At 36.1% G+C, this 90,638-nt stretch carries 78 protein-coding genes, 35 tRNA genes, 5 rRNA genes and 8 pseudogenes; 48 read left to right on the top strand and 78 right to left on the bottom strand.

Features of this window, described 5'->3' with window-relative positions; genetic code table 11:
* Positions 1 to 5 precede the first annotated feature (5 nt).
* From ACLHDF_RS27725 to ACLHDF_RS27650, 16 genes are all read right to left on the bottom strand, one after another.
* Positions 6 to 81: transfer RNA gene (locus ACLHDF_RS27725), tRNA-Ala, on the bottom strand.
* Between the two features lie 5 nt (positions 82 to 86).
* Positions 87 to 163: transfer RNA gene (locus ACLHDF_RS27720), tRNA-Pro, on the bottom strand.
* 4 nt (positions 164 to 167) lie between these two features.
* A tRNA-Arg gene (locus tag ACLHDF_RS27715) sits at positions 168 to 244 on the bottom strand.
* 9 nt (positions 245 to 253) lie between these two features.
* Positions 254 to 342 (bottom strand) — tRNA-Leu (locus ACLHDF_RS27710).
* A 14-nt stretch (positions 343 to 356) separates the two neighbouring features.
* A tRNA-Gly gene (locus ACLHDF_RS27705) sits at positions 357 to 431 on the bottom strand.
* Positions 432 to 454: 23 nt separating this feature from the next.
* Positions 455 to 536 (bottom strand) — tRNA-Leu (locus ACLHDF_RS27700).
* An 11-nt stretch (positions 537 to 547) separates the two neighbouring features.
* A tRNA-Lys gene (locus ACLHDF_RS27695) sits at positions 548 to 623 on the bottom strand.
* Positions 624 to 631: 8 nt separating this feature from the next.
* Positions 632 to 708: transfer RNA gene (locus tag ACLHDF_RS27690), tRNA-Thr, on the bottom strand.
* 11 nt (positions 709 to 719) lie between these two features.
* Positions 720 to 795, bottom strand: a tRNA-Val gene (locus tag ACLHDF_RS27685).
* Positions 796 to 804: 9 nt separating this feature from the next.
* Positions 805 to 920: ribosomal RNA gene (gene rrf / locus ACLHDF_RS27680) — 5S ribosomal RNA — on the bottom strand.
* A gap of 102 nt (positions 921 to 1,022) precedes the next feature.
* Positions 1,023 to 3,958: ribosomal RNA gene (locus tag ACLHDF_RS27675) — 23S ribosomal RNA — on the bottom strand.
* Positions 3,959 to 4,183: 225 nt separating this feature from the next.
* Positions 4,184 to 5,735: ribosomal RNA gene (locus ACLHDF_RS27670) — 16S ribosomal RNA — on the bottom strand.
* Positions 5,736 to 6,802: 1,067 nt separating this feature from the next.
* Entirely contained in the window at positions 6,803 to 6,970 is a 168-nt protein-coding gene (locus tag ACLHDF_RS27665; RefSeq protein WP_413921665.1) for a hypothetical protein, read from the bottom strand.
* 290 nt (positions 6,971 to 7,260) lie between these two features.
* The gene (locus ACLHDF_RS27660; RefSeq protein ID WP_413921664.1) at positions 7,261 to 7,485 is read right to left on the bottom strand and encodes a hypothetical protein; all 225 of its coding nucleotides are present in this window, start codon (positions 7,483 to 7,485) and stop codon (positions 7,261 to 7,263) included.
* A gap of 15 nt (positions 7,486 to 7,500) precedes the next feature.
* Positions 7,501 to 8,064, bottom strand: a complete 564-nt coding sequence (locus tag ACLHDF_RS27655; RefSeq protein ID WP_413921663.1) for a hypothetical protein — start codon at positions 8,062 to 8,064, stop codon at positions 7,501 to 7,503.
* Between the two features lie 16 nt (positions 8,065 to 8,080).
* Positions 8,081 to 8,425: a hypothetical protein gene (locus ACLHDF_RS27650; protein WP_413921662.1), complete on the bottom strand. Its 345-nt coding sequence runs from the start codon at positions 8,423 to 8,425 to the stop codon at positions 8,081 to 8,083.
* A 1,223-nt stretch (positions 8,426 to 9,648) separates the two neighbouring features.
* On the opposite strand from ACLHDF_RS27650, the gene ACLHDF_RS27645 reads away from it, so the two are divergent.
* Both ACLHDF_RS27645 and ACLHDF_RS27640 read left to right on the top strand, forming a co-directional pair.
* Complete coding sequence (locus ACLHDF_RS27645; protein WP_413921661.1) at positions 9,649 to 10,227, top strand: hypothetical protein; 579 nt, start codon at positions 9,649 to 9,651, stop codon at positions 10,225 to 10,227.
* A gap of 507 nt (positions 10,228 to 10,734) precedes the next feature.
* A complete protein-coding gene (locus ACLHDF_RS27640) occupies positions 10,735 to 12,039 on the top strand; it encodes a replication protein (protein WP_413921660.1) in 1,305 nt (434 codons plus the stop codon).
* Between the two features lie 64 nt (positions 12,040 to 12,103).
* Here ACLHDF_RS27640 and ACLHDF_RS27635 read toward each other — a convergent pair.
* Positions 12,104 to 12,188 (bottom strand): annotated as a pseudogene (locus tag ACLHDF_RS27635).
* Positions 12,189 to 12,341: 153 nt separating this feature from the next.
* Here ACLHDF_RS27635 and ACLHDF_RS27630 point away from each other — a divergent pair.
* From ACLHDF_RS27630 to ACLHDF_RS27620, 3 genes are all read left to right on the top strand, one after another.
* Positions 12,342 to 13,130, top strand: coding sequence for a plasmid stabilization protein (locus tag ACLHDF_RS27630; protein ID WP_413921659.1), 789 nt, complete (start codon positions 12,342 to 12,344; stop codon positions 13,128 to 13,130).
* Between the two features lie 397 nt (positions 13,131 to 13,527).
* Entirely contained in the window at positions 13,528 to 14,001 is a 474-nt protein-coding gene (locus ACLHDF_RS27625) for a hypothetical protein (RefSeq protein ID WP_413921658.1), read from the top strand.
* 322 nt (positions 14,002 to 14,323) lie between these two features.
* Complete coding sequence (locus ACLHDF_RS27620) at positions 14,324 to 14,551, top strand: helix-turn-helix domain-containing protein (RefSeq protein ID WP_413921657.1); 228 nt, start codon at positions 14,324 to 14,326, stop codon at positions 14,549 to 14,551.
* Positions 14,552 to 14,925: 374 nt separating this feature from the next.
* Here ACLHDF_RS27620 and ACLHDF_RS27615 read toward each other — a convergent pair.
* Positions 14,926 to 15,018, bottom strand: a pseudogene (locus ACLHDF_RS27615) (hypothetical protein); the annotation flags it as partial.
* A gap of 374 nt (positions 15,019 to 15,392) precedes the next feature.
* Here ACLHDF_RS27615 and ACLHDF_RS27610 point away from each other — a divergent pair.
* Entirely contained in the window at positions 15,393 to 17,213 is a 1,821-nt protein-coding gene (locus tag ACLHDF_RS27610; protein WP_413921656.1) for a phosphatase PAP2 family protein, read from the top strand.
* Between the two features lie 468 nt (positions 17,214 to 17,681).
* On the opposite strand, the gene ACLHDF_RS27605 is transcribed toward ACLHDF_RS27610, so the two are convergent.
* Entirely contained in the window at positions 17,682 to 18,377 is a 696-nt protein-coding gene (locus ACLHDF_RS27605) for a hypothetical protein (protein ID WP_413921655.1), read from the bottom strand.
* Between the two features lie 2 nt (positions 18,378 to 18,379).
* Positions 18,380 to 19,054, bottom strand: a complete 675-nt coding sequence (locus ACLHDF_RS27600; protein WP_413921654.1) for a hypothetical protein — start codon at positions 19,052 to 19,054, stop codon at positions 18,380 to 18,382.
* Between the two features lie 869 nt (positions 19,055 to 19,923).
* On the opposite strand from ACLHDF_RS27600, the gene ACLHDF_RS27595 reads away from it, so the two are divergent.
* Positions 19,924 to 20,925 carry an anion permease gene (locus ACLHDF_RS27595; RefSeq protein ID WP_413921653.1) on the top strand — a complete coding sequence of 334 codons (1,002 nt, stop codon included), beginning with the start codon at positions 19,924 to 19,926 and terminating at the stop codon, positions 20,923 to 20,925.
* An 85-nt stretch (positions 20,926 to 21,010) separates the two neighbouring features.
* On the opposite strand, the pseudogene ACLHDF_RS27590 reads toward ACLHDF_RS27595, so the two are convergent.
* The 5 genes and pseudogenes from ACLHDF_RS27590 to ACLHDF_RS27570 all read right to left on the bottom strand — a co-directional run bounded on the left by ACLHDF_RS27590 (position 21,011) and on the right by ACLHDF_RS27570 (position 24,028).
* Positions 21,011 to 21,805, bottom strand: a pseudogene (locus tag ACLHDF_RS27590) (inositol monophosphatase family protein).
* Positions 21,806 to 22,187: 382 nt separating this feature from the next.
* Entirely contained in the window at positions 22,188 to 22,469 is a 282-nt protein-coding gene (locus ACLHDF_RS27585) for a hypothetical protein (protein WP_413921652.1), read from the bottom strand.
* A gap of 10 nt (positions 22,470 to 22,479) precedes the next feature.
* Positions 22,480 to 22,869, bottom strand: coding sequence for an SHOCT-like domain-containing protein (locus ACLHDF_RS27580; protein ID WP_413921651.1), 390 nt, complete (start codon positions 22,867 to 22,869; stop codon positions 22,480 to 22,482).
* A 13-nt stretch (positions 22,870 to 22,882) separates the two neighbouring features.
* The gene (locus ACLHDF_RS27575; protein WP_413921650.1) at positions 22,883 to 23,248 is read right to left on the bottom strand and encodes a DUF2089 domain-containing protein; all 366 of its coding nucleotides are present in this window, start codon (positions 23,246 to 23,248) and stop codon (positions 22,883 to 22,885) included.
* 225 nt (positions 23,249 to 23,473) lie between these two features.
* Positions 23,474 to 24,028: a L,D-transpeptidase gene (locus ACLHDF_RS27570; RefSeq protein WP_413921649.1), complete on the bottom strand. Its 555-nt coding sequence runs from the start codon at positions 24,026 to 24,028 to the stop codon at positions 23,474 to 23,476.
* 166 nt (positions 24,029 to 24,194) lie between these two features.
* Between ACLHDF_RS27570 and ACLHDF_RS27565 the strand changes: the two genes are divergently transcribed.
* Positions 24,195 to 24,368, top strand: coding sequence for a ribbon-helix-helix domain-containing protein (locus tag ACLHDF_RS27565; protein ID WP_413921648.1), 174 nt, complete (start codon positions 24,195 to 24,197; stop codon positions 24,366 to 24,368).
* Positions 24,369 to 24,733: 365 nt separating this feature from the next.
* Here the strand turns inward: ACLHDF_RS27565 and ACLHDF_RS27560 are convergent, their stop codons facing one another.
* Complete coding sequence (locus ACLHDF_RS27560; protein WP_413921647.1) at positions 24,734 to 25,327, bottom strand: YdeI/OmpD-associated family protein; 594 nt, start codon at positions 25,325 to 25,327, stop codon at positions 24,734 to 24,736.
* A 295-nt stretch (positions 25,328 to 25,622) separates the two neighbouring features.
* On the bottom strand, positions 25,623 to 26,066 hold the full coding sequence (locus tag ACLHDF_RS27555; RefSeq protein WP_413921669.1) for a hypothetical protein: 444 nt from the start codon (positions 26,064 to 26,066) through the stop codon (positions 25,623 to 25,625).
* Positions 26,067 to 26,221: 155 nt separating this feature from the next.
* Between ACLHDF_RS27555 and ACLHDF_RS27550 the strand changes: the two genes are divergently transcribed.
* A complete protein-coding gene (locus ACLHDF_RS27550; protein ID WP_413921646.1) occupies positions 26,222 to 27,313 on the top strand; it encodes a YsnF/AvaK domain-containing protein in 1,092 nt (363 codons plus the stop codon).
* 294 nt (positions 27,314 to 27,607) lie between these two features.
* Here ACLHDF_RS27550 and ACLHDF_RS27545 read toward each other — a convergent pair whose 3' ends face one another.
* A complete protein-coding gene (locus ACLHDF_RS27545; RefSeq protein WP_413921645.1) occupies positions 27,608 to 27,835 on the bottom strand; it encodes a hypothetical protein in 228 nt (75 codons plus the stop codon).
* A 371-nt stretch (positions 27,836 to 28,206) separates the two neighbouring features.
* Here ACLHDF_RS27545 and ACLHDF_RS27540 point away from each other — a divergent pair, with 371 nt between their 5' ends.
* From ACLHDF_RS27540 to ACLHDF_RS27525, 4 genes are all read left to right on the top strand, one after another.
* A complete protein-coding gene (locus ACLHDF_RS27540; protein ID WP_413921644.1) occupies positions 28,207 to 29,034 on the top strand; it encodes a glycerophosphodiester phosphodiesterase in 828 nt (275 codons plus the stop codon).
* 694 nt (positions 29,035 to 29,728) lie between these two features.
* Complete coding sequence (locus ACLHDF_RS27535; protein ID WP_413921643.1) at positions 29,729 to 29,947, top strand: hypothetical protein; 219 nt, start codon at positions 29,729 to 29,731, stop codon at positions 29,945 to 29,947.
* A 310-nt stretch (positions 29,948 to 30,257) separates the two neighbouring features.
* Positions 30,258 to 30,530: an HU family DNA-binding protein gene (locus ACLHDF_RS27530; RefSeq protein WP_413921642.1), complete on the top strand. Its 273-nt coding sequence runs from the start codon at positions 30,258 to 30,260 to the stop codon at positions 30,528 to 30,530.
* A gap of 222 nt (positions 30,531 to 30,752) precedes the next feature.
* Entirely contained in the window at positions 30,753 to 30,935 is a 183-nt protein-coding gene (locus ACLHDF_RS27525) for a YolD-like family protein (protein ID WP_413921641.1), read from the top strand.
* A gap of 121 nt (positions 30,936 to 31,056) precedes the next feature.
* Here ACLHDF_RS27525 and ACLHDF_RS27520 read toward each other — a convergent pair whose 3' ends face one another.
* The 3 genes and pseudogenes from ACLHDF_RS27520 to ACLHDF_RS27510 form a co-directional block, all read right to left on the bottom strand.
* The gene (locus tag ACLHDF_RS27520) at positions 31,057 to 31,269 is read right to left on the bottom strand and encodes a small, acid-soluble spore protein, alpha/beta type (protein ID WP_413921640.1); all 213 of its coding nucleotides are present in this window, start codon (positions 31,267 to 31,269) and stop codon (positions 31,057 to 31,059) included.
* 161 nt (positions 31,270 to 31,430) lie between these two features.
* A pseudogene (locus tag ACLHDF_RS27515) lies at positions 31,431 to 31,598 on the bottom strand (helix-turn-helix domain-containing protein).
* A 37-nt stretch (positions 31,599 to 31,635) separates the two neighbouring features.
* A complete protein-coding gene (locus ACLHDF_RS27510; protein WP_413921639.1) occupies positions 31,636 to 32,118 on the bottom strand; it encodes a DUF2975 domain-containing protein in 483 nt (160 codons plus the stop codon).
* A 654-nt stretch (positions 32,119 to 32,772) separates the two neighbouring features.
* Between ACLHDF_RS27510 and ACLHDF_RS27505 the strand changes: the two genes are divergently transcribed.
* The gene (locus ACLHDF_RS27505; protein ID WP_413921668.1) at positions 32,773 to 33,963 is read left to right on the top strand and encodes a styrene monooxygenase/indole monooxygenase family protein; all 1,191 of its coding nucleotides are present in this window, start codon (positions 32,773 to 32,775) and stop codon (positions 33,961 to 33,963) included.
* 51 nt (positions 33,964 to 34,014) lie between these two features.
* Here ACLHDF_RS27505 and ACLHDF_RS27500 read toward each other — a convergent pair whose 3' ends face one another.
* Together ACLHDF_RS27500 and ACLHDF_RS27495 are read right to left on the bottom strand one after the other, a co-directional pair.
* Positions 34,015 to 34,881, bottom strand: a complete 867-nt coding sequence (locus tag ACLHDF_RS27500) for an Rpn family recombination-promoting nuclease/putative transposase (RefSeq protein WP_413921638.1) — start codon at positions 34,879 to 34,881, stop codon at positions 34,015 to 34,017.
* Between the two features lie 1,687 nt (positions 34,882 to 36,568).
* A complete protein-coding gene (locus ACLHDF_RS27495; RefSeq protein ID WP_413921637.1) occupies positions 36,569 to 37,009 on the bottom strand; it encodes a cell wall hydrolase in 441 nt (146 codons plus the stop codon).
* Between the two features lie 385 nt (positions 37,010 to 37,394).
* On the opposite strand from ACLHDF_RS27495, the gene ACLHDF_RS27490 reads away from it, so the two are divergent.
* Together ACLHDF_RS27490 and ACLHDF_RS27485 are read left to right on the top strand one after the other, a co-directional pair.
* On the top strand, positions 37,395 to 37,667 hold the full coding sequence (locus ACLHDF_RS27490) for a GlsB/YeaQ/YmgE family stress response membrane protein (protein ID WP_413921636.1): 273 nt from the start codon (positions 37,395 to 37,397) through the stop codon (positions 37,665 to 37,667).
* A 33-nt stretch (positions 37,668 to 37,700) separates the two neighbouring features.
* Positions 37,701 to 37,826: a hypothetical protein gene (locus ACLHDF_RS27485; RefSeq protein WP_353636122.1), complete on the top strand. Its 126-nt coding sequence runs from the start codon at positions 37,701 to 37,703 to the stop codon at positions 37,824 to 37,826.
* Between the two features lie 310 nt (positions 37,827 to 38,136).
* Here ACLHDF_RS27485 and ACLHDF_RS27480 read toward each other — a convergent pair.
* Positions 38,137 to 38,484 (bottom strand): annotated as a pseudogene (locus ACLHDF_RS27480) (ArsR/SmtB family transcription factor).
* A 299-nt stretch (positions 38,485 to 38,783) separates the two neighbouring features.
* On the opposite strand from ACLHDF_RS27480, the gene ACLHDF_RS27475 reads away from it, so the two are divergent.
* Entirely contained in the window at positions 38,784 to 38,960 is a 177-nt protein-coding gene (locus tag ACLHDF_RS27475; RefSeq protein ID WP_413921635.1) for a hypothetical protein, read from the top strand.
* 199 nt (positions 38,961 to 39,159) lie between these two features.
* Here ACLHDF_RS27475 and ACLHDF_RS27470 read toward each other — a convergent pair.
* From ACLHDF_RS27470 to garR, 5 genes and pseudogenes are all read right to left on the bottom strand, one after another.
* Positions 39,160 to 40,016 (bottom strand): annotated as a pseudogene (locus ACLHDF_RS27470) (Rpn family recombination-promoting nuclease/putative transposase).
* Between the two features lie 478 nt (positions 40,017 to 40,494).
* Positions 40,495 to 40,665, bottom strand: a complete 171-nt coding sequence (locus ACLHDF_RS27465) for a hypothetical protein (protein WP_413921634.1) — start codon at positions 40,663 to 40,665, stop codon at positions 40,495 to 40,497.
* A gap of 343 nt (positions 40,666 to 41,008) precedes the next feature.
* Entirely contained in the window at positions 41,009 to 42,331 is a 1,323-nt protein-coding gene (locus tag ACLHDF_RS27460) for a gluconate:H+ symporter (RefSeq protein ID WP_413921633.1), read from the bottom strand.
* A 97-nt stretch (positions 42,332 to 42,428) separates the two neighbouring features.
* A complete protein-coding gene (locus ACLHDF_RS27455; protein ID WP_413921632.1) occupies positions 42,429 to 43,865 on the bottom strand; it encodes a four-carbon acid sugar kinase family protein in 1,437 nt (478 codons plus the stop codon).
* A 3-nt stretch (positions 43,866 to 43,868) separates the two neighbouring features.
* Positions 43,869 to 44,762, bottom strand: coding sequence for a 2-hydroxy-3-oxopropionate reductase (gene garR, locus ACLHDF_RS27450; RefSeq protein WP_413921631.1), 894 nt, complete (start codon positions 44,760 to 44,762; stop codon positions 43,869 to 43,871).
* Between the two features lie 241 nt (positions 44,763 to 45,003).
* Here garR and ACLHDF_RS27445 point away from each other — a divergent pair, with 241 nt between their 5' ends.
* The 3 genes from ACLHDF_RS27445 (at position 45,004) to ACLHDF_RS27435 (ending at position 49,541) form a co-directional block, all read left to right on the top strand.
* Entirely contained in the window at positions 45,004 to 45,639 is a 636-nt protein-coding gene (locus ACLHDF_RS27445; protein ID WP_413921630.1) for a GntR family transcriptional regulator, read from the top strand.
* Positions 45,640 to 46,124: 485 nt separating this feature from the next.
* Entirely contained in the window at positions 46,125 to 47,393 is a 1,269-nt protein-coding gene (locus ACLHDF_RS27440; RefSeq protein ID WP_413921629.1) for an MFS transporter, read from the top strand.
* A gap of 1,023 nt (positions 47,394 to 48,416) precedes the next feature.
* Positions 48,417 to 49,541 (top strand): response regulator, encoded by a 1,125-nt coding sequence (locus ACLHDF_RS27435; RefSeq protein WP_413921628.1) that lies wholly within the window; start codon positions 48,417 to 48,419, stop codon positions 49,539 to 49,541.
* Positions 49,542 to 49,744: 203 nt separating this feature from the next.
* Here the strand turns inward: ACLHDF_RS27435 and ACLHDF_RS27430 are convergent, their stop codons facing one another.
* Positions 49,745 to 52,786 (bottom strand): ATP-binding protein, encoded by a 3,042-nt coding sequence (locus tag ACLHDF_RS27430; protein ID WP_413921667.1) that lies wholly within the window; start codon positions 52,784 to 52,786, stop codon positions 49,745 to 49,747.
* Between the two features lie 705 nt (positions 52,787 to 53,491).
* On the opposite strand from ACLHDF_RS27430, the gene ACLHDF_RS27425 reads away from it, so the two are divergent.
* The 4 genes from ACLHDF_RS27425 (at position 53,492) to ACLHDF_RS27410 (ending at position 55,152) form a co-directional block, all read left to right on the top strand.
* A complete protein-coding gene (locus ACLHDF_RS27425) occupies positions 53,492 to 53,662 on the top strand; it encodes an anti-repressor SinI family protein (protein WP_413921627.1) in 171 nt (56 codons plus the stop codon).
* Between the two features lie 84 nt (positions 53,663 to 53,746).
* Positions 53,747 to 54,097, top strand: a complete 351-nt coding sequence (locus ACLHDF_RS27420; protein ID WP_413921626.1) for a hypothetical protein — start codon at positions 53,747 to 53,749, stop codon at positions 54,095 to 54,097.
* 495 nt (positions 54,098 to 54,592) lie between these two features.
* Positions 54,593 to 54,724 (top strand): hypothetical protein, encoded by a 132-nt coding sequence (locus tag ACLHDF_RS27415; RefSeq protein WP_413921625.1) that lies wholly within the window; start codon positions 54,593 to 54,595, stop codon positions 54,722 to 54,724.
* 281 nt (positions 54,725 to 55,005) lie between these two features.
* Positions 55,006 to 55,152, top strand: coding sequence for an anti-repressor SinI family protein (locus ACLHDF_RS27410; RefSeq protein WP_413921624.1), 147 nt, complete (start codon positions 55,006 to 55,008; stop codon positions 55,150 to 55,152).
* A gap of 266 nt (positions 55,153 to 55,418) precedes the next feature.
* Here ACLHDF_RS27410 and ACLHDF_RS27405 read toward each other — a convergent pair whose 3' ends face one another.
* The 3 genes from ACLHDF_RS27405 to ACLHDF_RS27395 all read right to left on the bottom strand — a co-directional run bounded on the left by ACLHDF_RS27405 (position 55,419) and on the right by ACLHDF_RS27395 (position 57,659).
* A complete protein-coding gene (locus ACLHDF_RS27405) occupies positions 55,419 to 55,607 on the bottom strand; it encodes a hypothetical protein (protein WP_413921623.1) in 189 nt (62 codons plus the stop codon).
* Between the two features lie 359 nt (positions 55,608 to 55,966).
* On the bottom strand, positions 55,967 to 56,140 hold the full coding sequence (locus tag ACLHDF_RS27400) for an aspartyl-phosphate phosphatase Spo0E family protein (RefSeq protein ID WP_413921622.1): 174 nt from the start codon (positions 56,138 to 56,140) through the stop codon (positions 55,967 to 55,969).
* A 1,048-nt stretch (positions 56,141 to 57,188) separates the two neighbouring features.
* Positions 57,189 to 57,659, bottom strand: a complete 471-nt coding sequence (locus tag ACLHDF_RS27395) for a DinB family protein (RefSeq protein ID WP_413921666.1) — start codon at positions 57,657 to 57,659, stop codon at positions 57,189 to 57,191.
* Positions 57,660 to 58,319: 660 nt separating this feature from the next.
* On the opposite strand from ACLHDF_RS27395, the gene ACLHDF_RS27390 reads away from it, so the two are divergent.
* From ACLHDF_RS27390 to ACLHDF_RS27370, 5 genes and pseudogenes are all read left to right on the top strand, one after another.
* On the top strand, positions 58,320 to 58,502 hold the full coding sequence (locus ACLHDF_RS27390; RefSeq protein ID WP_413921621.1) for a hypothetical protein: 183 nt from the start codon (positions 58,320 to 58,322) through the stop codon (positions 58,500 to 58,502).
* A 59-nt stretch (positions 58,503 to 58,561) separates the two neighbouring features.
* Complete coding sequence (locus ACLHDF_RS27385) at positions 58,562 to 58,723, top strand: Spo0E family sporulation regulatory protein-aspartic acid phosphatase (protein ID WP_413921620.1); 162 nt, start codon at positions 58,562 to 58,564, stop codon at positions 58,721 to 58,723.
* Between the two features lie 388 nt (positions 58,724 to 59,111).
* A pseudogene (locus ACLHDF_RS27380) lies at positions 59,112 to 60,267 on the top strand (IS3 family transposase).
* Between the two features lie 473 nt (positions 60,268 to 60,740).
* Positions 60,741 to 60,971 carry a small, acid-soluble spore protein, alpha/beta type gene (locus ACLHDF_RS27375; protein ID WP_413921619.1) on the top strand — a complete coding sequence of 77 codons (231 nt, stop codon included), beginning with the start codon at positions 60,741 to 60,743 and terminating at the stop codon, positions 60,969 to 60,971.
* Positions 60,972 to 61,406: 435 nt separating this feature from the next.
* Positions 61,407 to 61,616 (top strand): alpha/beta-type small acid-soluble spore protein, encoded by a 210-nt coding sequence (locus ACLHDF_RS27370; RefSeq protein WP_061860438.1) that lies wholly within the window; start codon positions 61,407 to 61,409, stop codon positions 61,614 to 61,616.
* Positions 61,617 to 61,906: 290 nt separating this feature from the next.
* Here the strand turns inward: ACLHDF_RS27370 and ACLHDF_RS27365 are convergent, their stop codons facing one another.
* From ACLHDF_RS27365 to ACLHDF_RS27350, 4 genes are all read right to left on the bottom strand, one after another.
* Positions 61,907 to 63,676: an ABC transporter ATP-binding protein gene (locus ACLHDF_RS27365; RefSeq protein WP_413921618.1), complete on the bottom strand. Its 1,770-nt coding sequence runs from the start codon at positions 63,674 to 63,676 to the stop codon at positions 61,907 to 61,909.
* Positions 63,677 to 63,740: 64 nt separating this feature from the next.
* Complete coding sequence (bshA, locus tag ACLHDF_RS27360) at positions 63,741 to 64,886, bottom strand: N-acetyl-alpha-D-glucosaminyl L-malate synthase BshA (RefSeq protein WP_413921617.1); 1,146 nt, start codon at positions 64,884 to 64,886, stop codon at positions 63,741 to 63,743.
* A gap of 110 nt (positions 64,887 to 64,996) precedes the next feature.
* Positions 64,997 to 65,260, bottom strand: a complete 264-nt coding sequence (locus tag ACLHDF_RS27355; RefSeq protein WP_413921616.1) for a metal-sensitive transcriptional regulator — start codon at positions 65,258 to 65,260, stop codon at positions 64,997 to 64,999.
* A gap of 539 nt (positions 65,261 to 65,799) precedes the next feature.
* Positions 65,800 to 66,507, bottom strand: a complete 708-nt coding sequence (locus ACLHDF_RS27350) for a DUF421 domain-containing protein (RefSeq protein WP_413921615.1) — start codon at positions 66,505 to 66,507, stop codon at positions 65,800 to 65,802.
* A gap of 346 nt (positions 66,508 to 66,853) precedes the next feature.
* On the opposite strand from ACLHDF_RS27350, the gene ACLHDF_RS27345 reads away from it, so the two are divergent.
* A complete protein-coding gene (locus tag ACLHDF_RS27345) occupies positions 66,854 to 67,012 on the top strand; it encodes a hypothetical protein (RefSeq protein ID WP_413921614.1) in 159 nt (52 codons plus the stop codon).
* A gap of 353 nt (positions 67,013 to 67,365) precedes the next feature.
* On the opposite strand, the gene ACLHDF_RS27340 is transcribed toward ACLHDF_RS27345, so the two are convergent.
* The 7 genes from ACLHDF_RS27340 to ACLHDF_RS27310 form a co-directional block, all read right to left on the bottom strand.
* A complete protein-coding gene (locus ACLHDF_RS27340) occupies positions 67,366 to 68,226 on the bottom strand; it encodes a DUF421 domain-containing protein (RefSeq protein WP_413921613.1) in 861 nt (286 codons plus the stop codon).
* A gap of 39 nt (positions 68,227 to 68,265) precedes the next feature.
* On the bottom strand, positions 68,266 to 68,472 hold the full coding sequence (locus ACLHDF_RS27335) for a DUF1657 domain-containing protein (protein ID WP_098548514.1): 207 nt from the start codon (positions 68,470 to 68,472) through the stop codon (positions 68,266 to 68,268).
* Between the two features lie 12 nt (positions 68,473 to 68,484).
* Positions 68,485 to 68,835, bottom strand: a complete 351-nt coding sequence (spoVAE, locus tag ACLHDF_RS27330; protein ID WP_098278830.1) for a stage V sporulation protein AE — start codon at positions 68,833 to 68,835, stop codon at positions 68,485 to 68,487.
* A 5-nt stretch (positions 68,836 to 68,840) separates the two neighbouring features.
* A complete protein-coding gene (spoVAD, locus tag ACLHDF_RS27325; protein WP_413921612.1) occupies positions 68,841 to 69,851 on the bottom strand; it encodes a stage V sporulation protein AD in 1,011 nt (336 codons plus the stop codon).
* A complete protein-coding gene (gene spoVAC, locus ACLHDF_RS27320) occupies positions 69,851 to 70,330 on the bottom strand; it encodes a stage V sporulation protein AC (RefSeq protein ID WP_034655733.1) in 480 nt (159 codons plus the stop codon). The genes spoVAD and spoVAC overlap by 1 nt, the downstream gene beginning before the upstream one ends.
* A 16-nt stretch (positions 70,331 to 70,346) precedes the next feature.
* On the bottom strand, positions 70,347 to 70,820 hold the full coding sequence (locus ACLHDF_RS27315) for a YhcN/YlaJ family sporulation lipoprotein (protein ID WP_413921611.1): 474 nt from the start codon (positions 70,818 to 70,820) through the stop codon (positions 70,347 to 70,349).
* Between the two features lie 77 nt (positions 70,821 to 70,897).
* The gene (locus ACLHDF_RS27310) at positions 70,898 to 71,101 is read right to left on the bottom strand and encodes a DUF1657 domain-containing protein (RefSeq protein WP_098278834.1); all 204 of its coding nucleotides are present in this window, start codon (positions 71,099 to 71,101) and stop codon (positions 70,898 to 70,900) included.
* Between the two features lie 309 nt (positions 71,102 to 71,410).
* Between ACLHDF_RS27310 and ACLHDF_RS27305 the strand changes: the two genes are divergently transcribed.
* From ACLHDF_RS27305 to ACLHDF_RS27240, 14 genes are all read left to right on the top strand, one after another.
* Entirely contained in the window at positions 71,411 to 71,959 is a 549-nt protein-coding gene (locus ACLHDF_RS27305; RefSeq protein WP_413921610.1) for a YhcN/YlaJ family sporulation lipoprotein, read from the top strand.
* Positions 71,960 to 72,510: 551 nt separating this feature from the next.
* Complete coding sequence (locus tag ACLHDF_RS27300) at positions 72,511 to 72,720, top strand: hypothetical protein (protein ID WP_413921609.1); 210 nt, start codon at positions 72,511 to 72,513, stop codon at positions 72,718 to 72,720.
* 217 nt (positions 72,721 to 72,937) lie between these two features.
* Entirely contained in the window at positions 72,938 to 73,120 is a 183-nt protein-coding gene (locus ACLHDF_RS27295; protein ID WP_413921608.1) for a hypothetical protein, read from the top strand.
* 193 nt (positions 73,121 to 73,313) lie between these two features.
* Positions 73,314 to 73,398 (top strand) — tRNA-Tyr (locus ACLHDF_RS27290).
* A 9-nt stretch (positions 73,399 to 73,407) separates the two neighbouring features.
* Positions 73,408 to 73,492: transfer RNA gene (locus ACLHDF_RS27285), tRNA-Leu, on the top strand.
* Positions 73,493 to 73,508: 16 nt separating this feature from the next.
* A tRNA-Gly gene (locus ACLHDF_RS27280) sits at positions 73,509 to 73,583 on the top strand.
* A gap of 8 nt (positions 73,584 to 73,591) precedes the next feature.
* A tRNA-Cys gene (locus tag ACLHDF_RS27275) sits at positions 73,592 to 73,665 on the top strand.
* Between the two features lie 12 nt (positions 73,666 to 73,677).
* Positions 73,678 to 73,763, top strand: a tRNA-Leu gene (locus tag ACLHDF_RS27270).
* A 12-nt stretch (positions 73,764 to 73,775) separates the two neighbouring features.
* A tRNA-Arg gene (locus ACLHDF_RS27265) sits at positions 73,776 to 73,852 on the top strand.
* Between the two features lie 5 nt (positions 73,853 to 73,857).
* Positions 73,858 to 73,930, top strand: a tRNA-Ile gene (locus tag ACLHDF_RS27260).
* A gap of 40 nt (positions 73,931 to 73,970) precedes the next feature.
* A tRNA-Ser gene (locus tag ACLHDF_RS27255) sits at positions 73,971 to 74,061 on the top strand.
* Between the two features lie 475 nt (positions 74,062 to 74,536).
* Complete coding sequence (locus ACLHDF_RS27250) at positions 74,537 to 74,683, top strand: hypothetical protein (protein WP_200964695.1); 147 nt, start codon at positions 74,537 to 74,539, stop codon at positions 74,681 to 74,683.
* Between the two features lie 549 nt (positions 74,684 to 75,232).
* Positions 75,233 to 76,243, top strand: coding sequence for an aldo/keto reductase (locus ACLHDF_RS27245; protein ID WP_413921607.1), 1,011 nt, complete (start codon positions 75,233 to 75,235; stop codon positions 76,241 to 76,243).
* A 17-nt stretch (positions 76,244 to 76,260) separates the two neighbouring features.
* Positions 76,261 to 76,677 carry an SRPBCC family protein gene (locus tag ACLHDF_RS27240; RefSeq protein WP_413921606.1) on the top strand — a complete coding sequence of 139 codons (417 nt, stop codon included), beginning with the start codon at positions 76,261 to 76,263 and terminating at the stop codon, positions 76,675 to 76,677.
* A gap of 624 nt (positions 76,678 to 77,301) precedes the next feature.
* Here ACLHDF_RS27240 and ACLHDF_RS27235 read toward each other — a convergent pair.
* Positions 77,302 to 77,505: pseudogene (locus ACLHDF_RS27235) on the bottom strand (KGG domain-containing protein); the annotation flags it as partial.
* A 362-nt stretch (positions 77,506 to 77,867) separates the two neighbouring features.
* Between ACLHDF_RS27235 and ACLHDF_RS27230 the strand changes: the two are divergent.
* Positions 77,868 to 78,188: a hypothetical protein gene (locus tag ACLHDF_RS27230; RefSeq protein ID WP_413921605.1), complete on the top strand. Its 321-nt coding sequence runs from the start codon at positions 77,868 to 77,870 to the stop codon at positions 78,186 to 78,188.
* A 452-nt stretch (positions 78,189 to 78,640) separates the two neighbouring features.
* Here the strand turns inward: ACLHDF_RS27230 and ACLHDF_RS27225 are convergent, their stop codons facing one another.
* The 3 genes from ACLHDF_RS27225 to ACLHDF_RS27215 all read right to left on the bottom strand — a co-directional run bounded on the left by ACLHDF_RS27225 (position 78,641) and on the right by ACLHDF_RS27215 (position 81,788).
* Positions 78,641 to 79,015: a hypothetical protein gene (locus ACLHDF_RS27225; protein ID WP_413921604.1), complete on the bottom strand. Its 375-nt coding sequence runs from the start codon at positions 79,013 to 79,015 to the stop codon at positions 78,641 to 78,643.
* 17 nt (positions 79,016 to 79,032) lie between these two features.
* Positions 79,033 to 80,214 carry a hypothetical protein gene (locus ACLHDF_RS27220; protein WP_413921603.1) on the bottom strand — a complete coding sequence of 394 codons (1,182 nt, stop codon included), beginning with the start codon at positions 80,212 to 80,214 and terminating at the stop codon, positions 79,033 to 79,035.
* A 425-nt stretch (positions 80,215 to 80,639) separates the two neighbouring features.
* Positions 80,640 to 81,788, bottom strand: coding sequence for a tyrosine-type recombinase/integrase (locus ACLHDF_RS27215; protein ID WP_413921602.1), 1,149 nt, complete (start codon positions 81,786 to 81,788; stop codon positions 80,640 to 80,642).
* A gap of 475 nt (positions 81,789 to 82,263) precedes the next feature.
* Between ACLHDF_RS27215 and ACLHDF_RS27210 the strand changes: the two genes are divergently transcribed.
* From ACLHDF_RS27210 to ACLHDF_RS27200, 3 genes are all read left to right on the top strand, one after another.
* Positions 82,264 to 83,235, top strand: a complete 972-nt coding sequence (locus ACLHDF_RS27210) for a helix-turn-helix domain-containing protein (protein WP_413921601.1) — start codon at positions 82,264 to 82,266, stop codon at positions 83,233 to 83,235.
* Between the two features lie 645 nt (positions 83,236 to 83,880).
* A complete protein-coding gene (locus ACLHDF_RS27205) occupies positions 83,881 to 84,186 on the top strand; it encodes a hypothetical protein (protein ID WP_413921600.1) in 306 nt (101 codons plus the stop codon).
* Positions 84,183 to 85,307 (top strand): cell division protein FtsZ, encoded by a 1,125-nt coding sequence (locus ACLHDF_RS27200; protein ID WP_413921599.1) that lies wholly within the window; start codon positions 84,183 to 84,185, stop codon positions 85,305 to 85,307. The genes ACLHDF_RS27205 and ACLHDF_RS27200 overlap by 4 nt, the downstream gene beginning before the upstream one ends.
* Before the next feature lie 1,002 nt (positions 85,308 to 86,309).
* On the opposite strand, the gene ACLHDF_RS27195 is transcribed toward ACLHDF_RS27200, so the two are convergent.
* The 20 genes from ACLHDF_RS27195 to ACLHDF_RS27100 form a co-directional block, all read right to left on the bottom strand.
* A tRNA-Glu gene (locus ACLHDF_RS27195) sits at positions 86,310 to 86,381 on the bottom strand.
* A 4-nt stretch (positions 86,382 to 86,385) separates the two neighbouring features.
* A tRNA-Asn gene (locus ACLHDF_RS27190) sits at positions 86,386 to 86,460 on the bottom strand.
* Positions 86,461 to 86,463: 3 nt separating this feature from the next.
* A tRNA-Ile gene (locus ACLHDF_RS27185) sits at positions 86,464 to 86,540 on the bottom strand.
* Positions 86,541 to 86,546: 6 nt separating this feature from the next.
* Positions 86,547 to 86,620, bottom strand: a tRNA-Gly gene (locus ACLHDF_RS27180).
* Positions 86,621 to 86,633: 13 nt separating this feature from the next.
* A tRNA-Asp gene (locus ACLHDF_RS27175) sits at positions 86,634 to 86,709 on the bottom strand.
* A 17-nt stretch (positions 86,710 to 86,726) separates the two neighbouring features.
* Positions 86,727 to 86,819, bottom strand: a tRNA-Ser gene (locus ACLHDF_RS27170).
* A gap of 10 nt (positions 86,820 to 86,829) precedes the next feature.
* A tRNA-Ala gene (locus ACLHDF_RS27165) sits at positions 86,830 to 86,905 on the bottom strand.
* 10 nt (positions 86,906 to 86,915) lie between these two features.
* Positions 86,916 to 86,992 (bottom strand) — tRNA-Pro (locus ACLHDF_RS27160).
* Positions 86,993 to 86,996: 4 nt separating this feature from the next.
* A tRNA-Arg gene (locus ACLHDF_RS27155) sits at positions 86,997 to 87,073 on the bottom strand.
* Between the two features lie 9 nt (positions 87,074 to 87,082).
* Positions 87,083 to 87,171: transfer RNA gene (locus tag ACLHDF_RS27150), tRNA-Leu, on the bottom strand.
* A gap of 12 nt (positions 87,172 to 87,183) precedes the next feature.
* Positions 87,184 to 87,257, bottom strand: a tRNA-Cys gene (locus ACLHDF_RS27145).
* A gap of 8 nt (positions 87,258 to 87,265) precedes the next feature.
* Positions 87,266 to 87,340 (bottom strand) — tRNA-Gly (locus ACLHDF_RS27140).
* A 16-nt stretch (positions 87,341 to 87,356) separates the two neighbouring features.
* A tRNA-Leu gene (locus tag ACLHDF_RS27135) sits at positions 87,357 to 87,441 on the bottom strand.
* Positions 87,442 to 87,454: 13 nt separating this feature from the next.
* Positions 87,455 to 87,530 (bottom strand) — tRNA-Lys (locus tag ACLHDF_RS27130).
* Between the two features lie 4 nt (positions 87,531 to 87,534).
* Positions 87,535 to 87,609 (bottom strand) — tRNA-Gln (locus ACLHDF_RS27125).
* Positions 87,610 to 87,616: 7 nt separating this feature from the next.
* Positions 87,617 to 87,700 (bottom strand) — tRNA-Tyr (locus tag ACLHDF_RS27120).
* Between the two features lie 11 nt (positions 87,701 to 87,711).
* A tRNA-Thr gene (locus ACLHDF_RS27115) sits at positions 87,712 to 87,784 on the bottom strand.
* A gap of 4 nt (positions 87,785 to 87,788) precedes the next feature.
* Positions 87,789 to 87,864: transfer RNA gene (locus tag ACLHDF_RS27110), tRNA-Val, on the bottom strand.
* Positions 87,865 to 87,981: 117 nt separating this feature from the next.
* Positions 87,982 to 88,097: ribosomal RNA gene (gene rrf / locus ACLHDF_RS27105) — 5S ribosomal RNA — on the bottom strand.
* A 63-nt stretch (positions 88,098 to 88,160) separates the two neighbouring features.
* Positions 88,161 to 90,638 (bottom strand): 23S ribosomal RNA (locus ACLHDF_RS27100); the annotation flags it as partial.

The following is a 90,638-nucleotide window of genomic DNA, read 5'->3' as shown; positions in this document are numbered from 1 at the left end:
TTTAATGGTGGAGCCTAGCGGGATCGAACCGCTGACCTCCTGCGTGCAAGGCAGGCGCTCTCCCAGCTGAGCTAAGGCCCCATAAGTGGTCGGGAAGACAGGATTCGAACCTGCGACCCCTTGGTCCCAAACCAAGTGCTCTACCAAGCTGAGCTACTTCCCGTTTATGGCGCGCCCGAGAGGAGTCGAACCCCTAACCTTTTGATCCGTAGTCAAACGCTCTATCCAATTGAGCTACGGGCGCTTATTAAAATGGTGCCGAGGGCCGGACTTGAACCGGCACGGTAGTCACCTACCGCAGGATTTTAAGTCCTGTGTGTCTGCCAATTCCACCACCCCGGCAGGACTTATATATGTGGAGCGGAAGACGAGGTTCGAACTCGCGACCCCCACCTTGGCAAGGTGGTGTTCTACCACTGAACTACTTCCGCGCATATATGAAATTAAGTAAAGATGCGGGTGAAGGGACTTGAACCCCCACGTCATAAGACACTAGATCCTAAGTCTAGCGCGTCTGCCAATTCCGCCACACCCGCGTGTGAATAAATGGTGAGCCATGAAGGACTCGAACCTTCGACCCTCTGATTAAAAGTCAGATGCTCTACCAACTGAGCTAATGGCTCGAAAAAACTGGTGCCGGCAAGAGGACTTGAACCCCCAACCTACTGATTACAAGTCAGTTGCTCTACCAATTGAGCTACACCGTGCAAAAATAGTCGTGGTGGAGGATGACGGGATCGAACCGCCGACCCCCTGCTTGTAAGGCAGGTGCTCTCCCAGCTGAGCTAATCCTCCGATATATAAGCCTGGCAACGTCCTACTCTCACAGGGACAAAGTCCCAACTACCATTGGCGCTAAAGAGCTTAACTTCCGTGTTCGGTATGGGAACGGGTGTGACCTCTTCGCTATCGCCACCAGACATAGTATATTATACATGATTGAAAGCAAGACTTTTTTTGAAAAGTTTTGTTCTCTCAAAACTAGATAACAGTTCGCTGAGTAAAGCTTACGCTTTTAAAGTTTGGTTAAGTCCTCGATCGATTAGTATCAGTCAGCTACACATGTCGCCACGCTTCCACCTCTGACCTATCAACCTGATCATCTTTCAGGGATCTTACTAGCTTGCGCTATGGGAAATCTCATCTTGAGGGGGGCTTCATGCTTAGATGCTTTCAGCACTTATCCCGTCCACACATAGCTACCCAGCGATGCCTTTGGCAAGACAACTGGTACACCAGCGGTGTGTCCATCCCGGTCCTCTCGTACTAAGGACAGCTCCTCTCAAATTTCCTACGCCCACGACGGATAGGGACCGAACTGTCTCACGACGTTCTGAACCCAGCTCGCGTACCGCTTTAATGGGCGAACAGCCCAACCCTTGGGACCGACTACAGCCCCAGGATGCGATGAGCCGACATCGAGGTGCCAAACCTCCCCGTCGATGTGGACTCTTGGGGGAGATAAGCCTGTTATCCCCGGGGTAGCTTTTATCCGTTGAGCGATGGCCCTTCCATGCGGAACCACCGGATCACTAAGCCCGACTTTCGTCCCTGCTCGACTTGTAGGTCTCGCAGTCAAGCTCCCTTGTGCCTTTACACTCTACGAATGATTTCCAACCATTCTGAGGGAACCTTTGGGCGCCTCCGTTACATTTTAGGAGGCGACCGCCCCAGTCAAACTGCCCACCTGACACTGTCTCCCGGCCCGATTAGGGCCGCGGGTTAGAATTTCAATACAGCCAGGGTAGTATCCCACCGACGCCTCCACCGAAGCTAGCGCTCCGGCTTCTCAGGCTCCTACCTATCCTGTACAAGCTGTACCAAAATTCAATATCAGGCTACAGTAAAGCTCCACGGGGTCTTTCCGTCCTGTCGCGGGTAACCTGCATCTTCACAGGTACTATAATTTCACCGAGTCTCTCGTTGAGACAGTGCCCAGATCGTTACGCCTTTCGTGCGGGTCGGAACTTACCCGACAAGGAATTTCGCTACCTTAGGACCGTTATAGTTACGGCCGCCGTTTACTGGGGCTTCGATTCAGAGCTTCTCCCGAAGGATAACCCCTCCTCTTAACCTTCCAGCACCGGGCAGGCGTCAGCCCCTATACTTCGCCTTGCGGCTTCGCAGAGACCTGTGTTTTTGCTAAACAGTCGCCTGGGCCTATTCACTGCGGCTCTCTCGGGCTATACACCCTACCAGAGCACCCCTTCTCCCGAAGTTACGGGGTCATTTTGCCGAGTTCCTTAACGAGAGTTCTCTCGATCACCTTAGGATTCTCTCCTCGCCTACCTGTGTCGGTTTGCGGTACGGGCACCTCCCGCCTCGCTAGAGGCTTTTCTTGGCAGTGTGGAATCAGGAACTTCGGTACTATAGTTCCCTCGTCATCACAGCTCAGCCTTAATGATGAGCGGATTTGCCTACTCATCAGCCTAACTGCTTGAACGCGCATATCCAGCAGCGCGCTTACCCTATCCTACTGCGTCCCCCCATTACTCAAACGGCGGGGAGGTGGTACAGGAATATCAACCTGTTGGCCATCGCCTACGCTTTTCAGCCTCGGCTTAGGTCCCGACTAACCCTGAGCGGACGAGCCTTCCTCAGGAAACCTTAGGCATTCGGTGGACAAGATTCTCACTTGTCTTTCGCTACTCATACCGGCATTCTCACTTCTAAGCGCTCCACCAGTCCTTACGGTCTGACTTCGCTGCACTTAGAACGCTCTCCTACCACTGACATCTAAGATGTCAATCCACAGCTTCGGTGATACGTTTAGCCCCGGTACATTTTCGGCGCAGAGTCACTCGACCAGTGAGCTATTACGCACTCTTTAAATGGTGGCTGCTTCTAAGCCAACATCCTGGTTGTCTAAGCAACTCCACATCCTTTTCCACTTAACGTATACTTGGGGACCTTAGCTGGTGGTCTGGGCTGTTTCCCTTTTGACTACGGATCTTATCACTCGCAGTCTGACTCCCATGGATAAGTCTTTGGCATTCGGAGTTTGACTGAATTCGGTAACCCGTTGGGGGCCCCTAGTCCAATCAGTGCTCTACCTCCAAGACTCTTACAACATGAGGCTAGCCCTAAAGCTATTTCGGAGAGAACCAGCTATCTCCAGGTTCGATTGGAATTTCTCCGCTACCCACACCTCATCCCCGCACTTTTCAACGTGCGTGGGTTCGGGCCTCCATTCAGTGTTACCTGAACTTCACCCTGGACATGGGTAGATCACCTGGTTTCGGGTCTACAACCACATACTAAACGCCCTATTCAGACTCGCTTTCGCTACGGCTCCGCCTTATCGGCTTAACCTTGCATGGGATCGTAACTCGCCGGTTCATTCTACAAAAGGCACGCCATCACCCATTAACGGGCTCTGACTACTTGTAGGCACACGGTTTCAGGATCTCTTTCACTCCCCTTCCGGGGTGCTTTTCACCTTTCCCTCACGGTACTGGTTCACTATCGGTCACTAGGGAGTATTTAGCCTTGGGAGATGGTCCTCCCAGATTCCGACGGAATTTCACGTGTTCCGCCGTACTCAGGATCCACTCAAGAGGGAACGAAGTTTCAACTACAGGGTTGTTACCTTCTTTGACGGACCTTTCCAGGTCTCTTCATTTACTTCGTTCCTTTGTAACTCCGTATAGAGTGTCCTACAACCCCAAGAGGCAAGCCTCTTGGTTTGGGCTAATTCCGTTTCGCTCGCCGCTACTCAGGAAATCGCATTTGCTTTCTCTTCCTCCGGGTACTTAGATGTTTCAGTTCCCCGGGTCTGCCTTCAATATCCTATGTATTCAGATAAAGATACTGTTCCATTACGAACAGTGGGTTTCCCCATTCGGAAATCTCCGGATCAAAGCTCACTTACAGCTCCCCGAAGCATATCGGTGTTAGTCCCGTCCTTCATCGGCTCCTAGTGCCAAGGCATTCACCGTGCGCCCTTTCTAACTTAACCATTAGCGAATAAATGGTACAACATACTGTTGTGTTATTTATTGGTTTGATTAAAGAAAAGTTTCACTTTTCCTCAGCTATTACTGTTATCTAGTTTTCAAAGAACAATCGCAACCAAAATTCTTCTTATTAGATAAGAAGAAAGTAGTGTGCTTTCTATAATTGAGAGATTGAACTCTCAAAACTGAACAAAGTGTCAAAACGTACGTCTTATAAAAATCCTTAGAAAGGAGGTGATCCAGCCGCACCTTCCGATACGGCTACCTTGTTACGACTTCACCCCAATCATCTGTCCCACCTTAGGCGGCTAGCTCCTTACGGTTACTCCACCGACTTCGGGTGTTACAAACTCTCGTGGTGTGACGGGCGGTGTGTACAAGGCCCGGGAACGTATTCACCGCGGCATGCTGATCCGCGATTACTAGCGATTCCAGCTTCATGTAGGCGAGTTGCAGCCTACAATCCGAACTGAGAATGGTTTTATGGGATTGGCTTGACCTCGCGGTCTTGCAGCCCTTTGTACCATCCATTGTAGCACGTGTGTAGCCCAGGTCATAAGGGGCATGATGATTTGACGTCATCCCCACCTTCCTCCGGTTTGTCACCGGCAGTCACCTTAGAGTGCCCAACTTAATGCTGGCAACTAAGATCAAGGGTTGCGCTCGTTGCGGGACTTAACCCAACATCTCACGACACGAGCTGACGACAACCATGCACCACCTGTCACTCTGTCCCCCGAAGGGGAACGCTCTATCTCTAGAGTTGTCAGAGGATGTCAAGACCTGGTAAGGTTCTTCGCGTTGCTTCGAATTAAACCACATGCTCCACCGCTTGTGCGGGCCCCCGTCAATTCCTTTGAGTTTCAGTCTTGCGACCGTACTCCCCAGGCGGAGTGCTTAATGCGTTAGCTGCAGCACTAAAGGGCGGAAACCCTCTAACACTTAGCACTCATCGTTTACGGCGTGGACTACCAGGGTATCTAATCCTGTTTGCTCCCCACGCTTTCGCGCCTCAGCGTCAGTTACAGACCAAAAAGCCGCCTTCGCCACTGGTGTTCCTCCACATCTCTACGCATTTCACCGCTACACGTGGAATTCCGCTTTTCTCTTCTGCACTCAAGTTCCCCAGTTTCCAATGACCCTCCACGGTTGAGCCGTGGGCTTTCACATCAGACTTAAGAAACCGCCTGCGCGCGCTTTACGCCCAATAATTCCGGATAACGCTTGCCACCTACGTATTACCGCGGCTGCTGGCACGTAGTTAGCCGTGGCTTTCTGGTTAGGTACCGTCAAGGTACGAGCAGTTACTCTCGTACTTGTTCTTCCCTAACAACAGAGTTTTACGACCCGAAAGCCTTCATCACTCACGCGGCGTTGCTCCGTCAGACTTTCGTCCATTGCGGAAGATTCCCTACTGCTGCCTCCCGTAGGAGTCTGGGCCGTGTCTCAGTCCCAGTGTGGCCGATCACCCTCTCAGGTCGGCTATGCATCGTTGCCTTGGTGAGCCGTTACCTCACCAACTAGCTAATGCACCGCGGGCCCATCTGTAAGTGATAGCCGAAACCATCTTTCAATCATCTCCCATGAAGGAGAAGATCCTATCCGGTATTAGCTTCGGTTTCCCGAAGTTATCCCAGTCTTACAGGTAGGTTGCCCACGTGTTACTCACCCGTCCGCCGCTAACGTCATAGAAGCAAGCTTCTAATCAGTTCGCTCGACTTGCATGTATTAGGCACGCCGCCAGCGTTCATCCTGAGCCAGGATCAAACTCTCCGAAGAAATGTTTGACTTGCTCATATAAAATAAAAAAATTAACGTTGACGTTTGTCGCTTTGTTCAGTTTTCAAAGTTCAATCGTCGCTCTTGAACGACTTTATTATCTTATCAAGTTATCAACGTGATGTCAACAACTTTTTTAAAAATTATTTTTCCAGCTTCGTTGTTACTGTTGTGTCTCAACGACGCTTTATAATAATAAAATATATTCACTAAAAGGTCAATATATTTTCTGAAAAATATTTTATTTATTTCATTATACTCTTAGCATACATTTTATTAGTTATTAGCTAATAAAACTAATTTCCATTTATATAAGACTTCATTAGTTAAGCTACCTTGTAAATAAAGGGTGCATACAGCCCCAAAAATCCCTATTAGTTTTACTGAATTATAAATAGGCTATTGGGACATTCTATATAAGGAAGAAGGAAAACAAGTAATTGATTAAACTAATCATTACAAAGCTTCTTACATTTGGGGTGAGGTGTCTACAGCAGGCATATTTCAGAAAACCTTATTGTAAAACGATGTATGTTTGATTCATAAGGGGATGGTAGTCATGGACGTAGTAAGAATCTATATAATGGGTAGACAATAATGTTCATTTATAACTATACAAATGAGGTGTTTGTCCCAGACCAAGAACGATTTCGTTCACATTGTATATTTTTTAGTTCAATGCTTAAATGAGGTGTTTGTTAAAGAGAATATACTTTTTCAAGTTACTGTTTCATTGAGCAATGGAATTACGTAAATGAGGTGTTCCTTAAAGATCATTTGCTGCATTGAAAGCTACTTTTTCCTTCTTCACATGACGGGATGTATAATCGTTTACATCCCGTTTGTGTTACACAGCTATCTCAATCAATCATTAAAAAGAGGAATCATAGAAACAGCTTTCGATTGCTTGCTGCTTTTTCCTCTTCTTACCTTCCAAATATAAAAAGTAGACTTTTCATTCTTCACTTAACTTTCAAACTTTTGCTTTTTTAACGTTCCTTGTACTGTAATCCGTTCTTTTAAAATTGTGCTCCACTATTCCGTGCAAAAAAATTCGTAAATCTATTTTATGATTTCTCTTTTCTCCCTTTATCATAATCCTTTATCTCTCTCAGTACCTCTCTCCTTTTTAAGTTGACTTTTAAAAATTCTTGGAAAGAAATGTTCTTTTCTTTCGCGATTTCATCTATTTTTTCAACAACAATCAGGCCGATATTTTGTAAAAACATATCCATGACATTCGTTCCTTTCCTGTAATTTGTGGTTCTCCACTAAAAAAGAGAGAAGAGCATAAGGGTTTTTTGCCCCCACCATAGGTGTGGGGCTAGGCAGAGCCTAGCAAAACCGTGGGTACAAAGAAAATCGCTAAATGTCCCCTTTACGTCCCCTTTTTTTGGTGTACGTCCCTTTTACGTCCCCTTTTAAAATCCCAATGTCCCCTTTATGTCCCCCTATTTTGGAGCCATGTCCCCTTTGCGTCCCCCTGTGTTTTTTCACTTCATGGCTAAATCTTGTTGCTTTTCATTCAATTCTTGGAGCTTTCTTGTAAACTTTTTTGTTCATCTTCATAGAGCTGAATGCTTTCATCACTCGACTGAATGGCATCCTTTTTCATCGCAATTTTTGATTCCGTATCAGCTTTTTCCTCATTCACTTGGTACTTCATATCACGTTGTAACTCGTTCATTTCTTGTTGCGTTTGACGTTTATGTTTGGCTTCTACTGTGATTGCTTTTTCATAGTTTTTCATTTTCTTTTTAACAAATTATTTTTCTAAATCATTGACCAAAAGCACATATTCTTGTTTGCTTTTTGTTCCTTTTCCTTCTTCGCTTTTCGTTTTTCGTTGGTCGGAATAAAGCGTTGTAATTAACGCATGAGCATCTATTTCTTCTGTTGAACTGATGTCGTAATTAGTTGTCACTTCGTCTACGTTTACCGTTTCTTTTTCTTCATTTTCTTGATACAGATCAAAGGCTAGTGCCTCCCAATTTGGAGATAAATGATTGATCCTTACCACGTAATAGCCATCACCTTCATCCAACAATTGAATAGGTAATTTCACATTTGGATTTATTTTTTCTTGTGCAACAAAACTTACTTCTTCATCCGTTTGATCCATTTTGATGACCATATCCAGTGAGGCATTAGCCGGATGATACACACGATTCTCAATGGTTACTGTTCCTGTTACGTTGGAAGAAACCGCCTCATAGGTTTTGGTATGATACAAAGGATCTTCTGTTTTTAAGTAGAATTTTGATGTCAGCAAGGATAAAAAACCGATAGTCTTCCAGTTGCTTCTTAAATGCCACCTGTTCCACCTCATTTCATCATTTCTGTTTTCAATTCTTCAATACTATAAACCACCCATTGTTCGCTTCTTTTCGTAGAGAAACTTTAACAATGTCATGCGTTTGATCGTCCACATTTTCATCCTTTATCACAAGATGATGTGTAAATTCCGCAATGACCTCCACTTCTTCCTGACCTCCATCATATTGTTGAACATAAAGCTGTAAATCGTTTGGAGTGGAGGTGTAACTATCTCCATATACGAACTTTTCAGAAGGATAAAACTGCTCATAGAGTTCTTTATCCATGATGGCTTTTGCGATCTTTTTCCGATCCTCAAATTCATCTTTTTCACGGTGATAAGACACATCAATAAACTGTTTAACAGTATTCAAGTAATCTCGTTTTTGTTGTTCTTGCGCAGAAGGACGAACTTTACTTAATTGTTTTTTCAGATCTTTATCTTCTTCTTTTAAGATCGTACCATGTATTATTTCTTCGTAGAATTTTTCTTCAAAATATGTTTCTTTTATAGTGCTTACAATAGTTACATTCCTTTTTCTCTGAGAACAAAGAAAGTTAGCATCATCGCGTAAATCTTGGGATCACTATCTTTTATAAGTGGAAAAGAAAACCACATACAGGGATTTCATATCCTTTAGATTTACAACTGCACTCTGATTTTTTTACATTTCATTTGAAGCAGAACTTAAAATACTTAAGTTAAGTTCCTGTTGTTTAAACTTCTAATTTACATAAAGTTATGATTAGCACATTTCTGTATTGTGTTCATTAAAAAAAGGGACATGTACTTTCCTATTAATATTAAAAATACAAGAGATGTTTTGATTCATAATGAATCTCTATCAAATCCGAGATCAAAATACTCAAAAGAACTTGTAGTAGCTAAAACACAGATTTATATTAAACCTGATAATTATATAATAAGCTCCCCTTTATAAAAATTCCCTTTGCAGATTACCTACACTATTAATAATCCACCATAGTATCAACCAATAACAAGTTTAACTTAAGTTAAACTTGTTATTGGTTGATACCTGATCTTAAGATTAGGAATCCTATTGAAGTTAAACCAAAGTTAAACTTATTATTTTATCTCAAAAGGTTATTCCACTTAGTTAGATGATCGGTAGATAGATGAATATAAGAAAAAAGCATGAAATCCAATGGTTTTTAAATATTACTCATACTAAATAGCATAACTATCTCAAATGCATACTAACTAATATATTCACGTTAATTAAGTCGTAGATAGATGGATAGATGGATGTTATTTCCGTCCTGTTTTATTGTATTTTTTATTTATTATTCTAAGAAACAAAGGTAAAATAGTGATCTATGGAGAATTATCATTAGTAAACGGATAGTGAGTAGATAGATAGAAAGATAATATTAATTGAGATTACCTTAAAATACCTACTTAGGAAATTAGTTAAAACTCATTATGGTTTCGTATGATAATCACCTCATATTAACCATTTACACAATTTAGACAGGTGGATAGAATGTTTAGTTTAAAATCACAGAATATAAATATTTCCTTATACTATGCATGGATGGTAAATTGATAGATGAACAGAAAAAGAAGGTGAGATTGATGGAAGAAGTACAAGAATGGTTCGCTGTAAGTGATTTAGTTAGTAAATTTGAAGTATCTGAAAACACTTTAAAACGCTATATTAGGCGACATGAAGATTTTCTTGTAGTGAAACAGGGAAATAGAGGAAAATACTACATATATCATGATTCTTTAAAAGTTCTTAAACTTATTAAAAAACTTTATAGCGACAATAAAAATGAAATTGAAGTAAACAAGTATCTTGAAGAAAATGGAATAGCTATGGTTATCAATGTTTCTGACGAAGAAAACACTGATAATAGGGATGAAACACTATCTGTAAATATGGTAGACATGGTAAAAACATGGAACGAACGGTTTGATCAGCTAGAAAAAATCAATCATGAACAGAATGAAGAATTAAAGCTATTAAAAGAAGTAGTTCAAAAACAGACTGAATACATTGATCATCGTCTAAATGAACGCGATAGAAATTTTATGGAATCCATAAGAGCATTACAAGAAGAAAGAAAATCAATGATTGAAACTGTAGGGACTTTAGAACAAGCTATGGAGGAACAAAAAAAAGAGAATAAGAAATGGTGGAAGTTCTGGTAGTCCACTCCAAATAAAAAGGACGTTTCTATGTGTGTAGGAACGTCCTTTTTATTTGAACCTTTAAGTATCATAAGAGAATAGAATTAAATACAAATAATTTTTATAAGATAATGAAAAACAATAATTATATCATATGATTTATATATTTAATAAAAAAAATAGTTAAAAATAATTGTTTTAACATATATTTTTAATTTTTATTGAATTATGAGAAGAATTAACGCTATAATGTAACTAATAAAAATGATCGGAATAGAAAAAAGACTTCAACTGTTTAAGAAGTGCGCCTAACACTCTTAAACCGTCTCCCCTAAACACAGTAGGGAAAACACCTGTCGAAGTCCTTTGATTCTACATTAATTTTTTAGATAAAATAAATCTATAGGTTTATTTTATCCCAAAATGTAATGTATTTCAAGGGCTTAGTTCATCAAAAATACAGACATTGTTTTCCTTTTTCCAGGGAAACAGTGTCTTTTTTTGTTCCTAAAAGGAGACGTTGAACAGATGACAAAGATATTGACCTGCTATTTAAAAGATGTAGATACCTTCAATGGACGGTTCAAATGGTTATGGACCCACAAGTCCACACTTCGGAAAAAGAAAGAAGAGTTTTTAGAAAGTCTTCGTACTCACTTTAAACAACAACAATCTGCTATACATAAAGAATTTCCTAAAAAGAGAATGGAAATGCTTGATCATGTCATCTATAACCTAATGGCTACGGGCATTCAAGCGATCCGTTCTGAAACGCTCATGAAGAAATTTAATGTGTCCAAAAGTACGGTTTCTCGTTTTGTACGCTCGTTAAAAGCGACACCCTTTATACTTGTGGCACGATACATTAAAGAAGATGCAACAGGTACTCATCCTGACAGTTATGTCTTTATCCTTAAAAGCCATAAAAACTTTCAGCACATTTGCGACGAAATCTTTTTTGCTCATGATACAACAGGTGTACAAACGCCTCAGCAAGAAGAAATGACCACTCCTGTGACACGTCCTGTGACGCATCCAGAAAGCACTGAAAACGTTGATACACCAAGCTTAGAGGCCGATAAATCACCTGATGCCTTTATTAACCTTGATTTACCTGTAAATCATATAAATAATCATTTAATGTCTGTTTCACAGTCCTTCACCTATATCAAAGGTGTGCCTAAGAAAGTCAATCAAGTCTATGCAGGTAAGTATGGACATCAACTACAAGACTTCTATGCTCGTATTCAAAATGCTGCAAAGGCAGTAAAACGAGATACAGAGATTGAGATTAAAAAAGAGCAAGTACATGACATTGCGTATACATCCATTGTCGGATTAGATAAATATGTCCATGAAGCCAATCAACAAGGCAATCCTTTATCCCTACGGGATATGTGTCGATTAATCTATCAAATTGCGAAAAATCAATTCTATGAATTAGCAAAGCCTAAAGAGCAGGATTATTCATCAGTATACGCAAACCAACAAGAAGTTATACATAACGAAAGCAAAGAAATAACAATGGCTACACCAAAACGGATTATCCGTAAGGAATTGGTTCCAAATTGGTTAAAAGCTGAACAGCAGCAGCAAGAAGAAGCTACAAAAGAAACAGAGATTTCTTTGGATCAACAGCTTGAAATGATTCAGTTAAAGCAAGATTTAGGACAAGAGCTCACGCCAGAAGAAGAGAACTTGTTGGAGGAACACAGTTCTAGGTACAGTTCGTTAGAAATGGCTGAATTGAAACAAGATTTAGGACAAGTATTAACACCTGAGGAACAAGATTTATTGCACCAATATGCTAAATTAAAAGAACCAGCTTCTTAATTTTTAAAAACAATCCAAGTATAATCAGGACCTTTGCTTTTTAACTTATTCTTGGTTTTAAGAAAGGACTTGGCAGGATTTGAACCCGCAAGACGCCAAAGTTGTATACTGTAATACGACTGGCTGCTCTGCCATTGAGCTACAAGTCCATACTAAAAGTATGCCCATAGTCTCTGTTTATATGTACGATAGGAGAAAATATAAGAAGTGAAGAAATCTCTTAGAAACTGAAGTATTATTAGATCGTGTTTATTTAGAACATTGTTCTAAATAATTATATATCTACGCAGGAGGAGAACATTATGCCACATAAAATTACGTTAACCGGATCAGCCACAGGACCACTACGAGAATACGATCGCTACGTTGCCTTTGATATGCGTGAAAAAGGGTCACCATCTGCGCCTAAAGGATTAAAGAAGAGTACCTTTATTTCGTATACCGTGTTTGTTGCAAAGAAAGCCTTTAATAAAACAGGCCTCACGAAGAAAAGCATCATGCATGAAAAGATTTTAATTCAAGGGGAACCAACGCTGGATATTCCGATTGATGAATGCCCTGGTGAAGTAGGAGTAATTTGTTTTCAAATTACCGTTCTCCCGAACAAAAATGATAAAGAGAAGAATCAGTCAGATGAGAAAAAAGAACCTAAACAAGAGGCTTCTGCGCCTTCTCAAGCACAAAAGAACACAGAATCTACTAAACAGGAAGAAGAACAAGCACCTGTTTCTCACCCTGCAGCAAAGGAAAAAAAGAAAGAAGTAAAGTCTATTCAGCCAGAAGTACAACAAGCGCCTACAGAAGAGAAAAAGGCTGAGGAAAAAAAGACAACACTATCAAATCAACCGAAGGGAACTCAGGATCTATTGAACTTTGATGATATTGTTGTTCCTGAAGAGTTCTTAAAGACACGCCCAAACCCTGAAAAAACGCAAAAGGTTATCGATTTTGTGAAGCGTACAGGGCGTTTAGATGAGCCGTTGACGATTGAAAAAGGATCAAAGATCTTAAAAGATGGATACCGTCGTTATGTGGTGGCCAAAACGGTCAAAATGGATCAAGTTCCTGTTGTCTATGAATATCAAAAGTAAATAAAGTGAGAGTAGAATGGTGTAGAGGGAGAACACCTTGACTCAAGATGAAAAAGAGAGCCCAACTATCGAGCACGTGGACCTGGATTATCCCATAGCTATGAGAATACTAGGCTGTCGATTATTAATCGGTAAAACATGAATTAAAAAAATGTAAATGAAGATGAAAAGTGATTACAGAAAGAAGCTAAAGCAGGAGAAACCATTGCAATGAGGAAGTGTGGCACCTATTTAATTCATGAAATAAATAGGTGAACGCACTATCTTACCTGCAGCTAAAACTGTTCCTTGGTACATTAACGGCAAAATGACAAAATACCAAATATGGTTCTCTTATTATTTGAAGGTTTTTATGTATATACCTAGAATAGTTCTCTTGATAAGAGGAGGTGATCATATGTTGAGAGTCATAACCGCAGAAGCAGCATATACCACCGAAGAATTAGCCGATATACTTGGTTTGCCCATATCAACTATACGAAAATACAACTTCCATTTTGCCAAAATTGGTGTGCAATTTACTAAAAAACAAGGTAGATTAGCTTATACAAATGACGACGTTACCATCTTTCATGAACTAAAAAGAATTTATGCTCATCCCGAAATGACCTTAGAAAAAGCCGTTATAACCGTTGCAAAAAAATTCAACTTAGTACCAGACACTCCATCGAACATTTCAACTAAAAAACAAACCCTTAGCTTAGAACCACTTGAGATACAAATGAAAGAGATACAAAGCTATATCGATGCAAAATTTGAGGAACGCGAACGTCAATTAATCTCAATGGCTCGTGAAATTCGAGCGTTAAAAAAAGCACAACAACAAAAGAAGAGTTTTTATAAGTGGTTAAAAACCTTTTTTGAAAAATGATTTACTACAATGGGTGGCATCTCATTATCTAATATTCACACAAAAAAACCTTTTCCTCTACCTAGAGGGAAAAGGTTTTTTTGTGTGAAGCTCAATTTCAAAGAATATCGATAACAAAGACCGCCCAATATGTATCAGTCTATAAGGCGGTCTTAACTGTATTCATGCTATATGATTATGACAAAAATCTCGACAAGATACATGAAAGGCTTATATTTCTTCTATTCTATGTCTAAATTGCCTCTTTATGCTCATTTTCTCTCCAAGTTTGATTAGATTTGATAAGAAATGGACAAGCTAATAAAAAAGGAGAGTGATAGAAGTGTTTTGGTGGAAGAATCCTAAAAGAAGTAAATTTGGACGCTGGCTAGATCAAGAGGGGATAACCCAAGTGGAATTTGCAGAGAGAAGTAAAGTGTCAAGTAATACAATTTGGAGGATCTGCAACAAAAAAGACTATATACCATCGCCTGTAGTTTTGAAGAAACTTATGGGTGCGGTAAAGAAAATGGATAAAAACAAGCAAATTCAAGATTTCTTTGATTTATAAACCCCATGTAAATGTTAAATAACATGGGGTTACGCGTTATATGGAAATGTAAATTATGTTACGATATGCTGATCTAGAGTCAGTTCGAGATAAAAGATGTTTTTGAATATCTTGCTATCTTTTAAATTAGAACTACCTAATAAAATTCAGTTGAACCAATCTAGAGCTTTTGTTACAAAGAACTTGTCTATAAATTTTTTATCTTTAAAGTAAATGTCCCCGTGTAATTGGTTTAGAGAAGAAACCTCATTCTCTATTAACTATCTTCAAGCTATTATCCCTCTTTCTACATGTTATCTCATGTATACACCATAAAAGCCTTGTTACCATAACAAACATTACAGGAAACTCTACATGGTCTATATGTTCATAACTCACTTCTTTAAAGGCTCGATAACTCCCTCTACATCTTCTAGATATGGAACACCAACACTTATATCTATTATCTCTTTAGCTTCTAATCCTTTGACGGATTTACTTTATATATGCTCAATGGCAATAGCTTTGTCTTTCACAATAGCTTTTAAAATGCCTTTTCCTCTTCAAATTTAAGTATTCAATTAGCCTTGTAATCTTCAATTACAATAGGTTTATCCATATTCCTCACTCCTGTTAACTTTTTCGTTTACATATAATACCGAATTATAGAAAGCTAGTTCAATAGTTAACATATTGTTGAGTGAGTAAGTTTCATCTGTTTAATATGACAAAAATACACTTATTTATTCAAAACTCTACACTTTTCTGAAAAATTCACACTATATTCACAGAAAATTCAAACTGATTTTACAATTGGTCATTAGAATAATCATGTTAAAACTAACATATAGGAGAGAAGCACATGTTTTTGTCTAAAAAAAGGTATGAGCAAATGAATAAGAAAAAGCGAAGGTCTAAATTACCAGCTATTTTACTAACATCGATCCTAACTACTCAAGGTGCTATTACTGCCTATGCGGCTGATGGTTCAGCTGTTTCTGCAATAGAACCAAAAGCAGCATCTTACGGATATTATGTAGACGTCTATAAAAATAATGAGAGTATAAACATGACATCTAAATCAAATCCATCCATTGGTGTACTCTCAAAGTTTTTGGAGATTTGGACACCTGGAGACTCATGGGATAACGGGACCGTGTTAAATGCTAATGTACATAATCAAAATATAGATACCGTTATATCTATTACAAACAATCGCACAGCTGAAGAAGAAAAAGAGGCATATTTAAACGACCGCCGCAACCAGAACTATAGCGTAATTACTGGTTTAGGCCCTTATGCAAATAATTTTAAGGCAAGTGTCAATGCTGGGACAACCATTCCTAATGAAATTCCGCAAGATGCGACTACAGTAAAGTATGATGACCGAGGAAATAGCCATGGCAACTGGGCAGACACAGACTCTAGTCTTGGAAATATGGTGGGATTAGTAAATGCAATACGTGGGACTGGCGCTTCTACTTCTTCTGCCAAAGATTACTATAGTTATAAGCGCCCGTTCCGATGGAGCGAGGAAGTGAGCATTGTTCCAACTCTTGTACCAGCAAGAAAGGACGATCCTACTAGTGATGGTGGTTTTCCTAGTGGGCATACAAATGCTGCTTATCTTGCTTCATATGGTTTAGCCTACGCTGTACCAGAACGTTTTGAAGAACTGTTGACCAGAGCTTCTGATTTGGGCCATAGTCGAATTGTAGCTGGCATGCATTCACCGTTAGATGTGATTGGTGGGCGAGTGATGTCAACAGCAGTTGCAGCAGCTGCTCTGAATGATCCAAAAAACAAAAGCTTGAAGGAAGCTGCCTATAAAGAGGCTCATGAGGTTCTGCTTACACAAGAAGGGACTTCTGTGGATTCATATAGTGATTATGAAACGAATAAGAAGAAATATACAGAGCACTTGACCTATGGTTTTCAACAAATTGGCGATACAACAAAACCAATGACCGTACCAAAGGGTGCAGAGATATTATTGGAATCCCGTTTTCCATATCTAGATGATACGCAGCGTCGTTGGGTACTATATACAACAGGTCTGCCATCTGGATATCCTGTCTTAGATGATAGCGAAGGCTGGGGGCGATTAAACCTATTTGCAGCTGCTGGTGGTTATGGTGCATTTGTTAATGACGTTTCCGTGACAATGGATTCTTCCAAAGGTAGGCTCCATGCATTGGATCGCTGGCGCAACGATATCTCTGGAACTGGAAAGCTTACCAAAAAGGGGACAGGTACTTTAAAGCTGGAGGGAAACAACACTTATTCGGGTGGTACTCAGATTGATCAAGGGAAACTTGAGGGGAATTCGAAAACGGCTTTCGGGAAAGGTGATGTTACCAACAACGGGGGCACCCTTAGTGAAAATGTTTCTGGAAAGATGATCATCGGTGGAGATTACAAACAATCTAACAAGGGTACACTAGAGCTTAACCTTAGCAGTGAAAAGGATTTACTCGAAATAGAGGACGAAACAATACCTAAAGGGAAATTACGTCTGAATTTTACGGACAATTATGTACCTGATAACGGCTCTACTATCATAACCTATGGTAAGCGTCATGGAGCATTTTCTTCAATTGAGACAGTGGGTTTACCAAGCAAGTACAAAGTGAAGGTTACCTATAAGTCCAACAGTATCCAGTTAAAAGTCACAAAAAAATAGGCCTGGTATATACCATCAAAGCATCTCCTACCTGGGTTATCTAGTGTTTGCCTTTTGTCGGATATGCAGTTTTTTATACATAGGCTGTTACCTATCTGAAATAGTATTGTTATAAAAAGAAATACGACTGCCTCTTTATCGTCATAAAGGTATGCTATGATACATTTTGTCGGTATAGCATAGGCATATTCCATAATATATTTATAGCTCTTACGTAGAAAGATTTCTCTTTCCTTGTCAGGAGGATAGAGAGATCTTTTTACCTCTATAAATTTTACATTTCAGTTCCTAAAGAAATTAATATCTATACCAATTCACATGCAAACATAGCGATTGGATTTAATACATATTAAAACCATTTCGTTGTTTGCACATACTTTATATGTGTCTCTATGTTTCTCCTATCTGATCTCTATTCCAAACCAGATAGGATCTTTTTTTTATTGTGGCGTACACTTTCGTAGCACTCTAGGTTAAATTAATTTTAATTCCCCCGGAAGAAGAATTTGATCTTGGTCTTGCTTCCTTTGATTGTTTATTAGGGCTTTTATATTTATCCATCAATTCATGAATGCTTGCTACTTGTATAATTCGAATATGCTCTGAAGACGCTACATACCGAACAGGTGTAATCAGAATAACCGAAGGGAAGATAGGTGATCGACCTTCTGATTGCCAGTGCAAGTCATTCCACTCATCCGAAAAGAAAAACTCCTCATAGAGGTTGACCTTCGCCTGCATCTTCTGTTCGGAATACTGATTTCTCTGAATTTCAATCCAAAAAGGAGATCCTTTAAAAATACAAAAGAGATCGGGTTCAATGCCTCCTTTTCGTCCCGTAGGCTTATCTTCGACAATAACCTGTTTAGGCGCACTATACGTACACATTTGTTTATAGATATCTAGAATCGAAAGGAAATGGAGGATTTTTTGAGAGTTCTTTTTGATTTTCGCATCTACAGGCAAATAGACCGTCGGAGAATACTGCTGTGTTCGTTCAATAAGCCCTAATCGATATAAACGTACCATCACACTATTACACGCATTAATAGGCGATTTCAGTTGTTTAAAGAAGAGTTCTACTAATGAGTCGCGATCCACAGCCCGAAACTGATTGATAAACCCAATGATGTCTTTATCGCGCTGAGATAGTCGAAAACTCATCGCTATTCCTCCTTCTCTAATAACTCGAAGATAGACTGTGACACGACCTCGAGTTGCGGCTCAGGATCTTTCACATGTGTTTTATAAGGAGAAAGTAGTTCCTTACAAACTTCTTCATCTAAAAAATAGGCTTGAAACTCTTTGACCTCATCAATTTTAATTTTCATACGGCCTCTGGCTGCAGCATCGATTTCTTCTGCTCCAATAACTCCGGCAACCTTTGCATTGGTTGCATCGGCTTGCCTTCCAGAGATTCGTACCCGTAAGTTCGCTTTTAATGCTGAGTTTAATAAATCCGCACCAGGGCGCTTCATGGAAATAATTGTATGAACACCCAGTGCACGGCCTTGGCTTGCAAATTGTTGAATCATCTCTACGAGATCTGTTTCTCGCTTAATTATACTCATCTCATCTACAACCACGACAATACGAGGGAGCTTAAAGGGAAGTCTGCTAGTATGTGTGACCCCATGCTCTAACAATAAATCGCCTCTTCGATACATTTCAGCTCGTAATAAAGCAAAAGGCTTTCTCATATCCTTTGCCTCAAAGCAAAGCACATCTACATGCTCAATCCTATGAAACGGCCCTAAATCAGCTCGTTTGAGATCGACTAATACTAAGCGCAAGTCTTCAGGAGAGGCATATTTCACCCATGTTGTGAGGATGACACGCATCAGAAAAATCCCATGAAAAGGGGCTCCCATAGGTATCTTGACCAATGCATACGGGAAGCTCCATTTTTTCAATATGAGGATGGATGGCTTCATATTTGTATTCAAGCATCCTAGGCAGGCTTTTGTGATAAACCGTGATACTAAAATTCTTCAGGCTGCCGTTTATTTCGATGTTGCTGCCTAATACTTGTCGTAATGCCCATCTTTTTTCGTTAAAAGCTCAGGATCAATCCCATTTAGTAAGGAGAAGGCGTACCGAGTGTACGTATGGTGGTTATCGATTTGATGAATTATTTCAGTTCAACGCATTCGGTCGCCCCCTTCGCCTCTTCGGCTCAGCTCCCTTACAGATTCCATGAAGGGCTTCACGATGCGTATACAGCTTGTATTAACGCGGTAGTGATACTGAGCTAGATACTGATTAAGGAATGGGGTTATATTTATTTAGATACTATGTAGCTACTGCAGTAAGCTTGCCTGTCCACTCCAAAAATAACAAAGAACCCTTACTGAAGTAGGTAAGGAGTAGATGGTGATTGGCTTAGTGTCCCGTCTCGGGGGCAATTTTTGTTCATTTTTCACAAAATTCTTGGTTTGCATCAGAACGAGATTGAAAATATAAATTGGTGTGTATGTTAAGAGAAATTAATTAAGAATTAAAGCTGATGAATTTTAACGTCAAAGAATTAGGGTAAAGATATAAAGAGTTTCTATTAAAAGAACTCCCTTATTAATATTCACCCCTTAGAAAAGCGTACATATCTCATATCTTATGTTTTAACGTAGTAGCGAGTACTTATTTCAAATGAAAATGTATCAATAAACTTGACATTATGATCCTGAGAAATAAATAAGGAGGTAGCTAGCCGATGGAGCTTCTATCTTTAATGCTTATTTTAATTGTATTATTTGGTTTAGCTTTTGACTTTATTAATGGATTTCATGACACAGCCAATACAATTGCTACGTCGGTTACTACTCATGCTTTGACTCCAAAGCTTGCTATCCTTTTAGCAACTTTAATGAATTTCGTAGGTGCCTTGCTTTTTTCCGGAGTAGCTCAAACCATTACGAAAGATATTGTCGATCCTTTTTCGTTACAAAATGGATCAATGGTTATTTTGAGTGCTTTAATGTCGGCAATTATATGGAATCTTCTTACCTGGTATTTTGGTATTCCAAGCAGTTCATCTCATGCACTTGTAGGGTCTATTTCCGGGGCTGCTATTGTAGCAGGAGGATTTCACACATTAAATTATAAAGGGTTTCTGAAAATCATTGAAGGACTCATTATTTCACCAATTATTGCTGTGTTATGTGGTTTTATTATTATGAGTCTGTTTCAACTAGTTTTTAAAAATTTTTCTCTTTCTAAAACGAACAGAAGAATGCGCTTATTTCAGGTTTTTACAGCATCACTTCAATCATTTTCTCATGGAACAAATGATGCTCAAAAGACTATGGGTATTATTACAATGGCATTAATTACGGCTGGATATCAAACCTCAATGGATATTCCGTTTTGGGTTCGAATTAGTGTCGCAATGGCTATGGGAATGGGAACGACGATTGGTGGATGGAAAATTATCAAAACTATTGGAGGGAAAATTACCAAGTTAAACCCAGCAAATGGAGCGGCAGCTGATTTATCCTCGGCTCTAATCATATTTGGATTTACAGCATTAAAGTTGCCTGTAAGCACTACACACGTGGTATCTTCATCTATTATAGGTGTTGGTTCCGCACATCGAATAAAAGATGTAAAATGGGGTGTAGCGAAGCGTATTGTCATTACATGGATTATTACTCTACCTCTTACGTCATTACTATCGGGCACTCTTTTTGAAATATTTTTTTTATTAACTAAATAAATTAAAAACGAAGAAAAATAAAAGAAGCTCCAAATTCGGAGCTTCTTTGGTGTAAGCATTTTTGTAAAGATACGTATCAGGCCCCCTATAAGCAATTCAGAACCGTAGAATGTACCTTTGAATTACTAGCTATGATGTTCTGATCATACAGACTATAGACATTTCCTTTTGTATTTGTCACTGTACCACCTGCTTCCTTAACTAGTAATACGCCTGCTGCAATATCCCATACGCTTAAACCATACTGCCAGAAAGCACCTAACCTTCCGCAAGCAACGTAGGCTAAATGCAATGCTGCTGAACCTAATACACGGATTGATCTAAATTCCTTGCCAATAGAATCCATACTTGCTATATTCACCTCACGAAAGGCTGATGTGGAGACAAAGCCTGTGGCTATCATACAATCAACTGCTTTCTCTGCCTATGATATCGAAATCTGTTTGCCATTACAAAAAGATCCTTTCCCTTTCTCAGCCCAAAATAATTCATCCCTGCAAGGATCGTAAACAATGCCAAGGATAATTTCCCCTTTGCAGGCTAGTGCTATTGAAATAGTGAACCCTGGAATTCCATGAATGAAATTTGCTGTTCCATCGATAGGGTCCACAATCCACAAAAAGGAAACATCTTGAGCATCTTGAAGAACCTGGCTGAGAGGCTTTTCAGCAGCAAAAGACTCCTCTTCGCCTAATAAAGAATGTTCTGGATGTGCTTCTAAAATGAAATCCCGAATCATTTGTTCTGAGCGCTTATCAATCTCCGTCACGACGTCAAAATTTGAGCTTTTTTTCTCTGCAATAATACCTGTGCTGACTTGGGAAAGTATCATTTTACCTGCTAGCCTTGCTGCGTTACATGCTGTCTCTAAGTAACTCAATTCCATCCCCCTTTCTATCCGTAGCATCTATTATGATTTAGTAATTAATTCGACAGGGAATGTATGAGTCCTTTGTTAAACCAACCTATCAACACAGTAGCACTAACGAAATAGATACTGATTAACGAAAGAAATCGGGATTCTTTAAATACTATATAGCTACTTTAGTAGGCATGCCTGCCCAATCAAAAAATAAAAAAGAGAAGGGAAAAAACTCTTCTCTTTTTACTATACAATGCTCTATAATTGTATCCTTTTCCTAATGTTATATTCTCAATACTTGTATAAGAAAGGGCCATCTTTTATAGATTTTTTGAAGTAATTGAGAAATTAGACTTTCTCTCCAAAGTTCCAGTTAATGGTCGGTTTATTCTCCAATAGATCATAGTTTAACCTTAACTTCAGTACCGTCCTGAGCTTTAACATCTACTACTACAATTCCCTTATAATTTTTCATTTCCTTAACAATAGGTTTTAGCGTTTTTTGGTCTATCGGTGGGAAGGTAAAGTCCAGTTTTTCTCTTTCTAAGTGCCCTTTTGTCCATTTATATGCCTGTTGCTGAAAAAATTTTGAAAACAGAATGGAAATAGCAATATTTAAAACAGCATATGGAATTGGGATGGTAAGCCGAAATTCTTTTGTTTTCACTTTTACATGCATCATAAGCTAATCACTAATCAATGGTGACTGAAACGGTATCCCCGTTTGCCGATTTAATATCAACAATTTGACCATCTAACTCGTTTTCGATCGCTTCAATAATAAGGTTTATGTCTATATCTTTAACATACTTTTCAGATTGAGGAATACTCGCTGCGACACTGTGTCCAGCCATTAGGACTAACTTCACAAGTTTTATTGGTAGATTAACCGTTACATTATCATTTTCAGTTGATACAACACGAATTTTTAATGTTTTATCTAAGTATGTATTCGGTTTCTCCAAGAGGTCATTACCTGTTGCTTCTTTCTCTTTTAATACTTGAATTAGTTCTGCTCCCTTATCTGCATCAATTTTCCCTTCTTGAACCATTGTTAACACTCTTGTAATTTCCTCTTTCATGATAACTGCCTCCCTATTCTTCTTTTAAGAGTTTAATGGCTTCTTCTGGCGTGATTTCGCCATTTTCTAACATAGTAACAACTTTCTTATCGTCTACTTCATTTTTCTTCTTCTGTACATATCCAAGGGATGAAATGATGTCTGTTAGCTTGCCTCGAACCGTTGGATACGAGATACCCAGTTCCTTTTCAACTTCTTTAATATTTCCTCTGCATGTTAAAAATACTTCTACAAAATGAAGCTGATCCTGTGATAAAGATGCCAGCTTAGACAATTCAAACTCATTTTCAATGGTCGTGTGACAATGTGTGCACTGCAATTTTGTAATTTTCAATGTTTCACTGCAGACAGGACAATTTGTGATTACTTTATAAGCCATAATGAAATTCCCTTCTTTTAGTTAATTCGATTATATAACGAAATATCAATAATTAAAATAATTAATTTAAATTTTAAATATAAAAAAATTAATTATTTTAATTATATGTTTTATATTGTTAATCACCTTCTCTAAATAGGGAAGTTGAAAATTTAGATAGTATAAATTAAATGACAAACACTTCTGATAATAAAAGCCATCTATGATAATAGATGGCTTGTTTACTTATTTAGTATTATATCCTTTAACTTTATAGCCATAGATTTTGGCTAATTCTTGAAAGCTCTTAGGTGAGTTTGTAATTGCAACAGGAGTTCCAACCTCGACTTTATCATAAAGTTTTTCAATTGAAGCATTGTGCATTCTTACGCACCCTTGACTCACATATTTACCGATGCTTGACTCATTTGCGTTACCATGAATCGCGTATGTATCACCTTTTGTTCCGTTTGCATTCAATCCTAACCATCTTTTCCCTAGTGGATTACGAGGATCTCCACCTGGAATATGTCCAGTATAATATGATCTGTTCTTAATTTTATTTACAATTTTAAAATGACCTACAGGCGTTTTCTCCCAACTTTTCCCCGTAGCAACTGGTTCAATTATCTCAACGTACCCATTATGATAGTAGATAAGTTTGTTGTAGTGCTTGTTAATAATAATGAAATCATCATTTTTAGTTGCTGCGGTTGCTTCAACTGTAGCTCCTAAGCTCCCGAACAAGGTTACAAAAGCAATTGCAAAGACCATTAAAGAATTTACTAAGAACTTTTTCATTGACCTATATTCCCCTTTTTACCTGTTTATTGTATACATTGCACTAATCATATATATTATATAACCGATATAATTAACACAGGTAATATATACCGTTACAACCAACATAAGGCTTATGTTCAATATTTGTTATAGTGGGTATACTATTCAAAAGGAGGGATTTATTTTGGTAGTTGATAAAAGTAAAAATAAACAAGTCCTTGTTACATTTCCACTTGAGCAGCTAGAAGAAATAGAAGATTATTGGCATGAAAAAAGATATAATAACCGGAATGAAGCGATAAGAGCATTAATTAAAGAAGGTTTAAAACATAGAAATAAAACAGAAGAATCAAGATAATGACTCGATCTAGTAGAATATACTTGTAAAAAAGTAGTCAAAGTAAAAATAGGAAGCCAGCACGTGGCGCTAGAAAAAACACCTAGTAGTTAGGTGCTTTTTCTAATTTATTCAACCTCTGAGGTAGAGGACAAAATATCTTATAAAATAAAGAGAGGATTGCGCCTACATACTCTCACACAATTACAGGAAAAATCTAAATAATAAGTTGCTTGCAAGATGAGAATATATATAAAAGATCGCTAAGTTATGCTATAATGACCGTGGGAATGATACGTTAACGATCTAATGTATTAAACGTAGCAAAGAGCCACTTGTTTTATACAAGTGGCTTCTTATATTGGCTATGTTTTAAATAAAACCTACTAGTCATTTAACCCTTTTCCGTTGAGAATGTTCTCCGTGTACTTCTCAATCCTTGATTCTCGAGTCTTAGATTGTTTAGCTGTAGAAAAATAAAGAATATATGCTCTTTGCCTACCTGGAGTCAATGCTTCAAAAGCTGTTTTCAGAGCAGGGATTTCATCAAATTTATGTTGAAGTTCTTCAGGGATAATTAATTCTTCAGGCTTTTTAACTTTCACTTTCAAACCAGCTTTTTCCACTTCAATGGCCTCATAAATATAAGCTTTCAAGATGGCTTCCATTTCAACTATTTCTTGCACATTGGTAAACCGAATCTGACGCGCCCCTTGTACATTCTCCGTTTGTTGGATTAGAACGCCATGAGAATCCTGTAACAAAGCACCTTTAGGAAACAGAAGCGCACAATATTCTTTAAAACCATGTATTAAAACGATGTTCTTTTTCTCGAACGTGTAACAAGGATTCATCCACTTAAATTCTTCGGTCAACTCACAATCAAGAACGATGTTTCTCAACATCTCATATTCTTCCTTCCACTTTTTAGCTTTACTTAAAAATTCATTAATCTTAGGATTCATTCTGCTATTTGTCATCAAAGAACACTCCTCTTCAATTTTTCAATCAGTCGCCCTAACATCTGTGCAGTCAATCATCAAATCATTTGACTGTGATAATATTCTCCAAATTTATGAAATGCCCCTCTTCAGTCGACTTGATAGTTATCAAAATGATAAACATTTCAATTTTGTTTGAGCATTACACAAAACGAACATCAATTAGTTCACTTAACCTCATTTTATTTTTAACTCGAATACGTCATCGATAAAAATAAAGAGATCCCCCAAGGAATCAACAAATTGTATGAATCCTGTTTCGGTTATACGTCGCTCATTCTTTTATGGTATAGATGCCTAAACGGTGTAAGCGTCTTTCTGTAGCTGACGAGATCCCCCAGAACTCCTTCATCGGATGAATGGACCATAACTTAAAAGGAATATCCTCATATCGCCAATAAGCAACCCCTGTTGGGCTGTGCTTCGCTTCCTGATCTAAGCTGACTTTAGCCAGTAAGAGATTAGGACCGATTCCTGCGGTAGCTGTCAGTCTTGTTTTGCGATAGATCTCATTACGTATTCGATGATCTAGCTCCTCTGGTGTTTCAGCAAATAAATGCAAAGAAGCTGTCGCATCAATAAACAACTCATCAATGCTATACGCATGAAAATCCTCAGGAGCCACATACTGTAACACCAAACTCGAAATATAGTTCGAAGCCTTGATATATCTCTCCATGGATGGATTCATCACATGAATATCTTTCCTTTTAGGAATGTCGAAAAGACGACTTTATAATTTAGTTGCCATTTACATAGTCACACGTATCACGTTTTAAATAGAAATCCACTGGGTACATGATATACACAATGAGGGTGGAATTAAATGTTAAAACAAGTTTTCGTTTAATTAAAATGTAAGGAGATGAGAGAATGGGAACGAGAAAACGAGTTGCAGGAACTTTTCATTCGGAGCGAGAAGCGATACATGCAATTAAGGGGTTAAAACGCCAGGGATATCGTGAAACAGATATATTGGTAGTAGCAGAGGATAGAAGTAATACTCTACAGTTAGGGGCCGAAACAAATGTAATGATAGAAGCTGGAACGCCAGCTGTAAGTTCGTTGGCAGGTGTGATGATGGATAGCTTTCTTACCATGATGACAGGTGGTATGGCTACTACTACACAAGCTGGTGGTCTAACTTCAAAACTTGTTAAAATGGGCATTCAAAGTTTTACTGCAAAACAGTGTGAAATGGATGTAAAGGAAGGGAAAATTCTTGTCCTAATTGATGTGGATAAAACTCATACAATTCCTTCGTATACTACGGTTAGGGAGGTTCCACACGAAACAGAGGAGCATAGGTCAGTGCAACTTCGTGAAGAGCAACTGGATGTAAGGAAAGAACGTGTTCAGACAGGGGAAATACAACTTCGTAAGGAAATTGTAGAAGAATTACGAACTATCCAGGTTCCAGTTATGCGTGAGGAAGTCTACGTAGAACGTCGACCGGTCATAGACGGTCAGTATGATGGTAGCCCATTGACAGAGAATGAGATCATTCGTATTCCTATTATGGAAGAGCGAATTGAAGTAACCAAGAGACCTGTGATTGTGGAAGAAGTGATTATTGGTAAGCGTAAAATTCAAGAGATTAAAGAGATGAAGGATACTATCCGAAAAGAAGAAGCACAAATTGAGCAGTCAGAACTTCCCGCGGTTCCTGAACTTGTTAACTCTGAAATCTATCAAAATATGGATAATCATGTAGATCAAAGTTATCAAGAAGTTGCTGCTGCAATTGCCTCTGATGCTCCAAAAGAGGAAAAAGTTAAACTTTCACCCAACAAGAAACAAGAAGCTCAACTTAAAGTGACAACTTCTCCTGTTATCAAAGAGATTGAAGAGGTTACAGCCTCAGTAAACAATCAGAAACCAGAAAGTCAAGTTAAAGACACGGATATTTCGACTTCTGAAAAAGGGAAAAACAATGAGAAATCAACAAACAAGCAAAAGAAATAAGTAAGTCTCTTCTACGATTTATAATAGAGGGAATAGTTGAGGAGGTTTAAGGAAGGGCTGCCTAGATTTATTGGCAGCTTTTTTTATTTTCCTTCATTACTTACATCGTAAGTCCCATTTGTTTAAAAATAAAAAGGGAGCCAATATAGTGGACCCTCTTATTTTGTATATAGACACTCAAACTTTATTTCAAATAAACAGCTACGGAGTTTCCATGATAATTTATTGGGGAAACTCCGTTAAATTCTTCTTAAAATCGATTGTAATTGTAGATCTGGACATAATTTGATTAGCTTACTTAATGGTTTCAAGAGCTTGTTTCAAATAATCCATTTCAGAGATTATATCGTCTATCTGTCGGTTTAACTGATTTACTTTATCAAGAGTATGCTGTGCATCCAATAAATTAATTTCTAACATCAAACGATTTGCTTCACTCTCAAGTTCCAATCTCTTTACAAATAATTTTTCATGCTTTTTTATAATTTCATATTTTAAATTTTTTATATTGTTTTCTTTCATACTTTCATCCCACTACTATAAATTTTGCATGTATAAATAGTCTATTTTTGTTTCTTTCTAGAATTTCAATTATATCGATGTATATTTTTGTCGGAGGCTTAAAAAAGGTTTTATTCATTATACTTTAACTATTTTAAGTCCAATTATTGAATATTATACTGCAGTTATGGTTTTAATCTTTCTTTCAGGCTCTTTAATCTTTAATATATTCTTTTTTCTAATAAATAGCAGATTTGTAAATAAAATTAAGTCGAAATGTCTACTTTTATTTACAGAATTATTATGTATATGTAAATATAACTACATACTTCGACAACATTCCTTTTCTAGAATAATAGTGGTATTCATATTTTAGATTGGAGATGAAGAACATGAACAAAAAATTATTGGCAGGTGCTGGATTAGCATTTACTTTGCTATTCAGTCCACTAAGTCAGGCTTTTGCGGCAGAAACAACAGGGGATTTAAGAAAGGTTGACAATGTTGCTCACCGTGGTGCATCAGCATATGCACCCGAAAATACGATTGCTGCTTTTGATAAAGCAGTAGAAATGAAGGCAGACTATATTGAAATTGATGTTCAAAAAAGTAAGGATGGCAAATTAGTTGTTATCCATGATACGACAGTTGATCGTACAACAGATGGGTCTGGAAAGGTTGGAAATCTCACATTTAAAGAACTAAGAAACCTAGATGCAGGTAGCTGGAAAGGTGAGCAATTTGCAGGGGCACAAATTCCAACATTTGATGAGATACTTGATCGTTACCGTGGGAAAATTGGAATATTAATAGAATTAAAAGCTCCAGAACTATATCCCGGGATTGAAGAAAATATAGCTAAAAAATTAAAAGAACGAAACCTTGATAAACCACAAAATGAAAAAATAATTGTCCAATCATTTAATCATAATTCAATGAAAAAAATGAATGAGCTTCTTCCCAAAGTTCCAATTGGAGTTTTAACATCTTCAAGTGCAGACGCAACCGAACAAGCCTTACAAGAATTTTCGACTTATGCCGATTATTTTAACCCAAGCTATGGAATTGTTACTCCAGATTTAGTGAATCAAGTTCACTCCCTTGGTATGCAGATTGGATCATGGACAGTACGTAGTCAAGAGGCAGCAAATTTCTTATTAGATGTGGGAGTCGATGCAATAATTACAGATTATCCGGATTATGTAGACCCAAGAAACTAATATTTTTGTCGTTTTTTATAAAAAATCATTTCAAGGCTGTTTTTTCAATAAATAAAAAAATAATTATCTTCAAAGAAAAAACTCCTGCTTTATAAAAGCACTAGGAGTTTTTCTCGTGTAGCCTGTATACTATATAGGAAATTTATTTGCATAAGTTTGATTACCGGTAGCAAAAAAATCTTTTTAGTTTTAGATTTTAAGGTTAATACTGACTCAAAACCATATCAATAGACAAAAATTAATATAAAATTGAGTATAGTGAGAAGGTGTCATCAACTAACTTTTATAAATTTATAGTTTTAACATTTACTTTTAGTAGCGACAAATATGGACTTTTTCTACATAATAGATAAAATATTTTTTTATAAAATACGTTAACTATCATTTATATGTGCAATATAAATTTGATTATCACTTAATATATAGAGTTGATTTTATAACTTCTTTTCATAAACAAATATTTACTACTTATCCAATATTTAAATAATATTTACCGATATCATTTCAACGTTTATTTGTATAAAAAGGTGTATCTTAAGATACATAAATGAAAATTTATCTTTTACTCTTTAATTTAGGATTGAGATAATTTTCTGAATTTTAGATTAAATTAACTTAAAAAGGTTAAATTATCCACTTATCTCTTATATACTAAAAATAGAAAGCTACTCAACGTATATAGGGGAGTGATCCAATGTCAAGTGTAAAAGAAGCTGTATATATTCATTGTGGAACGAAAATGGGTGTTTTTAAACCCGAAGATATCACAAAATTCAGCTACATGCATTCCAGAGGATTTTTTGCTTGCCCAGGTTGTGGTGTGAAAGTCTTTCATAAAAATCAAAGGGGACAACCAACATTTGTTGTCTCATCCACTAATACTCATGCCTATGATTGTCTTTATAAAGAATAGTAAAAAAAGTGGCCTTCGCTCCACAAGAGCAAAGGCTTTTTTAAAACTCAGCGATTGGGAAATATTTTATGAGTTTAAGCCAAGTTTAATGTATACATACATGTTTTTAAAACAATATAGGGCTGAATTTTGTAGTGAATGAATTATTATTATTATCTAGCATGAACGAGTTTCATTTTGTCACAGTGCTAATCTCAGGCATTTTTATAATTACTCGATACAAAGAACATATGTTTGACTAGTATGAAGAATATATGATATATTCTTCACCTATACATACTATATCCAGTAAGAAATGAGGTAGTTAAATATGAAAAAAGCTGAACTAATCGATGCAGTTGTAACAAAAACAGAACTAACGAAACAAGATTCTAAAAAAGCAATAGATGCATTGTTTGAAACGATTTCTAATACACTGGCAAAAGAAGAAAAAATCCAACTACTTGGATTTGGTACATTTGAGGTACGCAATCGTGCAGAGCGTACGGGTCGTAACCCTCAAACAGGTGAAGAAATGATAATTCCAGCTTCAAAGGTTCCTGCTTTTAAACCAGGGAAAGAGTTAAAAGAAGCTGTTAAATAAGTATTTTAGAAAGCTCTTAGATTTATTCTTTGAGCTTTTTTCTATCGAAAGTTCACAAAGTTTACACAATAAAATGTAAGCGTTTGCTAAAAACTGCTGTATAATAAATATAAAAGAATATAATGTTTAACTTGTATGATTTTCTAACAAATTATACATGATAATTACTTATTTGAATAACAAATTCCTACATTATTTATTAGGGAGAAAGGAGAATCTAACATGATATTGAAAGCATTAAGAAAGAAAGGTGTCATTACCATTAATTATTATCAAAACGGTTTATTACAAACATGTAAGGGACGTGTGAGTAATCTTAATCTTCATGATCAAACACTTTCTCTAGAAGATGAACAACATAATATATTCTTTATTCGTTTATCAGGCATTACTGAAATTCATTAAGTCTATCATCGGGTAGTTACATTATTTAATATACTTATTGCGTGGAATATTAATGATAATGCTATAAAAAAGAGGAAGAGAACTCTCTTCCTCTTTTTTATATTTATTTACCTTTTTAGTACTATTTTTTGTGTCCGCCAAGTTGTTGTTCAGCTAATGCTACAAGACGTTTTGTAATTTCTCCACCAATGGAGCCATTAGCACGAGCAGTTGTATCAGGTCCCAGCTCTACTCCAAATTCTTGTGCAATTTCTTGTTTCATTTGATTAACTGCTTGTGCGAAACTAGGGACCACTAAATTACTTATACAATTATTCTTTTGATTGTTTGCCATATTCATGATCTCTTTTTCTAATTCGATTAAACGTTTATAGGATGTGAAGATTCTCATCAATTTATACTAAGAATTTAAATACAAAAAGAGCTCTCTAATATATGAAGATTAGAGAGCTCTTTTATGATGGAAATAAGTTGCTATTTACCTTTATCACTCCGTTATTCTAAAATATCACCGGGTTGGCATTCTAAGGCTTTGCAAATTGCTTATAAAGTTGAAAATCGAATTGCCTTTGCCTTTCCATTTTTCAATATAGAAAGGTTAGCCATTGTTATTCCAATCCTCTCCGAAAGTTCTGTAACACTCATTTTCCTTTTAGCCAGCATCACATCAATATTAATGATAATTGCCATGTTAATCACCTCAGACTGTTAAGTCATTTTCTGATTTTATATCAATCGCTTCTTTCAGCATTTTTTGAAGGACAGTAGCAAAGACAGCGATCACCATAGAGGCGAAAATAATGATCAATCCGATTGGCATGATACTTGGAGGGTCAACTCTTTCCGCCATGAGGTAGTAGAGTGGCATACCTAGCAGGTACAAGGCACTAATCGTGATAGCACAGTATTTTATATTTTTTAAACCCCTTACCGATAATTCCGAGAACGCCTGGTTCTTATCAATATAGCTTAAAAGTTTAAAAGCTTGATACAGAGCACAGTAAAAAGGTATCGCTGCCGCGTACATATCGATTAAAACGAGAGATTTCATACAAGCAATATCTGGATATAATTCTCCAGCAAAATTTCCAATCTTAGGCACCAAGAAGATGCACAAAGCAAGAACCGGAATTCCAATAAGAATAACAGCTATCTTTAAAAAAAGTGTTGTTCCTTGTTTCATAAAAAGCACCTCACTTATTTATTGTCTGTTCGAATTTAACATGAAATTTATTGTTTTTTATTATATTATTGTTGACGAAGAATATAAAAAGCATTTCTCATGACAAAGAAATGCTCTATAAATGTAAATATTCAATTTATAATCTCATCAACTAACCTGCACCGATAATTGATAAAGTTACACCAAAAAAACATAATAGATGAGCATCGACGTTGTATGAACATAGTAACATTAACGAAATAGATACTAATTAATAAATGTAGTGATTATTTCTTAGATACATGTAGCTACTTCAGTAAACTTACTAGTCTACTCAAAAAATAAAAGAGAAACGATACTCCAGTAGGGGATGATTAGATGGTCATAAAATATGTGCTCTTTTTTTATATGTTGGGAATTAGACTAGTTCCATCATACGGACAATTTATTTCTATAAAGTATTTTTGGCACTAGAACCATTAACCCAAATTCACTTTACAGTCTATAATCCCTATCCCTAAGGAATCATTTACATAAAAATTGGATTCCAATAAAATAAATGGTAGTTATATTTAGAGGAAGATGTTAGCAAAGAATTTCATAGGCCTAATACAATAATGTAACTAATGTATTCACGTTAATCCATTGGTGAATGCCGAATTTTCTAATGAAGGAGTGAGATTGTTGAAAAAGAGACTCTGTATTATTGGTAGTGGGGTAGCCGGACTGCACCTAGCTTATGCTTTAAGGAATGATTTTGATATTACGGTCATTGAGCGTCAATCATCAGATCAGATTAAAAGAGGTAGAATCATGTCCACCCAAGTACATTTCGGACCCACAAGGAATCGTGAAACACGCTTTAATGTGCCGAAATGGGGAGAACAACCCCTTATTAAGAGTATTCATATTACGATTGGAAATCAGAAACTATTCGTAGGAAAGTTGCAAGAACCGGCATTATCTGTTGATCAACGTTTATATTACTCGCATTCTATTAAAGATCTTATAGAAAAAGGAGTTTCTTTCCGTTTAGAAAAGGTAGATAAAGAGAGTGTGGAAGTACTAATAGATGAGTTTGATTTAGTTATTGATTGTACAGGGAAAAATGGGCCTCTTTTGCCGTTTTCGACCGAAAAGGATCTTTCTCTTTTCAAAAATCCTCAGCGAAAATGTATCGTTGGCTATTTTACAGGTATAAAAGCAAATACTCCTCTGGGAGTAGGCGTAACGGTTCTTCCTGAGTTGGGTGAAATGTTTGAAATACCTGCAGTAACAGAACACGGTCCTGCTACTATAATGTTCATTATGGCAATACCAAACAGTGATTTAGACGTATTTAAAGGAATAAAAAGTGCAGAAGAGTTTACTCTTAAAATGAGGAGCACAGCTCAACAGTTTTTTCCTGAAATTTATAATCGAATTGATGGGAAAAATTTTGCTTTATGTGATGAAAATAGCTTTCTTCAAACTGCCCTAACACCTATTATTCGAAAGCCATATCTCATGGTTAAAAACAAGCTGGTAGTGGGCTGTGGCGATAGTGTATTTCTAAACGATCCTATTACGGGTCAAGGTTGTAATCTCTCCTCCTACTGTGCGGAACAATTGTATGAAACTCTTATGGAATATAAAAATTCTAAGTGGGACGTAGAAACAGGAGAGTCTTATTGGAATCGAACTAAACAGTATGTAAAACAGGTAACTGAATGGACAAACGCTATGACGAAACCATTACCTGAGCATGTTATTCAATTGCTACTTCAAGGTGCACACGACCAAGTAAAAGCAAATGAAATTGCTGAATGGTTTGCCAATCCCACAAAAGCGTATGAAGCGTTTACTTCAACAAAATTCACTGTTTAAAAATTATCTATTAAAAAGAAGCAGTGTACATAAGACACTGCTTCTTTTAATTTATTGATGACGAAGCATTTCAATTTCTTCTATAGAAAGACCTGTCAATTTACTTATTACGTTGTTAGCTATACCTTCTTGAATCATTCCAATAGCCATCGCTTTTATAGCTTCTTCTTTCCCTTTTTTTTCAGCTCTTTTTAAAGCAGACTTTTCATCTAATAACGCTTTTCTTCGTGCTTCATAAGCTAATAATACTTCTGGATCTTGACTCACACGTTCCCATTCGTCCATAGCTTTCTTTAATACTTGATCTTCTTGCATCGCAATCTCCTCCAATACCTGAGTGATTTCTTCATCTTCGGATGCTTCAAGTAATAATAACCATCGTACGAGTTGATCTTCTCGAGGATCTACCTCTCTATTACGCCATTTAATTAATAACTTAGGTAGCTCCATAAAATGAATTTCGAGCATATCCGTTAAGAGTAACTTCTGTTCTCGCTCAAATAACTGAAAGGTGGAGTGATACTCATGAATATGCGATAAATAACGGAAATTAACAATGTTAATGGTGATTGTTTTACAAAGTTCTCCATAGTCCATGCCTTCTTTCATTTGACTACTATACATCTTGGACCAGTAATAGAGCGTTCGTTTTTCCATGTCATGTTTATTATTAAGCTGAATTTCAATATTGACACGACTTCCATCTTCTAGCTGCGCGTGTACATCCAAAATAGAACGTTTATCTTCTTGGTTTTCTTTATTAAAATGAGGATCTAATAACTGAACCGTTTGAATTTTCTTCTCGTCTGGAAAACGGAGTGCTGCGTTTAAAAAAGCAGCTAAAATAGATTCATTTCCGTGTGTGCCAAATAGTGATTTAAAAGCAAAGTCGACACGTAAATCTAATCGTTTTGTCATAATATCCTCCATCATCTCCATGTTTGTTATTAGTATACCATGACTGTATGGTTCTTTCTATTTCTCGCTTCATAGCGTAATAAAGTAGCCATCAGGTATCTCTCGTCCTTCACTATTAATAATGATGAAAAATTAAAAGCTAAAAGCTCTTTAGTACTTCTGTAGAAAAAACAGCTAAAAAACATGTAAATATCTTTTTAGACAAAGTTATATAATTGATAAAAACAACAACAAATGTAAGTTAATTATCGTTTTAGTATGTTACTTACATTATAAAAGGCACTTGCTATATGCAAGCGCCTTTTGCTACGTTGATATTTCTAAGTATCTATTATAAAAATAGATGCTCTTAAAGAGATGACGAGTTCATGTCGGAAAACAACGCCATCTCTTATTATAGACCAAATTCCTTTATCCTGATACTAAAGTACAATAGTAAAAATAATTTTTAGGTTATCTCAAGTTCAATTCTAACAAAATAGATGGTCTTCGAGATAATCCAATGTTAATCATTAGAAGCTTATAGAAAAGATTTTAGAGTTTATTCACCTTGAAAATGCTCTTTCTTTGCTCCTGTTTAACGCGTTTTAAGCGCAACTCTATTTTTTTATCTAACGTTTTATGTACGATTTTGATGATTATACATATAAACAGTAAGATTACAGTTATGATTACAGATCGTGGTACGTGAAAGCAGAAGCAAAGTATAGCTACAAGTAGGGATATAGCACAAATAAAATTGATTATCCCTTTTCTACTTCTATGAGCTTCAAGGTTTCTTTCAAGCAACTGCTTTTGTCCTTCTTCCCTTTTTATACTTTCTAAATTATTGTGTGTAAGGTTCATCGTTGTTTCTCCCCAAGAAAACTAATTTTGTATAATCTACGTATTAGTTTGTTCCCAAGATGGCGACTTCTTGGAACAAATAAGCCATAGTTTTTTCCTTTTTATTATAAATTAAACAATATTAAAAGTTATAATCAATTTTTCACAAAATATCCAATAATTGAACCTTCTGTTTGTTGAACAAGAGTAATTTTAAATTTTGTTCCTCCCTTTCAAGGCGATAGCATAGTTGTATAGAACCAAAAGAGAAAGCTTTTTACAATGGTTTATACTTACTTCCTTCATGCAGTCACTTTACACGAATCAAACATCGATTAGATACTATGTAGCTACTGCAGTAAGCTTGCCTGTCCACTCAAAAAATAAAAAAGAACCCTTACTGCACTAGTGGAGGAGTAGATAATGATATAAGGTGGGCTTGTTTTCTCATGAAACAGATGAGAATTGGAAAATGTACTGTGGTTTATTTTTTATGAAATAGACAAGAAATCGCAAGATATCCTCCATCTAAGGGTGAAGCTAAACAGCATAGTTTTAATTAAAGTACATATTTCGTAATCTTATTTTCTGGATAAATGATTATTATGTTTCATATAAAAAGGGAACACCTACTAACCAGGAAGTTCCCTTTTTATTTCGCCAGATAAAAATACATCAAAACAAAGATTAAAGAAATAGGCTATGGTGGGGGCAAAGTTTTTTTCAAGCGACCACTGTTACATAATTTATAGGAGTTAAATTGAATAAATAGGGATAGCTACCAGCACCTACGACTAAAATGTTAGATTCGCAGCGCGGCTCCACCATACTACTCCAAAATTAATCATAACACTTCGATAACCTAACCTCTATAAACACTAGCACATGTATCAGGTTTTGGTTCATAATAACAATGATTTTTAAATTGACCAGATGCAGGTTGACCGTACCATGTTGGAGGGCACGGAGCATGTGGATTAAAATACCAAAGAGCAAATTTCGCTGGGTGTTGTCTCCAATAATCCAAATTCTGCTTTGCTAATCTTCTTTCAACACCTCTCGCTCTTTGATAAAATACATTCCCTTTTTGAACAGCTTCAAACGAATAATTACCTCCTTGTACTTGATAAATGACTTGTGAAACGGTTCTTAAATTTCTAAAGTCCAAACAATTTGCTGCAAGACGATTAACAATTACATTTCCGACATATAACATCCCTAGTCTTCCTTCACCTTCAGCTTCTGCTCGCATCATTCTTGCCATTAAGTTAATGTCTGCACTTCGGTAACTTACTCTTGCCATTTATTCACCCCCAAAATATAGTATGAAAAAAAGCCTGTATTGATGTCATTGTTTATAAGATAGCAATGCTTAGTTTTTACATACCATCGGCATATTTAATCATTACGATTAAATAAATAGATACTGATTACCAAACGAAGTAGTTATTCTTTTGATACTAAGTAGCTATCGCAGTAGGTGATGATTAGATGGTTATAGAATATGTGCTTGGTTTTTAAATGCCGATGGCTGTCCTAATCGTTTATCTTTTTCATGAAACGGACGAAAAATTAGAAGATGGCCTTTTATATAAGAGAAAAACTCTAATCAGGAAAAAAATAACAAGGTTAATGAGTTTGAGTGAGGGGTAAATTCAACTAAACGATTTAAAAGGAGGGAATTATTAATGGAAATCCTATGGATGCTAATTGTAGGTGGAATTATTGGGTGGCTCGCCAGTTTAATTACAGGACGTGATGTTCCTGGAGGTATTATTGGTAATATTATCGCTGGCTTTATTGGTTCTTGGTTAGGCGGCCTTATCTTGGGAAGTTGGGGGCCGGTCATTGGTGGCTTTGCAATCATCCCAGCAATTATTGGATCAATCATTTTAGTATTAATTGTAAGCTTTCTTTTAAGAAAAATGGGTCGAAACAAGAATCATGGTCATCATGTATAAAAATTGAAAAAACTTAAATTGGAGTGACTAAAAATGAGAGAAGAAAATAATTCTATGTTATATGATTTTATTGAAGATAATCAATTTGAACTAGATTCTTACCTTACTTATTTGTTCGATCAAATTAATAATGATAGCGAAATTCTGTCAGAAGATTAATGAGATTACAGATATTTTATTATAAAGATAAAGACAAAAAAATAATAAACCAGAATATAGTATAGGCGACCTTAGTAACTTTGTTTACGGTATATAGGGTCGCTTATTATTATGGACAATATTTAAACAAGAACCAAAATGTTTAAGACAATTCCTGATAACCGGAACGTTTTCTCATCTTTTATAGCATCAACTGAACTCTATAAATCGACCAGATTGTATTTCTTAGGTTGTCGAATTACAAAAACTAATGTCACTAAAAAAATTAGTGATCTAAAACCACTGATGTCAAAGCGTAAACCTCCAATTACTAACAACAACTAATTCGTAATCCTTGTTTTTCTAATTCAATTAAACGATCGTCTTGAGTGGGTAACGAATCGAGTATACTTACTAGAAAATCATAATGTTCGTGGGTTTGATTAATCGAATAGAAAATCCATTGACCTTTTTTCTTCTCTTTTACTAGCCCAATCTCTTTTAACTTACGTAAATGCTGACTAATGGCAGGTTGACTGGCCTTATAAATTTCAACTAGTTCACATACACAACCTTCATTTGTTTGTAAAATTTTCATCATTGATAGCCGTGTTTAATCGCCTAATAACTTGAGGATCTGAGCTGCCTTTTCCATGTCGATTGAAGCTTTTGTATCCATTAAGAAAGACCTCCTGATTGCTATATAACAATTTGCTTATGTGTTTATACGTGTAATATACTTGCTTTTGTTATTATTTACAACCTTTTTATTAAACCCAATGTAACACAATCTAATTCTCAATGTGGTGTACCATTTTACTAACACCATAAATAACAGACAATTTTAAATTATAAGTATAATAAAGTTGGAATAATGGTATATTGGGAGATAAAACTATCTTATGAGTTATAAGTGAGGAGGCTTTATCTTCCTTTTTTTCTTCTGTGTTTTTAAAAAATAAGACGAGGAGGATTAGGATGAATAATACTATTAATTTTTATGAATTCCGCAGACATAGAAAAATCAAAAAGTTTCTTCGTTTCGTTATAGTAATAGGAATTATTACTATATTTTTTGTGTTTGCTTATCTTTTAATTGTAACAGGAATGAACCACCCTACCGAGTTTCCTTCTTACATTGAGCCTAAACCGTAATTTTTGAATGATTAGCCTCCTCACTTAAACTCAGGTATTTATTACTCAACCTTATTAAACATACACAAAAAGGCCCCTTTAAATTCTGAAGGGACCAGTTATCATATATTTATATTTTATATACTCTTCTTCATTCCGCATTCTCGAACATGTACGTAAGAAAACGCCACCTTTTAAGGAACTTTTGAAATAAACTGAATTATGGTTTAATATACTTATTGCGTGGAATATTAATGATAACGCTATAAAAAGAGGAAGAGAACTCTCTTCCTCTCTTCTCTCCAAATTTCTCTCCTTCTATCTTCCCAAGGTTTTCAGCTCTTCTTAAAGCAGATTTTTCATCCAATAAAGCCTTTTTACTTGCTTCATAAGCAAGTAAAACCTCAGGATCTTGACTGACACGTTCCCATTCATCTATTGCTTTTTTCAATACTTGACCTTCTTGCATCGCAATCTCCTCCAGTATTTGAGTGATTTCTTCATCTTCCGATACTTCAAGTAATAATAACCACCGTACAAATTGGTCTTCCCTTGGATCAACTTCTTTTTTACGCCATTTTATAAGTAGTTTAGGAAGTTCCATAAAATGAATCTCTAACATGTCCGTTAGTAACAACTTTTCTTCGCGCTCATATAATTGAAATACCGAGTGATAATGGTTGATATGAGATAAATAACGGAAGTTGACAATGTTAATGGTTTGGCATAGTTCCCCATAGTCCATTACTTCCTTAATTTTACTGCTATACATTTTAGCCCAATAGTAAAGCGTTCTTTTTCCATATCATGTTTATTATTAAGTTGAATTTCAGTATTTATACGAGTTCCGTCTTCTAGTCGAGCATGAACATCAAGAATAAAGCGTTTATCTGCCTGGTTTTCTTTATTAATTCTTTATTAAAATGTGGATCTAAATAAATGAACCGTAGTAATTTTCTTTTCTTCTGGTAAACGTAGAGCTTCATTTAAAAACGCAGCTAAGATAGATTCATTTCCATGCGTTCCAAAAAGAGATTTAAAGGCAAAATCGACACGTAAGTCTAATCGTTTTGTCATTATATCCTCCGTCATTTGTTCTTTTCTTTTAGGATAACATGAGTTGCACTTTTTCTTCTAAATGAAGGTAAAAAGTAACCCGACTAAGAGTTTGCGCTACCACTTTACGAGGTTTCTATTTTCTTAAGTCATCATGTTAGAGGTAGGCTCTTTGCCAAGTCTAGATTTCCAATTACCTAACTTGTTTTTAAGTAATCCTTTAAAAAATTACGTTTATTTCGTCTTTTATCCCTATTTTTCATAAGGACTCACCACTTTTAGAGTGCTTAATAGGTTTAATTTACCCTTATTATAACTATGATGAAAAACTCATTCTTTATAATAAATCTGTAAGTAATAAACAGTACAGCTTACTAGTAAAAGGCACACTATTAGGTACTGTCCTAATTTATAATAATAAAAAAAGAAGGTTAATAAATATTAACCTTCTTTTCAAACTGACCAGAAACCTTTTAAGTTCTCGTTAGAAAGAGCTTTATTATTTCGTAGAGGAAGCATCCTCGTTCTCAGATATGGAAACTTTTTCTTTGAGGTTAGATAGATGTTTTCCATGTACATCATTGATATTTGTTTTATCAGACGTATAGCCGGCAGTGTTAAATCTGTCATCTCCTATTGCTGGCTGAGAATTGTTAGACTGATTTTTCATTGTGTACCTCCTAGTTTGGATTGGATAGGTTTAGTGTGCTCATGTTTATGGTATTTCATGAGGGGCACTTAATGTTTTATCTCTATTCAGTCGAGAGAGTTGAATATCTAGCCAATATAAAAAATTAAAATGTGTCATTAAATTAAGTTTTAGTTATTACATATAACGCGCAAAAAGGAATCAATTGTATTTTGTAATTAATGAATGACAATCGTGACTATAGATAGCATAATAGCTACTAGAAAAGTATTTACAAAAAAAGTAACCTTACCTTACTGTCTGACATATGTGTAAGGTAATAGGTTACTCTTTTTAAATATCCGCCCTATGAAGTTCTGTATGCTTAATTTAAAATTAAATTTATAACTAATACGCCTGCTAGTCCAACAAGTGATGCAATCGTTACCATAACAGACCACGTTTTAATTGTTTTACCAATTGTTAGATTAAAGAATTCTTTGTAGATCCAGAATCCTGCATCATTCACATGGGAGAATGTCATACTTCCAGCCCCAGTGGCTAAAACCATAAGTTCTGGACTAACATGAGTTGCCGCAACTAGTGGAGCTGCGATACCAGCTGCAGTTAGACCAGCTACAGTAGCAGAACCTAATACAACCCTTAGAATTGCAGCAATTAACCAAGCCAAAATTAAAGGAGACATAGTTGATCCTTCCATTAAACCAGCAACGTACTTGTCCACATGGCTATCGATCAGTACTTGTTTAAAAGCACCGCCCCCACCGATTATTAACAAAATCATGGCAATGCTGCTTACGGATTGTGTAATAGAATCCATTAATTCCGGCATTTTCTTACCACGATTAAGACCAAATGTATAAATGGCAACAATCACAGCAATTAATAAGGCTATACCTGGATTACCTAAAAATTGAGCTGTAGGAACCAATGAAGAATTTGGCATAACAATTTCTACAATGGCTTGAAATGCGATAAGTATCACGGGTATAAGAGCAGTAAATACACTTATACCGAAACCAGGCATTTCTTCTTCTGTAAAATGTTTAGGATTAAAAAGTCCTTTTGGAATCTCTACTTCTAAATCTCCTTTTTTGAATAATTTTGTATATAAAGGACCACTAATAATAACAGCAGGAATAGCTATGATAATTCCATATAATAAAGTCTTACCCAAATTAGCATCGTAAATTCCAGCAACTGCTGTTGGTCCAGGATGGGGTGGCACAAAGCCATGCATGGTTATTAGAGCAGCAACAACCGGCATCCCAATATAAAGAATAGGCACACTTGCTTCAGCTGCAATTGTAAATACTAAAGGAATTAACACTACAACACCTGTCTCAAAAAATAAAGCGATTCCAACAATAAACGCTGTAAGGACAGCAGCAAGCTGAACCCTCTTTTTCCCAAATGCTTTAATCAACGTTACAGCAATTCGTTGGGCCCCTCCAGAGTCAGCCATTAACTTACCGAGCATCCCCCCAAAACCAAGAACTAAGGTGAGACTTCCAAGTGTACCTCCTAACCCTGATGTGATAGATGCCATCGCTTCATTTGGAGACATCCCCTCCATAATACCTACTAGTAAACCAACTATAACCAACGAAATGAAAGCGTTTAACTTAAAGACCACCATTAATAACAGTAATAGTATAACGCCTATGCAAATAAATACTATTGGCATACTTATTCCTCTTCCCCTTTTGTTTTTTAGAGAATGCTAATTTAAATAGTAAATTAGCATTCTGATACGCCTTTTTTATAAAAGATAAAAGTTACTTTCACCAATTATTTAAAGTTTGAGTAACCTCTTTTAAATCACTTTTCGTACCAACATTCCCCGGAAAAATTACATAAGACATGTCTGGATACTTACTTTCATTTCCTAATCTCCATACAGGAATCCCCGGTCTAATCTGTCCAGCTACAGTAGCGCGTTTTACCTTCAAGCCCTTCGTTCCAACATCACTTGAAGTTATACCACCTTTTGCAATTAAAAAATTCGGTCTAACTTGTAATCGGGTGACAATACTTGTAACAGCATCCGAAATAGCTACAGATAATTTTAATTCTTCTTCTTTTTTGTTTTCACCAAGGTCGAGTCGCTCTCTGCTTGTATAAACGGCAACTGTTCGGCCAGAGCGAATTAAGGATTCAGTCATTTCGATAACTCTCTCACATTCCTTTTGGAATTGATCTGGATGTAAAACTAGATGACTATTAAACTCAATAAATTCGATTTCATTTAATTTTTTCAGCTCTTCAAGCTGCTCGGTAGTCTTTTTAACATGGGAACCGATAATTATTAAGCCACCATTCCCTGTTTCTTGCTCAACTAATTCTTCTCTAGTTAGTAGTGCTTTATCAGTAACTCCTCCAATGACTTTTGGAAGTGCAGCTGCACTTCTAAACAGAAAGTTCTTTCCTTGGTTCACGGCTTGTACTAAGGCGATGGTAAATATTTTTACATCAACTTCATCTACAGCATTTACAACTACTTTATTAAAATGGTTTACCTGAACAAGCTGTTCAACCATTTCTTCTATATTTAGTGAACGCAACTGTTCAATGGAGATATACAATGTATTCTTGGCTTTATATTCTCCATTTGATTTTTCTTCAATCCATTCACCTAAATCTGACTTTGAATAGCCAAATGTACGGTCTTTTGCAAATTCTGTTTCGCCTGCTGGGATAAGTTCTTGACCATACTGTACATAATGAATATTGTTAACAGTTAGGCGTCCTCCCTCTTTAAAAAAAGGTAGTATTACTTCTCCATCCACCATCATTTCAGAATCCAATTCAATTGTTTCCTTTAAAACGCTTGTTTCTAATGGATAATGCCCTCTAAGAGTTGAATCCCCACGGCTTATAATTATAAATTCTCGATTTAGTTTAGAGGACACTGATAAAATATTTGTGGCAATTTCTTTGTGCGCTTTTTCAGTTTCCTCAGCTGTAAAGCCTCTCGAATTTGTTAAGATAAAGAACATCGGCTGTTTTTCTTTAAATCCTTTTTCAATGCTTTCCACAGACCAATCAGTAAATACAGATATATCATGTACAGTTTGAACGCCTGTAGGATCGTCGTCTAGAACAATAATTTTTTTATTTAAACTGTTTAACGCATCTTCCAATAATACATCTACATCCTGACAATTGACCTTTGGAAGAGATTCTAGGAATTCTATAGGTAATCTAAGATTTTCGTTCATATCTTAACCCCTCTTTACTTCAACATTTGCTAGTTTTTCATAATATCTCACAATACTACCGTGATCATCATTTATTTTCCCATCTACCTTTAAAGAATGAAAAATTTCCAGTAATTGGCTGGATAAAGGAAGTGGTACACCAATTTCATGAGCTGTTTCCATCACATTTGTAATGTCTTTTAAGTTGATTGCAATACTACCACCAGCAATAAAATTTCTGTCAAGAATCATTGGTACCTTTGCGTCGAGCACTGCACTTCCTGCAAGCCCCCCTCGGATCGCTTGGTACATTTTTTCAATATCAATACCTGCTTTTGCTGCTAGGACAAGGGCTTCAGACATTGCGGCAATGTTAAGGTTTACAATTATTTGATTAGCTAGTTTCGCTGTCACTCCGCAACCATTATCACCAACTAAAGTAACTTCTTTTCCCATACCATAAAAAACAGATTTAACGCTTTCAAAAACCGGTTCCTTACCACCAACCATTATAGCTAAGGTGCCATCGATAGCTTTAGGCTCGCCACCACTTACAGGTGCATCAAGCATTTCTACACCCTTTTTCATAACTACTGTTGCAAGCTCTCGTGAAACGTCAGGAGTAATGGAACTCATATCAATGATTATCGAACCTTTTTTTGCTCCTTCTAATACTCCATTTTCACCCAAAATCACTTCTTTTACATGTTTAGAAGCAGGTAACATGGTAATAATAACATCGCTTCTTTCCGCAACTTCTTTAGGGGAATTTGCAGCAACTGCACCAGCCTCTACTAGACTGTTTACTGCCTCTTCATTAAGATCAAAAACAGTTAGTGAATTTCCTGCCTTAATAAGATTTAAGGACATTGGTTTACCCATTATCCCTAGTCCAATAAAACCAACAGTGTGTTCCATTTTTATTCCTCCTTGATATATTAGCTTAGTATATTTAGCTCTTATAAATTAAGCTGCTTCCACGTTTATGAATCAACGTGCTTCGAGTGGAATCGCTTTCAATTAACGATTACAATTTTTATTGTACACATAGTTTTTATTTTTGTATACAATAAAATAAAAATGTATACAAAAAAATTAAAATTGTATTCTATATTTTTGGGGTAAAGTTTGGTAAGATACATTTAGTTAGTAAAGGGATATGGAGGTAAAAATTGTGTTTAAAAGTGATCGTTCTCGTCCTGCTGCCCGTCAATCTTATGAAATCATCCGTGATAGGATCTTAAATGGGGAATTATCTGCTGGTACCAAAATTGTTGAAGAGAAAATAGCAGCTGAATTAGGTGTTAGTAGAACACCCGTAAGGGAATCCATTCGGAAACTGGAATATGAAGGACTTATTGTAAACAAAAAAGTGGTCAAGCCCACTGAAAAAGACTTGAGAAATATGTTTCAAGTCCGCATTTTATTAGAGGGTTATTCGGCTCAATGTGCTGCATCCTATCTAAATGAAAATGAGCTCAATTCTTTATATGAATGTGTTGAGATGGGAAAAATTGGGGATATTGAAGAAATTATGATTGCTAACGAGCGTTTCCATGAGATTATTGTTAATGCTAGTAATAATCCAGTCATGATCGATATTATTGACCGCATGCAGTCTACAATTTACCTTTTTCGAAAAACAGTTGTTTTCTATCAACGTCCTCATTTAATTGATGAACATGAGCAAATTTATCAAGCAATTAAAGCCAGAGATGGTCAAAAAGCAGAATTACTGATGAAAAACCATCTAGAGGCTGATTTAAACTTTTGTTTGCATTTAATAGGTAATTAGGCCATCTATTTACATGATTTAGCATAGCTTAAGAATACACCTTCCTACTTATTGAAAGGTGTATTCCTATAAGAAAATGGTTAAAATATTTTCTTGTAAAAGTACTAAGCAACTTCTGATGCTCTTATTAGTGATCTTAACGTGTTTTTGGAACCAGCCTCAGTAATCTGGTCTTAGATAATGGTATAAAGTATGAGAAATACAGAAAAATAAGTTATATTTCAGCCTACTAGCACACCGTTATCCCAATTCATTCTTTTTGCTTCTACTTTAATCCAGAAACCTTTTTATTGGTTTAAATTAAATGCCCATTTTGATAAGTTTAACTTATTATTTAGTTTCGCCCTTTTGTACAAATGGCTAGGGGCATCAAATAATCCTCATTCTGTTAGCCTGCCAATCCCACGTGTATTACGGACTATGAAACGCCTTCCAAATTCTAACTTATCAAAGCTTGGACATCATACAAGAAAGGATACATCAAAATGAATAAACAGGAAAGTGGATACAGATGGGTGGTTTTTGGCACCGCCTTATTGGCTTACTATTTAATTGTGAGTCAAAGAACAGCTCCAGGGCTCATTACCGAACAATTAATGAAAGATTTTCATGTTTCAGCGTCTGTTATAGGTTTTATGACTAGTATACAATTTTTAGCTTATGCGGGTCTTCAAATCCCCGTTGGTTTATTATCTGACAGATATGGCCCTAATCGTTTTCTCATTATAGGCGCGGTTCTTACTGGGATAGGCAGCCTTATCTATAGCCTTTCTCCTAACGAATACATTTTAATTTTCTCTCGACTCTTAGTTGGAATGGGAGATTCTATGATTTTTGTTAACTTGGTTTTAATTTTGAGTCAATGGTTTAAAGGCAACGAATTCGTAAAATTATTAGGGTTAATTGGATTGGTAGGAAGTCTTGGTTCCCTATCAGCTACCGTGCCTTTATCCATATGGATTTCATTTTCAGGTTGGAGGGTTCCATTTCTTAACATAGGAATTATTTTAATAGTAGTATCCTACCTTCTTTATATTGTTCTCGTGTCAAAACCTAAACAATTATTTAAAGAGAATGCTAAAACAACTAAAAGCTCTGTTGAAATACGAGAAGGCGTATGGGTGATACTGCGTAGAATGGTCACTACTCGTCAAGCGTGGGCAACGTTTCTTTGCCATTTTGGAGTAGTCGGTACCTATATCGGATTTATTGGTTCTTGGGGAGTTCCATATGGAATGAACGTGTTCAATTTACCTCGTGCGGAGGCAAGTCAACTTATTATGTATGGTCTTTTCGGAGCCATGATTGGTGGACCTTTAATCAGTTGGATATCAAGTAGGTCAAATTCCGTTAAAAAAATCTATTCTCTTGTTCATATTGTTGTAGTATTTAGCTGGGTTGGGTTATTACTATCTGGTGTAAAACCTTCGTTTATTTTAGTAGTGATTTTACTTTTTATTATCGGTTTTGGAAACGGAGCAAGCGCTTTAACATTCGCAGTAGTGCGTAAATCATTTCCTATGAAAGAAGTGGGAGTTGTATCAGGGTTTGCTAATATGGGTGGATTTTTGAGTGCCGTTTTATTGCCTATTATCTTTGGAAATGTACTAGACCTGTTTCCTCAGCAGTCATTAAATGCTGGTTACCATTATGCGTTTATAATTCCTATCCTTTTTTCTATGATGGGAGTGTTAGGCGTCTTACTAATTAAAGAAGAACAGAAAGAAGAGCAAAGCGTTTTAAGTGCTTCTTAGTACATTTAACATCGCAAACAAACGCCTTACATTTACTCTTTAGGCGTTTGTTGTTTTGGTATTTTTTTAAACGGTCACCCAATCCCTATCTCTCCAGTCAAAGCCTGGCTGTTAAAAGGTGCTTTGCCCCCTGTCTCAAAGATAGGATACATTCCCATGCAAAGCTTCTGATACAAAACTAAAAATCTAATAAAAGGGGACTCGAATGAGTCCTCTTTTATGCATTTCTCTTTCTACTATTTCATTAAAACCGTTCGTAAAAGCATATTTATTTCGTAGGACGTTCTTAATTCGTTTCTAAACTTAAACGAACAATAAAAACGATAGATTTCTAATATAAAAGAAAAGTCCGTAAACATATGCTTTTACGGACACATAATCCAATTCTGTTTTAAAACGTTAAAGGAATAAGGTTAATAGTTTTCTTTGAATCATTAAAATTACTTTAACGTCATCAAAACATAAAAAGTAAATTAATAATTTTTATGGATGAATTCACTTTTTATTACATTTTAAGTGTGTTTTATTGTTTCATTAAACTTTCTAGATTATAATGGAAACTGCAAACGCGATTATTTTTCTTTTAACTTGCTTTTCTTCATAAAGCAAGTCTTTTTATTTATCATTCTAGAATTTAAGAGCTGAATGCAACTTGAACTATGTCAATTCATTTCATCGGTACTTATATTAAGTTCTACAAGAAGGATATTGAAGGACGGTAATAAACATAAGAGCAAACTTAATTAGGTATCGCTCTTAGCAAGCATAATTTGTTCATTAAATAAAAAAAACACTTTTTATAGATAAAAGCTATCAAATATATATGCTCAATATGCAGAGAAACGATCTCTGGTGAAATTAACTTTGGTTTTATCAACAACTGTTATTTGATGCAAATTTCAGCGATCTAGTAATTTTTTTTATTGGTTTTCGTAAAGCCTCTATAAAAACGTAATTATCCCTTTGTGACTTACCTTTTGATATACAACCCTAATAAATAATCAATTTGGTGGTGAAGTATGTATGATCAAAGTAATTATAGTAGACAATGAAGAACTGGCCCTCGAGTTTATAAAGAGGAAATTAAATGAATTTGAGGAAATAGAGGTAGTAGCAACCTATACAGACTCAAAAGACCTCATAGAAAAGCTACAGCTTCTAGAATTTGATGTAGCTTTTTTAGATATTGAAATGGGGGAGGTAAGTGGGATTGATTTAGCTGAGCAGTTAATTAATTTTAACAGAGATATTCAAATTGTTTTTGTAACAGCTTATCAAGATTATGCTATCCAAGCATTTGAGTTGAATTCAGTCGACTACTTATTAAAACCCGTAATTAAGGGTCGACTTGTTAAAACGATTAAAAGACTAGAAAATAAAAAAATACACCAAAATCTTAAACCTAGGGAAAAGGTAAAAAGAGAAGACGTTTTCTCAATTGATTCATTAGGCAATCTATCAGTTACTTTTTTAGGAAGCATAATTAAGTGGAAAACAGCTAAAGTTAAAGAGTTATTTGCTTATTTATTGACCCATCAAGGTTCTTACGTCGACCGCGATATTCTACTTAATCAACTTTGGCCAGGATTCGATTATAAAAAGGCAAAGGTTTATCTACATACCTCAATGTCCTATTTGCGCCAATTACTAAAAGAATATGGCTATCCAAAGGCTATAACCTTTCAGGATAATAAATATAAACTTACATTAGATAAATTCACATGGGATATACAACTACTTGATTCCATAGAGACAATAAACCCGATTACATCGCCATCGCATGTTGAAAAAATAAAAAACCTCCAGAAGGCCTATAAAGGAGATTACTTACAAAATGAAGGGTACCTTTGGGTTAATGATAGAGCAAAAATGATAAGGAAGAAGTATATGAGGATCCTAGAACTATTATGTAATTATTACCATGATCATAATAAACAGCATGATTGCATAGAAACCCTTGAACAGCTAATTACATACAATCCTTATTCTGAAACATATATTCGGCAATTGATGACTATCCATATCGAATTAGGGAACCGTATAGAAGCAATTAATATATATCAAGATTTTAAGAAAAGATTGGATAAAGAGCTAGGGATTCTTCCAGATAAATTGACGTTATCATTATATTCATCTGTATTATCCTAAGGAATATTTGGACTATTTTATATATAGAGATTCTAGGACGGTCATTTATATTTTAAATATTTTACCCCTTGGATATAAGGTAGAGTAATATTCAAAGGGTAAAACGAAATGATTAAAATGATTAGATAAAGAAATCTTGATAGACAGTAAAGTTAGGTTACCAAAAAGAAATGTTATAGAAAATAATTTATGAATGAACGAATTTAGGTAGTAATTTGAAATGAGAACGTTGTTCCCCCATTGGGTAAACTTTCTACTCTAAGTCCATTGCCATACATTTGATTTAAGCGTTTATTTATGTTTACAATTCCTACTCCCTTCCTATTTTCTTGAGAATGTATGAAAAGAGAGTCTAAAACCTCTTTTTTCATTCCAATACCGTTATCTCTTACTTTAACTATTACCTCATCCCCAAAATAAGAGATACTAATTACTATTTCCCCTTCTCTCGATCCGTTTAAAAAACCATGATTAATTGCATTTTCAACTAAGGGCTGGATGGTTAACGGAGGGATAAAGGTTTCTTCTAAAACATCCTCAACTTTATAGACTACCTTAAAACGTCCTTTAAAACGTTCGTTCATAATAAACACGTAGGATTTAACAAGGTCTAGCTCATCATTAATTGGAATTGTTTGATTAATATTATTAAAGCTATAGCTCATTTGTAAATAATTACAGAAAGCTTCAAGTAACTCCCTCGTTTGCTCAGGGTCAATTTCTATGAGCATTGAGATAGTATTTAATGTATTAAAGAGGAAGTGAGGTTTAATTTGTGCTTGGAGCCAGGCGGCTTCTAATCGTACCTGTTCATTAATTGATTGCTTTAAACTAATCAGCACTTGTACCCTGGCCCTTAATTCTGTCGCATCTACTGGCTTAACCACATAGTCATTAGCACCTGAAAGGAAGCCTGTGTAAATATCTTGTGGCTGATTGCGAGCAGTGAGTAATAAAATTGGAAGCTCTGAGACCGAATAATATTGGCGAATTTTTTTTGTTAATTCGTAGCCAGACATATTTGGCATCATTACATCAGAAATAATTAAATCCCATTGCTTATCAAGCAATGATAAGACAGCTTGTCCACTGGTGACCGTTGTTAGCTCGTATTCAAACAAAATGCTTTTTAAAACTGTTATATTGACCGGATCATCGTCAACAATAATGATTTTGGGCTTATCAATTTTTTGTTTATCTTGGTTTTCAATAGCAACATTGACTTTTATTATTTCATTAATAATAGGAGAAGATTTCATAGCTCCCTTTGCCCGTTGCATAGACAATGGTAAAGTAAAGGAAAAGGTTGCTCCTTCTCCAGTAGTGGATTGAACTGATAAATCGCCACCATGCATCTCAACAAGTTGTTTACAGATGCTTAAACCAAGTCCTATTCCTCCACTCTCATTATAATGAGATATCTCTCCTTGTTCATAGGGAAGAAAAATTCTTGATTGATCCTCTCTATCAATCCCAATTCCATTGTCCTTTATTGAGACGACCGCGTAATTGCCACGTTTTCTAACGCTAATTTTAATTTCACCTTCGTCTGTAAACTTAACTGCGTTATGAAGTAAATTAAATAAAATTTGTATTAGCCTGTTTTCATCAGCAAAAACAGGGTGAAATTTATCAGGTATTTCAACTTTAATACTAAGAGGTTTTTCGTTTGCCATAATCGTTTGCATCTCCACAACTCTTTCAATAATGTTACGAAGATTAATCGGCTCTTTATTTAAAGATATTTCCTGTTGTTTTATTTTTGTAATATCAATTAAATCATTTAATAAATAAGACATTCTTCTTCCTACAGTTGTTAGCAAATTTAGATATTTTTTACTCTCCATGGTTAGGTTTTCTTCTTCCTTCATAAGGATACTTTGAGCAATATTAACCATTACATGAAGTGGGTTTCGTAATTCATGAGAAGTATTTGCTAAAAATTGATCTTTTGTGACATGTTCCTTTTGAAGTTGGTCAACAAGTAAGACATTTTCATCACTCGTTCGAAAAAAGCGAATGACGCAATACGTTGAAAAAAGTAGACATGCCATAATTAAATCGAATGGATAAAAATCTGGATCAAAAACGATCGCCCTTTCATATGGCATTAGGTCTACATGTGCTCTTAACGTAGACCATAAAATACTTGACCCTAAACTAATTGCTGCAAGTAAAAGGAACAGTGACCCCTTTTCACCTATTACAATTACCCGAATAATCAATATTGGAATAATAGTAAATGAGGTAATGAGAACAACAAATAATAGTAAAGACCATTCCCTTATTATAGGAGCCGAGGATATTAAAACAAATAAACTATATACTGCACATAGGATTATATAAAAATTAATAAGCCGGTTTAATTTCTTTGAAGGAAACAGTTCCCTAAAAAAAAGGAGAAAGAAGACTGATAATCCCGTATAGGAGAAATAGGCTAATTTTACTGTTAATTGATAATTAAGAGTTATCCAAGTTGCTAGAAAGCGATCGTCGCTGATTAGAACAGATAGTGTTGAAAAGAAGCAGGCAATTGAAAAGAAGAGAGCAGCCTTCATTTTCGGCTTTAATAAAAATAAAATTGTTGCATAAAGACCGTGAAATGCAATGAAAAGTGCGACAACTAATTGTAGTGTTAGTATAAAATAATGATTACTTCTAATTGCTTGCTCCGTTCCAAATTGTATTGCTTTTTGAATACCACTTTTATATGATTCACTTGTCATTTTATAGGTGATCAGAAGGTGAATAACCCCTTTTTCATTAGGACTAACGCTCGCAATGGAAGGAATGCCAATTGAACTATTTATGTCTCTTCCCAGTAAACTTTCTTGTTTAACTAATTTACCGTTGGAATAAAGTTTGAATGGAGATTGAATCTGACGAATTTTTAATGCGTATTGAATACTTTTGTCAGGCACGTAAATTGTTAACTCATATGTCCCATATTCCACCCCTCTCTTATTCCCCTTTCTAATAGTGGGTACAAGCAATTGTTCCTGTTTATTAAATTTCATTTTTTTTAGGTCTACTGGTGTTAAAAGACTACCAGGGTAAAACGTCCAATTCCCATTTAGTAAATAAATATTATGGTCTGAAAATTTAGAAGCAGAGAAATCGATTACGCCATCCCTTACTAATGGTTGGTCAGAATAGAATGAGTTTTGGAACCACACAAGACGAAAGGACGTTATAATTACTAAAAAAATAAAAATAATAATAATAAATCTTAGTTTTTTCTTCATCACAGCTAATAACCTCATTTTTCTTTATTAAGCAACAGTTTATAAAAAACTGAAATAAACTAGATATACTATATCACAATTGAACTGGTAAAAAAGTAAATTATTACAAATTCTATTAAAGTGAAAGAAAAGCCTTCATATGAGAATTGAATAGGGATAAGCACGTGAGGTTTTAGAGTGTAACAGAAGGAGTAAAATCAATAAGTCTCCTATATTGGATTTATATAGAGGATACTCCTTTATAAATCCAGAGTATTCTTGATTTAATCTACCGTCCTTATTTTTAAGCAACAATAAAATTTGAAAATAAATATATGATTACTATCCCTTGACATTGCTATCAACTTTTATTAGTAAATTGTAAGTATTATGTAAGAGATTTTTAAGAGGGATACTATAGAATTATATATGGATAAATTTACTCAGGGTATTTAATTTATCGGAAGATATAAAAAGTCATAGTACGAACTATGTGAAGAAAGATAATTCCTCACATTTCGGTAAACATGAATTGTTGAAGAACTATTCTTTACATTTTCTGCATCTTTAATTTATTAACCAACCAATTTTGTTTGCTGTTCAGGGCTTATTCAAGTAGATTTAGAAAAAACTTCAAGAATAAATATGAACTTTTAGAGAATAATTTTATAACGTTGGAAGGATAGACTTCCACTTTATAGTCATAGAATAAAGGGGCTAGTGAGTATGAATAAAATAAAAACATGTAAAAAAGTAAACGAAGAGTGGATTGATTTGATGAGAGAAGCATATAAACTAGGTTTGTCTTGTCAAGAGGTAAAAGAATTTTTAAAAAGCAGGCGTTTAAATCAAAAGACTACAGATAAGTCAAATGGTATTGTACATGATAGGATCTAAAAAGTAAGCTTTAACCTTTTTTGTACAATCTAAAATCAAATTAGTAAATATTCATATTTACAAGAAAGCGCAAGGGGAATTTCAATGAGTTTACAGGGAGAAGTAAAGATCCGTATTTTAATTGATAGTGGAGATCTGTTAAAAGAATTTGAGAGTGCTTACCGTTCACTAGTGAAAATGTATATTGAATCAACTACTATCGCAGTTAGGATCCTGAGATTCGAAAAAGGTGATAATCATCTTATAATTTTATTTGAATGTAATGATATCCCCCTATCTTATTTTTATCCTCTGAATGAACAAGATAATGAAATAAGGAAATCGAAGGAATATGAACTAAAAATTGCTCAATCTCTATTTGAATTTTGGTCACACTGGTTAATTAAAACTTTCTTTATAGAAGAGTTAAGTCTACTTAATCCACGGGTTTATTAATACTTATATAAATTCATAAGGGTAGGATGGATTACTACAAAAAGGATCCTTACTTAGAGCCTTTTTATTATGAGTTAAAACCCATTATAGGAGCCTAGGCCTTATTTTATATACAGTTTAAAATCAGAACAAATCCATCTCTGCCCAATCAAAAGAGATGTTTATTTCTATTTGTCTAATCATAGTCGTGGGTGACTGTATCGAGACTTCTTATACAGTTTGCAAATTTTATCAGTAACTTATTTATATAAAAGTAGAGTCGATTCGTTTTGTTACACACGTGTAAATTTTCTCTTTAGAAAATATTTCTAATTATTATGCTTTATTTATAGTATTCAATCATATTTTCTACGTGCAATAAAGATGTATGTAATATGTAACTTTAAAAACTCGCTTTTAAACAAAATATGCTTTTTTTTATGTCTATAAAATGTTTCAATTAAGTAAGAAATTTATAATTATCATACTAAATTAATAAAAGGAGGGAAGAATATATTGGATAAAAAGGAAAAAGAGTCTCTTCCTCCAGAATGGTTGGATTTAGCAAAAGAGGCGGTGGAATTGAATGTTTCTCAAGAAGACTTTAAAAAATTTCTTGCTCAGCATGCAGAAAAAGGAAAAAAGTAGTTGGTTAATTCAACTGCTTTTTTCTTTTTTCTATGTTCAGATTAAAAATAGCTTAAAGAAACTCATATACGGTATTCATACATTATAACTTTTTATTATTAAGTCTTTCGACAGAATATTACATATCTGTGGAATATTTATTTGATATTATTAGTTTATTAATAATAGCTAATCTACTAAGGAAAATAAGAACCATTTGAAAAATAAGGCATAAAGTTGTGGGTCTAAAGTTTACCACTTCGCTGAATAAGCTAACCAATGAAAGAAAGGAGGAAATAAGATTGAATGGTGTTACAAATCGGGATAAAAGCATAGACAAAGAGTGGATTGAATTAATGCAGGAAGCATATAAACTAGGCCTCTCGCCTAAAGAAGTAAAAGAATTTCTATATACTCAGGCAGGTTTTATTGCCAAAGGGAAAAAATAAGCCTCCCTTAAAGAAATGAAAAAGGATTTTACAATTTGGCTTGTGGGTTCATTGGATAATTAGGAGTTTTCACAGAGAAATTAAAACTGTTTAATATCTGAATTTATCCCTTGCTCATTTATAATGATATAAGATGATATACTTTTAAGGGAGTGCAAGGTTAAAAGGTGTTTTAAATTTTTATAAGGCACAGATATGGTATGACTAACTTGACCACATGTAACTTTGGAGAAAGGGTACTTTTCTGAATAGAGAAGTACCTTTTTTTATTCTTTATCGTTTCTTGGCACAGCTTTAGAAACCATAGGAACGTCTCCAGTATAATACTTGTACGGATAAGGATAAGAAGGCTTAGTAGACTTTGTTACAAACTCTTTCTCAGTTTCATTTAGTTCAGCTTCATCTATATTATTCTCTAATATCTGTTCTAAATCATTTGATTGATTATCGCCCATATAGAATTCCTCCTTTTAATTAAACAATGATCATTAAGAATAAGATTTTTTAATAACACGGATATAAATACTATTTTCATTTTATACTTTCCTATCCCTTTCCTGCATTTAGTATACATTTCAAAGCAATATTTATTACTTTTTTGAAATTGTGAAGGGTTTATTTATACCTATAAAATCCCTTATGTAAACTGAAAATATATATATGATACAAGATAAAAAGAAAAAACTACTGTTGTGTGCAATCAGTAGTTTTTTTCTTTTATACATATCTTATGCAAGGAGTGATACCTCGCAGCATCTTAAGTAGGTGGTTCAAAATCTTAAATGTTAATCATTACTAAGAAACTAAGCAACTGTTAACAAGTCGATTCTAATTTATTTAACATCTTATCTAGACTTTGGCTCAATTTCACGGTATTAGGACTTGTAAATCCCTCTTTAAAAGCTGTCATTATCATTAGTTCCCTTGTATCTTTTATCCTTATTAACAGTAGTTGGCGTTTTATATAGATCTTTACTTGAGGTACCATAAATCCCCTCCACTATTCAAGGAAACTCAGCTATCGTAGTCAATTGACTTTAGATTCGGAGTTTTATGTCCAATCTTTCGAAAAAACTCAACCTTGTTTGAATGCTTAATCCAATAATTATATTATCAGAATTTAAATGTCGAAGTCTATCGTATATTGACTGAAGAAAGAGGAAGATGATGTAATCTTATTTTTTAGTTACTAGTTTCTTAAAATGTTCATATTAGGTAGTAGTTTTAAATATATAACTTATCAGATAAAAAAGCACAAACCATATATAGTTTGTGCATCTTTAGTTAAGAAATACCTATAAGCTACACTAAAAGAATTGGAAATTTATAGATTATTCATTGATAATTTATTCAATATTGAAATGTTTTTTGTTAGAATTAGGATATATAGATGATGAAGATGGTTTAAAGGAAATGTAAAATAGAAAAGAATATTTTTATTTCAACTCAGGTTTTAAAAGAAAGGAACCAGGGAAAATAATTTCATTCAAAAGCAAAATGATTGGTATGTTTTTAAATAAAGTATAATCATGAACCTAGGGGGAAGGTATGTCGATTAATAAAGAAGTTTTATATCGAGGGGAAAAATTTAAGATTATTCATATTTATCATTCCGGTTATTGTGAACTTAGAAAAGTCAATGATCTTTTCAACGTAGAACTCGCTTTATTAAATGATATCCTACTAACGTGATCCTGATTGGTACACATTTTATTTAATTAGCAAAATTAATTCAATTTTATTTTTTTGTTAAGTAAACCAACATATTAATCATTTTTTGATAAAAATAGAAGCCAAATCCTCCTACCTCAAGGGTTTGGCTTCTTATAATATTATTATGTTAACCTTGTATATGATATTCATCTTAAAAAGAGAAAAAACTACTGGAATTAGCCAGTAGTTGAAGAAGAGATCTTATAAAGCCTACCTAATCTAATACAAGGTAATAACGTGAACCCCACCTTCTCTTTTTAACATAAAGAAAAGGAGAAAATGGCTATACTTGCCGATAACTTTGTTATATCATCTTATCAAATTCAATTTTTCACACCCACATGTTCAATTATTCGCTTCATTGCCTGAATCTGTCCCATATGGGTTGCTTCATGCATCAGTGTAACACCCGCCAGCTCTCCAAAGGTTTTACATCCTAGAAATGGCTTTTCCAAGGTATTGTTTAACTGTTCAGCAGGAATTTGCTGAATACGAGCTAATTGATCTTTTAGCTGTATCATAAGCTCATCCATAGTAGGTACATCCCCCGTCCAATCGGCTGGTTTCGTACCATTTCCGAACAATTCCATATAGTTTGCTGGAAGATGGATTGTTGCATGAGGAAAACCAAACATAGTTTGCTCAGTAACTGTCAAAACGTGACCTGTATGCCAATGAATTGTGTTGTTAAAACCATCTGGCTGCACATCAGTTTGATCCTCCGAAACAGCTCCTATGATTTTGAGGAAGTACTCTCTTCCGATTTCAAATTGCTTGAATACAAGTTTGTTCATCTCTTTCTCCCCTTTCACTGATACAATCATCCATATTATACCACCTATAGGGAGCAAAGAATATAATTTAGGTACCTTTAGTGCCTCAAAATATTCGCACCCAGTTAACATAACTTATCTCTTCTTGTCATTTATACTTTATTAACAGATTGCCTTTTTCTATTTCTAAAGGAGTAAATTCTTTTTCTTTTTTACTTGGTCTCTTAGTACAAGTTCTTTATATGAAAGGATAACCATTTTATATCTATATCATAAAATAAGTTTATAAACCATAATATTTTAATGAGTAAATATCAACTTGTTTCATGCATTATATTAGTTTAACCATTTACACTTCTTAACGACAAATATATTGTTTTTCTACAAAATAGGTAATAAATAAACTTATATTTAATAAAATGATTTCATCATTACTTTTTTGTATAGTATAAAATTAATTATTATCTACAATAGATAAACAAATTTATTAGTTATTCAAATAGATATATATTATATATGGATTTATTGATTATTGTTTTTATATATTCGTATACCCCTATATGGAGGTGTATCTTAAGATATACATAGAAGAAACATGTCAAACAGGAATTCTATAAAAACTGTAGAAGATATTATGGATAATCGATTGTGTAAAAATTTCCAGTTAAAGGTGGGGGATTCGTGGAAAATGAAAAGTTGGTTAAGGCACTTGATAAGTTAATTGAAAGGTCGGAAAGATGGTCTAAGGATGCAGAAAAAAGAAAGGATTTAAACAGCTCCATATTTTACGAGGGGCAAACAAAAGCTTTTGAAGAAGTAAAACGAATGGTTAAAAGAGATATAGATAAATATTTACATTCATAGAGTAAACTATTCATCTAATTAATGGTTTTTATAGGATACGACACAAGACTTATTATTGGATGTATTTAAGAAAGGCTTTACTTGTAGATATAGAGGCAGCAAGAGAAATTATGATCAAAGTAGGATTAGAAGAAGGGTTTACTTGTAATAATACCATTATAATCAGTCAATTTATTGATCAATTGTTAAACCAATTAGAAAAGATAAACTCAACTGATTAGTTTTAGTTTTAAATGAAAAGAGTAAAAGCAACCTCATTCTCTAATAGCATTCGAGTGAGGTTGCTTTTTAAGGTAACTCTATAATTGTAAAAAAATCACATTATGTTAACTAACTTTGTATATCATATACAGCTTAAAAAGAGAAAAAAACTACTGGTGCCTAATCAGTAGTTTTTTTCGTAAATAGTGCGTAATTAGATGTTGTTTTGAAATCATATATTGACCTCTGGATTAGTATGCTCATAAAATGAAAGATTATACAAAGAAACACCAAAAAGCTCACCTTATATAACGGGGACTGACCCCATAGAGTGAGACAAATAAAAAACACCTTTAAGTTAAAAAACGGGTATGTAGTACCTAACAATAACTCGGAGGTGTTTTTTCTATGGGAAAAAGAGTGCGCTATCCAGTAGAAGTGAAATTAAAAGCAATTGAAATGAGATTGGCAGGAGTACCGGTCAAAGAGGTGATGGAAACTTTACAGATCCGCAACCATACACAACTCAAAACATGGATGAGGTGGCATAGAAATGGAGAATCCTATCGCCTGGCACAGCCCGTTGGGCAAACATACACCCATCGAAAAAGGCCTCATTCTCAAGATACTCCATCAAAGTTACAAGCTGAAAATCGATATTTAAAACAACAGATTGAAGTCTTAAAAAAGTACAAAGAGTTGGAAAGGGAGTGGTACCAGAAGTTGTATTGAACTTAATAGAGGAATTAAAAGAGAAACTGCCTATCTCTCAAATCTGTCAGTGCCTGGGTATTCCTCGATCCACTTATTATCGTTGGCAGAAAAATGAGCAAGGAGAAGAAACAAAGAGAAAGAAGTGGATAGAACGAAAAGTTGGTGAACAGTGCCGTAAACATAAATTTCGATATGGCTATCGAAAAATTACAGCGTTACTCAATCAAGCCATGCATATCAACCATAAAGGAGTGCAGCGTGTCATGCAGAAATACGGTTGGCCATGTCGTGTAAAAAGGAAAAAACGGAAACAAACAGGACAACCTTATCAGGTTGCAGAAAACGTGTTAAACCGTAATTTCCGAGCAGAGCGCCTCTTCAAAAGCTGGTTACCGATATTACCTACTTGCCTTTTGGACCTAAACAGTTGTATCTTTCAAGTATTCAAGATTTATTTAATGGCGAAATCATTGCGTATTCAGTGAGTGATTGTCAAAACGTAGAGTTTGTTTTAGATACATTAAGTCAACTCCCTCCTTTACCTGAGGGATGTACGTTGCATAGCGACCAAGGTTCGGTTTACACATCATATGCGTATCAACGAAAAGTCAAAGAAAGAGGCATCATCATGAGTATGTCCCGCAAAGGGACACCTGCAGATAATGCCTCCATTGAATCGTTTCATTCCAGCCTAAAGTCTGAAACGTTTTACCTCGACGGGTTAACATGTACTACGACTGCCATCGTAGAACAAACTGTCGAAAGCTACATTACTTATTATAACCATATCCGTATTCAAACGAAACTAAACAACCAGTCACCGGTACAATACCGACAACTGGCTGTTTAAAAGGTGTTTTGATCCCTGTCTCGAAATCAGGGGTCAGTCCCCCTCATCAGTAGGTTTTTTGCTTAAGAAGGTAGTTAGTGAATGAATTTCACTTCTAGAATAATTTGCTCTATAAATTATATAATATACATTAAATTCCCAATAAACATTATGGTATAATTAATTGGCACACACATGTTATCTTTGAAGTTAGGGTCCTTTTCTGAATAGGAAAGGACCCTTCTTCTTTTTATTTCTTAATTGATGAGATATAAAAAAAGGATTGCAATTGCAATCCTCTTCCTACATGGCAACTATGTTTTAAATAACAAGGAAGTGAAGGAAATATCCTCCCAAGTTTGCATTGAGAACTTAATCCATCACGTTCTTTATTATCAAGAAATAGGTGTCTTTTATTCAGCCAATACTTCCCTTGTATGCAAATAAGGCTAAAACACATGCTAAAAGCATACACATAGAGGAGGTGAAATCACATGTCAAATAACAATAGTGGAAGTCGTAATCAATTATTAGTACGCGGAGCTGAACAAGCAATCGATCAATTGAAATATGAGATCGCTAACGAATTTGGTGTAAACCTTGGTGCTGAAGCGACTGCACGCGCAAACGGTTCAGTAGGTGGCGAAATCACAAAACGTCTTGTAGCAACAGCTCAACAACAATTAGCTGGTGGGTTTTCAGGACAATCAGGTACTTCTCGCTAATTTTGAGACTTACATTTAAATTTAATACCCTTTATGGCTTTAGCTACCTGCTCCATATGCAGGTAGCTTTTTTATGTATTTTATTTTTTCACAAAAAAGAAGCTCCTTCGCTGAAGTAGCTTTTTTTCCTATCGTTATCTCGATTTTAAAAAACGTTAAGTAGGTCTCACCTCCATTAACGTTAGAAAAGAAATGAATTTTATATATAAGAGCATGAAAAAAGAATGACAAACGAGGTGTCATTCTTTTTTCTACACATGGCAAGTGTATAGATTTTATAACAAGGAACTGAAACATGTAATTCCACTTTTTACAGTGTAATTTGTTTCTACCCTTTAGTATGGTCGATGGATGAGGATTTATCCATCCATTAATTACCACGTATGTACTCCTTGTATAATAGGAAACTTAAGAAAAACAAGGAGGTGACACAACATGGCAAACAACAAAAGCAGCAACAACAACGAATTATTAGTACGTGGTGCTGAACAAGCAATCGATCAATTAAAATACGAAATCGCGAGCGAATTTGGTGTAAACCTTGGTGCTGATACAACTTCACGTGCAAACGGATCAGTAGGTGGCGAAATCACAAAACGTCTGGTACAAATGGCTGAGCAACAACTTGGCGGCGGACGTTTCTAAGACAATCTTATAATAATTGATGGCTGAAGGAAGAATGGGAATCCATTCTTCCTTTTATTATGGAAATTTTCTATTATCATAGGCAGAAGGCCAAATAAAAAAGCATATATAAATCAAAACAAAAAAACTGCCTAAGAAGGCAGTTCTCTTTATAACAAGGGTATTGTAGTCGATACTCGTCAATTCATCTTGATTAGTTTACCTAAAAGTGTGGATTTACGTTCAGAATTACATTTTCAATACGTACAAAATGTTAGACACTTTTTAATATCGATAATAGCGTTTTGACATTACGGGTTGAGCGTTTTCACATTCGTTTCATTGAGGTTTTGAATGTTATATAACCTAGCGTAACCACCATTCTTATACATTAACTCTTCATGTGATCCTTTTTCCCTAATTTCTCCGCCTGTGAGGAAAATAATTTGGTCTGAGGCAGTGATGGTTGAAAGACGATGAGCCACAATAATAGTCGTTCGATCTTTCTTTAATTTTTCTAATGCTCCTTGAATTAGATGTTCGGATTCAAGGTCTAAAGCAGATGTCGCTTCATCCAAAATTAAAATTTTAGGATTCTTAAGAAACACTCGTGCAATAGCAATTCGTTGTTTTTGGCCACCTGAAAGTTTTATTCCCTTTTCTCCAATTTCAGTATCATATCCATTAGGCAAGTTTTCAATAAATTCATGAGCATTTGCTGCCTTAGCAGCAGAAATAACTTCACCCTCCGTACACTCAGGATTTCCTAATAGAATATTATCTCGAATAGTCCCACTAAATAAAATGTTGTCTTGTAAGACCATTCCAATATGACTGCGTAGATCTTTTATCCTTACGTCGCGAATATCTATACCATCAATCTTGATTGCTCCTTTTTGAATATCGTAAAAGCGAGAGATCAGGCTCACGAGAGAGGACTTCCCTCCCCCACTCATTCCCACCAATGCTACAGTTCTTCCTGGTGAAATAGTTAAATTGATATTCTTAAGTGCCCAAGGTGATTTGGAATCGTATTGGAACCAAACATGGTCAAATTCAATCTTACCTTTTAGTTGATTTACAGATTTAGCTTCAGGTTTGTCACTAATGTCATATGGTTCTTCCAATAATTCCAGCACACGATCTAATGATGCCGTAGCTTGAGTTAATAATGTAGAAGAATTCACTAAGCGACGAAGAGGATTATAAATACGATCTAAATAACCAAAGAACGCAACTAGTGTGCCTAAGGTTATATTCCCTTTCAAAACCATGTATCCTCCGAATCCAATGACTAGTAGTGGTGCAATATCTGTTAAAGTGTTGATAATAGCGTTAGTGAGCGCATTCCACTTTGTAACAGCCATTGCTTTATTCAAGAAACGAGAATTTTTTTTATCAAATTGCTTTTCCTCAAACTCTTCGAGAGTAAAGCTTTTCGTAACAGGAATTCCATTTACTCGTTCATGTAAGTACCCCTGCATTTCAGCAAGTGCTTGGGAACGTGATTTTGTTAAACTCTTCAATCGTTTATAAAGCTTATTAACAGCTAGCCCATAAAACGGAAGAATGATAATCGAAACAAGCGTAAGGACTGGGTCCATATAGAGCATAAAGCCTATTGCAATGGTAAGAGAAAAGATATCAAGCCAAATATTCATCATACCAGTTTCTACTAAGCTCTTACTCTGTTCTACATCATTCATAATACGTGAAATGACTTCTCCCACTTTGTTATTTTGATAATAACGAAGCGAAAGCTTTTGAATATGCGTGTAAAGCTTATTACGCATATCATATAAAACTCGGCTAGTGATAAGCTGAGCAAAATACTGGCGATAATATTCAATTGGAAACCTAATAATAACGAATACCACAAATGAAATACCGATCACATAGATAAGCCTGTTCATTTTCTCATCTAAAGATAAGGGACCTAATAAAATATGATCTATCACATATTTCATAATAAAAGGAAGCGTTAAAGGTATCGCGAATTTGATCATACCTATAATTAAAGTAACAATCACTAGTTTCCAATAAGGTTTCACAAATTTACTGTATGTTTTTAAACTGGACAACTATTTAGCACTCCTTATTACAAACATCAGGAAGAAGCAGGTGCTGCCTTTTCAAAGACAACAATCATACTTGTTCACTTTGTCTAATTAAATTAAAGTAGAGATCTTCATACTGTTTTACAATGAGCTCACCATTAAATCTTTCCTTCACAACGTTGACAGATCGATTTGAAAAACACTTATGTAGTGTATCGTCTGTTAAAATATAAATGGCTTTATTGGCAATGTCACTTATATCACCCAAATCACAAATAAACCCTGTTTCCCCATCTAAGATAACCTCGGGTATACCTCCAACATTGGTTCCTATGCACGGAACTCCGCAAGCCATGGCTTCTAGAGCAACGAGTCCAAAACTCTCCTTTTGGGAAAGCAGCAACAATAAATCACTCATAGAATATAACTCTTCTAAATTATCCTGTTTACCAAGAAATAAAACTTGTTCTCGTAGGTTTAGTTCCGTAACAAGATTACAAACATTAGTAATTTCTGGTCCGTCGCCAACAAGTAAAAGTTTGGCTGGTATTCGCTCTGTAATTTTGGCAAAAGCCCTTACTACATCTGTAACACGCTTTACTGCTCTAAAGTTTGATACATGGATGATAACCTTCTCTTTTGGTGGGATTCCATATTGTGATTTTAAATAAGTTGAATCTGTTTTTTGATAAACCCGTTCATCAATGAAATTATATACAGTTTCAATGTGTTTATCAGGTTTGATGAGGTCATAAGTTTGGGAGATTAATGAATTAGAAACAGCTGTTACAGTATCTGAATTCTCAATTCCGAATTTAATAGCATCTGTTAAAGTTGGGTCCTCACCTAAGACAGTAATATCGGTTCCATGCAGGGTGGTGATGATTTTTACATCCCTTCCACTTATTTGTTTGGCCAATATAGCACAAACTGCATGTGGGATAGCGTAATGAACATGTAAGAGATCTAATTCCTCTCTCTTAATGACCTCAGCCATTTTATTTGCTAATGCAATATCATAAGGCGGATATTGAAATACAGAATACTGACTTACTTCAACTTGATGATAATAAATGTTACAGTTTATTTTCTTTAATCGAAAAGGAAGGCTAGAGGAAATAAAATGAATTTCATGTCCTTTTTCAGCTAACATTTTTCCTAACTCGGTTGCTATTACTCCTGAACCACCTACTGTTGGATAGCATGTAATGCCAATCTTTAATCTCTCGTTCATTTGACTCCTCCTTATAGATTTCGGCTTATATTGAAAAGAGCTTTTGACTTAGTTCCCTCTGTATATAAGACACCTCAGTTTAGAATTCTTACTTCATAGAAGTTTTTATCTTATATAAAACTCTTCAAAGCTTTTTTTAAATTCTCAACTGTTTCTTGATCCGATTGTTTACGAATACCTTCAACTACGCAATCCTCCAAGTAATCTTCGAGAATAACTCTCCCTACATTGTTAACAGCAGACTTTACAGCACTCACTTGTAATAATAAGTCTTCACAACTGCGTCCATCTTCCGCCATTTTTTTAATACCTCGTACATGACCTTCAATCTTCGAAAGACGACTAATTATCTCTGGTAATTTATGAGAACTCATGAAAAACCTCCATTTATTATACCCCCCTAGGGGGATTAATATTACTAGAATAGTATAAAGGAATTTTTACTGTCAAACATAGGGATCTATTAGAGGATTTTAGTTCTTTATTCTTATCCCTACTAGGGGGATAAGAATAATCCAAGAAACCATAATTAATAAAAACGATGAAATCACATACTAAACTTTGAAAATAGTAAGTGAATGCGAGATGCTAATATACTTCATTAATAATGCCTTAATATATATTTACCTTAAAAAGTAGTTATTGTAAATCGTAATGATTACTAATATAATGTTAAATAATTTCAGCCACCCCACTACATTAGGCATGTTTGGTCAAGATATTTCTTATTTTAATAATTGATTCTATTTTTGATAAAGCACTTTAATCCTTACTTATCATATTAGGATATGGTAAGTGGATATGTAAGTTGGCAAACAAACTCTTAGAAGTAAGAAACAAAATAATATTTTGAATTTTTTGCATATATATAATGTGCAGTTTTTATAAAGTAGATAGACGGAATTTTTGTGCCTTAATTATTTTTCCCTTTTTCGATAAAGCGGTCCTTATAATAATCTAGATACAGATTACCTAAATGATCGACCTGACCAAAAAAAACTTCTTTCACAGTCGATTCTCGCTGTTGAAGTTGAGTTTTAAGCCATTCCACGCTATAGCCCATTTCATAAATAGCTTCTTCTATAAAATTCCCATCTATAATAATGGTTTGTGGTAATTTTACTTTTTGACCAACGCCAAAAAGGTCTCCCCATCTCACAGGCTGCTTTTCTTTTTTTAATAAAATGCTGAATTCTCCATTTGTTTCAAGCGTTGCAAATTCTACATCGTTAACATAAAAAACATCTTTTTTTCTTAACTGTTCCATTAATTCATCTATTGTGTATTTCTCACGCTTTAGATTTTCTTCTAAAATTTTTCCATCCTTTATAAAAGTAGTTGGCGTGCCTTCAACTACTTTTCGAAAGACTATGCTTTTTAAGGAAACATAAGAAATGATGATAGGGAACAATGACCAGACCAAGATTGAGGTGACTCCATCTACAGCATGTAATTCAAGATCCATTGAAATGGTTCCAGCAATGTCGCCAACTGTAATTCCTACTATATATTCAAAAAAAGATAATTTCGATAATTGCTTTTTTCCTAATAGTTTTGTGATAAAGAATAATCCCATTATAATAAGAACAGAACGAATAATAACTTCTATCCAGCTTGGCATAACCAGTTTACCTCCACATTCCCTAAAATAGTACGTACAGTTTTATTTCTATTAGTGGTGTTTTTTTACATATATAGTGTTATGAAGTTGATTTTTATAGTATGAAATGATCAGTATTTTATCACTCATTAAACCGAATCCAATTTATTGTTATTATTCCCTTCTTTACCATTACTATGTAAAAGATACGTGTAAATAAAATAGTAAAGTATAACTAATAAAAAAGAGCTGACAAGAGATAAAGTGTGTTCTACTATCTATCGTTATTTAACAGGTTGTTTGTAAACACCGATTCCGAGAATAATGTATTTAATACCTATCTATTAGTTGAAAGAAAGGATTTTTATTGATTACTGAACAAGAGATGCTTTTGTTTATTAAAGAGTTGGGTCACTTACTTAGAAATTATAAAGAGTGTAATGAAGAACTTCTTAAACAAGAAATTTATAAAGAAATTTTGCTTTTAAGTGCGGTTATTTATGATGGTGAAGGTGATATTCATTAAAAAAGAATGGATGCATACTATAAAATTTTAGTTAGCATTATTGTTTTTAAACTTGAGTAGCCCTCTTACATCTCTTCGCAACCTTTATTCCCATTCGAAAAGTACAGTACATTCTCCTAAACGAATTCATTAATATAGAATTTTCTATGGTCCCTGTAAGCTTGATTATGGTAACTAAGCTATATAACGTATACAACACAAAAAAGAAAAAACTACCTCCTTCTAGTGAAAAAGATAGTTTTAAAAAAGAGAAATTGTTTTAGTTTAGAGATTTACTAAAGACACTTTTATACTATGCTAATTGCTAAACTGTTTCTTTTGGATTTATGGCTCGGAATTCACTATTTCCTTATTTAACCTCTTAAAAGATAGGTCACTTTATCAATAGCTTCTTGTAACTTTTGACTATTTTTGCTATACATATGTTTAGCTTTCTCTGATTCTGTCCCAAGCGCAAACAATTCTAAGTCCGCCTGACATTTTTTCATGGTTGAAAGTAATAAAGGCTTTTCTTGAGGAGAAGGAACTTGAAGTTTATCATCAAAAAGGTCAACAGTTAATTGCCCATAAGAATCTACCTGGCCAAGAAAGACATTTTCAATGGTAACTCCTAGTTTTTCTAGTTCAGTATTTAACCACCTTCTGCTTTGGCCAATTGTCGATAGTGGCTCATCCAGTATTTCACCGTCCATAATAACCGTCTGAGGTTCCTTGCTTGGAGCAACGGCCACACCTAAGTCTTTTGCAGTTAACGGTTGATTTTCTTTCTTTAACAATACATTGAAATCACCGGTTGCCTCTAATACCGCAAATTCCACGTCAGCCGCCTGATAGACATTTTTCTTTCGAAGTAACTCTAACAACTCATCCGTTGTGTACTTTTCCTTTTTTAAATTGTCCTCCATGATTTTTCCATCTTTGATGAAAACAGTTCCTTTCCCTTCTATAAAGTCGCGAAAGGGTTTGTTTTTTAAGGAAATGATGCCTGCTAAAAAGGGCACTGCTGCAAAGGTTACGATGCTGAGTATCCCATTAGCAATACTTTTCTCAATTCCCGTGGCCATTTCTGCTCCTATATTACCAATGGTAATACCAGTGACATATTCAAAGAAGGAAAGCTCAGATATTTGTTTTTTACCTAACCATTTTGTAATAGCAAAAAGAACAACTAAAAACAATAAAGACCGCAAAACTACAATTAACCAATCTGGCATCTTTTACACCTCCTATAAGATTAGAAAAAACTGTTCGTCTTAAAAACCTTTATATTGGGCTTCTTCTCTCTCTAATTCTCCCACTCGTTTTTTTAAATCTGTTACGATTTCATTGACGACATTCATCGTTTCGTGCAAAGTCTGCTTTGATTGATCATCTTGAGTTCGTAATGCTAAATTGGATAAACCAGCTTCTACTCCTTTAAGACTAGCAAGACATTGTTTCACATCTGATGCAATGGTCATTTTACATTCTCCTTATCCTTTTGGTTTAAAAAGTATGGCACCAATCATTCCAAAAATAATGGCAGCTGAAATTCCGGCACTTGTTACTTCAAACATCCCTGAAATAACACCCACTAACCCATGTTTTTCTGCCTCAGCCATTGCCCCATGTACAAGAGAATTTCCGAAACTTGTAATAGGAATGGTCGCTCCTGCTCCTGCAAAATCAATAAAAGGTTCGTATAAACCAAAACCATCTAGAAGAGCGCCAATCACTACAAATGCACTTAAGGTATGTGCGGGTGTAAGTTTAAATACATCAAACATAATTTGCCCAATCACGCAGATCAAACCTCCTACAACAAAAGCCCAAAAGAAAATCATGACTCTTATTCACCTCCATATTCAATTGATACCGCATGAGCGATACAAGGAATGGTCTCACTTTGTTGAAAACTTAATGGTGATAATAAAGCACCTGTTGCTACGACTAATATTCGTTTGAATTCGCCTTTTTTCAGTCGGTTTAATAGATGACCATATACAACAGTTGCTGAACATCCTGGCCCACTAGCGCCAGATAGAACCGGCTGTCCTTCTCGATAAATCATGAGGCCACAATCTTGATATTGTTCTTCATGTATTGGGGTTCCATGCTTTTTAAATAAATCAAGTGAGACTTCTCGTCCAATGTGGCCAAGATCTCCCGTTACAATCAAATCATAATAAGATGGATCAAGATTTCGCTCAGTAAGATGTGCTTCAATGGTATCAACAGCCGCCGGAGCCATTGCCCCTCCCATATTAAATGGATCCGTCATTCCCATATCGATCACACGACCAATCGTGGCAGATGTGACACAAGGTCCATCTCCAGCATCACTTAACAAAGCAACGCCAGCACCTGTCACCGTCCATTGAGCAGTAGGTGGTTTTTGACCACCGTATTCGGTTGGATAACGAAATTGTTTTTCGACGGCTGTGTTGTGACTTGAGGCGCCAGTTAGCAAATAGCTAGCTCCTTTTGTATTAACTAAGTAAGCACCAAGAGCCAGTCCTTCCATGGATGTAGAACAAGCACCAAATAATCCAAGATACGGTGTGCCAAGTGTTCGGCAAGCAAAACTAGTGGGTGTAATTTGATTAATGAGATCTCCTCCAAGGAAAAACTGAATCTGTTCTTTTTGAAGACCTGCTTTTTCGATGGCTTTTTGACTCGCTTCTTCTAACAAAACCTTGTGAGCTTTTTCATAAGAATCCTGTTCTAACCATAAGTCGGAATGAAGTAAATCAAAATCATTAGCAAGTGCTCCATTCGCTTCAAAAGGTCCCCCAACTGTTCCAGTGGAGATAATGACAGGTTTTTGATCAAAAACCCATGTACGATGTCCAGTAAGCATTACAAGCCACCCCACTGTATGAGAATCGTTTTAATGGTCGCAATGACAAATGCAGAAAAGGTACCAAATAAAATGACGGAGCCAGCTAATTTAAACATATTACCACCTACACCTAAGACAAATCCTTCTGTTCGATGTTCAATACATGCCGATATGACCGCGTTTCCGAAACCAGTAACGGGAACCGCAGAACCGGCTCCTCCAAATTGGGCAATTCGATCATAAACACCGAAACCTGTTAGAAGCATAGCAATAAAAATCATGGTCCCTACCGTTGGGTTTCCAGCCGTTTGATCCGTAAAATCAAAATAATAAATATAAAACAGTTGAATAGCTTGGCCAATAAGGCAAATGATTCCACCCGTAAAAAAAGCTTTGATACAATTTTTAACTACTGGTCTTTTGGTTTCTTTTTGTTTTTCAAGGTCTTGATATTCCTGTTGGACAGGCGTTAATTGTTTCTTTTGATTATTTGACATGTATACACCTCTTTCATCATGCTTTTTCTTTCATAAGGTTTTTAATATTGTTGAACTCTTTTTTTAATGTTTTCTTCTTTGTCTTATCTTTTTGTAGTTGTTCTTCTAATTGTTCCAACTCCCAATAGATTTTTTGATCAGTTGAAACCAAGACTTTATAATCGGGATATGCTTTTTCTACGTCTGTTTTCACGTTCTTTTTAATTTTTTTTAGCTGAAAGCGATGAAATTGATCCACTTTTATCGCCATTAATAGCTCTTTATCTGTATTCACTGCTTTCACAGCTGAAACTTGTTCCTCTTTTATAATCTTTTCTTTTGCTTGGTTGGCAACTGTTTGATCAATGGAGTTATTTGTATTTACCTTTACGATCGTTGTATCATTACTGTCATTAGCTGACTGATCCTGTTGCCCCGTACATCCGGATATATATACAATAATCATGGCTAAAAAAAGAAAATGATTTATTCTCCTTATCTTTCCTTTCATGCAATCACCTGTCCGTTTCTACTCAAGAATTGAATTCGAAAAAAGGCTGGTTAATGGACCAGCCTTTTTTCATGTTCTTATTGTTTGTATTGAGGCTCTTCTTGTTCAATTTGTTGAACACGTGGAGAGAGACTGTCAACAATCGCTTGCGTTTGTTGAGCAGCATCTTGATACAGTTGCTTTGCTTGTTCATTATCAGTTGCTAAAGCAAAACCTTCAAAACTTGCTTGTGCGCTCTTTAATCCAGCTAGTGTCTGTTTAACTTGATTGATTACTGTCATGATGAATTCCTCCTTTTTATGAATACAATTTTAGAATGGAGAAACAAATGGATTTTATGTCTGTTAAATTAATACATTATACCTAGATGATCCCTATTTGAATTGGGAAAAGTGATTCATCTTTCTTTGTACGATGGCATTTGAACATTCATATAATTACTCATTTATTTTTTAAAACAATAATAGAACTTCTCGAACTACCTCATCGTGATAGTTAGACAATATATAAGAAAAGCTCGTATACTCTCTTTTCTTTAAACGGATAATAACGACAGAAATGTTATCTAAAAATGAAGGGAGTAAGAAACGATGAAAACAAAAAAATATTTAGTGGGACTCTTATCAACCATTTTATCCGTAGGGTTCCTTTTTGGTTGTAATGATAAAAAGGATGAAGCCGAACCCGATCCAACTGAAGAACCTTCTGAACAAAAGGCAGAAAATGATCGAAACAATGGACCACGAGATGTGGGATTCCAACCCGATGGAACCCAGAATAATAATGTAGATAATAATAATCAGACACGATTAGAGGTAGCTGACAAAGCTGCAGATCGTATTGCTAAACTAGACGAAGTAGACAATGCAAATGTGATTGTTACAAACCGAAATGCTTACGTGGCTGTTGTTCTAAAGAATGGGGCAAAAGGAGAAGTAACAGATCGTTTAGAAAAGAAGATTGCTGATCAAGTAAGAGCTACAGATCCAGATATTCGGGACGTATTTGTATCATCCAATCCTGATTTTGTAAACCGAATGGAAGATTACGGAAATAGAATTAATGAAGGCGCTCCAGTAAGAGGGTTATTTGAAGAGTTTACTGAAACCATTCGAAGAGTATTTCCTAACACTCGTTAAATTAGAGTGATTGAGTGCATCAAATCCATTTACTATGTGCTAAAAAAGAGAAACCCTTGTTCATTCAACGGGTTTCCTTTTTTAGTTACTAGGAATAGTAGGGTTGATCAAATTATATTTTTTTCCTTTTGTAGAGAAGGAAAAAGCGTACTAAAGTTTGTTTTTATAGATTTAGCTGTAAGATTTGAATAGCCACATACTCATTAAGAGGAAAAGTCAAGTTATCGAGACGAACCTCCTGATCCCGTATCTTTATTAAAAAGTTGGGAAAACCCTTTGAAACCGAAAATTCCAGTTGATAACACACCCAGAATCATTCCACCAGATACAGCTATCCATTTGTTAATCAAAATAATCACCTCTAATATAACTGTTTTCTTATGATAGTCGTACATCTCTTAAAATAAGCATTATTTTCAAAATCATAACAGGTAATAATTAGAAGATGAAAACAGTGTCATTTTTCCAGTATGGATAAGTCAAGTTGTCAAAGAATAAAGACGTTAGAAGACCATTTTCTTTCAAATAAATATTAAAGGGGTATTCACATAATGAACAACTTACGTTGGTTAACGTCCTTATTTAATTTTGGACGCAACAATAGAGGGATATTTGGGAAGAGACGTAATAACAGAGGCATGCTGTTTTCATTATTGGGTTTAGGAGTGGGAGCTGTTACGACTTATGGAATGACAAGAGGGCGTGGAAATAAAATGGCACCGGCAACTGTACAAACAATGATGAATAGATTCAATAAATAAAAAAGGCTTTATGAAGAAAGTTGAAACGGTAAATATAAAAATATACAAATTAAACCTACCTATATCACTTTGTGTTATTACTTATCTAAACGAGCAGAACGGATATTCTTTACAAGGTGTAAAAATAAGGAGATTGTAGTAAATGCTATCTCTCATAAAACGCTTTTTTTGTCCTACAATAAATAGGTACTGAATTTTCAAAAGGGGTGTTAGAGCAATGGCGAAACGTACAAAAAAGAACGATGCTGATCAAAAAAATAAAAAAGGTTTTGACTCAGCAGTGATTAATTCTGAGTTCAGCCATGAATTTGGAAGTGCTGCAGCAAACAAGATCCATAAAGATAAAGCAAAAAAAGAAAGATCATCTAAAAATAGTGGACAATGTAAAGGCGGTCTATAAAATAAAATTCCAATTCAGAGAAGGCTTTAGCCTTCTCTTTTCTAGTTTAAGTTTGCATTAGAACCCAATTTTTAAAATACCAAAAAAAGTTAACTTCATAGATGTTGACTTCTATGAAGTTATGAAGTAAGATAGTTTTTGTCGCTAGCAAAACGAAAACGAATCACTTAATTGCCAGCACATTATTTCATATGGAGGGGTAGCGAAGTGGCTAAACGCGGCGGACTGTAAATCCGCTCCTTCAGGGTTCGGCGGTTCGAATCCGTCCCCCTCCACCATATTCACACGCGGGTGTGGCGGAATTGGCAGACGCGCTAGACTTAGGATCTAGTGTCTTATGACGTGGGGGTTCAAGTCCCTTCACCCGCACCATTTCATTAAGTAATACGCGGAAGTAGTTCAGTGGTAGAACACCACCTTGCCAAGGTGGGGGTCGCGAGTTCGAACCTCGTCTTCCGCTCCATAATTATTGGCGGCATAGCCAAGTGGTAAGGCCAAGGTCTGCAAAACCTTTATCACCGGTTCAAATCCGGTTGCCGCCTCCACATATAAGTCCTGCCGGGGTGGTGGAATTGGCAGACACACAGGACTTAAAATCCTGCGGTAGGTGACTACCGTGCCGGTTCAAGTCCGGCCCTCGACACTATTTTAATAAGCGCCCGTAGCTCAATTGGATAGAGCGTTTGACTACGGATCAAAAGGTTAGGGGTTCGACTCCTCTCGGGCGCGCCATAAACGGGAAGTAGCTCAGCTAGTTAGAGCGCACGCCTGATAAGCGTGAGGTCGGTGGTTCGAGTCCACTTAGGCCCACCCACCATTATTCCACAGTAGCTCAGTGGGATATCCATACAGAGAAGTACCCAAGTGGCTCAAGGGGCTCCCCTGCTAAGGGAGTAGATCGTTAACACGGTGCGAGGGTTCAAATCCCTTCTTCTCTGCCATTTTATAATTTCATATGAACCGTTGGCCAAGTGGTTAAGACACCGCCCTTGCAAGAAGGCAACACGGGTTCGAATCCCGTACGGGTCATCAAAAAGGTAGTTTGCTGATAAAGCAAGCTGCCTTTTTTTATCAACTAAAAGATAGAACATAATCGGGCTTATATAAACTAAATACGTATATGATGTACACCCTAAAATAGAAAAAACTACCTGTGCAGAAGTGTGCAGAAGAAAGTTTTTTCTCTAATTGGCATTTTAGAGATGATGTCTAATGGCGTCTTAAGTAGTTTGCTCAAGGCAGTAAAAAATAGGTATATACATAAAAAATCGAGTGTATTTTAAATTTTTATCTGAATTTATGTTTTGAAACAAATAAAAAAGGGAATGGAAACATGATTTTATTCCAGATAGATTTTAGGTAAGGAAAATGGTTAATATGTGGAACAAACTATAATACTGAATCTGGAGGTAAGGTATGTCAATTAATAAAGAAGTTTTCTATCGCGGTACAAGATTTAAGATTATTCATATTTATAGTTCTGGTTATTGTGAGCTTAGAAAAATTAATGATCCTTTTAAAGTAGAACTAGCTTTATTAAATGATATCCTACTAACAGGATAATGATTGCTGCATCTTCTTATTTAACTAACCAAACCGACTCAATTTAATTGTTGTTGTTAAATAAACATATTAATCATTTTTTTGATAAAAATAGAAGCCAAATTCTTAATATATAAAGAATTTGGCTTCTTATAATACGTTCTATGTTAACTAAGGTTATTATCATATACAGTGTAAAATTATAAAAACTCCCTATTTCCGTAGGGAGTTTTTTTGGTATGTACATTAAATTCCATTTTATTTGATACTTTAAAGCATTTTGCGTAGTTTGCTCAGGTTTTTATCTAGTTATACGTTTAAAACTAGGGATAAAATACAAATTTACTCTTTAGGAGGTTACTTTTCAGGTATCATATTTATTACTTTTTAGTGCCCATATTACTTTAAAGTGCGTACTTTTTTTTATTGTTTTCATGCTTCATAATGAGTTTTGTCAGGAGATGACATAACATTTATTGAGTTAGTCAGTTATTGATTTCTACTTCGATTTATACTGACTAATCCATTTCTAAAATAAATTTAAAACAAATTTCAGGAGGTTTTATCAATATGAGAGATATATTACAAGGAAAACTTGGTTTTGGTACTGCACCACTAGGAAATATGTACCGCAACATTCCAGAAGAAGAGGCTATTGCAACAGTAGATGCTGCTTGGGAAAGTGGAATTCGTTACTTCGATTCAGCGCCTTTCTATGGAGCTGGCTTAGCAGAGATGCGCCTTGGGGAAGCATTGTCGAAAAGAAATCGTAATGATTACATTTTGAGCACAAAAGTAGGTCGAGTCATTTCGGATGAACTGGAAGACCCATCTGCACGTGACTTAGGAGAAAAAGGAGGACTTTTCGAATTCGGTCGTAAGAATAAAATCATCAATGATTATAGTGCTGATGCAACCCTTCGCTCTATCGAGCAAAGTTTAAAACGTTTAAAGACAGATCGCCTGGACTTTGTTTATATTCATGATATTGCGCAAGATTTCTATGGTGATGAGTGGCTTTCACAATTTGAATCTGCACGAACTGGAGCATTCCGCGTGCTTACACGTTTACGAGAAGAAGGAGTCATTAAAGGTTGGGGACTTGGAGTAAACCGAGTAGAACCAATTGAGCTCATGCTAGATTTGGAAGAGGCAAAACCAGATGTATCCTTGCTAGCTGGTCGTTACACATTGTTAGACCATGAGCGTGCCTTACAGCGAGTAATGCCCGCAGCTGTAAAACATAATATGGACATTGTTGTCGGTGGTCCATATAGCTCAGGTGTTCTTGCTGGAGGTACCCACTTTGAGTATCAAAAGGCATCGCCAAAAATTATAGCAGAAGTAGAGAAAATCAAACGTATTGCCAATCGTCATCAAATTAGTATTAAGTCTGCAGCTTTACAATTTTCATTGGCTAATCCAGCAGTGGCTGCTGTTATCCCTGGTGCTAGTCGTCCAGAACGTATTGCAGAAGACAAAGATGCATTGAGCACAGTAATCCCAACAGCATTCTGGAAAGAAATGCGTGAACAAGAGCTAGTAGCCCCTCATGCACCACTACCAATTAACGTTAAATAAAAAGGAGAGTAATAAATATGGCACATACTACTACATCTATTAAAATCTCTGCTTCACCAGATCAGGTGTGGCAATTAATAGGAGGCTTTGACTCGCTTCCGAACTGGTTACCTTATATACCTAGCAGCGAAGTAAGTGAAGGTGGACGTGTACGTCATCTAGCTAACCCTGATGGTGACGCGATTGTGGAGCGTTTGGAAGTATTTAATGACAAGGAGCGCTACTACACTTACTCAATTATGAAAGCACCATTTCCGGTTACTGATTATCTATCTACCATCCATGTTAAAGAAGATATTGACGGCGAATCATCGTTGGTAGAGTGGTCTGGCAGTTTCACACCTGTAGGTGTTAGTAACGACGAAGCTATAGACCTATTTCATGGCATCTATAAAGATGGTTTAGAGGCATTACAGAAAGCATTTCTTGATTGAACAGCTAGAACATTGACGGTTTATTAAGTAAAAAGGAGTGTTTCAAAGTTCCAATTTTGAGACACTCCTTTTTACTTTGCTTGTGCTAATATAATTGTCATTTTCATCGATAGAAAGAGAATGAATCTCGCTTTCGATTCCAGATTGGTGATTTTGAGTTTGTTCAGGTTATCCTCCTGTTTGGATAAGTATTTTAATTCCCCTTTAGCCTTAGCGTTTAGGATTTATACCTTTCCCTATTTCTAAAAAACAGTGAAAGGCTGAACCAATGTATATAGAAAAGCTTTCTTATATATCTATTGCTCGTTTATTAATCAAGGTTACATATTATGTTACCCTAGCGTAATGCGTCGTAGATATTTCGTCCATCACTTGACGTTGTTGCTGAGAATTTACCAGGTAATAAAGAAAAGACAATATAATAAATAGAAAAATAGACAAATTGGTAAAAGAAAAGCCATTGGGAAAATCGTCAAAGGTGATTAAACCACTTACCATAAAAATAGAAGCCAAACTCTTTATATATAAAGAGTTTGGCTTCTATTAATGTTGACTATGCTAACTAAAAATGTATATGATATACAGCGTAAAAACTGAAAAATTTAGTTTTACAAACAATTAGTCGTTATTACGTTTGTTGTTAGCTTCGCCACCCTTTTCCCCGATTTCCTCGTAAAAATCTTTATCATGGTTTTTAGCTGTAGTTTCTCCACCTTTTTCGCCAATCTCTTGATAAAATTCCTTATCATGATTTTTGGCCGTAGCTTTGCCACCCATTCTCCCAGCTTCTTCACGGCTCATTTTGTCATTATTTTTATTAGTTGTCATTTTACATTCCTCTTAATATTTCTTGACTTGTTTTTTGTCTTCCACATGAAAAGGAAACTAAACTATTTATTTTTATTTTCTTAATAATTGAGAATTTTTAAAATTTTTCCCCTTACAGTCGTTGTAAGACTCCGACAGTGACAATTGGAGAGACAGTTAGACAGTTTAGAACATTTAACAATGGAAGAGTTAGAAGAAGTGCTAAGCCTAGATAAGGTCGGATCAATCCAAGCGTCTGCAGGAGATGAAACTGTTATACGCAAGGAAGACAATAGATTTGCGGACTAGTATCGAGAGGAATTAATTCGTATAATAAAAGAGAATCAGTAGCAATACCATGGCGACCGAGGAGGTGAGCGAATATGAGTCTACGAGAAGAACTACTGGCGCAGAAATATGATGAAAGAACAAAGCCGAGAGGATTCGTATACTTCACAGACGCTGACGGCCAAGTTGTCGCTAAGACTTGCCGTAAATGCCGCGAATTAAAACATGCAGAGAGCTATCATTATAAAAGGGATGGGTTCGGTCAACTTGGCCCATACTGCAGAGTTTGCGTTTCTGATCGCGACCGAGATTATTACGTTAAAAATAGAGAGCGAGTAAAACGAGTTAAAAATGCTTATTACCATAGAAAAAGGTCCGAGCAACTTTCTCTTAATTTATTCAAGGATAGCGAGTAATATCACGGCGGCCAATAAGGTCGCTTTTTTGTTTACATACTGATAAATCTCTTGAAATCTCTTTGTTAATCACGCCTAAAATTGCCTGGCGTTATCATTAACGGTAGCAGTATCATAACGATTTTATAGAGTAGAAAGATATTAATTAAATATTAATTATTTTTATAACTAAGTACATATTTAAATTTATGTTTTATAGATAGCAACGCTTTATTTTATCTTAAATAGAAGCAAAAGTATAAATTTAGTATTAATTTTATATCCTTTGTAGAAAAATAGATTGTTTTTCTACGAAATAGATAATAAATGAAAATTATTCTTATAAAAGTTTTGTAGATTTGACGGGTGTATATGATTTTTTATGAGGGTATAAGATTTGTGTTCCATTTTAATTTAAAAATTAAGTTTTACTACAATAAAGAAAGCCACTAGTGCACCTAGTGGCTCTCCGTTCAAAAATCGCTATATTCTTCTAAATCATCATCGTCTAATGAGCCAGATACTTGTTCTAAATCCGCAATCTTTCCTTCTTTAATTTGATGACCTTCTGAAGGTTTTTCTTCTGCATCATCCAGTTTGTTATTGAAACCATTCGTTTGCGCTAATTGTTTAAGCTCACGTAATTCACAATTGATTTGTTCCAGGAGCTCTTCTGTTTTGCGGCCCGTTTCTAACTGCTCGGACGATGAACGATGGAGATCACGAACAATTAAAGAAGAAATATAATCCCCTAATTTCCGAGACTTAGCGTATTTTGCGAGGACGTCATAGACTTCATTACTTAACTTATTAGTTTTAATGGTAAACGCGTTCTGACGCTCTGACATGGGTATCACCTACGCTGTTAGGATTTAACGGCTTTCTTCTCGGCTTGTTTCTTCTGAAGATAACCAATGCTGCGAATCTCTAAGCCAAATAAATTTAAGTGACGACTATCTTCTGGTACTTTATGGTATTTTTCTGTACGCTCTTCGCCTATTTTTTCACTCATACTATTCGTAATGGCTACTTCTAGTGTAGGAGCGACACCTCCACAATATACATATTTACGTAATTTATTCGCTGGTGGCGGAGCCACATCATTTAACTTCGCTAGTAAAATCTCCACATAATCTTTCAAAGAAGACTTAATTTGAACAGTTAAATCGATTGATTCACCTGTGTTTTCATTTTTTAATTCAAATTTTTGTTTGCTGTAGTTATCTAAAATAAATTGATCAAAAGCACGTAAATCGGTAAACAACTCTGGGAATTTCTCTTTTCTTAACTTATCAATATGTGCTAAATATGGAATACCCTCAATACTTTGGAATGATTCACGGCTGTTCGCAGCTTTTAACCCTTCAGGTAAAATTACGACATCAATTGACCCTCCACCGATATCGACCATTACGGTTTCACATTCCACATATTCATTGGCATCCTCACGGTCTTGAAGCGTTAAGTCTTTCTTTAACGCAAAGCGTGCGATTTCCCCTTCTTTTAAGCAAGCACTTTCGTCCACAGAAACCTTTAATTCTTTTTCAAATCCTGGTGTATGAACGTGGAAAGTGTGATCACCTACAAAGCGATTGGCCATGGCTTTTTGCGCTTCTCCGAAAGTACTTTCTTTTTTTAGTAACCAGATTGGTAACATCGTAGAGAAATAGGCAATTTCAATACTATTATCCTTTTGATCTTTTACATGCAACGCATGATAGTAGGCAATGGCAGCTAAAAATGTTACGTAGGGAATATGGCTTGTTATTTTATTATGTAAACGATTGATGTGATTGTTAGCTAATTGTTGGCTTGCCGCAATGTCACCGACTAAGAAATAACGTTCTTTTTCTTCGTCGCCGATAGTTGTAGAAAGTAAGATACGCTTTTTAAATTCTTCTGGTGCTGTCACCGCATCTGTAAAGAATGAATCAGCAGCATCTTTTTGGAGTTCTACTACGTTGGTTGGAAAATCAAACAGGTACCCATCGATAATATTCATATCGACCGAGTTCCCACAGTCTTTATTAAAACGTGAAATTTTCATATCTATACACCTCATTTTTAAGTTGAACTTCTGTTGAACTAATTATACCTAAAAAAAAGAGGTTGTACAATCTTTTTAGGTGAACTTATTTATCATCAAAAACTTACATATATCAACAATCATATTTATTTAGTTGACCTTACCTTGAGGCGAAAATTAAATTGGGATAAAATGGATTATGTTAATAAGAAGGTAATAAGTCGCTTATAATGTAAAATACTATGCGTTGATTACATAACCATTACACCAAGTATTTTCATAAACCTAAAAAAAGGAACGTAAAGAACCTGTTCTTATCTATAGAAATAAGGTTTGCTACAATAGAAAAACTATCAACAAAAGCTTCTATTTAAATCCCTACATGCACCGTTCAAATACATTTGTTGAATATATTTTAACGCAAGGAATTTCATATATAATAGTAATTAGAAATCTTGCTCCTTCCACATCAGTCCAATTTCTTGTTCTCGCTGCAACACCTTCTCTAGATAACGCTCTGTTGTCTTACGATCACTGTGTCCCAGCTCTTTTTGAATGAGAAAGATATCTGCTCCCTGCTGCCTGCTATAAATGGCATAAAAATGACGAAAATAATGAGGCGTAATCCTGTCAGTCCGTTCTTTTACAAAAGGTAACTCCGTCCGTTCAATGATACGAACAATGTAATTACTTAAGTTTTTATATTGATAATACCCTCCGTCTTTGGTTGGAAATAATGGCCCTTGATCACTTGTATTTAATGCTATACTGACATGGCGTCGTTCTCGAAAGGCAAGAATGCGTTCATATAAAGAGGGATGAAGTAACTTATCGAACTTCTTTCCACCCTTCCCTACTCCTCTTAACCGATAATGGCCACTTAAACTGTCTAGATACACATCTCCCCACGAAGCTTTGGCTATTTCTTGTACACGCAACCCTGTCATCGCCAACATCGTTAACAACCCATAGTTGATAGGATGGTCTTTATAATAGTCTAGAATCTGCTTGACTTCATGGTAGTACAAATCTCGATTCGGAATTTCTTGTTCAGATAGTGATGTACTCAAGATTTCTTTATGCAACGGATACTGAATATACTTCGTTTCATGTAACCATTTCATAAAACTCTTTAGAATTGTCATCTTAGCATCTAAGGTTGCTGGTGAATAAGGTTTCCCCCCTTTTCCTAACAACGCGGTACTTAAATACATTTGATAATTCCTTATGTGCCAAGGTCTTAGATTTTTAAAAATCGTTTCTTCTATATAATGGTCTACATCTTGTCGTAAGAATGACTCACTTTCTATCGCGTACTGATAAAACTGCAATAAAATCCGTAAATACTCTATTTTTGTGTTCTCTTTTCGTTCTCGATTCTTTCGAATATGCTTTCTTTGATGAACATAGTAATACATCATGTCTTCATCTGTAAAATCGCTGAACATCTCTTCGTTTTTTCGTTGGTGATGCTCATTTCTTTCTTCTAAGGCATCATAGTAGGTAGTATCCAGCATCAACGAAACGACTTTATGGAAATTCCCTTTTCTCTCACGTATTTGGGTTTCTATATTCATTAAAGAAACATTTTGCATAAAACCTCTCCCTTCAACAATCACGTTTTCTTATTCATATTTTCTCTGGTGTTAAGGTGGTTTCTTCTCTATTTAAAATTATGTATGAATTTATCTGTATATAAAAAGCAAAGAAACTCTAACAGTAATAATAGCGTTCATAACAAATTTAAAAGTAACAAAAATACTAGTTGAATATTAATTATTACTATAATTAAGTAGGTATTAAAATGTATTTTTTAAAATATTACTCCTTTATTTTATCTTATATAGAAACAAAAGTGAAAACTTACTTTTTATAAAAATAGGATAAAATCTATATCATTTGTAGAAAAATTACGTATTTGTCGTCACTTAGGATGAATATTAAAATACTATTTTTTATAAGTTAGTTTTACCATTTACACTTCCAATACAATACCTTTTAAATTTTAACCTTATTTAAATGTGATATAATAGATTATCAGTTAATAAAAAAATAGAAGGAGTGTGCTATATGATTGATAACCCTAGTAAAATCATTACCATTGAAGATGTGATGGAAATGTTAGATATTTCATCTAAGAAAACAATTTATACATATATCCAGCAAGGAAAACTGCATCCGATTAATAAAGATGACTGGCATATCGAAGGTCGTTACGAATTTGATTTAGAAGATGTGGTTCGGTTAAAAGAAGAATTAAGAAAGCCAGGGCTTACGACAAAAGAAGTAGCACAGCAACTTGATATATCAGTCACAACGGTTAATAAATATATTAAGCAAGAACTATTACCAGCGTTCCAAGAAGAATACCGGGGAATCAATTGTTATTTTGTCCATGAAGAAGAGTTAGAAGCATTTAAGCGTACGCATGAAGTCGGGCGCAAACCGAGTAAGCGTCATTTTTATCGTGCCGAACAAAATATTGCTTTATTTCAGCTTTTTGTAAAGAAAGACGAAGAAAAAGAGCAATTTGCCCGTATCATCTCTGTAGAAGATCCCATTATGGCAGTTACAGAAAAACATGAGGAGGTAACATTAGAGGAGTTACTTCACCGAGGCTTTGAAGCAGCCTATACCATTGAGTCGAAAAAAATGATTACCAAAGAAGGCTATGCTACATTTATCTTTAAGCAAACAGCTTATGCAAAATCACACCTTTATAAGCTCATGGATTTGTTTTATCAATATCTAAGCCCGACCAATATGAGGATTACGCTACAGGAAGAGAAAGAGCAATTTTTGATTGAAATCAAACCTATATTACTGACCGAATCCTCACACGAACTTATGGAGTTATTAGAGTCTGTTCTTGTCTCAGGGAAAATTAACAAGCGTAGCCGTGGCATTTATATTGATAGTGATTTGGAAGTGGTACGAGTTAAAGTATCAAGCGATTTGAAAGAAGAATTGCAGCAAAAAGCGAAAGAATTGGGCAAACGAAACATTGAAGAATTGTTACTATATGCAGTACAAAAATTATAAAATGGACTAAGAAATGCTCAACTTTAACAAGGCAAGCCAATAAAAACGGGCTTGCCTTTATCTATACGATGAAATAAAAAAGTTCAATAAATTATCTTCTCATTATTGGGACTTTAGAAAGTAAATTAATCTTTTAATAAATTAATTTACTTTCAATTTGATTTTAGCTATATTTTAAATATTTCGTTACACCTTCTGGATTATAATGAGATTTATTGACCATTTGATACAAGTTTCAGTACTCTTGAAACTTCTGTTTTATTGCTATATAAAGTTAGCTACTATAATAAGTGTTATAAGTAACAAAAGAGCATATCCCCATTGGCTTCCAACAAATATATGCTCTTTTTTAGTGCGATTTTTACCAATTATTCTTTTAGTTCTATCACAAATAACCCAAAATATACGATTCCGAGGCAAAACTGTAAAATGTGTCATAAGGATTTTCCGATATACATATGGATAGTGATGTAGCGATGTTGTTACTCAGTGATACTTGATGCGCAATGAGAATCATTGAGTTTATATAGATTCACATGAACTTTTGTTGCCTAAAAAAAACATTGAAAGTATCTGAATGACAACAAGAAGCTAAAAAAATACTTAAGTATCTATGATGTACATTTTAGAGAAAGGAGTATCTATATGAGTGACTACTTTGAGGAGGTAATGAGGAAACTGACCATCGAAGATGTTAGCATTCTGGGATGGTTATTTCAGAATGAAGCAAACGCTGTGTTTAAAGCGATAAAGAAAAGTAGTATTGCAGATGAGCTTGAATATTCAACAGCTAACTTTCGTAAGACACTGAACAAGCTTGAAGCTATTCATTTCATAGGAACTGTTACTGGAGGAAAAGAACATAAATTGTATCTAACAGAATACGGGCAACAAGCTGTACAACAGGCTATACTTCAAGGAGAAGAAAATGAGGGGGTTGAAGAGATATGATAGGTATTGTAGGAATTGGTGCTGCAGGTGGGAATATAGCTGATTTGGCATTTGAAAATGGTATTAATGCTGTTGCATTGAACTTTTCAGAACGTGATTTGGAGTCACTAGATTTTGTAGAAGAGCGTCTAACACTTATAGGTAGTGAAGGCGTAGGAAAAAATCGAGATGAAGCTATTAATCTTATGGTCGATAAAAACTGGGAAATGGCATTGAAGTTTATTAGAGAGAACTTTTCAACACCTAGTACCGAAATTATTATGGTTTGTTTTTCTGCAGGTGGTGGTTCTGGTGGTGGTATTGGACCGATGCTTGCGGATCTTCTTGCTCAGGAAATGGAGGACAAAGCAATTGTAGCTGTTCCTATCTTACCCGATTCTACAGAAGCATTGGTTCATCAAGTCAATGCCCTGTATGTTACTGAGGAGCTTTCACGTCAGGACCTTTGTGTATTGCCTATTGATAACGAGCAGGTGAAAAAAAGAAATCCAAATGCAGGAAAAGCTAGAATCTTTAAAGAAACAAACGAAACATTTGTGAACTTAATTAGTTCTCTTCCTAAATATACAGATAGACACTCTAAGCATGGTGTTTTAGATAAGAAAGACTTACGTACAATTTTTTCAACAAAAGGAATTTCTGCTATTTCATCTGCAGAAATAACAAAATTAGATGAAGGGCAAGCAGATATTAGTAATGAGGGTATTACAGAAGTAATTAAGAATTCATGGGAAAACTCAATCTTTGCACCACTTGAAATGCAAACTATACCAAAAGCAGGAATCATATATGAAGGGCCACTAGACTTATTTACGATAGATTCAGCCCAACTATTTAGTTCTTTTAAGGGGGGCGAACCAACCCATCTATTTGAGGGTACCTATGAAGCTGACCATGCAAAGGTAACAACAATTTTATCAGGAATGCCTTATTATTCTACCCGATTAAATATTATTGAAGAAAAAATTGAAGCACAACAGAAGGTAACAGAAGAGTTATCTACCATAGAAACAGGTTATGAATCCAAGTTAAAATTACCTAAGGCTTCTCCTAAAAAACCACTACCTAGAAATAAGAAGAAGGCAATCAATTCAATATTAGATAAGTACCAGAATCGTTGAACATTTTTAGTATACTTATGAAGACAAGCATATATATAAGGTACACTTTTTATACATTCTTTACGCGGACCTGGAGAGATCACCGTATTGTTAAGTGTGTGTAAAAAGATGCATAAACGGGAGAATAGACTCACATGGAACCCTTACTGCCCCAAGGGTTCTTTTTTGTGAGGTCTCCGAAAAGAGTTGTTATACGAATTGGAAAAAATTAGATAAACATGTGCTTTAATATTGGTGTATTTAGAGGTGTTAAGTATGAGTGTATTAAAATTGTTAATTTCGTTATAACAAGGAAGCTAGGTAATAGGGATATGGTTATGGTTATTAACTTAAAGGATAAAATTTAAATAAAACTTAAGAACAAGCAGTGTTTTTAAGTTCAAGCACGAAAATTCTGCTTTGTTTGATTAATAATGACAAAACATTGTATATGTATTACGTTTTGTATATTTTGTGCTTAAATAAATATAATCAACTCAACAATAATTTTTATGTAAATAAAAGTACTGATACAACGAATCGATGGATATGGAATGGACAAGAGGGAGAACGTCCTACCATCACATCCTCTAGGCCTTTTTAATAAAATTAGACGTAGGCTAAACGCATAGAATTCTAGCAAGACTTTTATAAGAATAACTATTTAGAAGAAATTATTACCTCATTAACATATGTTATTGAAGGTCATAACTTGTTAATATTCAAAAGCTAAATAATAATGGTGCTATATATGAAGAGATTACTTCTTTTATTAAAATTAACAGAGATGCATTGGAGAACGACCTAAAAAAATTTGGATTTCAATAGGACAAAAAAGAAAAAAGGCAACTTTTACGAAATACGAATCTGAGTATAAGAATACATTTTGTATTTCTTACTCTGATATTAGAAAATTTCCTAATTAACACTTCCACTATGAGGTGATATAAATCCTACATTAAAACCAATAATTTATGTACTATAAATAAAAAAGCAGTTTGCATATGCAAACTGCTCTTAAGATGACCCGTACGGGATTCGAACCCGTGTTACCGCCGTGAAAGGGCGGTGTCTTAACCGCTTGACCAACGGGCCAGTATGGCTCCACAGGTAGGACTCGAACCTACGACCGATCGGTTAACAGCCGATAGCTCTACCACTGAGCTACTGTGGAATATGGTGGGCCTAAGTGGACTCGAACCACCGACCTCACGCTTATCAGGCGTGCGCTCTAACCAGCTGAGCTATAGGCCCATTATTTGGAGCGGGTGATGAGAATCGAACTCACGACATCAGCTTGGAAGGCTGAGGTTTTACCATTAAACTACACCCGCTTATTTTTAAAAATGGCGGTCCCGACGGGAATCGAACCCGCGATCTCCTGCGTGACAGGCAGGCATGTTAACCGCTACACCACGGGACCAAAATATAAACTTAAAATGGCGGAGGAAGAGGGATTCGAACCCCCGCGGGCTTTAACACCCCTGTCGGTTTTCAAGACCGATCCCTTCAGCCGGACTTGGGTATTCCTCCGTATATTGTATGGTGGAGCCTAGCGGGATCGAACCGCTGACCTCCTGCGTGCAAGGCAGGCGCTCTCCCAGCTGAGCTAAGGTCCCATGATACTTCTGGTCGGGAAGACAGGATTCGAACCTGCGACCCCTTGGTCCCAAACCAAGTGCTCTACCAAGCTGAGCTACTTCCCGTTTATGGCGCGCCCGAGAGGAGTCGAACCCCTAACCTTTTGATCCGTAGTCAAACGCTCTATCCAATTGAGCTACGGGCGCTTATTAAAATGGTGCCGAGGGCCGGACTTGAACCGGCACGGTAGTCACCTACCGCAGGATTTTAAGTCCTGTGTGTCTGCCAATTCCACCACCCCGGCAGGACTTATATGTGGAGGCGGCAACCGGATTTGAACCGGTGATAAAGGTTTTGCAGACCTTGGCCTTACCACTTGGCTATGCCGCCAATAATTATGGAGCGGAAGACGAGGTTCGAACTCGCGACCCCCACCTTGGCAAGGTGGTGTTCTACCACTGAACTACTTCCGCGTATTACTTAATGAAATGGTGCGGGTGAAGGGACTTGAACCCCCACGTCATAAGACACTAGATCCTAAGTCTAGCGCGTCTGCCAATTCCGCCACACCCGCGTGTGAATATACATGGTGAGCCATGAAGGACTCGAACCTTCGACCCTCTGATTAAAAGTCAGATGCTCTACCAACTGAGCTAATGGCTCTCTATGGCTGGGCTAGCTGGATTCGAACCAACGCATGACGGAATCAAAATCCGTTGCCTTACCGCTTGGCGATAGCCCAATAAACATGGTGGAGGGGGGCAGATTCGAACTGCCGAACCCGAAGGAGCGGATTTACAGTCCGCCGCGTTTAGCCACTTCGCTACCCCTCCGATATAAGTGATGCCGGCAAGAGGACTTGAACCCCCAACCTACTGATTACAAGTCAGTTGCTCTACCAGTTGAGCTACACCGGCACGGTGGTGGAGGATGACGGGATCGAACCGCCGACCCCCTGCTTGTAAGGCAGGTGCTCTCCCAGCTGAGCTAATCCTCCAAAAAAAATCTATATAAGCGCGTTAAATAGCGTTATTTTCATTACTTATGATAGAATATTTCAAATAAAAAACCCCTCCGCTCTTTTACAAGAGACTCATAAGGGGTCTTATTGATTGCCTGGCAACGTCCTACTCTCACAGGGACAAAGTCCCAACTACCATTGGCGCTAAAGAGCTTAACTTCCGTGTTCGGTATGGGAACGGGTGTGACCTCTTCGCTATCGCCACCAGACAAGAGATTGCTCTCTCAAAACTAGATAACAGTTCGCTGAGTAAAGCTTACGCTTTTAAAAGTTTGGTTAAGTCCTCGATCGATTAGTATCAGTCAGCTACACATGTCGCCATGCTTCCACCTCTGACCTATCAACCTGATCATCTTTCAGGGATCTTACTAGCTTGCGCTATGGGAAATCTCATCTTGAGGGGGGCTTCATGCTTAGATGCTTTCAGCACTTATCCCGTCCACACATAGCTACCCAGCGATGCCTTTGGCAAGACAACTGGTACACCAGCGGTGTGTCCATCCCGGTCCTCTCGTACTAAGGACAGCTCCTCTCAAATTTCCTACGCCCACGACGGATAGGGACCGAACTGTCTCACGACGTTCTGAACCCAGCTCGCGTACCGCTTTAATGGGCGAACAGCCCAACCCTTGGGACCGACTACAGCCCCAGGATGCGATGAGCCGACATCGAGGTGCCAAACCTCCCCGTCGATGTGGACTCTTGGGGGAGATAAGCCTGTTATCCCCGGGGTAGCTTTTATCCGTTGAGCGATGGCCCTTCCATGCGGAACCACCGGATCACTAAGCCCGACTTTCGTCCCTGTTCGACTTGTAGGTCTCGCAGTCAAGCTCCCTTGTGCCTTTACACTCTACGAATGATTTCCAACCATTCTGAGGGAACCTTTGGGCGCCTCCGTTACATTTTAGGAGGCGACCGCCCCAGTCAAACTGCCCACCTGACACTGTCTCCCGGCCCGATTAGGGCCGCGGGTTAGAATTTCAATACAGCCAGGGTAGTATCCCACCGACGCCTCCACCGAAGCTAGCGCTCCGGCTTCTCAGGCTCCTACCTATCCTGTACAAGCTGTACCAAAATTCAATATCAGGCTACAGTAAAGCTCCACGGGGTCTTTCCGTCCTGTCGCGGGTAACCTGCATCTTCACAGGTACTATAATTTCACCGAGTCTCTCGTTGAGACAGTGCCCAGATCGTTACGCCTTTCGTGCGGGTCGGAACTTACCCGACAAGGAATTTCGCTACCTTAGGACCGTTATAGTTACGGCCGCCGTTTACTGGGGCTTCGATTCAGAGCTTCTCCCAAAGGATAACCCCTCCTCTTAACCTTCCAGCACCGGGCAGGCGTCAGCCCCTATACTTCGCCTTGCGGCTTCGCAGAGACCTGTGTTTTTGCTAAACAGTCGCCTGGGCCTATTCACTGCGGCTCTCTCGGGCTATACACCCTACCAGAGCACCCCTTCTCCCGAAGTTACGGGGTCATTTTGCCGAGTTCCTTAACGAGAGTTCTCTCGATCACCTTAGGATTCTCTCCTCGCCTACCTGTGTCGGTTTGCGGTACGGGCACCTCCCGCCTCGCTAGAGGCTTTTCTTGGCAGTGTGGAATCAGGAACTTCGGTACTATAGTTCCCTCGTCATCACAGCTCAGCCTTAATGATGAGCGGATTTGCCTACTCATCAGCCTAACTGCTTGAACGCGCATATCCAGCAGCGCGCTTACCCTATCCTACTGCGTCCCCCCATTACTCAAACGGCGGGGAGGTGGTACAGGAATATCAACCTGTTGGCCATCGCCTACGCTTTTCAGCCTCGGCTTAGGTCCCGACTAACCCTGAGCGGACGAGCCTTCCTCAGGAAACCTTAGGCATTCGGTGGACAAGATTCTCACTTGTCTTTCGCTACTCATACCGGCATTCTCACTTCTAAGCGCTCCACCAGTCCTTACGGTCTGACTTCGCTGCACTTAGAACGCTCTCCTACCACTGACATCTAAGATGTCAATCCACAGCTTCGGTGATACGTTTAGCCCCGGTACATTTTCGGCGCAGAGTCACTCGACCAGTGAGCTATTACGCACTCTTTAAATGGTGGCTGCTTCTAAGCCAACATCCTGGTTGTCTAAGCAACTCCACATCCTTTTCCACTTAACGTATACTTGGGGACCTTAGCTGGTGGTCTGGGCTGTTTCCCTTTTGACTACGGATCTTATCACTCGCAGTCTGACTCCCATGGATAAGTCTTTGGCATTCGGAGTTTGACTGAATTCGGTAACCCGTTGGGGGCCCCTAGTCCAATCAGTGCTCTACCTCCAAGACTCTTACAACATGAGGCTAGCCCTAAAGCTATTTCGGAGAGAACCAGCTATCTCCAGGTTCGATTGGAATTTCTCCGCTACCCACACCTCATCCCCGCACTTTTCAACGTGCGTGGGTTCGGGCCTCCATTCAGTGTTACCTGAACTTCACCCTGGACATGGGTAGATCACCTGGTTTCGGGTCTACAACCACATACTAAACGCCCTATTCAGACTCGCTTTCGCTACGGCTCCGCCTTATCGGCTTAACCTTGCATGGGATCGTAACTCGCCGGTTCATTCTACAAAAGGCACGCCATCACCCATTAACGGGCTCTGACTACTTGTAGGCACACGGTTTCAGGATCTCTTTCACTCCCCTTCCGGGGTGCTTTTCACCTTTCCCTCACGGTACTGGTTCACTATCGGTCACTAGGGAGTATTTAGCCTTGGGAGATGG

Source organism: Priestia megaterium (assembly GCF_046599315.1).
Classification (GTDB): Bacteria; Bacillota; Bacilli; order Bacillales; family Bacillaceae_H; genus Priestia; species Priestia megaterium_F.
The sequence above is the reverse complement of the archived record's forward strand: the minus strand, read 5'-3'. Positions and strand labels throughout refer to the sequence as shown.

Excerpts from the sequence above, each read along its gene's own strand:
- ACLHDF_RS27665 (WP_413921665.1), bottom strand. The coding sequence starts at position 6,970 with ATGGATATGTTTTTACAAAATATCGGCCTGATTGTTGTTGAAAAAATA.
- ACLHDF_RS27660 (WP_413921664.1), bottom strand. The coding sequence starts at position 7,485 with ATGAAAAACTATGAAAAAGCAATCACAGTAGAAGCCAAACATAAACGT.
- ACLHDF_RS27655 (WP_413921663.1), bottom strand. The coding sequence starts at position 8,064 with ATGAGGTGGAACAGGTGGCATTTAAGAAGCAACTGGAAGACTATCGGT.
- ACLHDF_RS27645 (WP_413921661.1), top strand. The coding sequence starts at position 9,649 with ATGGAAGAAGTACAAGAATGGTTCGCTGTAAGTGATTTAGTTAGTAAA.
- ACLHDF_RS27640 (WP_413921660.1), top strand. The coding sequence starts at position 10,735 with ATGACAAAGATATTGACCTGCTATTTAAAAGATGTAGATACCTTCAAT.
- ACLHDF_RS27630 (WP_413921659.1), top strand. The coding sequence starts at position 12,342 with ATGCCACATAAAATTACGTTAACCGGATCAGCCACAGGACCACTACGA.
- ACLHDF_RS27625 (WP_413921658.1), top strand. The coding sequence starts at position 13,528 with ATGTTGAGAGTCATAACCGCAGAAGCAGCATATACCACCGAAGAATTA.
- ACLHDF_RS27610 (WP_413921656.1), top strand. The coding sequence starts at position 15,393 with ATGTTTTTGTCTAAAAAAAGGTATGAGCAAATGAATAAGAAAAAGCGA.
- ACLHDF_RS27605 (WP_413921655.1), bottom strand. The coding sequence starts at position 18,377 with ATGAGTTTTCGACTATCTCAGCGCGATAAAGACATCATTGGGTTTATC.
- ACLHDF_RS27600 (WP_413921654.1), bottom strand. The coding sequence starts at position 19,054 with ATGCGTGTCATCCTCACAACATGGGTGAAATATGCCTCTCCTGAAGAC.
- ACLHDF_RS27595 (WP_413921653.1), top strand. The coding sequence starts at position 19,924 with ATGGAGCTTCTATCTTTAATGCTTATTTTAATTGTATTATTTGGTTTA.
- ACLHDF_RS27585 (WP_413921652.1), bottom strand. The coding sequence starts at position 22,469 with ATGATGCATGTAAAAGTGAAAACAAAAGAATTTCGGCTTACCATCCCA.
- ACLHDF_RS27580 (WP_413921651.1), bottom strand. The coding sequence starts at position 22,869 with ATGAAAGAGGAAATTACAAGAGTGTTAACAATGGTTCAAGAAGGGAAA.
- ACLHDF_RS27575 (WP_413921650.1), bottom strand. The coding sequence starts at position 23,248 with ATGGCTTATAAAGTAATCACAAATTGTCCTGTCTGCAGTGAAACATTG.
- ACLHDF_RS27570 (WP_413921649.1), bottom strand. The coding sequence starts at position 24,028 with ATGAAAAAGTTCTTAGTAAATTCTTTAATGGTCTTTGCAATTGCTTTT.
- ACLHDF_RS27560 (WP_413921647.1), bottom strand. The coding sequence starts at position 25,327 with ATGACAAATAGCAGAATGAATCCTAAGATTAATGAATTTTTAAGTAAA.
- ACLHDF_RS27550 (WP_413921646.1), top strand. The coding sequence starts at position 26,222 with ATGGGAACGAGAAAACGAGTTGCAGGAACTTTTCATTCGGAGCGAGAA.
- ACLHDF_RS27545 (WP_413921645.1), bottom strand. The coding sequence starts at position 27,835 with ATGAAAGAAAACAATATAAAAAATTTAAAATATGAAATTATAAAAAAG.
- ACLHDF_RS27540 (WP_413921644.1), top strand. The coding sequence starts at position 28,207 with ATGAACAAAAAATTATTGGCAGGTGCTGGATTAGCATTTACTTTGCTA.
- ACLHDF_RS27535 (WP_413921643.1), top strand. The coding sequence starts at position 29,729 with ATGTCAAGTGTAAAAGAAGCTGTATATATTCATTGTGGAACGAAAATG.
- ACLHDF_RS27530 (WP_413921642.1), top strand. The coding sequence starts at position 30,258 with ATGAAAAAAGCTGAACTAATCGATGCAGTTGTAACAAAAACAGAACTA.
- ACLHDF_RS27525 (WP_413921641.1), top strand. The coding sequence starts at position 30,753 with ATGATATTGAAAGCATTAAGAAAGAAAGGTGTCATTACCATTAATTAT.
- ACLHDF_RS27520 (WP_413921640.1), bottom strand. The coding sequence starts at position 31,269 with ATGGCAAACAATCAAAAGAATAATTGTATAAGTAATTTAGTGGTCCCT.
- ACLHDF_RS27510 (WP_413921639.1), bottom strand. The coding sequence starts at position 32,118 with ATGAAACAAGGAACAACACTTTTTTTAAAGATAGCTGTTATTCTTATT.
- ACLHDF_RS27500 (WP_413921638.1), bottom strand. The coding sequence starts at position 34,881 with ATGACAAAACGATTAGATTTACGTGTCGACTTTGCTTTTAAATCACTA.
- ACLHDF_RS27495 (WP_413921637.1), bottom strand. The coding sequence starts at position 37,009 with ATGGCAAGAGTAAGTTACCGAAGTGCAGACATTAACTTAATGGCAAGA.
- ACLHDF_RS27490 (WP_413921636.1), top strand. The coding sequence starts at position 37,395 with ATGGAAATCCTATGGATGCTAATTGTAGGTGGAATTATTGGGTGGCTC.
- ACLHDF_RS27485 (WP_353636122.1), top strand. The coding sequence starts at position 37,701 with ATGAGAGAAGAAAATAATTCTATGTTATATGATTTTATTGAAGATAAT.
- ACLHDF_RS27475 (WP_413921635.1), top strand. The coding sequence starts at position 38,784 with ATGAATAATACTATTAATTTTTATGAATTCCGCAGACATAGAAAAATC.
- ACLHDF_RS27465 (WP_413921634.1), bottom strand. The coding sequence starts at position 40,665 with ATGAAAAATCAGTCTAACAATTCTCAGCCAGCAATAGGAGATGACAGA.
- ACLHDF_RS27460 (WP_413921633.1), bottom strand. The coding sequence starts at position 42,331 with ATGCCAATAGTATTTATTTGCATAGGCGTTATACTATTACTGTTATTA.
- ACLHDF_RS27455 (WP_413921632.1), bottom strand. The coding sequence starts at position 43,865 with ATGAACGAAAATCTTAGATTACCTATAGAATTCCTAGAATCTCTTCCA.
- garR (WP_413921631.1), bottom strand. The coding sequence starts at position 44,762 with ATGGAACACACTGTTGGTTTTATTGGACTAGGGATAATGGGTAAACCA.
- ACLHDF_RS27445 (WP_413921630.1), top strand. The coding sequence starts at position 45,004 with ATGGAGGTAAAAATTGTGTTTAAAAGTGATCGTTCTCGTCCTGCTGCC.
- ACLHDF_RS27440 (WP_413921629.1), top strand. The coding sequence starts at position 46,125 with ATGAATAAACAGGAAAGTGGATACAGATGGGTGGTTTTTGGCACCGCC.
- ACLHDF_RS27435 (WP_413921628.1), top strand. The coding sequence starts at position 48,417 with ATGATCAAAGTAATTATAGTAGACAATGAAGAACTGGCCCTCGAGTTT.
- ACLHDF_RS27430 (WP_413921667.1), bottom strand. The coding sequence starts at position 52,786 with ATGAAGAAAAAACTAAGATTTATTATTATTATTTTTATTTTTTTAGTA.
- ACLHDF_RS27425 (WP_413921627.1), top strand. The coding sequence starts at position 53,492 with ATGAATAAAATAAAAACATGTAAAAAAGTAAACGAAGAGTGGATTGAT.
- ACLHDF_RS27420 (WP_413921626.1), top strand. The coding sequence starts at position 53,747 with ATGAGTTTACAGGGAGAAGTAAAGATCCGTATTTTAATTGATAGTGGA.
- ACLHDF_RS27405 (WP_413921623.1), bottom strand. The coding sequence starts at position 55,607 with ATGGGCGATAATCAATCAAATGATTTAGAACAGATATTAGAGAATAAT.
- ACLHDF_RS27400 (WP_413921622.1), bottom strand. The coding sequence starts at position 56,140 with ATGGTACCTCAAGTAAAGATCTATATAAAACGCCAACTACTGTTAATA.
- ACLHDF_RS27395 (WP_413921666.1), bottom strand. The coding sequence starts at position 57,659 with ATGAACAAACTTGTATTCAAGCAATTTGAAATCGGAAGAGAGTACTTC.
- ACLHDF_RS27385 (WP_413921620.1), top strand. The coding sequence starts at position 58,562 with ATGTATTTAAGAAAGGCTTTACTTGTAGATATAGAGGCAGCAAGAGAA.
- ACLHDF_RS27375 (WP_413921619.1), top strand. The coding sequence starts at position 60,741 with ATGTCAAATAACAATAGTGGAAGTCGTAATCAATTATTAGTACGCGGA.
- ACLHDF_RS27370 (WP_061860438.1), top strand. The coding sequence starts at position 61,407 with ATGGCAAACAACAAAAGCAGCAACAACAACGAATTATTAGTACGTGGT.
- bshA (WP_413921617.1), bottom strand. The coding sequence starts at position 64,886 with ATGAACGAGAGATTAAAGATTGGCATTACATGCTATCCAACAGTAGGT.
- ACLHDF_RS27355 (WP_413921616.1), bottom strand. The coding sequence starts at position 65,260 with ATGAGTTCTCATAAATTACCAGAGATAATTAGTCGTCTTTCGAAGATT.
- ACLHDF_RS27350 (WP_413921615.1), bottom strand. The coding sequence starts at position 66,507 with ATGCCAAGCTGGATAGAAGTTATTATTCGTTCTGTTCTTATTATAATG.
- ACLHDF_RS27340 (WP_413921613.1), bottom strand. The coding sequence starts at position 68,226 with ATGCCAGATTGGTTAATTGTAGTTTTGCGGTCTTTATTGTTTTTAGTT.
- ACLHDF_RS27335 (WP_098548514.1), bottom strand. The coding sequence starts at position 68,472 with ATGACCATTGCATCAGATGTGAAACAATGTCTTGCTAGTCTTAAAGGA.
- spoVAE (WP_098278830.1), bottom strand. The coding sequence starts at position 68,835 with ATGATTTTCTTTTGGGCTTTTGTTGTAGGAGGTTTGATCTGCGTGATT.
- spoVAD (WP_413921612.1), bottom strand. The coding sequence starts at position 69,851 with ATGCTTACTGGACATCGTACATGGGTTTTTGATCAAAAACCTGTCATT.
- spoVAC (WP_034655733.1), bottom strand. The coding sequence starts at position 70,330 with ATGTCAAATAATCAAAAGAAACAATTAACGCCTGTCCAACAGGAATAT.
- ACLHDF_RS27315 (WP_413921611.1), bottom strand. The coding sequence starts at position 70,820 with ATGAAAGGAAAGATAAGGAGAATAAATCATTTTCTTTTTTTAGCCATG.
- ACLHDF_RS27310 (WP_098278834.1), bottom strand. The coding sequence starts at position 71,101 with ATGACAGTAATCAATCAAGTTAAACAGACACTAGCTGGATTAAAGAGC.
- ACLHDF_RS27305 (WP_413921610.1), top strand. The coding sequence starts at position 71,411 with ATGAAAACAAAAAAATATTTAGTGGGACTCTTATCAACCATTTTATCC.
- ACLHDF_RS27300 (WP_413921609.1), top strand. The coding sequence starts at position 72,511 with ATGAACAACTTACGTTGGTTAACGTCCTTATTTAATTTTGGACGCAAC.
- ACLHDF_RS27295 (WP_413921608.1), top strand. The coding sequence starts at position 72,938 with ATGGCGAAACGTACAAAAAAGAACGATGCTGATCAAAAAAATAAAAAA.
- ACLHDF_RS27250 (WP_200964695.1), top strand. The coding sequence starts at position 74,537 with ATGTCAATTAATAAAGAAGTTTTCTATCGCGGTACAAGATTTAAGATT.
- ACLHDF_RS27245 (WP_413921607.1), top strand. The coding sequence starts at position 75,233 with ATGAGAGATATATTACAAGGAAAACTTGGTTTTGGTACTGCACCACTA.
- ACLHDF_RS27240 (WP_413921606.1), top strand. The coding sequence starts at position 76,261 with ATGGCACATACTACTACATCTATTAAAATCTCTGCTTCACCAGATCAG.
- ACLHDF_RS27230 (WP_413921605.1), top strand. The coding sequence starts at position 77,868 with ATGAGTCTACGAGAAGAACTACTGGCGCAGAAATATGATGAAAGAACA.
- ACLHDF_RS27225 (WP_413921604.1), bottom strand. The coding sequence starts at position 79,015 with ATGTCAGAGCGTCAGAACGCGTTTACCATTAAAACTAATAAGTTAAGT.
- ACLHDF_RS27220 (WP_413921603.1), bottom strand. The coding sequence starts at position 80,214 with ATGAAAATTTCACGTTTTAATAAAGACTGTGGGAACTCGGTCGATATG.
- ACLHDF_RS27215 (WP_413921602.1), bottom strand. The coding sequence starts at position 81,788 with ATGCAAAATGTTTCTTTAATGAATATAGAAACCCAAATACGTGAGAGA.
- ACLHDF_RS27210 (WP_413921601.1), top strand. The coding sequence starts at position 82,264 with ATGATTGATAACCCTAGTAAAATCATTACCATTGAAGATGTGATGGAA.
- ACLHDF_RS27205 (WP_413921600.1), top strand. The coding sequence starts at position 83,881 with ATGAGTGACTACTTTGAGGAGGTAATGAGGAAACTGACCATCGAAGAT.
- ACLHDF_RS27200 (WP_413921599.1), top strand. The coding sequence starts at position 84,183 with ATGATAGGTATTGTAGGAATTGGTGCTGCAGGTGGGAATATAGCTGAT.